Genomic DNA, 84,412 nt, shown 5'->3' with positions numbered 1-84,412 from the left:
CCGCTGACGATGACCTTGGCGCCGGCCTCCACCGGTTCGGCTGCGGTTTGCGCGGACGCGGAACCCGCCACCAGCATTTCGGCGATGAGCGCCGCCAGTACGGTTTTCCGCATATTGTTGTTAGGCATATTTTGTCTCCGATAGTTATATGAATGTAGGAACTTGGTAGTACCTGTTTCTCTCGTCGGTTTATTGTTTTGCCTGCTACATTGCATCCTACGTAGCTAGTCAATTGCAAACCAATCGTTTCTTTGTGAAACAGTATTCCGAAAACATATAACTACGGCACAGGTGGACGGCCCGCAGGGCTACCAGAAGTCGGTGCTGCCGTTCCGTGCCGTGCGGCAGGAACAGTTCTTGCCATTGAGACCCCGGCTGGCGGGATTGCCACGGCGTTCGCGGAGCCAGGTTTTGACTGCCGGGGCAATCGCTTCTTCCGGCTGCCGCGTGTCGCCGCTCTGCTGCCGCGCAAAGGACAGCGCCATAGACAGTAGCGAGTATCCGCAGACCGAACGCCTCGCTGTCGATATTATTGGGAGAAACGAGGCAGCCGCCCGCAAAGGCGATGGGCCCCGCCCAGGAGATCCTTACACGGCTTCCAGCACGCCGCGGCGCATCTGGTCCAGTTCGATGGATTCGAACAGGGCCTTGAAGTTGCCCTCGCCGAAGCCCTGGTTGCCCTTGCGCTGGATGAACTCGAAGAACACGGGGCCGAGCTGGTTCTCGGAGAAGATCTGCAGCAGCAGGTCGCCCGGCGCGCCGTCGACCAGGATCTTGCGTTTCTTCAGTTCCGCCAGCGATTCGCCGTGGCCCGGGATGCGGCGGTCCACCAGCTCGTAGTAGGTGTCGATGGTGTCGAGCAGATTGATGCCGCTGGCGCGCAGCGCGTCCACCGTGGCGTACAGGTCGCCGCTGCCCATGGCGATGTGCTGGATGCCTTCGCCGTTGTACATGTTCAGGTATTCGGTGATCTGGCCCGGACGGTCGGTGCCTTCCTCGTTGATCGGGATGCGCAGCTTGCCGCACGGGCTGGTCATGGCCTTCGATTTCACGCCGGTAACCTGGCCTTCGATGTCGAAGTAGCGGATCTCGCGGAAGTTGAACAGCGTCTCGTAGAAGCTCACCCATTCGGCCATGCGGCCACGGTGCACATTGTGCGTCAGGTGGTCGATATAGGTCAGGCCATGGCCAACCGGGTTCGGGTTGGCGCCGGGGATGGCTTCGAAGTCCGCGTCGTAGATGCTGATGTCGCCGATGGCGCCCGGCGTGGCGCCATTCTTGCCCTTCCAGCGGTCTACCAGGTAAATCAGCGAATCGCCGATGCCCTTGATGGCGGGGATATTCAGTTCCATCGGGCCCGGCTGGCCGCCGAAGCCCCAGGCGCCCAGTTCCAGCGCGCGGCGGTGCGCCTTGCCTGCGTCCTGCACGCGGAAAGCGATGGCGCACACGGACGGGCCATGCTGGCGCGCGAAGCGCTGCGCGAACGAATCCGGCTCGGCGTTGATGATGAAGTTGATTTCACCCTGGCGATACAAGGTCACATTCTTGCAGCGGTGTTTGGCGATGGCCGTGAAGCCCATGGCTTCAAAGGTCTTGCCCATGGCGACCGGGTCCGGCGCTGCGTATTCAATGAACTCGAAACCATCGGTGCCCATCGGGTTGTCCCACAATTGCGTAGTCATGCAGATCTCCTCTAGTAATAGAGAAATTTTATCTATTTCTTGCGAACGTTTCGTTCATAATGTGCGCAATAACCAGTGGAATCTGCACAAAACGTGCATGGAAAGGACGAAACTCATGACTACCATCAGCGTAGACCGGCACGACCTGGCCCTGCTGGCCGAATTGCAGCGCGACGGCCGCGCCACCAACAGCGCCATCGGCGAGAAAGTGCATCTGTCCACCTCGCAGGTCAGCCGCCGCATCCAGCGCCTGGAAGAGGCGCGCGTGATCGACCACTACGCCGCCATGCTGGACCCGCTGGTGGTGGGCCTGGGCGTGATGGCCTTCGTCCATGTGACCCTTGACCGCCACGGCACCGCCTGGGGCGACACCTTCGAGCAAGCCGTCAGCGACCTGCCGGAAGTGCTGGAGTGCTTCTCCGTGACCGGCGAGGCGGACTACGTGATCCGCGTGGTGTCGCACGACCTCGCTTCGTTCTCGGAATTCATGATGAACCACCTGCTGCGCATTCCCGGGGTCACCAACGTGAAGTCCAACATCTCGCTGAAGAAGGTCAAGCAGGTGACCGAGCTGCCGCTGGACCATATCGCGCAGCCCCGCCCTTCCAAGATGCGGGTGCATTTCGCGCAATAGGGCCGCGCCCAGCCGATGTCGGCACCGTCTTACAACAGCGCGGGACGTGCGCCCCTTCATGCACTCCCGGCCGGCTCCCATACTGACCATGCACCGATTCCGTCAGGAGAACACCATGGCATCCAGTAACGACAGCAACACCGGCGGCAAAGACCAGCGCGATGCCGATCCGCGCAATTCGCAACAGGCTGCGGCGGGCAACGTGGCCAACGGGCACCCCGCCAACAACGTCATCACGCCGCAACGCGACGGCATGCCGTCGACCGAGCCCGGACGCACGACTGTGGACCGGGGCGCGGGCGACTTCTCGTCCCAGCGCCACGGCCAGTCCGTCCAATCCGAGCAGTCGGCGCGGACCGGGGCGCCGCAGGGCGGCCCCACATCCGGCGAGCGCGGCACGCGCGGTTCCGGCATGCCGGTCGACAGCGGCGCCGGGCAGCTGGCCGACGACCGGCCGGGCCGCGATACGCCCAAGGGCGGATGAGGCACCGGCGCCGCGCGGGCGTGGCCTCAGCGGCGCGCGACGCAACGCCCCTCCCGCCGGAGCGGCCGGCCTGCTAGAATCGGGAACGATATTCCAAGCAAGAGGCAGAGCGTGGCGGACAAGAAGGCGGATCAAAAGACCAACCCGAAGGCGGCCCCGAAGACCGACGCCCATGGCCTGGCCGGGCAGGCGACAGCCGGCGCGGAAACCAGGGGCGCATACCGCAGCGGCGTGGCCGCAAGGCTGGCGGGGCTGCCGGTGGAAACGCTGCGCGTGTGGGAACGCCGCTACAGCGTGTCCGGCGCGGACCGCTCGCCGCACGGCCAGCGCCTGTACTCAGCCGAGCAGGTACGCCGCCTCGGCCTGCTCAAGCGCGTGGTGGACCTGGGCCATCCGATCGGCACCGTCGCCGCCCTGCCCTTCGACGAGCTGGCCGCCATGGCGCGCGCGCTGCCGCCGGCGCCCGAACTGGCGCGCGAGGGCGCAGCCGCGCCGCTGCGCGTGGCCGTGGTGGGCGCCGCCATGGCGCGCCGCCTGGCCTCCGTACGCACCGAACCGGCGCTGGACATTGTCCACACCTGCGCCACGCTGGACGCCGTGCCGGCGTCCCTGCCCGGCGTGGCCGCCGACGTGCTGCTGATCGAATCCTCCGAAATGTCGGCCGACACCGTGCCGCTGATCGCCGCCGCGCGCGCTGCCGTGCCGGGCGCCGCGCTGGTAGTGATGTACCGCTTCTGCGACAGCGCCACCGTGCGCCGCCTGCGCGAACAAGGCTGCCTGGTAGCGCGCGTGCCGGCCGACCCGGCCGAGGTGGCGGTGCTGTGCAGTTCCGCGCTGGCCGGGCTGCCGCTGCAGTCGCTGCCGGTCACGCCGCCGGCGCCGCCGCGCCGCCTGGACGAACAGGCCCTGGCCATCCTGGCCAGCGCGCCCAACAGCATCAATTGCGAATGCCCGCGCCACCTGGCCGACATCCTGATGATATTGGGCAGTTTCGAACGCTACAGCCAGCAATGCGCCGCCCGCAACGAGGACGACGCGGCGCTGCACCAGGAGTTGAGCAACTCGGCAGGCCACGCGCGGGTGATGCTGGAAACAGCGCTGGAACGGCTGGCGCGCGCGGACGGCTTGCCGCTGCCGCCGTCGCTGGACGAGTAGCGGTTTCGCCGGCCCGCCTAACTGCGGGCGCGGCGCTTGAGCAGGCGCATGAAGCCGCCCAGCAGCGGAATTTTTTCGTACAGCTCTTCCGCCGCGTCCCAGTAATCGCGGTGCATGGACACGCGCCCGTCGGCGCCGAATTCGAGATGGGTGGCGCCGCGTATGGTCTGCCGGCCGGCTACGCCGCGCATGCCGAATCGGAATTCCCAGGTCAGGAAGCCCTGCCCGTCCTGCGCCATGAATTGCGTCACCAGAAAACGCGGCTCCTCCACCCGCTTGAACATATGCTCGAAGATGCCGATGATGGCCGCGTGCCCGCGCACCTCGTTGAACGGATCCTTGAAAAATGCGTCCGGCGCGTAAACGCCGCGTACCTGGCCCAGCGTGCCGGGCTCCAGTGTCTCGTAAAAGCGCACCAGGCGCCGCATGGGGTCCAGCTGCAGATGCAGTGCTTCATTCATAGTCCGGTTACCTTTCGTACCATCCAGAAGTAGGCGCTGTAGGGCAGCAGCCGCAGCAGACGCATGCTGTTGCTGAAGCGGCGCGGGAAGTGGATGTGGAAGCGGCCACGTTCCAGGCCGCTTAGCAGTGCCTTGGCCGCCGCCTCGGGCGTGATCAGCGCGGGCATGTCGAAGTCATTGCCGGCAGTGAGCCCGGTATCCACGAAGCCGGGATTGATCTGGTACACGCCGATGCCGCGCCGCGCCAGGTCCAGGTACAGCGTTTCGGTCAGGTTGATCAGCGCGGCCTTGGTCGGGCCGTATGCCAGCGCCTTCGGCAAGCCGCCATAACCGGCCACCGACGCCACGATGCCGATGCCGCCCCCGCCTTGCTTCAGCAGTGCCGGCAGCACCGCGTCCAGGCAGTTGTACACGCCGCGCAGGTTCAGATCGAGCAGCTGGTTGGCCTGCCGCAGATCGAAGCTGTCCGCGCGCATGGCGTGGTAGCCACCCGCCACCACCAGCACCAGGTCGATGCGCCAGCCGTTGTCCACGATGCGCTCGCGCGCCGCGTGCAGGCTGGGCCCATCGGTGATATCGAGCGGCACAGCCAGCGCGCGCGGCTGGCCTTCGCACAGCGTCTCCAGCAGCGGCGCGCGGCGCGCCGACACGGCCACGCTGGCGCCCCGTTCCAGCAGCAGGCGCGCGGTGGCCGCGCCGATGCCGCTGGAGGCCCCGATGATCCAGACGCAGCGGCCATGCCAGTCGCCGATCGGCTTATTGAGCGCCATCGCCGTCCTTGGGTTTGATGAAGGTGAGCGTGACCGAGCCGAGATCGACGCCGAACTTGCTCATGGCGGCGCGGTTCAGCATCACGTTCTCGTCGATCATGAACATCCAGTCTTCGAAATCGACGTTGATGATGCGGCCGTCCACCGGCAACGCCAGCACGTAGTTCCAGCGCAGCGCGTTGCCCGCCACCACGCCCAGGGCCTGGCCCACCACGTCCGCCGCCGTGCCGGTGTAGCGTCCCGGCCCCGTCTTGCGCAGAGTCCAGACGCGGCGCTGGCGGCTGCCGTCGGCGTACAGGAATTCCTCGTCCAGCGTGCCGGTGTCGCCCTGCCAGGTGCACAGCATGGTGACGGTGAAGCGCTTCTTCACCGCGCCGCCGCGGTCCTGGAACATGCCGTAGGCAAGCACGCGGCCGCTGAAGTAGCGCTGCACGTCCAGCAAGGGCTTTTCGGCCGCGTAGTGGGCCGGTTCGGGCGCCGCGCAGCCGGCCAGGCCGCCGAGCAGCGCGCTCAGGGCCGCACCGGCAAAGCAGGCCCGCAGTATGGTCGCTCTCATTGATTTCTCCCATTCAAGTCATTCAGGCTGCCCCTGGCGGCGCGCATCAGCATCAGCCAGGCCAGCAGTTTCAGTGCGCAAGGCAGCAGCGCATAGGTGGCGGCCAGCGCGCCCGAGCCCTGCGGCGCCATTGCCGCCACGGCAACGTCGGGCATGCCTCCCGCTGGGCCGGCACCCGGTCCAGGGCTAGCGCCGCCCGGCTCATAACCGAGCAGGGCCAGCAGCGGCAATGCGCCGCCCGCCGCCAGCGCCAGCGCCAGCTGTGCGCACCAGTTCCACCACGCGAAGTAAGGCGCTGCCGACGGCGCGCCTGCAGCGGCGGCGCCGGCCTCGGCACGCCACGGCGCGGCGATCAGGCCCGCCAGCAAGGCAGGCGGCAGCGCCAGGTCCGCGCCGCCGGCTATCCCGGTCAGCACGCAGATGACGGCGAAAGCGGCGCCGTCGCCCGGACCAAGCGCATAAGCCCAGATAAAGATCAGCGCCGACAGCAGCATGCCGGCCTGCCAGGCGGCGACCTCTCCCCGGCGCCGCGCGAGCACAGACCACAGCGGCATCGAGGCGGCCGCAGCCAGCAGGTACAGCACCAGCAGCGGCCCGGCCCAGCTATCCGGCAACAGCAGGCGGTCGGCTGCGAAGAACACGAACAGCGTGGCAGGCACTGCGCCGGCCAGCGCGCTCACCGCGTAGACCGCGAACAGGGCCCGGAAGCGCGGTTTGCGCCAGGGCGCCGCCAAGGCGGCCAGACCGTTCACCTCGGCGGGAAATTCGCCGCCTGCAGGCCGGGGCACGCGGCGCAGCAGCAGCCACGCGGCGGGCAGCAGGCAGGCGCCGAAGACCAGCGCCAGCGCACCGTAGCCAAGTACGCCGCTGCACCCGGCCGCCAGCACCGCGCCCAGCAGGCCGCAGCCTTCGCGGGCCGACATCAGCCGCACCCGCTCCGGGGGCGACGCGGCAATGGCCGCCCCCCAGCTCTGGTGGGCGATCGTCGCCAGGCCGTAGCCCAGGTAGACCAGCACCAGCGCGCCGGCGAACCAGGCCAGCAAGGCGCCGCCGGACAGCGCCGGCGGGTGGAACAGCGCGCCGTAGCCCCCCAGCAGCGGCGGCAACGACCAGGCAACGTGCCATGCATAGCCGCGCCGGTTGCGCGCCATCCACCAGCCGAGCAGCGGATCGGCCAGCGCGGCAAGCACGCGCACCGCCAGCAGCGCCGCGCCCACTTGCGCCAGCGCCAGGCCACCGCCCCGCACATACAGGGGCGGCGCGAACAGATAGACGGGCAACGCCACCATTGCCAACGGCAGCGCGAACAGCGCGTACGACGACACCTCCGGCGATGCCGGTGCGGCCCGCGACGGCGGGCCCGGCGCAGCTTGCCCGGACGGTGTCGGCAGCGGCGGCGACGGCCGCGGCGGCGGGTGCGCACTCATGGCTTGGGCGCCGCGTCGCGCAGCAACGCCTTGCGCAGCGACGGCGCGGTGGTGCGCGGCGACAGCCAGATGGCAAAGAAAGCCTGGGCGAACCTGTCGTCCATGGCGGGGTCCATGCCCGCCTCCCGCCGGCCGGCCAGCGGCGCCCCGTTCAGGTAGAAGCGCACGCCCTGCCCCGGAACATAGCGGCCGGCGATGCGGTCGTGCTCCCTCACGTCGGGGAAAATGCCACGCATGGTCTCCAGCCAGGCCTGGCGCTGCTCGGCGCTGCCCAGCCCCAGCTTTTCCATCTGCTCGGCGCTGGCCTGGGCGATGCGGCCGCCCTGCAAGCTGCGCGCATAGCGCAGCTCCAGCACGAACGGCGCGGCGCCCGGTTCGCTGTCGCGGTAGCCTTGCGACCCTACCCACAGGCGCGCATCGTAGATCAGCAGCCCGAAATAGCGGTAGCTGCCCTCGCCGGCCAATCGCACTGGCTGCAAGTCTTCCACGATCGCCAGCGGCGCCGGAGGCGTCACCGCCGACGCGCCCGCGCTGGCGGCCAAGGTGGCGGCCAACAGCATGGGCGCGGCCAGCAAGCGTGCCGCCCGAGTGCTCGGCCAGGTCCATGCCCGGCTCCACGCCGGCGGGCGCGCGCTGGCGCGCCCGGCACGCTCGGCTTTCATGTCAGTCCTTCACCAGGGTGAATTGCACCACGTCGGTGTTGCCAGCGTCGAATGCCCCTTCGCAGTAGGCCAGGTAAAACTCCCAGGTGCGCATGAAGCGCGCATCGAAGCCCAGCGGCGCAATCTGCTCCTGCTCGCGCAGGAACGCTGCGCGCCAGCGGCGCAGCGTTTCCGCGTAGTCGCGGCCAAAACGCAGCTCCTGCTCAACCCGCAGCCCGTGCTGCGCCGCGTGCCGCCGGAACTCGGCTTGCGAAGGCAGCATGCCGCCCGGGAAAATGTACTGCTGGATGAAGTCCGTGCCCTTGCTGTAGCGCTCGAACAGCTCGTCGGCGATGGTGATGGTCTGCACGCACGCGCGCCCGCCCGGCTTCAGCTTGCGCGCCAGGCAGGCGAAATAGCCGGGCCAGTACTGCTGTCCAACCGCCTCGAACATCTCGATCGAGGCGATGGCGTCGTACTGGCCGCCGGCGTCGCGGTAGTCGCACAACTGGAGCTCGGCCCGCTCGGCCAGACCCGCGCTGGCCAGCCGCACCTGCGCGTAGGCCAGCTGTTCGCGCGACAGCGTCAACCCCGTCACGTGCACGCCGGCGCGCGCCGCCGTTTCGGCGAAACCGCCCCAGCCGCAGCCTATCTCCAGCACACGCGCGCCATGCTCCACCTGCAACTGCGCCAGGATGCGGCCGTACTTGGCGGCCTGCGCCTGTTCCAGACTCATGCCCGGCTCCAGGAACAGCGCGCTCGAATACGTCATCGAGGGGTCCAGCCAGCGCTGGTAGAACGCGTTGCCAAGGTCGTAGTGGGCATGGATATTCTTCCTGCTTCCCCGCCGCGAGTTCCGGTTCAGCAGGTGGCGCACACGGTAAAGCAGACTGCCCCACCAGCTGCCGTACATCAGCGATTCGAGTTCCGCGCGGTTGCGCGCCAGCAGCTCCACCAGGCCGGGCAGATTGTCGGTGCTCCAGTCGCCGGCGATGAAGCTCTCGGCCAGGCCGATGTCACCCGAGCGCAGCACGGCGCCGCATAGCTTCCAGTTGGCCAGCCGCAGCGTAACAGGCGCGGCGCCTTCGCCGTACAGCGCCGTGGCGCCGTCGGGCGCCTGCAGCAGTAGCGCGCCATGGCGCAGGCGCGCCAGCGCCGCCAGCAGCAGGCGCGCCGCAGCCGGCGCGCCTGCTGCAAACCGGTTCACACTGTGGCTGCCGTGTGCGGAAGCAGCGCGCTTCAGGACGCAGCCTGTCATCGGCAAGGGAGTAGTCATTTCGAAAGGTCCTCGTTGGGTGCTGCGGGTTTGGTGAAGAAGGGTGTGCGTTTGCACCACAGGCGCAAAGCCTGCCAGTGGATCCTGGCCATCACAGCCAGCGTCAGCAAGGGATGCATGGCGCAGGCGCGCAGCACCGCGCCATCGCTGAGCGGTTGCGCGGTGCCGCTGATGCTGGTCGACAGCGCCAGCTCGGGCCCGTCCAGATAGTCGATGCAGGCCAGGTGCCGGTCGCCTCCAGCGCCTGGCTCCGCGCCGCGCTGCGCGCGTACGAAACGGAAGCGATAGCTGCCGCGCAGCGGCAAAAACGGCGACACGTGAAATGCCTTTTCCGCCTGCAGCAAGGCGCCGTTGGCGATGGCCCCGCCGTTCTCGAGCAAGTACAAATGGCGCTCGCCGAAAGTATTGCGCACGTCGCACAGCACCGCGCGCAGGCTGCCATCGGCGCGATGGCAAAACCAGAACGACACCGGATTGAACAGATAGCCGAGCATGCGCGGCATGGTCTGCAGCCACACGGCTCCGTCCGCGTCGTGCACGCCGTGCCGCTGCAGCAGCCCGCCTATCCAGGCGTGCAACGGCTGCGCGCCGTCGCCGTGGTCGGCGTCATGGAAGGACAGCAGGTTGAAGCGGTTGCGCGAGAACCAGCGCAGCGCAGGCACGCCGGCCGCCAGCGCGTGCACCGGCACGCGCAGATAAAACACGCCATAGCTGAAGGCATTGCGCACCGGCCTCAAGCGCTTGTGGCGCACCTGGCCGAGGCACAGCTGGATGGCGTCGCGTTCCTTATGCGGCATGGCTCAGCGCCGATTTCCGCACCAGTGCCGCCGCGGCCTGCAGGCCGGACTTCAGCCCGTCCTCGTGGAAGCCGTAGCCGGTCCAGGCGCCTGCGAACCACACATGGCCCTCGCCCTGCAGCGCCGCCAGGCGCGCCTGCGCCGCCACCGCGCGCTGGTCGAACACCGGGTGCGCGTAGTCGAAGCTGGCCAGCACGCTGCCCGGCGCCGGTTCCCCGACGGGATTGAGCGACACCATTACCGGCGTGGTGAACGGCAGCGGCTGCAGCATGTTGAGCAGATAGTGCACGCACACGCGCGGCGTGCCCAGTTCGTCCACCCCGCCCTGGTAATTCCAAGCCGACCAGGCCTTGCGCCGCGCCGGCAGGCAGCTGCTGTCCGTGTGCAGCACGGCGCGGTTCGGCTGATAGCCGATCGCGCCCAGCACTTCGCGCTCGGCCCTCGAGGGCCGCTCCAGCAAGGCCAGAGCCTGGTCGCTATGGCAAGCCAGCACCACCTCGTCGAACAGCTCCGTCCCGCCATCGGTACACAGCGCCACCGACAGCGCCCCGCCGGCAGCAGAACGGCGCAGCGAGCGCACCGGCGTGTTCAGGCGGCGCTGGGGTATGCCCTCGAGCATGCGCCGCACGTATTCGCGCGAGCCGCCTTTTACCGTGCGCCATTGGGGACGGCCGCTCACCTGCAGCAGCCCGTGGTTGTGGCAGAAGCGCACGAAACTGGCCAGCGGGAATTCCAGCATTTGCCCGGTCGGGCAGGACCAGATGCAGGCCGCCATCGGCAGCAAATACCAGTCGCGGAAAGCCTGCCCGTAACGGTGCAGGTCGAGGTAGTGGCCGAGCGACAGCTTGGCGGTGCCTGTGGCGGCGGACAGGCCGCTGCCGGGCGTGCCGCCGTCGGCCAATGCGGTTGCCAATGCCGTGGCGGCCCGATTGAAGCGCAGGATGTCGCGCAGCATGCCGAGGAAGGCTGGCCGCAGCAGGTTGCGGCGCTGGGCGAACACGGTGGCCAGGCTGGCGCCCGCCCATTCGAGCTGGCCCTCGCCTTCACCCAGCGGCAGTTTGACCGAGAACGACATGTCGGTGCCGGCCGTTTCCACGCCCAGGTCCGCGAACAGGCGCGTCAAGTGGGGATAGGTGGCGTTGTTATAGACCAGGAATCCGGTGTCGACGCCGTGCGTCACGCCGTCCAGCGTGACGTCCACCGTGTTGCTGTGGCCGCCGAACCAGCCGCCGCCTTCGTACAGCGTGACGTCCTGGCCCTGCTGCGCCAGGCGGTGCGCGCACGCCAGCCCGGCAATTCCAGCCCCTACCACCGCTATTTTCATGACCTGTCCTCGTGTTATCGGATGAACTGCTCATCCAAGAACAACATTACGGACAATCACGGGTCACGTCCAGCAAATGGGGACTGTGCGGGCCATGTTTCCCGTTCAATTGCGGGTCATGGCATCCTTGAGGTAAGGCGCCGTACGGCTGGCCGCGGCCCGCGCCACGTCGGCCGGCGTGCCTGCCGCCACGACGAGGCCGCCCGCCTCACCCGCGCCGGGGCCGACGTCGATGATCCAGTCGCTGCCGGCCAGCACCTGCATATTGTGCTCGACCACCACCACGGTATTGCCCGCATCGGCCAGCCCGTGCAGCTGCGCCAGCAGCCGTTCGATATCGGACGGATGCAGTCCGGTGGTCGGCTCGTCCAGCACGTACAGGGTGTTGCCGCGCGCAACGCGCTGCAGTTCGGTGGCCAGCTTGATGCGCTGCGCCTCCCCGCCGGACAATTCGGTGGCCGGCTGGCCCAGCCTGAGATAGCCCAGCCCGACTTCGCGCAGCACGTCCAGCGCGCGCCGCAGCGGCGGCTCGTCCGCGAAGAAGTCCCAGGCCGCGTCTACCGTCATGGCCAGCACCTCGGCCACGTTGCGCTCGCGGTAGCGCACCGCCAGCGTCTCGGCGTTGTAGCGCGCGCCGTGGCACACCGGGCAAGGCGCGTACACGCTGGGCAGGAACAGCAGCTCCACCATCACGAAACCTTCCCCCGCGCAGTTGGCGCAGCGGCCCTTGGCCACGTTGAAGGAAAAACGCCCGGCGTCGTAGCGCCGGGCGCGCGCCTGCCGGGTGGCGGCGAACAGCTTGCGCACGTGGTCGAACAGGCCGGTGTAGGTCGCCAGGTTGGAGCGCGGCGTGCGGCCGATCGGCTTCTGGTCGACCTGCACCAGCCGGCGCAAACCGCCCAGGCCGGCCGCACCGCCGGCGATGCGGCCGGCCAGGGCACGGCCCGCGCCTTCGCCGGCGCCGATGCCAAGGCCGCCATCGGCCAGCGCGTCATCGCTTTCACCGCCGCTGGCCGGCTGCTGCCCCAGCTGCGCCGCCACCAGTTGCACCAGCGCCTGGCTCACCAGGCTGGACTTGCCCGACCCCGACACCCCGCTCACGCTGGTCAGCACGGCGAGCGGAAAGTCCGCATCGAGCTTGTGCAGGTTGTTGCGCACCACGCCGCGCAGCTTGAGCCATCCGGCCGCCTGGCGCAGCGGCCGCCTCGGGCGCGCAGCCTTGCCGAACAGGTAGTGCGCGGTGCGCGACTGCGTCACCCGCTCCAGCCCCGGCGGCGGCCCGCTGTAGAGCACCCGCCCGCCATGCTCCCCGGCCAGCGGCCCCACGTCCACGATCCAGTCGGCGTGGCGGATCACATCGAGCGCATGCTCCACCACGAACAGCGAATTGCCGGATGCCTTGAGCCGGTCCAGCGCCCGCAGCAGCGCCTCGGTATCGGCCGGATGCAGCCCGGCCGATGGCTCGTCCAGCACGTACACCACGCCGAACAGGCTGGAACGCACTTGCGTGGCCAGCCGCAGGCGCTGCAGTTCGCCAGGCGACAGCGTCGGCGTGCTGCGGTCCAGGCTCAGGTAGCCCAGGCCCAGGTCCAGCAGCACCTCCAGCCGCGCCGCCAGGTCCTGCGCAATGCGCTGCACCACGATCACCTTCTCGGGGTGCAGCACGGCGGCGCGGCGGCGCCCGGCCTTGCCGCCTGCCGGCGCGATGCCCAGCGCGTATGGCTGCAGCAGCGCGGCCAGCCGCTGCAGCGGCAACTGCGCGATGGCGCCGATGTCCAGCCCCGCGAACGTGACCGACAGCGCCTCGGGCCGCAGCCGCTTGCCCCGGCAGGCCGGGCACTCGGCGCTCACCAGGTATTGGGCCACGCGCTTCTTCATCGACGCGCTCTCCGTGGTGGCAAAGGTCTGCAGCACGTATTTGCGGGCGCCGGTAAACGTGCCGTGGTAGCTTGGCGCCTCCTTGCGCTTGAGCGCGCGCCGCGCGTCGGCCGGGTCCAGCCCCGCGTAGACCGGTACGGTGGGCTGTTCGTCGGTGAACAGTATCCAGTCGCGGTCCTTGCGCGGCATGTCGCGCCACGGCATGTCCACGTCGTAGCCCAGGCTCACCAGGATGTCGCGCAGGTTCTGGCCGTGCCAGGCGGTGGGCCAGGCGGCCACCGCGCGCTCGCGGATGGTGAGGCTGTCGTCCGGCACCATGGACGCTTCGGTGGCATCGTACACGCGCCCCAGCCCGTGGCAGTCGGGGCAGGCGCCCTGCGGTGTATTGGGCGAGAACGATTCGGCGTACAGCAGCTCCTGCCCCGGCGGATAGTCGCCGGCGCGCGAGTACAGCATGCGCAATGAATTGGACAAGGTGCTGACGCTGCCCACCGATGAGCGCGTGGTGGGCGCGCCGCGCTGCTGCTGCAGCGCCACGGCCGGCGGCAAACCCTCGATGGATTGCACTGCCGGTACCGCCATCTGGTGGAATAGCCGCCGCGCATAGGGCGACACCGATTCCAGGTAGCGCCGCTGCGCCTCCGCGTACAGCGTGCCGAACGCCAGCGACGATTTGCCCGAGCCGGAAATACCGGTAAACACCACCAGCGCGTTGCGCGGTATGTCCACGTTCACGTCCCGCAGATTGTGTTCGCGCGCGCCGCGCACGCGCACGTAGCCCTGGTCCGCCTGCAGTGGTTTTTCCATCCGCTGTTCCTCCCTGGGAGGCAGCTTGCACCGGCCGCGCCGGCCGGTCTGTGCGCAAGCCAACCGTGCGGCCGGCGGCGCCGTATTGCGGCCTTACTGCGCTTCGATGCGCTTCAGGCGCTGGCCGTGGATGCCCCAGACGCAGTCGGCGCCGTCGACAGTGCCGCACAGCACCCAGCCGGTGCCGATCTTGCGCACGTCGACCGGCGTTTCCAGCTCCTTGGCCAGCTTTTCGGCCCACATGCGGGCGGCGCCCTGGCCTTTGAACAGTTCGTTGCCCTCGTAAATGACGGTGGCATCGAAAACGGGAACGGCAAAAATAGTATTCATGGCAAGACCTGTGTGGTGAGTGGCGGCATTTTACCGCGCTGCGCCGTGGCGCGCGACGCCAGGGTGCGCTGCCGTACAGATGAGTTAATTGGCTCAGTGCACTATGTGCCTGCAGTCAAATAATAATCCACTGGGAGAAAATTCATGAACACCGCAAAACTCATCGGCGCCATCCTGATCCTGGCCGGCATCGCCGGCGTCACCTTCGGCAGCATCAGCTTTACCAAGGAAACCCACAAGGCCAGCCTGGGCCCGATCGCCTTTGCGGTACAGGAGAAGGAAACCGTCAACATCCCGCTGTGGGCCAGCATCGCCGCCATAGCCGCCGGTGCGGCCGTGGTGGCGGCCGGCTCACGCAAGCGCTGAGGAGCCTGCCCGCTGCAGCAGCGCGCTGCAGCGCGCGGACAGGTGCGTCAGTTCCAGCCGCTTGCCAGCCTTGGCGTAGCGCTCGCGCAGCGCCTCCAGCGCGGCGATGGCCGAGTGGTCGGCCAGGCGCAGGTGGCGGCAGTCCACCACCACGCGTGCCGGGTCGGCGGCGAGCGCAAACAATTCCTGGAAGTGCGTGGTGGAGGCAAAGAACAGCGTGCCGCGCGGGCGGTAGGTGCGCACGCCGGGTTCGCTGTCGTCCAGCTCGGCGTGGATTTCGCGCGCATGCTGCCAGGCGAAGCTGAGCGCGGCGATCACCACGCCGCACACCACCGCCACCGCCAGGTCGGTCGCCACGGTGATGGCGGTGACCGCCACGATCACCAGCGCGTCATGGCGCGGCACCTTGCCCAGCACCCGCAGCGAACCCCAGGCGAACGTCTGCTGGGCCACCACGAACATCACGCCCACCAGCGCCGCCAGCGGGATGCGTTCGATCCATGGCGACAGGAACAGGATAAACAGCAGGATCATGCCGCCGGCCACCACGCCAGACAGGCGCGTGCGCCCGCCTGAACCCAGGTTGATCATGGTCTGGCCTATCATGGCGCAGCCGCCCATGCCGCCGAACAGGCCGGAGGCCACGTTGGCCGCGCCCAGCGCCACGCATTCGCGGTTGGCCTGGCCCTGGGTGCCCGTGATGTCGTCGGTAAGGTTGAACGTCAGCAGGGTTTCCAGCAAGCCGACCATGGACATCAGCACCGCGTACGGCAGGATGATGCGCAGCGTCTCCAGCGTCAGCGGCACGGCGGGCAGGTGGAAGCCTGGCAGGCCGCCGGCGATGTTGGCCATGTCGCCCAGGGTGCGGGTGGGCAGGCCGAGCAGCGCGGTCAGCAGGCCGACGCCGGCAATCGCGGCCAGGGCCGGCGGCACCGCCCTGGTGAACCTGGGCAACAGCCAGACCACGGCCATGGTCAGCGCCACCAGGCCCGCCATCATCAGCAGCGGCGCGCCCTGCAGCCAATGGCCGTCGCGCTTGAAATGCTCCAGCTGCGCCCCGGCGATGACGATGGCCAGGCCGTTGACAAAGCCCAGCATGACCGGGTGCGGCACCATGCGGATCAGCGATCCCATGCGTAGCAGGCCGAACAGCGCCATCAGCACGCCGCCCAGCACCACCGTGGCCAGCAGGTACTGCACGCCGTGCTGCGCCACCAGCGCCACGATGACTACCGCCATGGAACCGGCCGCGCCGGAAATCATGCCGGGGCGGCCGCCGAACAGCGCGGTGATGACGCAGATAAAGACGGCGCCGTACAGGCCCATCAGCGGGTTGAGCTGGGCCACCAGTGCGAAGGCGATGCATTCGGGCACCAAGGCGAAGGACGTGGTGAGTCCGGCCAGGACGTTGTTGCGGATAGCGTTCATGGTTGTCCCGCGCCGGACCGGCTGGGGCAGAGCTGAAGAAAGGGCGGCAAGTATACCAGAAGCCATGCCGGAGCCTGTATGTGCGCTTGCGCACTGACACCGCCACCGCCATGCGCGACGATGGTGTCCTACAGGGAGAATGACATGAAAAACGGAACTATACAGCAAGCCACTTTCCGCAACTTCATGATAGAAGCGACCGCCGTGCAGATGGGTACGCAGTGGCGGCCACAGTTCCGGGTGTCCCGGGGCAACCGAAAGACCAGCTGGTGCACGCCCCGCGTGAGTGCGTTCGCCGACAGCGCCCTGGCCGTTGACGCGGCGATCCAGCACGCCAAGCTGGAAATCCAGCGCGGCTGGGGATCCTGCTTCGCCTAGGATGCCTGCCCTCCCGCAATTTCCTTAAGGCAAGCACTCGAGCGCAGCTATTGCGCCACCCGCTGCGCCTTCATGGCCGCCTTGTTGCGGTACATGTCGGCGTCGCCGTCGGCCAGCATGCGGGCGATGGTGTCGTGCCGGCGCGGATCGAAGTCCACCTGTCCCACGCTGAACACGATGTCGTAGCCGCGCTGGTCCGCGGCATTGCGCTGGGCCAGCGCCGCCCGCAGCCGCTCAACGGCGGACCGGGTGTCGGCCTGGCTGGCGTCCAGCAGCAGCGACACGAACTCGTCCCCGCCCATGCGGCCGATCAGGTCGCTATTGCGCAGCACATGCCGCAACACCTCGGAGAATGCCAGCAGCGCGCGGTCGCCCTCGGCATGGCCGCGCGTGTCGTTGATCTGCTTGAAATGGTTGATGTCGAAAAACAGCAGCGAGGCGGGCTTGCCGAGCCGGCGACACACATGGATAGCCTGCTGCGCCAGCATCTCGAAGCCGCGCCGGTTGGTCAGCTTGGTCAACTCATCCATGGTGGCCATCTGCACTGCCGCCATTTCCTGCTGCACCATGGCGGCCAGATCATGCAACAGGGCAATGTCCTCCTCGTCCAGCGTGCGCGGCACCTGGTCCAGCAGGCACAGGGTGCCAAGCTTGCAGCCGTTGGGCGCAAACAGCGGGCAGCCGGCGTAGAAACGTACGTGCGGTTCGCCCAGCACCAGCGGACTGTCGTGGAAACGCTCGTCGAGCCTGGCGTCCGGCACCAGCATGATGTCGTCGCCGAGGATGGCGTGGCTGCAAAACGACACTTCGCGCGGCACCGGGGCGCCCAGCGGACCGGAACAGGACAGCGCAAACACCGCATTGTCCCCCACCAGCGTCACCTTGGCGACGGGCACCCGGAACAGGCGCCTGGCCAGCCGGGTCAGGCGGTCGAAGCGCTCCTCGGGACCGGCCTCCAGCAGGGTCAGGGCATTGAGCGTGGCGACGCGCGTCGCTTCGTTCGGTGGCATGGCAGGCGCTAGCATGGTCCCTCCGTGTTTCTGACATCCTAGCGAAAATGCCATCTAGCCACAACAGTTTCCGCGACGGCGGCCTTGGTCAGCGGCACGCGCCGGGCCAGCAAGGCGGCCAGCAGGCGCTGCACGTGGCGCAGCAGCTCCGGATAATGCGCGTCGCGCGGGTGCAGGCCGAGCCGCACCAGGGGGTGGCCTGCCTGCAGCGCCAGCAGGGCGTCCAGCGCCAGCTGCGAACAGCAGCGCCCGGCGGCGTTGCGGGCCGCGTAATGCAGCGACAGCGCTGGCAGCGACAGCGCCGGCAGCGACAGGCCGGCCGGAGCGGTAGCCATGCCGGCGCGCGCCCAGCCCGCCGCCGGCGCAGCCGGGCGCAGGCAATGAAAGCGGCGCAAGGTGGTGGTGTAGCGCAAGGGCGTCTCACCCAGCGCAGCCCAGGCGGCCTCGCCCAGCAGCCAGGCCGGGGGCACGAAACCGTGCAGCGGCCAGCCGCGCTGCGCGAACCAGTGCTGGCCCAGGCCCAGCCGCCGGCGCGCTTCCTGCGCATCCAGCGCGGCGAACTCGCCCTCGCCCTGCGTGAACACACGGCGCAAAAACCACTCGCGCGCCGTGCGCGGCGGCGGCCCGGCATCGAGGTGTTGGTAGCCGTGCAGCGCCAGCTCGTGCCCGCGCACCAGCAGGCGTTCCAGCGCCGCATCGAAACAAGGCGGGGCTGCCTGCGCATGGCCGTGGTAGCGCGGCACCACCAGCCAGGTGAGCGGCATATCGGCCACCGCCTGCACCGTCCGCCACAGGCGCAGGCAGTCCGGCCACGTGGCGGGCGCCACGTCATGGATGGAGACGCACAACGCTGGCTGCTCAACTGCTGGCACGGACGTCCTCCTGCGCCAGCAAGGCACGGTAGCGCGCCAGCAGCTGGGGCAGGATGCGGCTCCAGTCATAGCGCGGACACGCCGCGCGGCGCGCCTGTTCGCCCATCCCCGCCACACCGGCGCGGTACAGCGCGTCCACCCCCTCGCACAGCGCCGCCGCGCTGCCGGGCGCCACCACCACGCCGCCGCCATCGGCCAGCAGCTCGGCCACCGCCCCGCCGCTGGTGACCACCGCAGGCACGCCGCACGCCATCGCCTCCAGCACCACCAGGCCGAACGTTTCGCGGTCGCCCGGATGCACCAGCGCGTCGCCGCTGGCCAGCAGGCGCGCCAGCGCGCGCGGGTTCGGCTGGAACGGCAACTCCGTCACCGCGCCGCAGCGCCGCCGTGTGCGCCCGCCCACCATCAACAGGTGATAAGGCGCGCCCAGGCGCTTGATGGCGGCCGCCAGTACGTCGAGCCGCTTGCCAGCGCTGAAGCGCCCGGCATACACCAGCAGCCGGGCCGATTGCGGCAAGCCCAGCTCGGCGCGCAAGTGCGGATCGCGCCGCTGCGGCGTATACACCGCCGTGTCGATGCCGAGCGGCTGCTGCGTGGCGCGCAAGCCCATCGCTTCCAGCCGTTGCACCGTGGCCGCACTGGGCGCCAGCAGCAAATCGCACTCGCGGTACAGGCGCTGCAGGTAACGGCACGCCAGTTGCCCTGCACCCGGGCCGAAGCGGCGCCGCACCAGTTGCGGCAAGTCGGAATGGAAGAAGGCCAGCACCGGAACCTGCAGGCGCTGCCGCGCGCGCAGCGCGGCCCAGGCACAGGGACCGGCATCGCCCGCTTCGATCAGGTCCGGCGCCAGCGCGGTGAGCACGCGCGCGGCGCTGGCGGCCGAGCGCGGCAAGCGATAGCCGCTGAGCCCCGGCAATCCCAGCCCCGGCAGCGCCGCCGTGTAAGGCGGGCCGGCACTGGCCAGCAAGCCGGCGTGGCGCGGCAGGTTGGGGCTGGCGATGGTGTGGCGCACGCCACCGTGGCTGTGCAGCCAGCGGGCCTTGGCGTCCAGATACGTGCTGACCCCGCCGCCAGCGCCGGCATACAGCATCGTCACATCGACCACGTGCATGGTGCCCTCCTGCTACCTGTGCAGGTTCGACCCTGCGGCGGCCGATTCGTTCCACGCCTGTTTATCGGCCCGCTACCTGGCAGGCTTCTTCTCCTCGGCCGGCAAGTTCTCATCGATGTCGGCCGAGGCCGATTTCACCCGCTTGTACGTCACCGGGCCGGCGTTGCCCGGCAGCGCCGGCCCGGTGTAGCGCAGCGCCAGCTCGGCCAGCGCGCTGCCGGTATCCTTGCCGAAGCCCGACAGCGCGCTGAAGCGCAGATGCCTTGCCGTGACGGACTGGCCGAAGTCGATGGATTGCTGGTCAAAAGTGGACACCAGCACGCCGCGCTTCAGCTCGCGCCAGTTGACGCCGTCGTCGCTGACGTGGACCACGTACTCGCGCACATCGCCTTCGTGGTCGCGATGGTTCTGGCGCGGCATCAGCACCAGGCCCGAGAAGCTCACCGGCTGCGGGAAGGCCAGCGCCAGCTCGCGCGCCGCGCCATGCTTGCCGTCGGCGCTCCAGAAGGTGTTCGGGTCGCCGTCGATGGCGTTGGCGACGTTGGCTGTCTCGCTGCCGCCCGCTGCCGCCGCGGCCGTGGCCCCCAGCTTCTTCATCACTTGCGTGTCGAACAGCACGCTGCGCAACTGCGCCGGTGTCAGCTCGGCTTGCGGACTGAACGCGCTGCCGGCCATGTAGTCCAGTAGCGACTTGCGCAGCTGGCGCGCCACCACGCGGCGCTCCAGGTCGCGCTCCAGGTCCGCGCTGGCCACCATCAGCCTGCCCTTGCCCACCCGCGCCTCGAACAGCAGGCCGAGCTTGAAGTTGCGGTTCCAGTCGTCTACCGGCTGCACGATGGGCTGCAGCGCCGGCGGCAGGCGGTCCAGGTTCACGGCGCGGGTGTTGGCCACCAGCTCGTTCCACTGCCAGTCGTTGAACGATTCGGTGGGGAACTGCGACAGCGCGGCGTGGCGCCGGTCCACCCACACGCCCAGCATGCGGGCCCAGGCCGGGTTCATCAGGCGGTTCCAGAAGACGGGCACGGTGTCCAGCGGCGGCGAGTTCCAGTCCAGGTCGGCCGCCAGCGGCAGGTACAGCACCTTGCCGCCAGCCGCCAGGCGGGCCTCGGCCTCCGGCCAGCTGTGCGTCACCAGCACGCCGTCCGGCGCCGCAGCGTCCACCTGCGAAGGGTAGACCCAGATATTCCAGTCGTTCTCCGCGTCCGTGCCGTGCAGGCCCACCACCAGCTTGTACGCTTGCGGCGCCGGCAGCGCCGACAGCGCGGCCCGCACCGTGCCGAGCTTGATGTTCTTGCCGATGGCGATGGCCCGTGCCGGGAACTCGCCGCCGGCCACCGTCTTGCCTGCCGGGTCCACCAGTTTCCAGTACGGCCGCGCATCGGCCAGCGGGCGTTCGCCGAAGTGCGCGATCTCCACCTCCGCCGTCAGCGTTTCTTCGGACGTGTAGACGCGCTTCATCACGCGCGCCAGCGGTACCGTCCGGCCGTTGAAGCGGCGGAACTCGCTGGCGGTGGCGTAGCCTTTCGGCTCCCAGAACGTATCGAGCACGCCGACCAGCGCCGTGCCCTGGCCGAGGTAGTCGTGCAGGTCCAGCAGCTGGTAGCCCATCATGCCGGGCGTGCGCAGGTTGGCTTCGATGTCTTCCTTGTAGCTGTTCAGCTGGAACTTGCCGGACGCGTAGGCGAAGTCCTTGTTGCGGTGGGCCATGCCGTGCCGCGCCAGCGAGTCGCGGAAGATCTCGTAATTCCCCGGCCGCAGATAGCCCTTGAATTTGTCGATCACGCTGAAATCGGGATACGCCACCCATTGTCCGGTTTCATGCGACACCACCGGCACGTGGATGTCCGCCAGCGATTCGCCGTAGTCCCTGCCGAACCAGCCCTTGTTGCCGCGCAGGGGCTTGGGGCCGATGCGCTGCATGGCCAGGAAATCCGTGCCCTCGCCCAGGCCCGGCACCTCCTTCTCGGTGTGGCCGGTGCCGTTGGAGTACAGCCGGCGCGGATCGGCCACGCGGTAATGCGCGATCCACTTGTCGAAAGCCTCCTTCCAGCGTCCCTTGGGTTCATTGGCGGGGCTGAACAGCACAAAGGACGGGTGGTTGCCGTAGGCCCGTATCATCCTCTCGGTTTCCTCGTACAGCATCTTGTCCATGGGCGTGCCGGGCGACACCTCGTTCCACATGCCGGGTTCCGGCTGCAGATACATGCCCACTTCGTCGGCGGCCTGGAAAGCCGCTTCCGGCGGGCAGAAGGAATGGAAGCGGATATGGTTGATGCCCCAGTCCTTGTTGATCTGGAAGATCTTGCGCCAATAGGCCACGTCGGTGGGCGGATAGCCGGTGAGCGGGAAATCGCCGCCGTGGTGGGTGCCGCGCAGCAGCAGCGGACGGCCGTTCAGCACGAAGTCCTTGCCGCGCGCGGCAATCTGCGCGAAACCGAAGCTGACGTCGCGCGCGTCGTTGGCGGCGCCGCCCTTGAGCTGCAGCCTGATCTTGTGCAGCACGGGGTGGAACTCGTCCCAGGGCTGCGCGCCGGCCGGGAACTGCACCTTGATCTCGGCCACGCCGCCGCCTTCGCCCCAGCTGACCTTGTGCGCAACGCCATTCGCCGCGAGCACGCCGGCGCCGGCGCGGCCGGCCGCGTTGCCGATGCGGACCTTCAGCAGCACGGACTTGTCCTGCACGTTGGGATAGGCCTGCACATCGTCCAGCCACACCGGCGTGGTGGCGCGCAACTCGACCTTGCCGATGATGCCGTTCCAGCTCATGCCCAGCGAATCGGACACGCTGTGCGCATCCGGCCGGTACGCCATCAGCATGCGGTTGTCCACGCGGATGGAGACGCGGTGCTTGCCCGGCGCCAGCAGGCCCAGGTCGTATTCGTGTTCGGCCACCAGGCTCAGGTTGGCGCCGACCTGTTTGTCGCCCACCCAGGCCGTAGAGCCCCAGCGCGGCCGCTCCAGGAACAGCACCACGCGCTTGCCCTTCCACGCCGCAGGCACTTCCACGTCGCGCTGGTACCAGGCCGCACCCAGGTAATGGCGCGGCGGCTGCGACAGGAACGGCACTTTCACCTGCCCCGGCGCGGTGTGCGCCTTGTAGTCCTCGCGCTGGTCCCAGTTCTTGTCGTACAGGGACAGTACCCAGGGCGTCTTGGCGGTGATCTCGTCACCCTGTCCCTGCGCCTGCAGGATGCCGGGAATGGCGATGCTGCCAGCCAGGCCGCGCCTGTACCAGGCCTGGCTCACGCCCTCGTCCGCGCGGTCCATGGCGAAGCGCCACTGGCCGGAGAGGTCGCGCACTTCGGCGGCATGGAGGCTGGCGCCGGCCAGCCAGCAGGCAGCAATCAGGAGGGACAAGCAATTTCGGGCCACGGGATACCTTGCAGACGGACGATGGGATGGAGCCGATTATGTCTCAATCCCTTCACGCCGTTTGCGCATTCTCGTGAGTGATTGCCCTTCATGCGCCCGGCGTAAACGCCGGAAGCTGTGCGAACACGCCGGCAATGAAATCCATGAATGCGACAGCCCGGGTCGGAAGCAGCCGGTTTGCGACGTAGACGATTTGAACCGGCACCGCCGGGGGCGTATGTTCCGTCAGCAGCAGTTGCAGATTGCCGCTCCCGAGCCCTTCCTGGAAGAGCCATGCCGGCCCATGTCCGATCCCGAGTCCCGCATTGACCATTTCGCGCGCGGCCTCCGGCGAGTTGACCCGGAGCCTGCCGGACACGGGAACTTCGGTATCCCGGAAGCGCCATGTGGCGCCTGACGACAGCAAGGTGTAGACCACGCAATCGTGCCCGCGCAGATCGTCGGGCGCGAGGGGCATGCCGCGCTTGGCGAGATAGCCCTTGCTGGCCACAAATACGCGCTCGAACAGGCCGATGCGCCGCGCACGCAGCGCACTGTCCTCCAGGTGTCCTATCCTGATCGCCAGCTCCACACCCTCGTCGACCAGGCCGACATACCGGTCATTGAGCTGGAGCTCCAGCGCCAGGCCCGGATAGCGTTCCAGGAACGCGGGAATATGCGGCAGCACAAAGGCGTGGGCCAGCGCCGTCGGGCAGGCCACGCGCAGCAGGCCGGACGGATTGGCGTTCTCCCTGAAGGACGACTCGGACTCCTCCACCGCGTCCAGGATGCGCCGCACTTCCGCATAATAGCGCTCGCCCTCCGGCGTGAGCGCAAGCTTGCGCGTGGACCGGTGCAGCAGCCGGGTTTGCAGATGCTCTTCCAGCGCCGCCACATGGCGGCTCACGTTGGGCTGTCCCAGACCCAGGTCGCGGCCGGCGGCGGAGAAGCTGCCGGTCTCCACCGCGCGCGCAAAGCAGGACATCACAAGAAAGCGGTCCAAGGTCAACTCTCCATTCGTGCCTTGATCAGGCTGTTATTCATGCCCCGTTTCATGCTCCATTCATGCTCCATTCATGCCCCATTCATGCTCCGGAAGCATGAAACATATGCAAAGACATGATCTTATCGGATTTGAAGCATGGGCGCATAGTTCACTCCACGGCAGGCCGGCCGATACTGGCTGGCCACGAATCACCAACAGGAGAACTTTTAATGGCCCGTTTACAAGGCAAACGCACACTTATCACCGGCGGCACCAGCGGCATCGGCCTCGAAACTGCCCGGCAATTCCTTGCCGAAGGCGCCCGCGTCATCGTCACCGGGATCACTCCGCAGTCCATTGCCAAGGCCAGGGCGGAACTTGGCAGCGAGGTTCTGGTGCTGAGTGCCGACTCGGCCAGCGTGACCGCCCAGAAGCAACTGGCGCAGGCCGTCCAGGCCCATTACGGCCAGCTCGATATCGCCTTTCTCAACGCTGGCGTCTCCGTTTGGGCGCCGGTCGAATCGTGGACCGAGGAAATGTTCGACCGCTCGTTCGACGTCAACGTCAAGGGCCCCTACTTCCTGATCCAGGCGCTGCTGCCGGTATTCGCCAACCCCGCTTCGGTGGTGCTCAACACGTCGGTCAGCGCGCATGTCGGCGCGGCGCGTTCATCGGTCTACGCCGCGACCAAGGCCGCCTTCCTGAACATGTCGAAGACGCTGTCCAGCGAACTGCTGGGAAACGGCATCCGCGTCAACGCCGTCAGCCCAGGCCCGGTCGACACGCCGCTGTATGACAAGCTGGGCATACCGGACGCCTACCGCGGGCAGCTCAACCAGGAAATTACCGCATCAATCCCGGCCGGCCGCTTCGGCACACCGGAGGAAGTGGCCAAGGCGGTGCTGTACCTCGCTTCGGACGAGTCCCGCTGGACGGTGGGCGCCGAGATTGTCGTTGATGGCGGACGCATGCTGAACGGCTGAAATCGGAAAATTTGAACAATTTTCCCGAAAAGCTGTCACAAGGGCGCGGCGGCCCACGTCTTATGGGTATGAAAGCAGCACATTGGGTGTTGCCCTGACCTGAAAGAGACCATCATGAGTGCACGTATTTCGCTGTTCACCCTGGCCCCCGCTCCCCTGAAAGCGATGATCGCCCTGTCCGGCGCCGCCAAGCAAAGTTCGCTGGGCGCGCGCCTGGTGGAGCTGATCAACCTGCGCGTGTCGCAGATAAACGGCTGCGGCCTGTGCGTGGACATGCACTGGCGCGACCTGGTGAAGCAAGGCGCGGACTACCGTCACCTGAACGCCATCGCCGGCTGGCGCGAAGCCCCCGCCTCCTTCTTCAGCGCCCGCGAACGCGCCGCGCTGGGCTGGGCTGAAGCCGTGAACGCGCTGCCGCACAAGGACGACACCGACGCCGCCTACGCCGAGCTGCGCGCGCACTTCAACGAAACCGAAGTGGCTGAAATGGCCTACGCCATCGCTGTCATCAGGGGTTGGAATTCGATCAACCTGAGCCTGCGTAACCAGATCCCCGAAGTGCCGCCGCCAGGCATGTAATCGGCTATTTGTGCGTCAAGCTGGCGCCGTCCAGCAAAATGCCGGTGCGCTGCAGGTTGGCGTTCAGGATGGACACGGCGGCGCCGGACTTCACCAGCGCGCGCAAGCGCGCTTCGAACGGCTCCAGGTACTTGATGCACGGGCTGTTGCGCGAGAAGCCGAAGTAGTTCCTGTCCTCGGTGGCGAAAGGCCGCAGGGCCATGTAACGCTCGCCCAGCCCATGGTTGGCCAGGTATGCCTCTCCGGCGTACAGTCCGACCAGGAAGTAGTCGATGCGGCCCAGCCCCAGCTTGCGGAAATTGGTGTCCAGCGTGCCGGACTCCTGCAAGTGCAGTTCCGTCTCGGCGAATCTGTCGAAATCCGGGCCAAAGCGGTTACCCAGCGCGGCGCCGCCACGCTTGTCCCGCAAGTCGTCCCAGTTGGCGTAAGCAAAGCTGCGCTGGCGGTCAACGAAGATGGCAACCGGGTTGCGGAACGCAGGGGTGGGCGCAAACGCCAGGTAGCGCTCGCGCTCCGGCAGGATCTTCAGCGTCGCCACCAGGTCCACCTGGCCAGCCTGCGCCGCGGCGAGCACCCGCTTCCACGGCCCGCTGTAACGCACTTCATAGGGCGCGCCGATGTCCTCCAGCACGCGGGTAGCCAGGTCGATGCTGGCGCCGCGCAAGCTCTGGCCGTCATACCAATGCAGTGGCTGATAGTCGGGATCGGCGGAGACGATGACCTTGCTGCATTCCGCCGCAGCCGGCAGGGCCATTGCCAGCGCCAGCAACATGGCAATTTTCATCGTGACAGTATAGGTGATTTCCCGGCCCGGATTGATTTCCGCAGCACATTTCGGCGCCAGGCGCTACCATGGCGGCTTTCGCCCGGAGACTATCCAATGCTTAAAATCCTGACTGCCGCCAGCCTCGCTCTGGCCTGCGCCGGCGCCGCCGCGGCGCCAGCGGAACCCGTGCAGCCGATCCCCGCGCTGGACGTGCCGCGCTACATGGGCACCTGGTACGAGATCGCAAAATATCCCAACTACTTCCAGCGCAAATGCGTGGGCAACACCACCGCGACCTACGCGCTGCAGCCCGACAAGACGGTACTGGTGACCAACCGCTGCGCGATTGAAAAGAACGACGCCATCGTCGCGACAGCCGAGGGCCGCCAGGTGGGCGGCGCCGAGTCGCCCAAGCTGGAAGTGCGCTTTGCGCCGGCGTGGCTGTCCTTCTTGCCCTTCGTGTGGGCCGACTACTGGGTCATCGACCTGGACGAGCAGTACCAGCTTGCGGCCGTGAGCGAACCGAAACGCGAGTACCTGTGGATCTTGTCGCGCACGCCGCAAGTGGCGCCGCAAGCGTACGCGGCCCTGCTGGCGCGCCTGGAGAAACAGGGATACAGCCTGCAGAAGCTGGTGAGCACGCCGCAGGCCGAGAGGAGGTAATTACGCCGAGGTGGCGGCGTCGCCCACCTTGCGCGCACGCTGCGGACGCGCCGGCGGCGGGCCGTCCAGCAGCGGGCTGTAACCGGGGAAGCTCATGCGCAGGATGCGCAGCACCGTGGTGCCGAACTGGCGCGTGAGCGAGCCGGTGTTGTACGGCAGGCGGTACCGGGCGCACAGCGCGCGCACGCGCGGCGCCACCTCGCCGTAGCGGTTGCTCGGCATGTCGGGGAACAGGTGGTGCTCGATCTGGTGGCTCAGGTTGCCGCTCATGATGTGGAACAGCTTGCCGCCCTTGATATTGCAGGAACCCAGCAGCTGGCGCACGTACCAGTGCGCGCGGCTTTCGTTCTCCACCTCAGCCTTGGTAAACACGTGCACGTCCATCGGGAAGTGGCCGCAGAAAATGATCAGATAGGTCCACAGGTTGCGCACGATGTTGGCCGCCGCGTTGGCGCCCGCCACGTAGAAGAAGAACGGGCCGGCCAGCAGCGGGAACAGCAGGTAGTCCTTGCGCATCTGGCGCAGGATCTTGCCGCGCGTGCGCAGCCACATTGGACGCAAGGTGGCCCACTTCAGGCGGCCCTGCAGCACGCGGCCCAGCTCCAGTTCCTGGATCGCGATGCCCCACTCGAAGAACACCGCCAGCAGCAAGGCCCACAGCGGATTGCCCAGGTTGAAGGGCTTCCAGCGCTGGCCGGAGAACAGGCGCAGCAGGCCGTAACCCGCCACGTCGGCATCCTTGCCCAGCACATTGGTCCAGGTGTGGTGCTTGACGTTGTGGGCGTGCTTCCACTGGTCGGACGGGCACACATGGTCCCACTCCCAGCGGCCCGACTGGATTTCCGGGTCGCGCAGCCAGTCCCATTGCGCGTGCAGGATGTTGTGGCCAATCTCCATGTTTTCCAGGATCTTGGCCGCGCCCAGCGTCAGCACGCCCAGCACCATCACGGGCCAGAAATAGGCCCAGCCGGCCAGCGCATGGCCCCATTGCGGCAGCAGCGCCAGGCTGGCGTAAATGGCCAGGCGGCCGCTGATCTCCAGATAGCGGTGGATTTTCAGCAAGCGGCGGATGTAGCGCGCATCGCGCTCGCCGCGGCTGGCCATGACTTCGTTGCGGATGGATTCGATCTCGCTGCCAAAGGCCGCGATGTCGGCGGGGGAGAGGTGGGATGGAATGGGCATGGAATTCTCTTAAATAGTTTACAGCGCCAGTTCGACGTCGCCGACTGCGCTGCAGACGCAGACTTGCACGGTGTCGCCCGGCTCGGCGATCAGGGCGCCGTTGCGCAGGTCGCGCACGCAGCCGCTGACCAGCTTGGTGTCGCAGCCGTGGCAGATGCCCATGCGGCAGCCGTGCTTGGGATTGAGGCCGGCATTCTCGGCGATCAGCAGCAGGCTGGTGGCGCCGTCCGACTGCGCCTCGGTGGCGCTGCCGGCGAAGGTGACGCGGCCTGCGGTCGCTTCGGCGGTGGTTGCGGCCAGCGGTGCGTGGAAACGCTCCACGTGCAGCAGGTGCGACAGGCCGGCAGCCTGCCAGTGCGCTTCCACCGCCGCCAGCAGGGAAGCCGGGCCGCAGGCCCACACTTCGCGCGTGCGCCAGTCCGGGCAGGCCGCTTCCAGCTGTGCGGCACTGAAGTGGGCGCCGCCGTCCTGGGTGTAGTAGCGCTGCAGCTGGTAGTGGCGCTGGGTGGCGGCCAGCGTATCCAGTTCGGCGCCGAAAATGACGTCGCCGGCGCGCGGCGCATAGTGCATGTGCACCGTGTCCGGTACCACTTCGTACTCCTGCACGTAGTTGCGCAGCATGCTCATGACGGGCGTAATGCCGCTGCCGCCGGTGATGAACAGCGGGTGCACCGGCATCGACTCGGGCAGCACGAAATCGCCTTGCGGTTCGCCCAGCGGCAGGTATTCGCCCACGCGCACCTGGCGCACCAGGCGCTGCGACACCCTGCCTTCGACCACCGCCTTCACGGTGACGGTGATGCAGCCGTCCTCGCGGTCCGGCGCGGACGAGATGGAATAGGTGCGGGTATGGCGCTGGCCGCCGATCGGCACGCCCAGGCGCACGAACTGGCCGGGACGGTGGCTGCGCCAGCCGGCGCCCGGGCGCAGGGTCAGGGTGCGGCTGTCGGCGGTTTCTTCATGCACGGCGACCACGCGCGCCATCAGGGCGTGCGAGGTCCAGAGCGGGTTCACCAGCTCCACGTAGTGCGAATGGCGCAGCGGGTAGGCGAACATGTCCGCCAGGCTGGCCAGGGAAGATCGTAAAGTCATTGGGATAGCAAACGCATGGCAAATAATAAGGATTGCCATGATTGTGTACACTTGTACACATCAAGTCAAGCCCCGGTTGATCAAATAACAGGCAAACCTGTCATCAGCCTGTCACATTTGCCTGCCATGGCCGTGTAAAATAGGGATACACCTGTACACATGAGATCTATGAGCGAACACGAAACCGAGGAAGGCGCGGCACGGCCGGAACGCAAGACCGGCACCCGCAAGGCATTGCTGCAGGCGGCGCTGACGCTGGTGGGCGAAGGGCGCAGCTTCACCAGCCTGGGGCTGCGCGAGATCGCGCGCCAGGCCGGCGTGGTGCCGAACGCCTTCTACCGCCACTTCCGCAACACGGACGAGCTGGGGCTGGAACTGGTGGACGAGATGGGCATCACCTTGCGCCGCCTGCTGCGCGAAGCGCGCCAGATCGACGTTTCACGCGGCTCCATCCTGCGCCGCTCGGTGCGGGTGTACCTGGATTATGTGAAGGCGAACCGGCTGCAGTTCCAGTTCATCGCCACCGAGCGCTCGGGCGGCAGCCGCATCCTGCGCCTGGCGATCCGCACCGACGTGACCCACTTCACCAATGAAATGGCGCAGGACATCCGCGCACTGGGCCGCTACAGGGACTTGCCGACCCCGCGCCTGCAGATGGTGTGCGGCCTGATCGTCATGACCATGCTGGCCGCCGCCACCGACATCCTGGACCTGCCGCCCGGCCAGCCGCTGCTGGAGGGCGAGATGGAGGAAAATTTCGTGCAGCAACTGCACGTGATCCTGCTGGGCGCGTCCAAGTGGCAGGAAAAGGACGCGCACCAGGCAGCCGTGCTGTCGCGGCGGGGGTAGCGGCGCGGCTGCTTCCCGGGCTGTGCGCCCCTCCGCCCCAGACGGCGTAGAATCGCTCCGTCACCAGATGCCATTCTGATACGGGAGCACACCATGAGAAACTGGTTCTTGCTGGCCGCGTTTGCGGCGACATCCGCCCTGGCCCACCACGGCTGGAGCGAATACGACGCGCAGCGGCCGCTGACGCTGAGCGGCACTATCGAGGAGGCGGGTTATTCGCATCCGCACGGCTTCGTGCGGCTCAAGACCGGCACCCAGAGCTGGACCGTGGTGCTGGCGCCGCCCTCGCGCATGGAAAGCCGGGGGCTGGAAAAGGACGCGCTGGCGGCCGGCAAGCAGGCCAGCGTGATGGGCTATCCGCACCGCAGCAAGGGCGACGAACTGCGCGCCGAACGCATCACCCTGGCCGGCAAGACCACGGAGCTGCGCTGATGCCGCTGGTGGCCGGCGCCGCCGAGTGGCTGGCGTCGACACCGCTGTCGCAGGCCATGCGCGGCAGCCTGTGGCTCTATCCCGTGGTGGAAACCGTGCACATTTTCGGCTTTGCCGTGCTGGTGGGCGCTGTGGCGCTGTTCGACCTGCGCGTGCTGGGCTGCGCGCGCACGCTGCCGGTGCGGACGCTGGGGCGGCACCTGCTGCGCTGGGCGCTGGCCAGCCTGCTGCTGGTGGTGCCGGCCGGCGCGCTGCTGTTTGCCTCCCAGCCGCTGGAATTCATCGCCAATCCCGTCTTCAGGCTGAAGCTGGCGCTGCTGGCTGCGGCCGGCCTGAACGCGGCCTGCTTCCATGCCGGCGTGTACCGCAATGCGGCGGCCTGGGACGTCGGGCACCCTGCCCCGCCACTGGCGCGGGCTCAGGCGGCGCTGTCGCTGCTGCTGTGGGTGGCGCTGATCACTTGCGGCCGCATGCTGGCGTACGTGTGACGCAGGAATCTCCGTACCCCTTAGTGGTCGGTCGGGATCAGCACCGGCTTGTTCTTCTCCTTCAGCAGGAAGACGACGAACCTGGCCGGCTTGGTCTTGCTGGCGTTGCGGCCCACGGTGTGCAGGTCGGCGGGGCCTTCATAGAAGGTGTCGCCCGGCTTCAGGGTCACTTCCTTGCCGCCCTTGACGCCCATGACGATGGAGCCTTCCAGCACGTAGACTATGCCGTGCGCGTCGTGGCGGTGCACCGGATCTTCGCCGCCGGGGGCGTATTCCACGGAGATCATCAGCAATTCCTTGCCAGCTGATTCGGGCACGTCCCTGTTGATGAGAGGCTTGACCGACACGCCGCCGGGTGCGCCTTGCGCCGCCGGCATTGCCAGGATCATGGCGACGTTCACGCACAGGCCGAGGACGATGTTCTTGGTGTTCATGGTGGTTCTCCAGTTGGGTGGTGGGCTGCTGCTGGATTCATTCTAGGTGCGCGCCACCGCCGCCGGTAGGCACATGGCGGGCCCCACGCTGGTGAGCATCAGGCACCAATCAAGACGTGCCGCGCATGTGATACTGGATGCATCCCACGCACCCGGAACACATCATGCACATCGGACGATCCTACGGCCTGGCCGAATTCCTGCGCTGGACGCGGCGCAAGACTTATATCCTGCTGGCGCTGTCTACCGCGCAGGTGGCGGCCTACGAGCTGCTTGCATGGCGCTGGCTGGCCATGCCATGGGCGGTGGCGGCGCTGCTGGGCACGGCGGCCTCTTTCATCGTGGGCTTCAAGAACGCGCAAACCTACAACCGGACGCTGGAGGCGCAGCAGGTGTGGAGCAGCCTCGCCAGCATCAGCCGCTACTGGGGCCTGATCAGCCGCGACTTCACCGGCATGCCGCTGGCTGCGCGCGAGCTGGTGCAGCGCCACCTGGCGTGGCTGGCCTGCGTCCGTTACCAGCTACGCAGCGCGCGCGTGTGGGAGGCGGCGGCCAACCAATACAACTTCGAGTACCGCGCCAGATGTTATACGGTGGCCGAGCACGATGTGCCGCTGGAGTCGGCGCTGCGCGCCTATCTGCCGGAAGCCAGCGCGGCGCAACTGGCCCGCTCACGCCGGCCCGCGCTGACGCTGATCGGCATGCAAAGCAGCGCCATCAAGGAGCTGTTTGCCAGCCAGGCGATCCCGGTGCTGCAGCACGCCGAGATGCAGAAAACCCTGAAGGAGCTGATCGACCTGCACAGCCGCGCGGAGCGCATCAAGAACTTCCCCTACCCGCGCCAGTACGCCATTATCCACACTCTCTTCGTGTGGCTCTTCGCCGCGCTGCTGCCGCTGGGCGTGGTGCGGGAATTCGACAAGCTCAATGAGGTGGTGGGCGGCGCGCTGGCCGGCCACATGGCCTGGCTGGCGATTCCGTTCAGCGTGCTGGTGGCGTGGATGTATGTGGCGCTGGACCAGGTGGGCGAGAGCACCGAGAATCCCTTCGAGGGCGGCGCCAACGACGTGCCGGTCACGCATATCTGCCGCCAGATCGAGGGCGACCTGCGCGAACTGCTGGGCGAGGAAGCGCCGCCGGACGATGGGGTTGCGGCGCGCCACGCCATCATCCTGTGACGCGGCCAGCCAGGGTGGCCTCAGGCAGCGCTGCGGAAGCGTTCGCGGTAGGCGCTGGGCGATTCGGACAGGTTGCGCTGGAAGCACTGCCGCATGCGGCCCTCGTCGCCGAAGCCGCAGTCGCGCGCGATCTGGTCGATATTGCGGCTGGAATCTTCCAGCAGGCGGCGCGCCGCCTCCAGGCGGAACAGCTCCACCGCCTTGGCCGGCGTGCGGCCCGTGGTTTCGCGGTACACGCGCGAGAAATTGCGAGGGCTCATGAGCACGCGCCTGGCCAGTTCGTCCACCGTCAGGCTGGCGTTGCCCAGGTTGTCGGCGATCCACAAGTGCAGCGCTTCGAACTTGTCGCCGTCGCGCAGCTGCGAGTCCAGCAAGGCGCTGAACTGCGCGTGCCCGCCCGGCCGCTTGACGAACACCACCAGCTCACGCGCCACTTCCAGCGCCACGTCGCGCCCGCAGTCCGCTTCCACCAGCGCCAGCGCCAGGTCGATGCCGGCGGTCACACCGGCCGAGGTCCAGATGCCGCCCTGGTGCACGAAGATGGCCTGGCGCTCGATTTCCACCTTGGGATGGAGCTCCTTGAGCCGGTCGCTCAAGGCCCAGTGGGTCGCGGCGCGCTTACCGTCGAGCAAACCTGCTTGCGCCAGCACAAATGCACCGCTGCAGACCGAGGTGGTGCGGCGTGCGGTGCCCGCCGCCGCGCGCAGCCAGTCCACCAGCGGCTGCGCATGTTGCAGCACTTGTTCGATATGGGGCGCGCCGGGGACCACGATGGTGTCCACGTCTTCCGGCCGGAACGCCGACAGGGACTCGGTGAACATGGGCACGCCCTCCAGCGTCGGCACCGCACCGCCCTCCACGCTCACCGTGTGGCGCGCGTAGCCGGGGCGGCCGCGCTGCCGCATCACGCGGTCCGCGCACCAGAACACGGTCTGTGGGCCGGCCATGTCCAGCATGCACAGGCCGGGGAAGGCCACGAATAGCACCAGCGGCCGGCGCGGCGCGCTTGGCAGAAAATCACCGATGTTTGGCATTTACTCGCCACTCCTGCAGGTTTAATCTACTTCCTGTCAATATTGTCTCAGAATAATGCTCTGGAAAACATGAATTCATTCTCCGCAGCAGAATCCGACGCCCTCGCGTCCAGCTTCGCCACCACCTACGCCGGGGTGGTGGCGTTTATCGCCGTGGCCACCGAAGGCAGCTTCGCCAGGGCGGCGGACCGGCTCGGCATCGGCCGTTCGGCGGTGAGCCGCAGCATCCTCAAACTGGAAACCCAGCTCGACACCCGCTTGTTCCTGCGCACCACGCGCAGCACCACGCTCACCAGCGAAGGCCAGTTATTTTACGAGTATTGCAGCCCCGGCGTGGAACGCATCGTGCAGGCCGTGGAAGAAATGCGCGACCTGCGCTCGGGCGCGCCGCGCGGCCAGCTGCGCCTGTGCGCCACGGCCGGCTTCGGACGCAAGGTGGTGGCGCCGCTGCTGAGCGGCTTTCGCGCCCTGTACCCGGACATCACGGTCGATCTTGTATTGGACAGCAACCCCACCGACTTCATCGCCAAGCGCGTCGACGTGGCGTTCCGCAATGGCCGCATGGACGACAGCCAGGTGGTGGCCAAGCAGCTGATCCCGATGCAGCTGCTGGTATGCGCCTCGCCCGCCTACGCCAGGGCGCACGGCCTGCCGGACAGCGTGGACGACATCGCCCGGCACCGCTGCATCACCTACCGCGAGTCCTCGGGCCGGGTGGAGGAATGGGAATTCCGGGTCGGCGGCGTGACGCGCTCGCTGCAGCCCAAGGCTTCCTGCACCTTCAATGACGCCGACCTGGTGCTGCAGGCGGTGCTCAACGGCGAAGGGCTGGCGCAGCTGGCCGGTTACCAGGTCTGCGAGCTGCTGCGCAGCGGCGAGCTGGTGGCGGTGCTGCCGCAATACGCGCCGGACGACCGGGGCCACTATCTGTGCTACCTGAACCGGCGCCACCTGCCCACCCGCAGCCGCGTTTTCATCGACTACATCACGCTGCAGATCCGCTCGCTGGACCTGTACTGCATCGGCAATTTCTCCCCGCCCTGACTGCGCTTGCCAACCCGCGCCATTGGTGCCTGCCGCTCACCACTGTGGAGCCATGCGCAGGCCTACCGGCGCCCCCATGCGCAACCTAAACTGGACCTTGTACCGCGATCTCCGCAACCGGGTCCCTCAGCCGTCCTGAGCGCAACACAAGGAGTTTCATCATGAAAATCGTCGTTATCGGTGGCACCGGCCTGATCGGCAGCAAAACCATCAAGATCCTGCAGCAGCGCGGCCATGAAGCCATCGCCGCTTCGCCCAATTCCGGCGTCAACACCGTCACCGGCGAAGGCCTGGCCGCCGCACTGGCCGGGGCCGACGTGGTGATCGACGTGGCCAATTCACCGTCCTTCGCGGACGACGACGTGCTGGCCTTCTTCACCGCGTCCGGCCGCAACCTGCTCAAGGCGGAAACCGAGGCAGGCGTGAAGCACCATATCGCGCTGTCGGTGGTGGGCACCGATCTGCTGGCCGAAAGCGGCTATTTCCGGGGTAAGATAGCACAGGAAAAATTGATCAAGGAAGCCAAGGTGCCCTACACCATCGTCCATTCGACCCAGTTCTTCGAATTCCTCGGCGGGATCGCGCAATCCGGCGCGGACGGCAATACCGTGCGCCTGTCGCCGGCGCTGGTGCAGCCGATTTCGTCGGACGACGTGGCGCTGGCCATGGCAGATTACGCCACCGCCGCCCCGCTCAACGGCACGGTGGAAATCGCCGGTCCGGAAGCGTTCCCGCTATCCGGGCTGGTGCAGCAATACCTGCAGTCGATCGGTGATCCGCGCAAGGTGGAAGCCGATGCCGGCGCGCGCTACTTCGGCGCGCTGCTGAACGAGCGCACCCTGGTCCCGGCCGGCAAAGCGCGCCTGGGCACGGCCACCATCCAGAGCTGGCTGCAGAAGAAATGAAGCCGCTCGCCCCGCCGCCGCTCTCGCTGCTCGATAAATACGTGGGCCAGGATATCCAGCCCTTGTACACGACGACGGTGCGGGTAACGGGGGGCGAGGCCGAACACGGGCGCGCCTCCGGCGTGGCCCGCTCGGACGACGGCAATCTCGATTTATCGTTGCGCCTGCCGCCCGAACTGGGCGGCCCGGGCGGCGGCACCAATCCCGAACAGCTTTTCGCAGCCGGCTTTGCGGCCTGCTTCCACGGCGTTATCAGCCTGCTGTCGGCCAAGGCCGGCCTGGGCGCGGACGGCGCCTCGGTGGAAGTGTCGGTCTCTTTCGCGCGCGATCCGATGGACGGCATGTATCTGCTCACTTCCGCGCTGACGGTGCGCCTGCCCGGCATGAAACAGGCCGCCGCCGAAGAACTGGTGCGCAACGCCGAGCGCGTTTGCCCCTACGCCAAAATGGCGCGCGAGGGGCTGCTCAGCGTCGTTACGCTGGTGGACTGAGCTGGCCGGCCAGCAGCCCCTGCTCCATCGCGCTCAGCACCACTTGCGTGCGGGTGGACGCCTCGAACTTCTGCATCAGCTGCTTCATGTGGGTTTTCACCGTGCCCACGCCTATGCCCAATTCGCGCGCGATCAGCTTGTCCGGATGGCCGCGCGAGAGGATGGACAGCACGTCGGCCTCGCGCCGCGTCAGCGGCGGGCGGCCCAGCGCGTTGGCCACGCTGCGGCTGGCGGCCGCGCCGAGATAGCGGCAGCCCATGCCGAGCAGGCGCACGCATTCCACCAGTTCGCCGGCATCGGCCTCCTGCAGCAGGTAGCCGTGCACGCCGCTATCCACCGCAAGGCGCACTTCGCCTTCCTTGCCGTGCTGCGTGACCACCAGCAGCCGCCTGGCCCGCTCCGTGCCAGCTCCCCCGCAGTCGCGCGCGGCGCGCAGCGCGGACGCGTAATCGGCAATCACCACGCAGGCCTCATCGCTGCACGGCCACTGCCCCGGCGCGCTCACGTCCAGGCCGGGCTGGCCGGCCAGCATGGCGCCCAGCCCGGCGCAGACGATGGGACAGCTGTGCATCAGGTAAACCCTGGTGCGGTGGGCCGCGGCGCGGCTGGTAAGCAGGCAGATCGGTGCATTCATGATGGGCTCCAGGCAGCAGGCGTGGCACGGAAGGCGGGAAAAACCCGCCATGGCTGTTATTCGAGGTGGGCTTTATCCAGGCCGAAGGCCTTGTCGTACGAGCCGGGCACGAACTTGAAGGCGACGTTGATGCGGTTCCACGCGTTGATGGCCATGATCTCGAAGGTCAGGTCGGACAGCTCCTTTTCGGACAGCTGCGTGCGCACACGCTCGTAGATGTCGTCCGGCACGCCCTGCTCGGGCAGGCGGGTCAGCACTTCGGTCCAGGCCAGCGCGGCGCGTTCGCGCGGAATGAACAGCGTCGATTCACGCCACGCGGCCAGGTGGTGCAGGCGCAGCGGGCGTTCGCCGTGGATGGTGGCCTGCTTGATGTGCATGTCCACGCAAAAACCGCAGCCGTTGATCTGCGAAGCGCGGATCGCCACCAGGTCGAGGATGGATTCTTCGATCGCGCCTTGCTTGATGACGGTGTTGAGCTCCACGAGCTTCTTGAACAGTTCCGGGGATTGCTCCTGGTAGTTGATACGGTGGGTCATGATGATCTCCTGGTTGGTGGGTCCGGTGTCCGCTTGCGGAAGCGCGCGGTACAGAGCCATTCTAGGAGCGCGCCGGGGGCGGCGGTAGGCACATGGCGGGCCGCACGCTGGTGAGCGCCAGGCACCAATCGGATGGCCGCCGCCGGCGATTGGTGCCTGGCGCTCAACACTGTGGCGCCCGGCACGGATCTAGCGCACCGAGCGGCGCAGGCTTAGACTGAGCCGGATAGCGCATATCCACGCGTGCACCGCGCGTTCCAAACCCGGGAGACAACCACTAATGAAGCCGCTCGCGCCGCCGCCGTTATCGCTGCTCGACAAATACGTCGGGCAGGACATCCAGACCCTCTACAGCACGGCAGTGACAGTGACGGGCGGCGAGGCCGGGCACGGGCGCGCCTCCGGCGTGGCGCGTTCGGACGACGGCAACCTGGAGCTGGCGCTGCGCCTGCCGCCGGAACTGGGCGGCCCGGGCGGCGGCACCAATCCGGAGCAGCTGTTCGCGGCCGGCTTCGCGGCCTGCTTCCACGGCGTGCTTTGCCTGCTGGCGGCCAGGGCCGGGCTGGGCGCGGCCGAGTGCTCGGTGGAGGTCTCGGTGTCCTTCGCGCGCGACCCGGTGGACGGCATGTACCTGCTCACCGCGGAGGTGAAGATCCGCCTGCCCGGCTTGCGCCAGGCCACGGCGGAGGAACTGGTGCGCAACGCCGAACGGGTCTGCCCCTACGCCAAGATGGCGCGCGAGGGGCTGCTGAACGTGATCACGCTGGCGACATAGGCCACTGCGCCCGCGCTAAGCCGCCAGCAGGCCGCGCTCGAACGCCGCCAGCACCACCTGGGTGCGGCAGGCGGCGTCGAACTTGTGCATCAGCTGCTTCATATGGGTCTTGACGGTGCCGAGGCCGATGCCCAGTTCGCGCGCGATGGCCTTGTCCGGACAGCCGCGCGCCAGGATGTGCAGCACCTCCTCTTCGCGCGGCGTGAGCTGCTGGCGGCCCAGCGAACTCACCACGCCCAGCCTGGCCGCTGCGCACAGGTAGCGCGTACCCTGGGCCACCGCGTGTACACCGGCCACCACGTCCGCCGCCGCGCATTCCTGCACCAGGTAGCCCAGCACGCCGCCCTCCATCGCGCGCAGCACCTGGCATTCCTTGCGCAGCGACGTAAACACCATCAGCCGCGCCAGCCGCTCCTTCTGCCGCGCCGCCTGCATCACCGCCGCGTAGTCGGCAATCACCACGCCTTCCGCGGCAGGCGCCGGCCATTCCCCCGGCGCGCTCACGTCCAGGCCGGGCTGGCCGGACAGGATGGCGCTCAGGCCGGCCTTGACGATGGGGCAGTCGTGCAGCAGGTAGACCTTGATGGCGCTCATACCACCCCCGCCACGTAGACTGGATGGGCAGCGGCGCGCGGGCGCCGGGGGGCGCCGGCGCGCCGCACCGGCCAGCCCGGGGCTGCTGCGGCGGGCGCCGGCTCCAGCGCCATGTCGATCACGCCTTCGCTGGCATCCTGCTGCGTGTCGCGCAGGCGGAACACGTCCACGCTGCGGGTGAGGCGCTGCGCCTGTTCGCCCAGCGACACCAAGGCCGCCAGCGACTGCTCCACCAGCGCAGCGTTCTGCTGGGTGGCGCCGTCCAGCTCGGACAGCGTGTGGTTCACCTGCTGCAACCCGATGCTCTGCTCGCGGTTGCCCGCGCTGATTTCGGCCACCAGCCCGGCCACGCGGCGCACGCCGCCCGTCACCCCGGCGATGGTGGCGCCGGCGCCGTGCACCACGCGGCTGCCCTCGCCCACCTGCTCGATGGATGCGGCGATCAGCTGCTTGATCTCGCGCGCCGACTGCGCGCTGCGCTGCGCCAGGCTGCGCACCTCGCCCGCCACCACGGCGAAGCCGCGTCCCTGCTCGCCGGCCCGTGCCGCTTCCACCGCCGCGTTCAGCGCCAGCAGGTTGGTCTGGAAGGCGATGCCGTCCATGACGCCGACGATGTCGCCGATGCGGCGCGAGGATGCATCGATGCCGTCCATGGTGGCCAGCATGGCGCCCACCGCCTCTTCCGCGCTATGCGCTTGGGCAGCGGTGCGCTCCATCAGGCTGTGCGCCTGGGCCGCCTTGTCGGCATTGTGGCCGACCGTGACGGTGAGCTGTTCCATGGTGGCGGCGGTTTCCTCCAGCGAGGCGGCCTGGCGCTCGGTGCGGCTGGCCAGGTCGGCGTTGCCGGCACTGATCTGCTCGGACGCGGCGGCGACGGTATCGGCGCCGCTGCGCACCTGGCCCACCATCTGCCGCAGGCGCTGGTTCATGCCGTTCAGCGCGCGCAGCAGTTCGCCGGTTTCATCGCGCCAGCCGCTCACGGCCACCGTACGCAAGTCGCCGCCGGCGACGCGCCGGGCGATATCGACCGCCTGGCGCAATGGCTGCGAAATCAGCCGCGCCACCCAGGCCGCCAGCAGCATGCCGAGGACCACGGTGGCCGCGATCAGGCCGCTGATCATGGTGCGCGACTTGGCGTAGGCGGCGGCGGCCGATGCCGCCGCCGCCTCGCTGCCCGCTTCGCCGGCTGCCACCAGCCCCGCCACCAGCCCGGATGCCTCGAAGTTGTATTTGCGCGAGTCGCCGCGCAGCACCGCCAGTGCGGCGGCACGGTTGCCGCTGCGGTTCAGCGCCACCACCTGGCGCGCGGCGGCGCGGTAGGAATCCAGCGCGGCTCGGAATTGCTGGAAGCCGGCCTGTTCGGCGTCCGACTTGGGCGCTTGCGCGTAGGACTCCACTGCGGCCAGCAGCTGCGCCATTTCATTGCTCATCTGCGTTTCGTAATAATCGAATTCGCCGGCCTGGGTGGACAGCGCATGCTGCAGCTCGTAGGTGCGGAAGCGCAGCAGGTCGGCCTTGATCAGCAGCACATTGCGCACCGCCGGCGCCCAGCGCTGCATAATCTCGCTGTTGACACGGTTCAGGTGCTGCAGCTGCAGGAAGCAAAACACGCCCAGCGCCACGGTAAGCGCCAGCACGGCGGCAATGGCGGCGATCAGCTTTTGCGCAATCTTCAGGTGGTAGAACCAGTTCATGTCAGTCTCCGGTTGGTGGCGGGGTTATTGTCGTCAGGCTGCGCGCAGCTGCATGCTGCCGTGCAGGAAATTCAATGCGGCCTTGGCGGGCAAAGGGCGGCTGTAGTGGTAGCCCTGGATTTCGTCGCACTGCCAGCCGTGCAGCAGCGCGCGCTGGGCTTCGGTTTCCACGCCCTCGGCGATCACCGTCATGCCCAGGCTGTGGCCCAGCCCGATGGTGGCCTGCACGATGGCGCTTTGCTCCTTCACCGTGCCCATGTCGCGCACGAAGGACTGGTCGATTTTCAGCTTGTCGATCGGGAAGCGGCTCAGGTAGGCCAGGCTGGAAAAGCCGGTGCCGAAGTCGTCGATCGACAGCCGCAAGCCCAGCGCGCGCAGGCGCTGCAGCAGCACGATGGCGCTCTCGGCGTTCTCCATCATCACGCCTTCGGTGATTTCCAGTTCAATGCAGGACGGATCGATGTGGGTGGCGGCCAGCAGTGCCTCGATGTGCGGCAGGAAGCCCGGCGCGGCGAACTGGCGCGGCGAGATATTGACGGCAATGACCAGGCGCCGGCCGCTGTCGGCCTGCCACACGCTAAGCTGGCGGCACACTTCCTCCAGCACCCATTCGCCGATGGAGACGATCAGGCCCGATTCCTCGGCCAGCGGTATGAAATGGCCCGGCGCCACCAGGTCGCCGCCACGGCGCCAGCGTATCAGCGCCTCGAAGCCGATCAAGCCGCCGTGCGACAGCGATTGCTGCGGCTGATAGTGCAGCTCCAGCTCCCCGCGCTCGACCGCACGGCGCAGCTGCGCTTCCAGGTCCAGCCGCTGGCCGGCCTGTGCGTTCAGGCTCTCGGAATAGCGCACCAGCGTGTCGCCGCCGGCCTGGCGCGCGGCCTGCAGGGCGGCGTCGGCGTTGCGCAGCAAGACGTCCGGCTCGGCGCCGTCTTGCGGGTAGCACACCGCGCCCAGGCTCAAGGTGGTAAACACTTCATGGCTTTCGCATACATACGGCTGGCCGGCCCTGGCGCGCAGGGCGCCGATGGCGGTATCGAACTCCGGGCTATCGCGGCGGCCCTGGTACAGGATGGCGAAGTTGGCGCCGTCCAGCCGGTACACTTCGCCGCCGCATTCCTCGGCCGCATGCTGGATGCGCCGGGCCAGGCCGATGATCATGCGGTCGCCGAAGCCGTGGCCGTAGCCGCCCACGATGCGCGAGAAGCGGTCTATGGTGCCCAGCACCACGGTGTGCGGCCGCGCGGGAAGGCTGCGCAGGCGCGCCTCGAAGGAGCGGCGGTGGGCCAGCCCGGTCAGCGGATCATGCCCGGCCTGGTACGCCAGTTGCTGCTCGACCCGGAAGCGGGCCTGCACGTGGTACAGCAGGAAGGCGCCGGTCAGCAGCGCCACCACGTCGAACAGGTGCACCAGCCGCGTCATGCCGGCGCCGGTGGAGCGTTCGATCAGGACCGACAGCGCCACGCTGGCGGCGATCAGGCATACCAGCAGCGCGTAGGCGGTGCGGCGCGAATTCCAGGCTGTACTCATGTCTGCTCCCTAAATGGTGGATGAAGCGGATGGCTCTGAAGACGAAGGAGGAATCGTTGCGGCGCAAGCCTGGCTGACGCATCGCATCAACTCGTCGCCCTGGAAAGGTTTGCTGAGAAAGGCCGCCGCCCCGCCCTGCTGCGCGCGCTGGCGCACTGCAGGCTCGGGGAAGGCGGTCAGGACGATCAACGGCACCGTGCAGCCCTGGCGGCGCAGATGCTCAAGCAGCTCAATGCCGCTCATGCCCGGCATTTGCAGGTCGCTGATGATGCATTGGCTGTTGTGTTGCGCGCCGGCGGCCAGCAGGCTCTCGGCGCAATCGAATTCAGCGGCGGCGTAGCCGTAGGAACGCAGCAGGCTGCTGACGGCGCCGCGCACGTCGTCGTGGTCATCGACGATGGCGACGCGGCAAGGGCCCTGCGTTGGACTGGAACTGGTAAAACTGGACACGGCGTACTCCCTGAAACATCATGGGAGCACGATACAGGCGGCGCCGCGGCGGCGAAATCATACATGGGTATAGTACGGCTATACCCTTGGCTGGTTCAGCCCGGGCGCGCCGTGTCGATGCCGAGCGCTTCGGCCATGCGCACCAGGTCGGCGAAGGTGCGCGCCTGCATCTTGCGCATGGCGTTGCCACGGTGGATCTTGACGGTCACCTCGCTGGTGCCCACCTGTGCGGCAATCTGCTTGTTCATCAGGCCGCTGGCCGCCAGCGCCATGATCTCCCGCTCGCGCGGGGTGAGCGACTGGTAGCAGGCCTGCAAGGCTTGCTGCGCCTGGCCGGCCTCGCGCCGGGCGCGGTCCGCCTCCAGCGCCGCGTTGACCGCGTCGATCAGGTCCTGGTCGCGGAACGGCTTGGCCAGGAAGTCGAGCGCGCCAGCCTTCATGGCGCGCACAGACATCGGGATGTCGCCGTGGCCGGTCATGAAGACCACGGGCAAGGCCACGCCGTCGCGATTGAGCTCTGCCTGGAAATCCAGCCCGCTGATGCCCTGCAGCCGCACGTCGAGCAGCAGGCAGCTGGCCGCTTCCTCGCGCCGGTGCGCCAGGAACTGCGGCACGGAGCCGAAATCGGCCACACGCAGGCCAACCGAGCGCAGCAGGCTGGAAATGGCCGCGCGCAGCGGCGCGTCGTCGTCCACGATATAGACGATCATGGCGCCCCCTCCGGCATATTGCGCCGCAGGGCGGGCAAGGAAAACAGCAGCACGGCGCCCCCGGCCTGCGCGCCGGCCCAAATGCGCCCGCCGTGCGTTTCGATAATGGAGCGGCAGATCGGCAGGCCCATGCCCATGCCGTCTTCCTTGGTGCTGAAGAAGGCATCGAACAGCTTGGGCAAGTGGTCGGCGGGAATGCCGGGACCGGTGTCGGCCACGCTGCACGTCACCCCGCCCTCGTCGCAGCTGCGGGTGCGCAGTGTCAGCACAGCCTGCCCGGGTGCGCAGTGCTGCATGGCCTGCATGGCGTTCATCAGCAGATTGATCAGCACCTGCTGCAGCTGCACGCGGTCGCCGCAGACCTGCGGCAGGCCGGGCGCCAGGTCCAGCTTGAGCGTCACCTGGTGGCTGGCCAGTTCGCGCCGCACCAGGCCGGCCGCTTCCAGCGCCACGTCGTTCAGCGCCAGCGGCAGGTGGCGCGGGTCGCTGCGGCGCGCCAGCGCGCGAATGCGGCGTATCACTTCGCTGGCGCGTCCGGCCGCCTCCAGCAGGCTGCCGATGGCGGCGCGCGCCTCGCCCAGCTCCGGCTGCGGGCGGTTCAGCCAGCGCAGGCTGGCCTCGCCGTTGGTGGCGATGGCGGCCAGCGGCTGGTTCACTTCATGCGCGATGGAGGCCGCCAGCTCGCCCAGCATGGTCACCCGGGTGACATGGGCCAGCTGCGCCTGCGAGCGGTGCAGCGCCTCTTCGCGCGCGATCAACGCATTGGTGGCGGCCTGCCAGCGCAGCGCCAGCCAGGCGGTGATGCCGATCGCCGCCAGGCTCACCACCATGCGGCCGGAGGCCGGGCCGGAGAATGTGGCCGCATGCGACAGCGCGTAGGCCAGCAGCGTGAGGCACAGGCACACCGCGCTGGTCAGCATCACGCCGCTCCTGCGCCACACGCTGGCCGACAGCAGCACCACCACCACGTACATGACGGCGATCGCCACGTCCAGCGGCGTGAACGCATCAACAGCGAATATGGTCAGCGTCAGGCCGACCAGCAAAATCGACAGCAAAGGGCTGCCTTGAACCCGGACCATGCACTGCCCTTCTTCAAACGGAGTGGTATGGCCATATTATAGTGCGGCCGCGCGTGCGGGAAACCCACACCAAAGTATGATGCGGCGGCGGCCAGGGTCTCTCCCTTAGTCCAGATGGACGGGCTTTCGTGCGCTGCGCAGAATGGCGGCTCCACTCAACCAATGGGAGCAACCATGACCACCACCCGCACTATCAACACCGTTACCACCCGCGACGGCACGCTGATCAACTTTAAAGACTGGGGCCATGGCCCGGCCGTGGTGTTCAGCCACGGCTGGCCGCTGCAGGGCGACGCCTGGGAAGACCAGATGATGTTCCTGGCAGAACACGGCTACCGTGTTATCGCACACGACCGCCGCGGCCACGGCCTGTCGAGCAAGCCATGGCATGGCAACGACATGGACACCTATGCCGACGACCTGGCCACGCTGATCGAGGCGCTGGACCTGAACGGCGCCACGCTGGTGGGCCATTCCACCGGCGGCGGCGAAGTGGCGCGCTACATAGGCCGCCACGGCACCGGCCGCGTGGCGCGCGCGGTGCTGGTGGGCGCGGTCACGCCGCAGATGCTGGTGGGCCCGGCCAACCCGAACGGCGTGCCGATGGAAGTGTTCGACGGCATCCGCAGCGCGGTGCAAGCGGACCGCTCGCAGTTCTTCAAGGACCTCACCACCGCCTTCTACGGATTCAACCGCGAAGGCACCAGGGATTCGCAAGGCCTGCGCGACACCTTCTGGCTGCAGGGCATGCAGTGCAGCATCCGCAGCGCCTACGCCTGCATCAAGCAATTCTCTGAGACCGACTTCACGGAAGACCTGAAGAAGATGACGGTGCCGACCCTGGTGATCCACGGCGACGACGACCAGATCGTGCCGATCGCCGCCACCGCCCGCCGCGCCGTGGAACTGCTGCCGCAAGGTACGCTGAGCGTGTACGAAGGCGCGCCGCACGGCCTGCCGTCCACCCACAAGGACAAGCTCAACGCCGAGCTGCTGGCCTTCCTGCGTTCCTGATCTTGCGCACCATGGCCGCGACCAACACCAGGTTCACCTTCCCGCTGCTGGCCGCCGCCATGCTGCAATTCGCACTGCCGCTTGCATCGCTGGCCCCGCCCGCGCAAGCGGCGGCGCCGCAGGTGCGCAGCCAGGCGCCCGGCTACTACCGCATGCTGCTGGGCCAGTTCGAGATTACCGTGCTGTCGGACGGCACGCACGCCTTCCCCATCGACACGGTGATGAACAACATCACGCCGGCGCAGGCCGGGCGCGACCTGGACGATGCAGGCCTGGCGCAGCCGGTGCAGGGTTCCATCAACGCCTTCCTCGTCAACACCGGCCAGCGCCTGATCCTGATCGACGCCGGTGCAGGCGCCCTGTATGGCGACTGCTGCGGCAGGCTGCTGCAGCACCTGCGCGCGGCCGGCTACCAGCCGGAGCAAGTCGACACGGTGCTGCTCACCCACCTGCACAAGGACCACGCCGGCGGCATCATGCGCCAGGGCATGGCGGCGTTTCCGAACGCCGTGCTGCGCATGGCGCAAGGCGAAGCGGACTACTGGCTGAGCAAGGCCGCCCAGGACGCCGCGCCGGAGTTCCTGCGCAGCTTCTTCGACAGCGCGCGGGTTTCGGTGGCGCCCTACCAGGCTGCCGGCCGCTTGCGGCCCTACGCCGAATACGGCCAGCTCGAGCCCGGCATCAAGGCCCTGCCGGCGCCGGGGCACACGCCCGGACACGCGGCCTATCTGGTGGAAAGCCAGGGCCGCCAATTGCTGGTGTGGGGAGATATCGTGCATGTGGCGCCGCTGCAGTTTCCGCACCCTGAGGCCACCGTCAAATACGACAGCGACGCCGCAGGCGCGCAGCAGCAACGCCGCCAATTGCTGGAGATGGCAGCCAGCGGCCACATGGTGGTGGGTGCCGCCCACATCGCCTTCCCGGGCCTGGGCCGGATCGGTACGGCCAGCGGAGGGACCGGCTACCGCTGGCTGCCGGTGAACTATGAAGGCACGCCGGGACAAGACTAGCCGGTCCCGGCGCGCCGGCTTCAGGAGGCCAGGTCGGCCGGCACCTTGCCACCGTTGGCGGCCAGTTTCGCCATTACCTGCTTGTGCAGCCAGATATTCATGGCCGCCGAATCGCCGGTGTCGCCGCTGTAGTGCAGCTCCTTGGCCAGCTCCTTGCGCGCATCCAGGCTGCTATCGAGTTGCAGCAGCTTGAGCAGATCGACGATGGAGGTACGCCAGTTCAGCGGCTGGCCGGCGCTCTGCGCCTTCTGGTCCAGGATGGCTACCACGTCCACTTCGGGCATGGCGGCGGGCGCAGCCGCCGGGGCCGGAGCCGATGCGGGCGCGGCCGGCGCCGCCGGCGCCGCAGGAGCGCTCGCCTGCGTCACCGCAGGATGCGAGCCGGGGAAGATCTTGCTGAAGATATTACTCAGGATACCCATGGTATAACCCTTCCAAAGTGGTGCAACGTCGACGAAGCGTCCGCTACGGGTCTGTACGGGTGCTGCACGGGTTCTGCCTGGACTCAGCGCCCATTCGGAGTCTGGCCTGCGGCGCTGCTGGTCAGCGTCGCCTTGCCCCCCTCCAGACCATCGCTGGACGCGCTGACGGTGATAGTACCGGACTGCCCCGCCTTCGTGCGCACGATAGCCAGCGCCAGGCCGTTGAACGCCGCCCGCTCGGGCGACTGGAAAGACACCAGGCTGGTGGCGTCGCCGTTGTCGGTGGCGACCAGCTCGCCCGGGCCGCTGACGGTGAAGCGCACCGCGTTGCTGCTGCGCGGCACCGGCCGGCCCTGCTTGTCGGTGATGGCCACCGTGACAAACGACAGGTCCGCGCCGTCGGCCCGCAGCGCGCTGCGGTCCGCCGTCAGCGCCAGCCTGGCCGCCTTGCCCGCCGTCTTCACAGTGTCCTCCGCCCACGGCTTGCCCTGTTTGTACACCACCGCCTTCAGCGTGCCGGGCTGGTACACCACCTCGTCCCAGCGCAGGCGGTAATCGCGCGCGCCGCGCTGCTTGCGGCCCAGCGATTTCCCGTTCAGGAACAGCTCAGCCTCATCGCCCGAGGTGTACAGGTGCACCGGCGTGACCCGCCCCACCCGCTCCGGCCAGTTCCAGTGCGGCAGCAGGTGCGCCATCGGCAGATCCGGACGCCAGCGCGCCTGGTACAGATAGAAGCGGTCCTTCTTGAAGCCCGCCAGGTCGACGATGCCGAAGTAGGAACTGCGCGACGGCACCTTGACCTTGCTCAGCGCCGCCAGTTCCTGCTCGGCGCGCGCGCGGGCGGCCGGGTCGGTGAAATTCAGCACGTTGGTGCTGTCGGCGTTGTACGGCGTCGGTTCGCCCAGGTAGTCGAAACCGGTCCAGACGAATTCGCCGGCCACGAAGGGATTGTCGTCCAGCCCCTTGAATTCCAGCTCCGGCGCGGAGGCCCAGCGCGGCGCCGACAGGTCGTAGCTGCTGACCTGGAAATTGGCCATGCCCTGCGACTTGTCGTCGCTGACCGGGAAGAAGTACTCGCCGCGCGAGCTGACCGTGGACGCGGTCTCGCTGCCGATCACCGGGATGTGGGGTGCGCTGTTGTGGAACGTCGGGTACTCCCACGGCTTGTAGTTGAAACCCACCACGTCCACCGCTGTCTGGAAGCCGTTGTAGCCGGAGACGACGTGGTTGAAGCCGGCCGTGGTCAGGCGCGTGCGGTCCTCGCTGCGCACGATGTCGGACAGGTGCGCAGCCACCTTCCACCCTTCCGGTTCGCCCTGCTCGCGGATCTCGTTGCCGATGCTCCACATGATGATGCTGGGGTGGTTGCGGTCGCGCCGCACCATGGCGCGCAAGTCCTTCTCGTGCCACTCGTCATACAGGAGGCCGTAGTCGTTCTTCTTTTTCCCCAGCCGCCAGGCGTCGAATGCCTCTTCCACGATCAGGAAGCCCATGCGGTCTGCCAGGTCCAGCAGCTCCGGCGCGGGCGGGTTATGCGTGGTGCGGATGGCGTTGGCGCCCATGTCGCGCAGGATCTCGAGCTGGCGTTCCAGCGCGCGCACATTGAGCGCCGCGCCCAGCGCGCCCAGGTCGTGGTGCATGCACACGCCCTGTATCACCACCCGTTCGCCGTTCAGCAGAAAGCCGCGCTGCGCGTCGAAGGCCACGGTGCGGATGCCAAAGGGGGTTTCCACCTGGTCCACCACCTTGCCTTGGCCGGACACCGTGGTCACCGCCACGTAGCGCTGCGGCGACTTCGGGCTCCAGAATTTGGGCTGGCTCACCTGCAGTGACTGCGCCAGCAGGATCTGGCGCCCCGCGCCCACTTTGGCCAGCGCCGACGGGCTGCTTTGCGCCAGCGCGGCGCCGGTGCGGCGGCCCGCCGCGTCCAGCGCGTAGATCGCGGTGGATACCTGCGCTGCCGTGGCGCCGCCGTTGTTCTCCAGCGTGACTTGCACGTCAACCGTGGCGGCATCGGCCTTGACGATGGGGGTGGTAACGAAGGTGCCGTTGTGCGCCACGTGCAACGGCGCGGCCTTCACCAGCCACACGTTGCGGTAGATGCCGCCGCCGGGATACCAGCGCGAAGACTCGGGCGGGTTGTCGATGCGCACCGCCAGCACGTTCTCGGCGCCGGGTTTCAGGTGCTTGCTCAGGTCCACGCGGAAGGAGCTGTAGCCATAAGGCCAGCCGCCCACCTGCTGGCCGTTGAGCCACACGGTGGCGTGCGACATGGCGCCGTCGATGTCGAGATAGACCTGCTTGCCGGCGTCGCCCGCCGGGGCGGTGAAGGTCTTGCGGTACCAGGCCACGCCCCACCACGGCAATTTGCCGGTCTCGCCCTCATACTCCTGCCTGAACGGGCCTTCGATGCCGAAATCGTGCGGCAGGTCCAGCTTGCGCCAGGCTTTGTCGTCCAGTCCGGCCGCCGCAGCGGCGCCGGGCGCGCCGGCCGGCTCGCCCTTCATGAAGCGCCAGTCGGCATTGAAGGAGATGCGTTCGGCGGCATGGGCGGAGACACTCATGCCCACGCCGGCGGCGAGCAGCAGGTGGGGTAACAGGCGCATGTTGGGCGTATAAATGAGCAGATCGGGCGCCTAGTATCGACTTGAAAAGCTTTACTGATCAATACCGAAATTCGTATAGCAAAAGCGAAAAAAGGACTACCTACGGCGCTTCGACCGCAGTCAGGCTGAACACCTCTGCGCTGGAGAGGATGTCGTTCGCGTCCAGCCCGCCCAGCAACAAGAGCCGGCCGCCCGGCAGCAGCGTGGCCGAGTGGCTGAAGCGCTTGCGCAGCGCCGCCTTGGCAGGAGACCAGCGGTCGCTGGCGTAGTCGTACAGTTCGGCCGTGGGGAGCGCGCCGCTGGCTACCACGCCGCCTTCGGCCAGCAGCCGGCCGCTGGGCAGCAAGGTGGCGGTATGCAAATGGCGCGCGGCGGCCATCGGCGCGGCCGGCATCCATTTGTGCTGCTGCGCGTCGTATAGTTCCGAGCTGGCCAGCGAACGGTTGGAACCGAAGCCGCCCGTCACCAGCACTTTTCCGTTCGGCAGCAGGTTGGCCGTGTGCGACCAGCGCGGCTCGCGCAGCACGCCGCCGGCCGACCAGCTGTCGCTGGCGGGGTCGTACAGTTCGCTGTCCGACAAGCCGCCGAACTCCCCTGCCCCCGCGCTCAGCAGCACCTTGCCGTTGGCCAGCAGCGTGGCCGCGTGCAACTGGCGCGCGCTGCGCATGGGTGCGGCCTTGGTCCAGCTTTGCGACCGCGGGTCGTAGATGACGGCGGTGGCCAGCGCCACCGTGTCTTCGTATTCGTCGTCGTCCGGATAGCCGTGGCCGCCGGCGATGAAGACGCGGCCGTCGCGCAGCAAGGTCGCGGTATGGGCGGCGCGCAACGCTTCGCTCATCGGGCCGAGCGCAAACCAGGTGTTCGCGCCCGGGTCGTAGACCTCGGCGTTGTTGCGGAAGGTAGTGCGGTCCACGCCGCCGGTCACCAGCACATTGCCGTTGGCGAGCAAGGTGGCGGCGTGCTGCGAACGCGCCACCGTCATGGTTTCCGCCTCGGTCCACTTGTCGGTCTTGGGGTCGTAGATTTCGGCGTGTGTCGTGGCGGCGCCGTCGCGGCCGATGCCGCCGGCGACCAGCACCGTGCCGTCGGGCAGCACGGTGGCTGTGTGGCCCTGGCGCGCGACCAGCATGGGCGCCGCTTCGCCATTGCGCAAGGCGGCGGGCGCGGCGGCCACCTCGGCTGGCGCGGCAAGCACGCCAAGCACGGCAACGCACAGCAAGGCAGCGCACGGCAGCGCGGCATGGCGGGTGAATCTCTTGAGGATAGAAGTCATGGCGGGGATGGGGCGGAGTGTGGGGTTGATGCCTTGCTGCATGGCGCCCGGCGCGTGGCCGGGCGCCCGCTACATTACTGCTTGCGCCGGCGGCGGACGGCACCCAGCAGCGCCAGGCCGCTCATGAACAGCAGCAGCGCTTGCGGTTCCGGTACGGCGCTAACGGCGGCGCCCCCCAGGTCCGCCGCCACCGCGTTGCCGAAAGCGTCGGCCAGCACCACCCCGTCCAGCGACAGCGCGCTGCTGCCGGCCGCCACGGCGGTGAAGTACAGCGTGGCGAGGGTGAATGAATCCTGCTGCAAGGCCAGGTCGGACAGCAGCGAGATCTCGGCCAGGTTGAACACGCCGCCAGCGCCCTTGCCCAGGCTGACGTCCAGCGCTTCGAAAGCGGACAGGTCGCCCAGCGCCGCGCCCAGGGTATAGCCGGTCAGGCTTAGTACACCGGAATTGAACAGCACGTTGAAGTCGAACGCGCCCAGGTCAGCACCGGCGGCCAGGTCCGAGATGCGCACGTCCACGGCTACGCTGGCCCCCACGGCGACGCTGCCTGCGGCAGGGGAAAAGCCAAGCGTGGTGGCCACGGCTGGATTGGCGGCGGCGAGCACGCCGGCGGCCAGCAGGGTTGAGGTGATGGCCTTGCGGGCGTGTTTGGCGGCGTGCTTGCAAATCAGCTTGAACATGGTGGCTCCTTGGGATTAGTTGGCGATGGCGCAGTTGACGCTGGTGCAGATGCTGGCCAGCTTGCGGGCGTCCAGCGCGGTGATCTTGCCGTCGTTGTCGAGGTCGGCGGCAGGCAGTTCGGACGCGTCGCGGTTGGCCTTTTGCGTCAACAGGGCCACATCGCGGCTGTCCACCACGCCGTCGCCATTCAGGTCGCCGTTGTTGGTTTGCGCCACAGCAAACTCGCCGCCACGGTTGACCACTGCCCACGCGGTGCGGGTGGCCGGATCGACGCCGTACGTGCCCAGCGCGTAGCCGCTCTTCCATGGGCCGACCACGAACTTGGCGCTGCCGCCGATGTTGCGTGCCGCCGCCTGTTCCCAGGCGCTGCCGTTGAACGGACGGGCCACCAGCGCCAGCGGACCGCGCGCATTGGCGTCGTAGCTCAGCGACAGCGTGTAGACGTCGGCCTCTTCGCTGCCGATGGCGTTTTCCATGCCCCACAGGGTCAGCGCGTCGCTTTTCAGCCTGGCGGCGCCGTTGGCGTCGATCTCGGCGCGGGCCGACCAGCCGGTGTTGACGTCCTGGATCGCAACGCGGCCGTCATACAGCGTGGTGGAAACGGCGTTGGCGCCGTCCACGATCGCCATTTTCGTGCCGCCCCAGTTGCCGCCCGCCGGCGCCGCGTCGGCGATGGCAGCGAAGCTGGCGCCCGGCTGGACGATGAACTCCTTGCCATTCAGGCTGTAGCCGTAGCTCTCGCGCTTGAAGAAGGTCAACGCCGGGGTGCGGGTCAGGTCGCAATCGCGGCCTGCGCCCAGCGAGCCGCCGCAGCCGTTGTCGGACGCGTAGTGGTCCACCGTCAGGCGCGGACCGTCCACGGTAAAGATATAGTAGCCAATGCTGAACAGCTCCTGCGCAATCGGCATTTCCTGGCGGTTGGCGGCGTTGTACACCTGGTCCTTCGACGGCACCGACGGCACGTAGAACTTGTAGCTGTCCGACGAGTGGATGATGTTTTGCACGGTGGCGGCCCCGTCCGGGCTCTTGACGATGGAACGGTGGTGCATATGGTCGTGGCCGCCCAGGAAGTAGCGTACCTTGTTGCGCGCCATGGCGCCGATCAGCGCGTTGCGCTGCGCGGCGTTGGCCGACGGGTCCGCGCCCAGCAGCACGTCGGTATGATTCTGGCCCACCAGTTCCTTGTGCGCGAAGACGAAGCCGTGGCTGTCGGCCGGCTTGCCGTCGAGCTGCTGGCCGATCCAGCCGACCTGGTCCAGCGCGGCCGAATTGACCGTAGGCGTGCTGCCTGCGGTGCGGGTGTACTGGTCCACTGCGATGAAGCGGGTGTTGCCGTAGTCAAACGAGTAAGTCAGGCCGGTCAGGCCCACCGGGCTTGCCGGGCTGGCGTGGTTGACGGCGCCGGCCACGTTGGCGCCCTGGCCCTGCGTTTGCGGGAAGTTGGCCTTGAAGCGATTGGCGGCGTTGGCCGATGGCTCATGGTTGCCGCGCACCGGATAGAAGCCGATGCGATTGTTGTACAGGGTCTGGGCGGCCACGTTCCAGGTATCGAGCCCGCCGGTGCTACCGTTGTCGGTGAGGTCGCCCACCTGCACCACGAACTTCACCTGCTGCTCGACGAACTTGGGCAGGATCTGGTTGATGATGCCCAGCGCAACGGTGTTCGGGTTGTTGCCTGCGTCGTTGCTGGTCCATTGGGTGTCGGCCATGACGCCGAATTTGAACGGCTCTGCTTGCGCCATGGCGGCGCTCATGCCCAGGGCGGCCAGCAGCAGGTGGTGTTTCAGTTTGAATGGGATATGCATAGTCGGCTTCCGTGTCGGAGTGGGTGTCGCTGCGCAGGCCGCAGCTCAGCCGAGGATGGTAGATTGCAAGTGTGTCAACGTGATGTCATCATTGACACTGAAAATAGGCCGAACGGCTTACGCGTCCAGCGCATTGCCCGTGGCTGCCCCGGCTCAGGGCTGGACCAGCATGGCGTGCCGCAGCGGAACCGCAACGCCCATGTCCCTGCCTGCTCCATCCAGCGCGCGGGCCGAAACGACCTGGATGTGCGCGGCCTGCGCGGCGCCCACGGCGCGGAGCGTAATGGTGGCAAGCAGCCCGTTTGCGGACGGGAATGGCGCTCCCCCCCGGCGCGCCGCTTCCAGTGCGATGGTTCCCTGCGGATCGACGCGGCTGCTGAAACCGGATTGCGGCCCCCAGTAGCCGCCCGCCTCCACCCGCACCACTTCGAATGCCTGGCCGTCGAAGCTGACAGTGAGCGGCATGGCGTCCACCGGCCGGTCCGAGCGCAGGAACAGCTGCACCGTGAAGTTGCTGCCGACGCGCGAGCGCGGGCGGATTTTCCAGTCCAGCAGCGTGCCGGCGCTGCGCCCGGCATGCGTTGCGCGTGTTGCGTCGGCGGCAAGCGCCGCCCCGGCCGGCGCAAGGGCAGGCTGCATGCGGGCACGCTGCTCGCCTACGTCCGCTTCGTCCTTGATCACCTCTATCAGCATGGACGAATTGCCGAAGACGACCGTGGGCGTATCGTCGGTTACTGCGGCGTGCACCACGCGCACGCGGCCATCCTGCAACGGCAGCATCTCGAGGCTGTTCGCGCGCAGCGCATGGTACAAGGCAGATTCCGCCTCGGCCTCCTTCAGCAAGAGCGACATGCGGCGGTCGGTGCGCACGCCGCCGGCGTAGTCGAACGCAAGGCCGCAAGCCTGGCCCAACTGGTCGAAAGCCTGCTGCAAGCTCACGTTGTACAGTTCCAGCGTCAAGGGCTTGGCCGCCCCGGCGGCGCCGCCTGTGGCCGGTGCCAGGGTGAGCGCCAGAGCCAGCGCCCAAGCCGGCAACCCCGCGGCCTCTTCCCGCATCATGCAGCCGCCGCGATCAACGCCAGCGCGGCGGCGCGCGCCAGCGCCTGGACGCGGTTCTGAACATTGAGCTTGCGGTAGATATTGTAGACATGCTTCTTTACCGTGTGCGCGCTGATTCCCAGCGCCTGGCCGATCTGCGCGTTGATCTTCCCCTCCTGCAGCCGGCGCAGGATTTCCAGTTCGCGCCCGGTGAGCGGCTCGGCCAGCGCCAGCGGCAGCGCCTGTGCTTGCACGGCCGGACGCGGCGCCCCGTGGGCCGCCTGCCGCTGCCACGCCAGATGCAGGCAGGGCAGCAGCAGCTCGATAAAGTACTTGTGCCGCGCCCGGTCCCGGTCCGGCATGCCGAACAGGACGAACAGGCTCTCGCCGCATTGCAGCTTGCCCGCGCCATGCAGCAACAGGCCGCCCGGCACCAGCGCCGCGATCTCGCGGCACGCCTCAGCCAGCGCTGCCGGGCCGCCTGCGCCCTCCGCCACCGCGCACGGCAAACTGTAGTGCCGCTGGCAGACGGCGCCCAGCCGCGCCGCCAATGCACACAAAGGCTCATCCAGTGCAGCATGGGCGATATGTCCATGCAGGCACTGCGCGTCCCGCAGCGCACCGCGCGCATCGAACTGCATGCACACCATGGCCTGGTGCGGCAGCAGCGTTTGCAGCAGGCCCTGCGACCATGACGACAGCCCTGCCCGCGTGCGCACCGTGGCGGCGCGCTCGATGATGCGCACCAGGTATTCCAATTCGTACGCCGACGGCGTGACGATGTCGTCCATGCTGAAATGCGCGGACCGGCCCATCAGCGCGGCACGGTTAGCCGGTAGCCGTCGCCGCGCACCGTCTCTATCATGGCATGGTGGCCGCTGGCGTGCAGGGCCTGGCGCAAACGGCGCACCCGGGTGTCGACGGCGCGTTCGTTGACGGTGCTGTCGTTGCCCCACACCTGCGCCAGCAAAGCCGCGCGCGTATGGGTACGCTCCGGGTAGCGCATGAAATGGCGCAGCAGCGAAAATTCGGCCGGCCCGAGCGCCAGGTCGTGCGCGCCGGCCGACACGCTCTGCGACTCCGGATCCAGCTGCAGCCCATTGAGCTCCATGCCCGGCTGCCGCGGCAGTTGCACCTGCACGCGGGCCCGCAGCTCGCGCGGGCTGAAGGGCTTGGCTACATAGTCGTCGGCCCCGCACTCAAGCGCGAAGACCAGGTCTTGCTGCTGGCTGCGCGCGGTCAGCATGATGACCGGCAGCGCGCGGGTGCGCCCGTGCGCGCGCAAGCGGCGCAGCAGATCAATACCGGACTGGCCTGGCAAGCCCCAGTCCAGCAGCACCAGGTCCGGGGTGGCCTGCGCCAGCAGCAGCAAGGCCGCTTCCGCGCTGCCCGCACAGCGCACTTCGTAACCGCTCAGCGAGGCTGCGATCAGCGCCTGGATCGCCGGTTCGTCCTCGACCACCATCACTCTGAAGCCCATGGTCCCCTGGTCCCTGTTTTATGTTTTAACGGCGGGCCTTATTGGATCACAGGATTATTACAATGACATGACAACGTGTTGCGCCGCGGCGTCATGCTCCCATCACGCCCTGGCCGCACACGCGTATGGTCTCGCCGCTGACGCCGCAGGCGCCGGGGCTGCTCAGGAAGGCCACCAGTTCGGCCGCGTCCCTGGGCTGGCCGGCCTGCATCAGCGCATTCAGGCGGCTGCCCACTTCGCGCGTGAAGAACGGCAGCTTGGCCGTCATCGCGGTTTCGATGAAGCCCGGCGCGATGGCATTGACGCAGATGCCGCGCGGCGCCAGCAAAGGCGCCTGCGCCGCCGCATAGCCGATCAGCGCCGCCTTGGTGGCGGCGTAGTTGGTCTGCCCGAAATTGCCGGCCACGCCGCTGATGGAGGACAGGTAGACGATGCGCCCCTGCTCGCGCAGCAGGCCGCGCGACAACAATTCGGCGTCGATGGCGGCGATGGCGGCGAAATTGACGTTTACCACCAGGTCCCACTCTTGCGGCTGCATGTTCGACAGCGTGCGGTCGCGCGTCACGCCGGCATTGTGCACCAGGATGTCCACGCCGCCGCCTTCGCTGCGCAGGAAGTCCGCCAGCCGTGCCGGGGCCCCTGGTGCGGTGATGTCCAGGCTCAGTGGCATTGCGCCGTACTGCGCGCAGGTGCTGCGCATCTCCTCGGCGGCGCCGGCCACATCCAGGCAGATCACGCGGGCGCCTTCCTGCGACAGCCGCTCCACGATGGCCTTGCCGATGCCGCGCGCACCGCCGGTGACCAACGCCGTCTTGCCCGCCAGGACTTGCACCTGCCGCGGTGCGGCAGGCGCAGCGGATGCCGGCGCCGCCACGCGCGCGGTCACGCGCACGGCCTGTCCCGACACATACGTGGACTGCGCGCCGCAAAAGAAGCGCACCACGCCGGCCAGCCGGTCCAGCGCGTCGGCGGCGGCATACGCCGTGTTCACGCAGACGCCCTTGCGTCCCAGTTCCTTGCCCAGCGAGCGGCTGAACCCTTCGACGCCGCGCGCCACGGCAGCCTGCACCGGATCGCCGCCCGCCTGGTGCAGCGGCGCCAGCACCAGCACCCGGCCGTTGCGGGCCATGCGGCGCATGACGGGATGAAACGCGTCGTACAGCGCGCGGTAGTCGGCCGGTGCGCGGCAGCCGGTGGCGTCCATCACCACGATGGCGGCCTGCCAGCGTTCATCGTCCGGCGGCGCCGCCAGCACGGCGGCGCCGGCCTCCTCCAGCACGCCGCGCAGCGCGGCCGCCGCATAGCCGCCGGCCGCCGCGCACAGCAGCGCGCTCTTGCCCTCGAACGGCCGCGCTTCGTAGCCGCCCGCCGCGCGCGCCAGCTTCACCGGCTTGGGCAAACCCAGCGCCCGCGCCAACGGCGCAGCCAGGCGGTTGCCGTGCAATTTCATCAGTATGTCGCTCATGCCGCTCATCCTTGCCGAGTATCCCGGTGTCACACAGGCGGCCATCATAACCGAGCGGCAGCGCCGGTTGACTCGGCAAATCCCTCTATTTCCGGATGCTGTAGCTGTATTCCCCCGGCGGCAACATGAACTGCGGCGCAGGTTTTCCCGCTTCCAGCCTGACAATATCGGCAGGTACGGAATCGGCCGGCTGCCCCTTCAGGTGCGCGTACAGCAGGTGCGTCCCTTCCAGCGGCAGCAAATCGGCCGGCACGCTGACCGGCTTGAAACCAGCCAGCGTGCCCATCCACGCAGGACGGCCGGTTGCGCCATCCCTGCCATAACGCGGGTGAACCACCTGCATGTCCACCTCGTACCGGTAGCCGCCGAATACCTCATAGCCGCCGGACGGAGAGCGCAGCACGAAGGGCGTCTTCCGGTGCTCGCGCTCAACCGTCTTGACGTACATGGCGTGCTCCGCTTCCGGTTTGATGTGGGCAATCATGGCGACCTGGTCGATCGTCAGCGGGTCCAGTCCCGTCATATGCTTCAGTTGCGCGGCCATCATGGCAGTGCCTGTGCCGTTGCCGACGCGCGGCATCTCGGCCGCGTGGCCATAGCCGACAAAGATGAACACCTTGGCGGACGGATCCTTGGCCAGAACGCGCTCCACCAGGTTGCGCGCCTGGCCCGTCTCGCGCCTTTCGGTCTGCTGGGCGAAAGTCTCGCCCTCCACCTGATCGAACGGCTCATACTGCACCATTTTCCAGCCATCCCCAGCGGCGTCGCGCAGGAAGTTGCCGAATACGGGTTCGCGCGAATAGTAGCCGTCGGACAGCGCCAGGTAGCCCTTCCCGAACACGGTTTTTTCAAACGTCTCCGCCGCCAGCCATGTGTAGCCGATCTTGCGCAGCTCGCGCGCCAGCCGCATCGCGAAGGCGCGGTGCAGCGGAACGTGGTGGGCTTCATTCAGGATGACGACGCGGTGCTTGCGCGCTTCGCGCACGATGGCTTCCAGCGCGTCGTCCGCGCTGGCGGCGGCAAGCCGGTCAAGGTCGTCGGCGAAGGTGCGGGCGGGGCGGCGGAGGATCAGATGCTGCTGATCGAAGGCTTCCATCGCACCATCGGCGTCGCCGGTAAACGAGCGCTGGTTGCCAAGCCGCTGTAGCAGCCACGACAGTGAATTCTTCGCCTTCTCGACCTCGGCCGTCGCAGCGGCGTGCCTGGCGAGGATAGCGTGCTGCGCCTGCACTGCCAGTTCGGCCTTCGGCAGATCCACTTCCGGGTCCGGATTGGCTGCGGCCGAACTGCCGGCCATCGCCACCGTCATCACTACCAGCGCGCCAGTTCTCATTTGCCCTCCCAAGTTTATGATTTTATCAATATTACTCGAAAGTATTACGTTCGCAAGGGCCGACGGGGTGCTGGACAGGTCAGGCGCTCAGCAGGCGGCCGGCAGGGACGGCACGGTGCGCGCCCGGCCGCAGCGGCACGGTGCGGCCAAGCGCCGCAGGCGCGGCCTGGCCGCCATCGATGCGGAAGGCGCCTGCCACGTCGGCCAGCCTTTCCGCCTGTTCCTTCAGCGATTCCGACGCGGCGGCGGCCTGCTCCACCAGCGCCGCGTTCTGCTGGGTCACGTCGTCCAGTTCGGCCACTGCCTGGTTGATCTGCCCGATACCCATTTCCTGTTCGTGCCCGGCCGCCGCGATATCGGCCATGATGTCGGCCACGCGGCGGATGCTGGCCACGATCTCGTCCATCGTGGCGCCGGCCTCGCCCACCTGCTGGCCGCCGCTGTCCACCTTGGCGACCGAGTCGCCGATCAGGCTCTTGATATCCTTGGCCGCGTCCGCGCTGCGGTGCGCCAGGCTGCGCACTTCCGAGGCCACCACGGCGAAGCCGCGTCCCTGCTCGCCGGCGCGGGCCGCTTCCACCGCCGCGTTCAGCGCCAGGATGTTGGTCTGGAAGGCGATGCCGTCGATCACGCCGATGATGTCCTGGATACGGGTGGACGACTCGCGGATGGCGCCCATGGTGCCGATCACGCCGCTGACGATGGCGCCGCCCTTGACGGCAATCTCCGAGGCCGCCTGGGCCAACTGGTTCGACTGGCGCGCGCGCTCGGAATTCTGCTGCACGGTGGCGGTCAGTTCTTCCAGCGAGGAGGCGGTTTCCTCAAGGCTGGCGGCCTGCTGCTCGGTGCGGCGCGACAGGTCCAGGTTGCCCTCGGCGATTTCATGGGTGGCCGTGGCGATGGACGCGGTGCCGTCGCGCACGCCGCGCACCAGCAGCGCCAGCTTGGCCTGCATGGCGGCCAGGCCGCGCATCAGCACCGCCATTTCATCGTGGCCGTCCGCAGCGATGCGGCCGGACAGGTCGCCGCCGGCGATGCTGTTGAAATGGCCGACCGCCTGGTCGATAGGGTGCAGGATGGAACGCAGCAGCGATACGCAGGCGATCAGCATCAGCAGCACGCCGCCGCCGATGGCGCCCAGCGTCAGCCACAGGCGCTGGCTGTACATGGCCTGGCTGGCCTCGAACTGCGCCATATTGCTGCGGGCCTGGAAGTCGGTCAGCCTGGCCGCGCTCTCGGACAGCGCGGTGAACAGCGGCTGCATCTGCTTCATCGTGATAGCGTCCGCCTTGGCGGCGTCGCCCGCCCGGACCGCCGCCACCAGCGGATGGAAGCCCTCGTCGGCGAATTTGCGGCGGCGGCTGTCCATTTCGTCCGACAGCGCCTTCTCGGCCGCATTCTGCGGCAGCGCCAGATAGCTGCCCCAGGCTTTGTCCGATTCCGCCACGAAGGAGACGGCGCGCTGCAGCGTCCTGGCCGCGTCCGGATCGTCCGGATGCATGGTGACGCGGTCCATCGCCAGGCGGGCACGGCTCAGCGACAACTGCGAATTGAGAATCGCAAGCGCGGACGGCATGGTGTTGGCATTGACGTCGCGCAAGCTGGTATTGATGGTGTTCATGCCATGCAGGCCGCTCAAGCCGGTGCCGACAATCAGCAGGCCCAGCAACAGCATGGTGGAAACAAGACGCAACCGGATGGTTGTTTTGGCGAACATGTGGAACTCCGTTTTCAGGGCAATGCCATCGTCCCGGCGCTGATCGGGGCGGAACGATGCTGTCACCTGTGTGTGATGCTGAAACGGAGCTTGGGTTTCGACATGTAAATGTTTCTAGGTTGCATCTATTTTAACTGCATGCGTTGTCCAGGTCAATTAACAATGCGCGCGGCCGGCCAGCGTTCGTACGCTTCCAGAACCTTGGCCGGGCCGTTGCTGAACCATGCGTAGCCGTTACGGCGTTCCAGGCTGATGGCATTGACGTCGTCATGGATGCTGCGGTCGCGGTCGCCGAAGATGGGCTTCATGGTGGCAAGGTCGTAGAAGCGCGACCACAGCGGGCCGGCGCCGGGCTTGGCCACCAGCTTGCGGCCCACGCCGGGCTCCTTGCCGGTCCATGCGACGTCGCGCAGCGCGGCACGCCGCAGCCAGGCGGCGGCGTTGCGCACCGCGGCCACTGTATCGGGCGCCGGGTCGGGCAGGCGCATGAGCAGCGCGATCAGCCCGGCGCTTTCGCCGCTGGCCAGCGCGACCGGTTCAAAGTTGCGCGCGCCGACCGGGGCCGCCGTGAGCGCGTCGTACTGCTGGCACCAGCCGGTGCGCACGCCGCCGGCCACCAGCTGGGTGGCCACGATCAGCTTCACCGACCTGGCGTTCGCGGCAGCCGCCTCGCCTGCCAGGGCGGCGGGGACGAAGGCGAAATCGCCCTGTGCGGCGGCGATCTCGGACATCAGCAGGACCACGCTGCCCATGGCGTTGTCGTTGTAGGTGATCGCGTCGTGGTAGCCGCCTTGCAGCGGATAGACCTGGGGGTAGCCGCCATTCGGGAATTGCGCGTTGAGCAGGTAGCGCAGGCCTTTCAGGAATGCCGCGCGGTAGGCGTCGCCGTCGGCGCCGGGGGCCTGCGCCTGCACGCGCGCCAGGAAACGCAGCTCGGAGGTAGTGGCGTTGTTGTCGATGGTGCCGACGTAGCTCCAGGCGTCCCTGGTGGCGCCGGCGCCGGGGTACATGTCGTCCACCACGTAGTGCTGGCCGCGCTGGCGCGGCGCGGCGGAACGGTCGGCGTTCTTGCCCCAGCCGCCGGCCGGCGTCTGGAAGCTGGCAATGTTGGCGGCCACCCGGCGCGCCTCGGCGCCGCTGTACCAGGCAGCGGGATGGTTCAGCGGCATGCCGCCATCGCCGCTGGCGTTGCGCGGCGGCGCGGCCGGCACGGTGGCTGCGGCAGGCGGTGTGGCTGCGGCCGGCGCGGGGGCTGCGGGAGCAGTGCCTGGGACGGCGGGCGCAGCTTGTCCGCCGCGTTCGGCGGCCAGCGCGGCCTTGTCGGCTGCCATCAACGCGCGCGAACGGGCAAGATAGGCGAGCCAGGCGCCCTGCTCCGCCTGCGCCAGGCTGGCGATGCGGGCTTCGCTCAGCGCTTCCGGCGTCTGCATGTGGCCGACAACTTCCGCATGCGCCGCAACCGGTGGCGCGCCAAGGGCCAGCAACGCGGCGGCGGCGAAAACGGTGCAGGCAGTGGCGACGGCTTGCGGCAGGCGCGCCATGTGTGGCTTGTTCATATTCGTATCCATTATTGCTGTACCCTCACGATGCGCAGCGCCATGTAAGGCCGGCCGGGCAGCGCAATGCTGCGGCCGTTCTTGTCGGCGAAATAGTAGTTGTCGCGTTTGACGATCTCGAACGTGCCGTCCACCGGCGTGACCGTCATATTCCACGTGTCGATGACCTCGGCCCGGAATTTCATGCCGTCCTGCAGGCCGGTCTTGAACAACAGGAAAGGCCATTCCTTCGGCGCGCCGAGGCCGAAGTAGCCCAGATAGTACTCGGCGTGCTTGCCCGCGAAGGGATGGCCCTGCCATTTGTCGATCGGCTCCAGCCCCGCGGACGGGCTCTCGCTCAGGATCTTGCGAAAGAAGGCCAGGCGCGGCGGACTTGCGCCCTTGAAGACGCCGCCTTTCGCCAGCCACATCATGCCGTTCGGGTCTTCATAGCTTTCACTGTGGCCGACGTAGGTGCCCGCGATGGCGCCCATCCAGAAACGCAGCACCATTTCCTCGGGCTTGAGCTGGCCCCAGCGGCGCGAGAAATTGCCTTCGTATTTGACCTCGTCGTACACCACCGGCTTGTTGTAGACGTCGCGCAGCAGCACGGCGCGCTCGTAGTCTTCCGCAATGGCGCCGCTTTGCACGCTCACGTGCGTCACCCATGGCTTGGTGTGGTTGTAGAACACGAAGGCATTGTGGATGGAACGCAGGTGCTGGTACGGGTCGCTGGCCTGAACGGTCTGGAAGTAGCTGTCCCATTCCGGCATGCTCTTCTCCTTGAGGAAGTCGAACTCGTTGGCCATGGACCACCACACGTTGCGGTAGGAACTGAGCCGGGCCACAACGTAACGCAGGTAGCGTTCGTTCACATCGGCCGGCATGCGGTCGAAACCCCAGTAACCCTTGTCGTACGGGTGGAACAGTATCAGGTCCGCTTCGACGCCGATGTCGCGCAGCTGGCCGACGCGCTGTTCAAGGTGGCGGAAGAATTCGGGATTGAAGCGCGTGAAGTCCCACGCCTTCGGCGCCTGGCCGGCGAAGGGGAAGCGCGGCGCTTCGCTCTTGTCGTCATGGTTGGGGAAGATGGCCATGCGCAGTTTGTTGAACGGCGCGCCGGCCAGCGTCTTCAGCGTCTGCTGTTCCAGTGCCTCGGTCTGGTGCGCCCAGGCGTAGCTGGTGGTCCCGACTTGCCAGTACGGCGTGCCGTCCTCATAGGCGAAATGGCGCACGTTGCGCACGCGTACCGGGCCGTGGTTGCCGGCCGACGGCGCCACGGCGGCGAGCTGGCCCTTGTGGCCGCGCAGTTCGGGGCGGTTGCTGTGGGTCTCGTACCGCCACACGCCCACCGCGTCCGGCATGAAGCGCACTTTGTACTGGCCGCCGCCGTCGTAGAAGCCGGGGACGGTGACCTTGCGCGCGCCCTGGGTGAACGTTGCGGAGAAATCGATTTCCATGAAGGGGTTGCCGGTACTGGGCCCGGGCAGCGTGATCTCCGTGCTGCCCCAGCGCTCCACAGCGGCCAGCGTGGCTTGCGGGCCTTGCGCCCCGGCGCGGGCCGGGGCGAAGCCGAGTGCGAAGCTGAGCACAAGCAAGGCTGCGCGAAAAAATGCGTGTCGAATCATGGCAATCTCCTGAATCCTTCGGCGCGCACGGTCCAGCCTGTAGCGGGGAAGCCGGGGGCGGTGCAGGCAGGGGCAGCGCATGCTGGGGCGCCGTCCCAGCCGCCAGCCATCAGGGCGACGGCGGCCAGCAGCGCACCGTTGCCGGGTAAATAGACAGGCAAGCCCTTGTTGGGATTGTGGCCGGCCTGCGTGTAGCCGTTGTTCGGGCCGTCCGATTTGAGCAGCACGTTCACGGCCTGCTCCGTGGCGCCCAGGCGGGCCGCCGTCATGGCGATCATGGGGTAATCCCAGCCCCAGATCTTGGTGGCCCAGTCCCAGTGGGCCAGAACAGCGTCCAGCGTTCGGCGCATGGTGTCGCGGTCCACGCCGTCGCCGGGCAGCTGGCCGAGCGCCATCAGGAAGGATGGATGGTCGTGGCGGCTGTCCACGTTGTCCCAGGTGTCGGGATGGGATTCGACGGCGACGTACTTGCCGTCCTTCTGCGGCAGTGCGGACAGGTGGGTGCGCTTGTGCTCCCAGTCCGGGTCGCGCGGCAGGCCGGCGCGCTCGCGCCATTGCTGTGCCTGTTCCAGGCCCCAGGCCCAATAACTGAGTTCGTAGGCCGGGTTCATGCTGGTGGACTGGTCGTAAATTTCCTGCGCTATCCACAGCGGCGGGCCGAGCACGTAGCGCTGGCCCGCTTCATCCCAGTGCAGCATGGAGGCCATGGCCTGCGCAGTTTCGGACACCAGTTCGCCGTAGCGCGCCACGGTGGCGGGCGTGGGATCGGCGCGGTACAGCAGCTCGGCCAGGTGGATGGCGTGCGGCTGGTTCCAGGCGATCAGCGGATTGCCGCCGGGGCTTTCGCGGCCTTCCGGGCCGGTCATCTTCATCCAGCGCGCGCCTTTCAGGCCGCGTTCCGCCGCCACGGCGCGGGCGGAGGGCAAGGTGCGCTGGTACCAGCCGAGCGTGCGGGCGGTATAAGCCGGGCGGCCCCACAACGCGAAGTGGGCGGTGTGCCACCAGACCATTTCGGTATGGTGCTTGCCGAACCAGGTGGCGGTGGTGAGGCCGCTTTCCTGCGCGGGCAACTCGCCGCCGAGCTGGATGGCGGCCAGATACTGGGACAGCACCACGCGGCGCTCCAGTTCGTGCGCGCGCGGATCGGTACTGCCGCTGAAGTCGACGGCGGCGCCGGATTGCCAGTAGGCGCGCCAGTGAGCAGCACTGCGGGCGAAAACGGCCGCTGCAGGCGGTGCGGCGGCCAGCTTGGCGGCGATGGGGGCGGCGACGCCGGCATCGGGCCCGGCGGCGGGCGCGGGACTGCGCTGGGTGAAGGTCAGCGTCAGGTCCATTGCGCGGCCGGACGCAGGCGTGATGTCGAAAGTGTGCGGGCCGCTGCGCCTGATCGTGAGCGGTGCGCCGGCGGCCAGTGTCATGGCGTAGCGCGAGCCGTCGCGGCTGTGCTCAACCGACAGGGTGCGCGCGGTTTGCGCCAGCACGGTGGTCTGGTGGGCGCCGGGCTGCGACCAGTCCAGCGGCGGATTGTGCCTGGCGGCTGCCAGGTCGTAGCCCAGCGGCAGGGCGATACGCACCGCAACCCGGCCCCCGCTCAGGCTTCCGCCGCCGGCCAGGTCTTTGGCGAACAGCGCCGTGTCGATGCGCAGCGCCAGCGTGTCGCTGTCAGGGCTGACCGTGCTTTGCACACGCGCCGGCTGGCCGAGCAGCTTGACGCGGCTGTCCAGCTGTCCGCGCCACAGGTCGAGCCGCTGGTCGATGGCGCTCACGTCGGCGGCTGTCAGCGCGCGTGCACCCTCGCCTGCCAGCACGAATCCGATCTGGGGCAGCGGCTGGATGTGCGGATTTTCGCGCAGCCATATTCCAGCCGGCGTGGTGGACCTGGTGGGATAGCCCAGCGTGCGCCCGTACGCGGTGTAGTCGCGGTTGGCGTCGGACAGCTTGTAGCCATTGGGATTGGCGTTCTGGTGCCAGGACCAGCGCGCCTGCGTTTCCAGCGGCGTGCCGCCGGCGCGGTAGTGTTCGGGAAAGGTCTGCAGGCCGGTGACGTCGGCCGTGAAGCAAAAGCGGCCATTGCCCACGCTGAGCGGGGCCATGATATCCATGGCGGTCAGATGCGGCGAGTGCCGAGCCGCCAGCGCCTGGCGGTCGATCGGATTGGCGGAGTGCGCCGGCACGCCTGCCGCCAACGCGAGAATGAATGCGATACCAATGATACCTGCGATACCGGTGCGGCTACGGTGCGTCATGGCGGAATGCGGCCTCCTGTCTGTGCGCGCCGGCAAGGCGGCAAATGCAAACAAGCGCGGCCCCGCATAGCGGAGCCGCGCCCTTCATGCAAGTTCCTTAGAACTTGTATTCAACCGACAAGCGGTACACACGGCCCATCATGTCGGCCATGCTGGTCACATAGCCGCCGCTGTAGATGCTGTTGGAGGTCAGTGGCGGCCATTCGTTGGTCAGGTTGTTGACACCCAGGCTGATGGTGGTGTTCTTGAAGCCCTTGTAACGCACATTCAGGTTGTACTGGCTGTACGAATCCACCGTGGTCAGCGAGGAGCCGGCGCGCGGGGTCAGGTCGTTCAGGCCAGTCTGGAAGCGCTGCGACAGGGTGCTGCTCCAGTCGCCGGTGTTGTAGGTCACAGCCGCGGTGTACTTCCAGCGCGGATTGATCTGCGGCATACCCGCCAGGCCGGAGTTTGGACCTGCGCCACCGAAGCGGCCATCGTTGGTGATGATGCCGATGTTCGACAGCCATGCGCCGTCCTTCTCGCTCTGGAACTCGTACTTGTGGTACCAGGTGGCGTCGATTTTCGCGTTGAAGGTGCCGATGCTGGTGGCCGGGAAACGGTAGCTGGCCGACACGTCCGCGCCACGGATGCGGGACTGGCCACGGTTGGCCTGGCTGGCCACGATGTGGTCGATCACGCCGTTCGAGCCGCGGATGATGTACTCGGCGTATTTGGCCGGGTTCTGCTGCACTTCGGCGATAGTCAGCGCGCCCAGCACGTCCTTCAGCTTCAGGCCCCAGTAGTCGACCGTCAGCGCCAGGTCCTTGATCGGCTCGTAAGCGCCGCCGAACGAGAAGCCGCGCGACTTTTCAGGCTTGAGGAAGGCGTTGTTCGGCGTCTTGGTCCAGTAGTTGGTGGTCACGTTGCAGACCTGGTCGGCGGTGTAGCCAGCCTTTGGCGTACCGGTGCCGGCCACCGTCGGCTGCGAGCTTGGACACAGGACCGGATCGTCCATCACCTGGGTGCGCACTTCCGGCGTCGGGTTCTGGATGTCCATGATGGACGGGGCGCGGAAGCCGGTCGACAGGGAGCTGCGCAGCACCAGCGACTGGATCGGCTGCCAGCGCGCGGCCAGCTTGGGATTGACGGTGGTCTGCTTCAGGTCGTCGTAGTGGTCGGCGCGCACCGAGCCGTTCAGCAGGAAGCTGGACGTCAGCGGCGCATCCATCTCCAGTACCAGCGAGGAAATGTCGCGCTTCAGCTTCTTGGCCACGCCCTGCGGGGTTTCGCCCACCAGGTCGGACTGCACCACGTTGCCGGATGCGTCGATATTGTAGCTGCCGTCGGCCTTCTTCAGCACATAGTCCAGCGGTGCGTTGAAGGTGCGTGCCGAATCGCGCCGCAATTCGCCGGACACCGCCAGGGTCAGGTCGCCGCCGCCCAGCGCCATCAGGGCGCGCGAAAACGTCACGTCCACGCTCTTGTTGTAGGCCTTGTTCAGGCGATAGGTGTAGTCGTTGGCCTGGATGTCGCGCAGGTACTGCGCGCCGGCTTCGTCCTGCAGGCCGAACGGATTGAGGATGCCCTTGTCGAAACCTTCCTGCGCCTTGCTGTACAGGATGTAGCCTTCGCCGACGCGCGTGTCGCGCTCGGAAGCGCCGTAGTTCAAGCCGGTGCGGTAGTCCCAGCCCAGCACTTCGCCTTCGGCCGACAGCACGATGCGGTTGTTGCTTTGCTCGTCGTTGCGGTAGGCAGGCCCCAGTTCGGCCGGGCCCCACTGGAAGAAGACGGTGCGGTTGTTCAGGTTCAGGTTGCTGACCGCGCCGGGCGTCTTGCTGCTGTCGATGAACATGGCCGGCGTGTTGGACCCGGTGTTGCTGCCCACGACCTGCACGCCCGGGGTGATGCCCTTGCCCGGGTAGAAGCGGCTGGTGGACGGCAGCGAGTACGTGGTGAACGGCTGCGTGGCGCCCGGCACCTGCATGCCGCGGTACTTCTGCACGGTGAAATTGCTGCGCAGGACGTCCAGGTCGATGCGGTGGCCGCCGGACAGGTTCCAGCTGGCGCGTGCGGCCACGTTGGTGATCTCGCTGCCGTCGGTGACGGCGTTCCAGAACAGCGGATTGCGGTAGCAGCCAGGCGCGTACACCGGCGGCGTGTTGGCGCTGGCGTTGCCCAGTGTCGGCAGCGCGTACGGCGCGGCGCAGCCGGTGGCGAAGGCCGGGTTGTAGTTCGAGTTGGCGGCGCGGGTGAAGCCGAAGTTGGCGATCGGGCTGGGGTTGCGCGCATCGGGCAGCAGGCCCAGGCCCAGCGTGCGCAGGATCTCCGGATCATGCTGCTCGGGGCGGTCGGCCTGGAACAGCGCGGTTTTCTTCTGGTGATCGACGGCGATATAGGCGTTGAAGCCATCCTTGTTCAGGTTGCCGTAGCCGAAGATGGCGCCGATGCTCTTGGTGTCGCCGCCGCCGCTCATCTCCGGCGTGGCGTATTCGGCCTTGATGGCGGCGCCCTGGTAGCCGCGCTTGGTCCAGTAGTTCTGCACGCCGCCGATGGCGTCCGCGCCGTAGATCGATGCGGCGCCGCCGCTCAGCGTGTCCACGCGGTCCAGCGCCATGCGCGGCATCACGTTGACCGATACATACTGGTCCTGCAGCGGCTCGTTGGCCAGGCGGCGGCCGTTCAGCAGCGACAGGGTGCGCATCGGGCCCAGGCCGCGCAGGTTGGTCACGGGGCCTGCGGCGCCGGAGTTGGTGCCCAGAGACAGCGATTGCGGCTGCTCCAGCACCAGGTCTTTGAGCTCGGTGTGGCCGCGCGCTTCCAGTTCGGTGGCCTTGACGGTGGTCAGAGGGGTGGCGCCCTCATCGGCGACGCGGCGGATCAGCGAGCCGGTGACGACCACGGCCTGCACCTGCTGCTCGCCCGCCGGGGCGGTCTGCGCATGGGCCGGAGCGGCCATCTGCAACACCGCCAGGCTGACGGCTGCAGCCAGCGCCGCACGTTGTAAATTGGGTTTACCTGCTTGCTTCATGGGGGGTCTCCTCCTTAAGGTAGGCAATCGAAGTGGCTCGATCAATCTTTTATTTGGTATAGCCAGATAGTAAATTGGTTAGACCACCTTAACAAGAAAAACCTCACAGTTCAGACCAGACTGGCTACGGCGTTGCTATTTGTCCACATCGATGCACGCCGCAGCCAACCTTATGCCCGGCCGTTCAGGGCGGCCTCAGGGCATCTTCACCCGCGCCGGCATGGGCAGCGGCGCACTACGGTCCGGCATGGGCGCGCGGTCCGGCGGCGTCAGTCCCGTCACCATGTCGGCGATGCGCACGGTGGCGCCGGTTTCGAAACACCGGTTGGCCGCCACGCCCACCAGGATGGAATACGCCCCGGCCCGCTCGTCGGACACGCGCTTGTACTTGTCCGCCGGGGCGTCGCCGAAAATCTCCTTGAGCATGGCGTCGTCGCCGCCGCCATGGCCGCCGGTGCCGGTCCACGGTTCGATTTCGCGCGCGTTGCCGCGCAGCGGGATCACGCGCGTCTGCACGTTGTTGCTCTTGCTCTGGATCTCACTGGCCCCCGCCACCCCGGCCGACTCCACGATGCGGTGCTCGATGCGGCCCTTGGTGCCGTTAAAGGCGATGTGATAGCCCTCCCATGCGTCGTAGGCCGACAGCGCGTAGTTCAGCTGCGCGCCATTGTCGTAGCGGACCATGACGTTCATGGTGTCCTCGATGTTGATCTCGGGACGCCATACGCACTGGTCGCGGTAGTAGCCGTCGTGCTTCTCGTTGTCCAGGTACAGTTCCTTCAGGCCGTTGTCCGCCGCCAGGTCGAAGTAGAAACCGCACTTGGCCTTCTCGGTGCACGTCAGGCAGCGCTGGTGCGCGCCCTGCAGCCCCATGCGCTTGGCCATTACCGGGGTATAGAACTGGCGCGAGCCGAAAGCGTGCACGGTTTCCGGCTGCGCGCCCAGCCACCAGTTCACCAGGTCGAAATGGTGGGTGGCCTTGTGCACCATCAGCCCGCCGGAATTGGCCTTGTCGCTGTGCCAGCGGCGGAAATAGTCGGCACCGTGCCTGGTGTTGAGCAGCCAGGTGAAGTCCACCGACAGCACGTCGCCGATCTCGCCGCTCATCAGCAGCTCCTTGACCTGGGTGCGCGGCGGCGAATAGCGGTAGTTGAAGGTGACGCGGATATGGCGCCCGCTGCGCTTGACGGCGTCCAGGATGCGCTGCGCCTTGTCGGCGGTGGTGGTCATCGGCTTTTCGGTGATGACGTCGCAGCCGGCGTCCAGCGCACGCACGATGTAGTCGTCATGGCTGGCGTCGGTGGTGGTGACGATGACGAACTGCGGCCTGGTTTCGCGGATCATGCGTTCGAAGTCGTCCGGCGCATAGGCTTTCGGCGTGCCGCTGCCGGTGGCGCTGATCTTCCTGATCGCCAGCGCCGCGCGGCCCGGGTTGCGGTCGCACACCGCCACGATCTCGTTGCGCTCCTTGTAGGCGCCGGTGATGGCGCCGGTGAACATGCGCGCCCGCGAGCCCACGCCCACCACGGCGTAGCGCTTGCGCGCCTCGGCCGCAAAGACATTGCCCGCCCCTGCCGCCAACGCCAGCCCGGCGGCGCCCGCCGCCTTCAATACTGTACGCCGGCCCATCGGTCCGCGACCTTTTTCGTCCATGCTGTCTCCCCTCAGTTATCATCTTCCAGGCAATAGTGCCGGGAACATGGTAGCCCTGCGGGAAAACTGTGGCAAGACCAATTACAAAATTGGCTGGACCAATCAAACAAGTGATCACATGGGATGGGCGGCCTCCCGCAGGGCCAGCGCGAGCAGCGTGTCCCAGCGGTCCAGGTGGTGCTCGAACCAGCCGGGCAAGGCCGCCAGCGCGGCGCGGCAGGCGGCCGCGTCGCCCAGCGGCAAGCCCCTGAGCCAGGCCAGCAGCGCCGCATGCTGGGCGGCGTGCGCCGCATGGCTGTCACAGGCCAGCGCCGCCATCAGGTCGTTCTCCACGCCGAAATCGGACTCCAGGTCGTCGATCAGGCCAATCAGGCCGGCCGCCAGCGCCGGTTCCGGGCGCTGCAGCAGGTCGGCCACCTGCTCCAGCAGCGCGTCGTGCACTTCGGCGAACAGGGCGATGTCGGCGGCTTGCGGATGCGGCGCCATGTCAGCCCTCCTTGCCGTCGATGCGGGCGCTGGCCAGGTAAGGCGCATACACCAGCGCGTAGGCGGCGAAGGCGGCGCTCCAGCAGGCCGCGCTCACCAGCAGCAGCGCGGCATACAGGCCGCCGATGCCGCTCAGCAGCGCCGCCGCCACGCGCGCCAGCGCGCCCAGCTGGATCAGCACGAACATGGCCGTCTCCGCCCTGCCCGCTTTCAGCATGCGGCCGGTGTGGCCCAGCGTGGTGCGCGTCATCATGCCGATGATCAGGCCCGCCATGGAACCGACCGCCAGCGCGTGGAAGGCGGCGCTGGCGGACACCATGCCCATCGAGGCCAGCGCCAGCAGCAGCATGCCTGCGCCTATCCAGGCGTAGGACAGGTGCAGCACCCACAGCAGCGGCACGCGCACGGTGCGCAGCGGCTGCCAGCGCCACAGGCGCAGCAGCACCAGCGCGCCGGCTGCGCCAGCCAGCGGCGCGAGCAGCCAGGCAGGCGCCGCGGCCGTCCAGGCCAGGGCGGTGGCGGCCAGCAGGCCGATCGATCCCTGGTCGGTGCGCACATGGCTGACCGGCGCACTGCCGGGCGCGCCGTTGCGCGTAAACATGGGGATGACGCGGGTGCCAATGGCTGACTCCATCACCACGATCAGCAGGATGGCGGCCTGCACCGCGCGGCCGGGCGCGATGACGGCGCCCGGCCAGCCCAGCGTGGCGGCGTGATAGGCCGCGTTGGCCAGCGCCAGCAAGGCCAGCAAGCCGACCAGGAAATAGTTGCGGCGGTTGCCGGACTGCTGCAGCACGCGCCACAGCGGCCACGCCGCCACCGGCAGGAAAGCCAGGTCCACCAGCGCGGCCAGCAGCGCCGGGGGGGAAGCGTTGGCTCCGGCTTCGCCGCCGCCGAACAGCATGGCCACCCGTCCGGCCACCCACAGCAGCACGATGGCGGCCAGCTTGCCGCCGGCCGGGGTCCCAAGCCCGGTCCAGTTGCGGCCCGCCGTGTACAGGAAGCCGACGATGACGGCGCTGGCCATGCCGAACACCATCTCGTGCATATGCCAGCCCACGCCGATGTGGAGCGCCGCGCCGAAGCCGTCCAGCCAGCCGTACAGGCGCGCCATCCACAGCGGCACGGCAAGCGCGGCCAGCAGCGCGGCGGCCAGGTAGAAGGGGCGGAAGCCCAGCCGCCACAAGGGATGGCGCTGGAAGTGCGGCAAGTGTGTGGCGCCGCGCACTGCGGCGGGAGGCTCTTCGATATGCATCAGGCTCATGATTTGGTGCTCCTAAAAAGCACATTTTCTGCGCGTCCGCAAAGCTTGTGAAGCGCCGTCACGGGCAAAGATGATCCAAGTCAAGGAATACAGAAATACCGCTGCGCAAAAGGTATTTCCCATCGACGCCAGGGCGCGCCTGGCTTACGCTGACGGCACCAATTGATACATTGATAGATGGAGAGAAAAATGCAAAACGCAGTATTGAAAATCGACGGCATGAACGGCGAAGCTTGCGCCGACAAGGTGGCCAAGGTGCTGGCAGGGGTCGGCGGCGTAGCGGACGTGCGCGTGTCGCTGCTCAATTGCCTGGCCAGCGTGCAGTACGACGAGCGCCAGGCCACGCCGCAGTCGCTGGCGGGCAGCCTGGCGCAGGCCGGCTATCCGGCCGAGCCGGCGGGCACCGGCGGCGGATGCTGCGGCGGCTGCTGCGGCGGCTAAGCCAGCGCCGGCGCGGCAGCCACGTCTGCCGCGCCAACTAAGGCAAGAGCTACCGCTCCCCGGTCAGCCGGTGCTCGACGGCATACACCGCCGCCTGCACCCGGCTGTTCAGTTTCAGCTTCTTCAGCACATTTTGCACGTGGATCTTCACCGTGCTTTCCGACAGGTCCAGCGTGCGCGCGATCAGCTTGTTGCTTTCGCCGCGCGCCAGGCCGGCGATGATGTCGCGCTCGCGCGGAGTCAGCTTGTCCAGGTCCGACACCGGCGGCGCCGACGGCGCGCCGTGCAGCTGGGCCACCAGCTTGGCCGTCATGGCCTCGGCCACCACGGTCTGCCCTTCCGCGGCGCGGCGTATGGCCCGCGTCAGCGCCTCGGTATCGATATTTTTCAGCAGGTAGCCGGACGCACCGGCGCGCAGCGCCACCGCCAGGTCGGTCGCATCCTCGGACACGGTGAGCATGACGATGGCGCTGTCCGGGCAGTCCTGCAGCATCAGCTGCAGCGTTTCGACGCCGGACATGCCGGGCATGTTCAGGTCCAGCAGCACCACCTGCGGCTTGAGCTGCTGCGCGCGCTTGATGCCTTCCACGCCGTCGGCCGCCTCGCCCACCACGGAAAACTCCGGGTGGCGCTGCAGCAGCGAACGCACGCCGCTGCGGAACAGGGTGTGGTCGTCAACCAGCAGCACGGTGATGGGTTGGTCGGCAGCTTGCATGGATTACCTTTCTGCGGTGTTGTTCGGTTCAGGCGGCGCGCCGCACCGCCTTGGGCAGGTGCAGCTCGACGCGGGTGCCCTTGCCCGGGCTGGATTGCACTTCGAGCCTGGCGTCGATGCGCTGCGCGCGCTCGCGCATGATATGGATGCCGACGTGGCCTTCGCCACGCTGTGCCAGCAGCTCCGGCGCAAAGCCGGCGCCGTTGTCCTCGATGCTCAGGCTGAAGTCCTGGCGGTCCTGCAGGCACACGTTGACCTGCGTGGCGCCGGCATGCTTGCGCACGTTCGACAGCGCCTCCTGCACGATAAACAGCAACTGCAGTTGCTGCTCGCGCGGCAGCGGCGCGCCGTCGCTGTCGGCCACCAGTTCGGCCGGGATGCCGGTCTGGCGCCGGAACTTGTCCACCGTTTCCTGCAGCGAGGTGGCGATATTGCCCTCCGGCAGGCGGGCGCGGAAATTGTGCAGCAGTTCGCGCACGTCCTGGTAACTCTCCTCCACGCCGGCGCGCAGCTGCGGCACGATGTCTGCCGCCTCGTCCTGCTCGCCGGCGGCCAGCGACTGTTCCAGCATCTGCACTTGCAGATGCAGGAAATTGAGGCCCTGGGCGATGCTGTCGTGCAGGCCCTGCGCCACCAGGTTGCGCTCCTCCGAAATGGCCATCTCGCGCTCGCGCCCGGCCAGGCGCTGGTTCTCGATGGCGGTACCGAGCAGTTGGCCCAGGGTGTCGAGCAAGGCGCGGCGGCCAGCGTCGATCAGGGTCGGCTCGCGGAAATGCAAATTGAAGAAGCCCAGGTGCTGCTGCTGTGCATAGATGTGGAATACCGACACGGTGGCGTAGCCCTCGCGGTGGCAGCGCAGGTTCCGGGCCGGATCGGTGCGGCGCATGTCGTGCACCACCGAGACTTTCTGCTGCACCGCGTCGCCGCACAGGCAGTCGCCCACCTTGATGCAGTGTTCATCCTCCGCCAGTTCCTCCGAAATGCCCCGGTGCACCAGCATGTGCAGGTTGCTGCGCAGCGGGTCCAGCATGCGCACGGTGCCGCCGTCGGCCTTGAAATAGTCGCACAGGCGTTGCAGGAAGCCCTCGCACAGCGCCTCGGCCGATTGCGGCTGCTGCAGGAAGGCGGCGCTGTCGTACAACAGCGCCAGCTCCCTGTTCTGCTCCTCCAGCGCGGCGGTCTTGCTGCTCACCAGTTCATTCAACCCGCCGTAGACGCGCTGCAGGCGGTCGGCCATTTGGTTAAAGCCGGTGGTCAGCTGGCCCAGCTCGTCCTGGCTGTCGACCGGCAGGCGCACCTCGAAATCGCGCTCGCGCATGCGCTCCATGCCCTCCTGCAGCCGGGTCACGGGCGTGACGATCATATTGAAGAACAGGTAGATGATGCTGACCGTGCCCACCAGCGCCAGCGCCAGCAGCATCAGCTGCGAGCCGCGCAGCCAGAAGGTGCGCTCTTCGCTGTCGCGCTCGATCTGCTGCACCAGGGCGTCGGCGGCCGCCACGAAGCGCGCGGTGCGCCCCTCGAGCATGCGGGCATCGGTGGCGCTCACGCTTTGCTGGCGCAGCAGCGTGGCCGCCAGCGGCGCCAGCTCGTCGCGCCACTGAAGCTCGACCTGGTCGAAATTGCTGCGGATGGGGGATGCCGGCGGCAAAAACAGCGGGCGGCGCGGATCGCCGTGGCGCAGCTGCGACAGCGTGTCGCCGATGACTGCGGTCTGCAGGCGGATCTCTTCGCGCGCGGCCGCGTTGTCCTGCCGGGCTTGCAAATTACTCAACTGCATGCCCAGCTTGTAGCTGTGCATGCGCAGGCTGCCTGTCACGTTGATGGCGGCGGCGCTGCCCTCGAGCTGCCAGGACAGCAGCAAGGTGCCGCCGATGACCAGCAGGGCCACGGCCAGGAAACTCACCAGCACGCCGACGATGCGCGTCGACAGCCGTTGCCAGGCTGCAAACAGCGGTGCGCGCGCGCCGGTACTGCCCGCTGCGCGGCCTGCCGCGATGCTCTCTGCCATGGTGCTTCTCCTTTGCGCTGCAATGCTGTACGACGTTAAGTATACACGGCAGCGCCCGCTTGCTAGCCCCCGGTCTGCGACATGAAACGAATGATCTTCTCCGGCTGGCGGCCGAAATCGTGCTGCTGCGGCTTCAATTCGATGGCCGCGCGGATGGCCTGCTCCAGTTCCGCGTCGCTGGCCCCGCCCCGCAGCAGCGGCCGCAGCTCGCATTTCTCCTCCTGGCCCAGGCACAGGTACAGGGTGCCGTCCACCGACAGCCGCACCCGGTTGCAGGTGGCGCAGAAGTGCTGCGACAGCGGCGTGATGAAGCCGATGCTGACTTCCCCGTCCGGCGTGCACAGGTAGCGCGCCGGGCCGCCGCCCAGTTCCAGCGCCTGCGGCCTGAGGCCGAAGCGCTCCTGCAGGCGGCGCTGCACCGGCGCCAGGTCCATGAAGCTGGCGTCCTGGCCACTGGCGCCCATGGGCATGACCTCGATCAGGCGCAGCATGAAGCGCTGTGCTATGCAAAACTCCACCATGGCGTCGATCTGGCTGTCGTTTACGCCGCGCATTGCCACCATATTGATCTTGATCGGGTCGAAACCCGCTGCCCTGGCGGCGGCCAGCCCTTCCAGGATGGACGGCAGGCTGTCGCGCCCGGTGATGCTGCACATGGCCTGGCGGTCCAGCGCGTCCAGGCTCACGTTCAGGCGCCCGACCCCGGCTGCGCGCAGCGCCGCGGCATGGCGCGCCAGCCGGGTGGCGTTGGTGGACAGCGACAGGTCCTGCACGCCCGGCAAGGCGGCCAGGCTGGCGGCCAGCTGCGGCAGGCCGCGCCGCGTCAGCGGTTCGCCCCCGGTCAGGCGCACGCGGCGCGTACCCAGGCGGGCAAAGGCGCCCACCACCCGTTCGATTTCTTCAAAACTGAGCCAGTCCGGCGGATCCTCGAAACCCTTGAAATCCTTGGGCATGCAATATGTGCAACGCAAATCGCAGCGATCCGTCACCGACACCCGCAGGTAATCGATGCTACGGCCAAACCGGTCGCTTAACATCGTGATGCTCCTTCATATCGATTAAGCCGATTGTAGCGGCGCGGGCGGTCTTTGCCACTGCCCATGAAGGACTAGGGGACTAGCCCGAAATGACTAGCCCCCTGTCCCATTCCCCTACATGCCTATGCCTGCTTACTGCACCAGCGGCGTGTCCACGCCTTCCAGCTCCACGCCCTCGATGGCGGCGCGGCCGGCCAGGATGCGCATGTACTGGTGCAGCGCGCGCTGCCAGCTCTGGCGCCCCAGTTCGTCGGCGATCTGCGCCGCCACCGCCTCGTACGGCACCAGGTGGCCCGGATCGCTGCGCATCACTTGCACGATATGCAAGCCAAAGCGGGTTTCCAGCAGGCGCCCGGCCAGCTCGCCCGGCTGCAGCCGGAACAGCAGCGCTTCGAACTCCGGCACACACTGGCCGCGCTGCAGCTGGCCCAGGCTGCCGCCCACGGCGCCCGACGGGCAGTTCGAATAGGTGCGCGCCAGCTCCTCGAAGCGCTCCGGGTTGGCCTGCAGCTCGGCCAGCAGCAGCTCGGCCGTCCCGCGCAGCAGCTCCAGCGGCGCGGCGGGCGTCACCTGGAACAGGATGTGGCGCGCCTCCACCACGGCGCCGGTGCGGTAGCGCTCCAGCCGGCCCTGGTAGTAGCGGCGGCAGGCGTCGTCCGTGACCGGCGGCACCCGCAGCTCCAGCTCGAACAGCGCCTCGATCAAGTCATCCTCGTCCAGCGGCTGTCCCTCCAGGCCGGCGCCCACACCCAGGCGGGCCGCCTCCTGCAGCAGCAGCTGGCGCAGCACCACCTCGTGCACCGCCTGCTTGAGCGGATTGGCGGCGTGCCGGTGGTGCGGCAGCTCGCTGGCGATCTGCGCGTCGGTGATGTCGACACCGTTGATGGCGATACCCATAGTGTTCTCCTTAGCGCGAACGCACCAGTTGGAAAGCGCGGTTCAGATAGGCCAGCGCGCCGAAGCCGCTCCACACATGCACCAGGCGGGTGAAGGGGAAGATCACGAACAGCGACATGCCCATGAACAGGTGCAGCTTGAACACCAGCGGCGCATCGACGATGAAGCTGGCGGCGTCGCCGCGGAAGGTCACCACGTGCTGGGCCCAGTTCATCAGCAGCACCATCATGTGGCCGTCCATGTGGCCGGCCGAGACGAAGATGGAGCTCAGGCCCAGCAGCAAGGTGGCCAGCAGCCACAGCAGCACCAGCTTGTCCTTCAGGCTGGTGGCGTGGCGCACGCGGTCGTTGCTGAAGCGGCGTGCCAGCAGCATCAGCAGGCCGATCAGGCACAGGCTGCCCATCACGCCGCCGGCCACCATGGCCACCATCTGCTTGGCGCCGTGGGTTACGCCCAGCGCATCCCACACGCCGACCGGTGTCAGCAGGCCGGCCGCGTGGCCGCCCAGCAGTCCGAGCACGCCGAGATGGAACAGCGGGCTGCCCCAGCGCAGCAGGCCGGTGTGCAGCACCTGGCTGGATTCCGAACGCCAGCTGTATTGCTCGCGGTCGAAGCGGACCAGGCTGCCCAGCAGGAACACCGCCAGCGCAATATAGGGATAAATCCCGAACAGGAATTGGTGCAGGTAACTCATGATTCTCTCCTCAGGGTTGCGCCGCGCCGGCCGCGCGCGGGTAGAAATGGATGGGTTGCTGGCCGCCCGCGATGGGGCCGGCCGCGCCGATACCCATCGCTGCGCCGGCCAGCAGCGGCTCGACGCCGTCGGCGCCGGGGCCGAAGGTCTCCAGCGCCTCGTCCATGTCGCGCACCGGCGGCTCGCTCAGCTCCTCGGGGACGACGGGGCTGAGCGTTTCGACCAGGTCGAACACGCAGGCGTACGGGCTGCCCGAGGCGCGCAGCTTGCGGCCCAGATGGGCCAGCACATGGATCGCGTCGCCCAGCAGCGGCAGCGCGGTGTCCGCGTCCTGCTGCGACAGGAACTCCAGGAACAGCGGCACATAGTCCGGCAGGTCGTCGCCCACCATTTGCAGGCCGTGCTTGCTGTACTCGGCCAGCAAGTCCACCATGGCCTGGCCGCGGTCGCGCGACTCGCCGTGGATATGCTCGAACAGGTGCAGCGAGTGGCCGGGGCTGCGGTCGAAGGTCTGCACGTACTGCTGCTGCAGGTCGATCAGCCGGGCGCCGCCCAGGTGGTCGAACAGCGGCTGCAGGCGCGCCTGCCAGAAAGGCTGGCTGTCCAGCGCCTGGCGCAGCTCGGGCAGCGCGGCGATCATCTCCGCTTCCGGGTAGAGCAGCAGGGCCGACAGCACCTGCAGGCCGCGCATGGCGCCGTTCGCGGCGGCGGCCAGCGGCGACGCCGGGGCCGTCTCATGGGCCAGATCATGGGCTAGATCAGACATCGAGCGCCTCCTTCTTCTTGCGCGACTTGGGCATGGACACAAAGATGGTGGAACCGTGCTTGCGCTTGCCGAACAGGCTGGCGTCGCTCACGCCGTCCGAGCAGCCGTTGCCGAAGCTGAAGCCGCAGCTGCCCTTCTCATTGAAGCTGTCCTCGGCCATCTCCTTGTGGCTGCTCGGGATCACGAAGCGGTCCTCGTAGTTGGCGATGGCCATGATGTGGTACATGTCCTCCACGGTGGCCTTGTCCAGGCCAACCTGCTTCAGCACGTCCAGCAGCTCCACGCCCTCCACGCTCTTGCCGCGCATGTAGGCGCGCATGGCCAGCATGCGGTCCAGCGCCCTCACCACCGGCACCTGGTCGCCCGCCGTCAGCAGGTTGGCCAGGTACTGCACCGGGATGCGCAGGCTTTGCGTGTCCGGCAGGATGCCGTTGCGGCCCAGCTTGCCCGATTCGGCCGCCGCCTGGATTGGCGACAGCGGCGGGATGTACCACACCATGGGCAAGGTGCGGTATTCGGGATGCAGCGGGAACGCCACCTTCCACTCCACCGCCATCTTGTAGACCGGCGAACGTTTGGCCGACTCCAGCCACGCGTCCGGGATGCCCTGGCGGCGCGCTTCCTCGATGATGGCAGGATCGTGCGGGTCCAGGAACAGGCCCAGTTGCGACGGATACAGGTCGCGCTCGTCGGCCACCGAGGCGGCGGCCTCGATGCGGTCGGCGTCGTACAGCAGCACGCCCAGGTAGCGGATGCGGCCCACGCAGGTCTCCGAGCACACGGTAGGCTGGCCCGCCTCGATGCGCGGGTAGCAGAAGGTGCACTTCTCGGCCTTGCCGGACGACCAGTTGTAGTAAATCTTCTTGTACGGGCAACCGGAGATGCACATGCGCCAGCCGCGGCACTTGTCCTGGTCGATCAGCACGATGCCGTCGTCTTCGCGCTTGTACACCGAGCCCGACGGGCAGGACGCCACGCAAGTCGGATTCAGGCAATGCTCGCACAGGCGCGGCAGGTACATCATGAAGGTGTTCTCGAAGGTGCCGTACATCTCCTTCTGCATATTGTCGAACAGCTTGTCCTGGCTGCGCTGCGCGAACTCGCCGCCCAGGTCATCCTCCCAATTCGGACCCCACTCGATCTTGTCCATCTTCTTCCCGGTCAGCACCGAAATGGGACGGGCGGTGGGCGGCGTTTCCGACAGTGGCGCGTTCTGCAGGCGCTCATAGTCATAGGTGAACGGCTCGTAATACTCGTCGATCTGCGGCAGGTTCGGGTTGGAGAAAATGTTGGCCAGTATCTTCAGCCGGCTGCCCTGGCGCGGCTCGATCTTGCCCGCGCCGGTGCGGCGCCAGCCGCCGTTCCACTTGTCCTGGTTCTCCCACTGCTTGGGATAGCCGATGCCGGGCTTGGTTTCCACGTTGTTGAACCAGGCGTACTCCACGCCGTCCCGGCTGGTCCACACGTTCTTGCACGTGACCGAGCAGGTATGGCAGCCGATGCACTTGTCCAGGTTCAGGACCATGCCGATTTGCGCGCGAATTTTCATGCTTTGCTCCCTTGTTTTTCCACCAGCGGACCTTCCAGCCAATCCACCTTGTTCATCTTGCGCACCAGGACGAATTCATCGCGGTTCGACCCCACCGTGCCGTAGTAGTTAAAGCCCCACGACAGTTGCGCATAGCCGCCGATCATGTGGGTCGGCTTGGTCACGGCGCGGGTGACCGAGTTGTGGATGCCGCCGCGCTTGCCCGACATCTCGGCGCCCGGCGTGTTGACGATTTTTTCCTGGGCGTGGTACATCAGCGTCATGCCCTCCGGTACGCGCTGGCTCACGATGGCGCGCGCCGTCAGCGTGCCGTTCACGTTGAACACCTCGATCCAGTCGTTGTCCACGATGCCGGCCGTTTTGGCGTCCGTCTCCGACAGCCACACGTGCGGTCCGCCGCGCGACAGCGTCAGCATGCGCAGGTTGTCCGAATAGGTGGAGTGGATACCCCACTTCTGGTGCGGCGTGATGAAGTTGAGCGCAATCTCCTTGTTGCCGTTCGGCCTGGCGCCCAGCGTGGCCGCCGTGGTCTTGGTATTGATGGCCGGCTTGTACACGCACAGGCCCTCGCCGAAGTCGCGCATCCAGCGGTGATCCTGATAGAACTGCTGGCGGCCGGTCAGCGTGCGCCATGGGATCAGTTCGTGCACGTTGGTGTAGCAGGCGTTGTAGCTCACCTCTTCCGACTCCAGGCCCGACCAGGTGGGCGAGGAAATGATCTTGCGCGGCTGCGCCTGCACGTCGCGGAAGCGGATGCTGTCATGCTCGCGCGGCAGCGCCAAATGGGTGTGGTCGCGGCCGGTGATCTTCGACAGCGCCTCCCAGGCCTTGACCGCCACGTGGCCATTGGTTTCCGGCGCCAGCGACAGGATCATCTCGGCCGCGTCGATGGCCGTGTCCAGGCGCGGCTGGCCATGGCTCACGCCCTCGGCCAGCACGGTGCGGTTGATGCCGCGCAGCACGTCGACTTCGTGGCCGGTCTTCCAGCTGATGCCCTTGCCGCCGTTGCCCAGTTTCTCCAGCAGCGGGCCGATGGAGGTGAACTTCTTGTGGATCTGCGTGTAGTCGCGCTCCACCACGGTCAGGTTGGGCATGGTCTTGCCCGGCACCGGCTCGCACTCGCCGGCGCGCCAGTCCTTGGGATCGAAAGGCTGGCCCAGTTCACCGGGGGTGTCGTGCATCAGCGGCGTGAGCACCAGGTCCTGCTGCGTGCCCAGGTAGGCGCCGCCGATTTCCTCGAACTTCTTGGCCAGTCCCTTGTAGATCTCCCAGTCCGAGCGCGATTGCCACAGCGGCTGCACGGCTTCGGACAGCGGATGGATGAAGGGGTGCATGTCGGACGTGTTCAGGTCGTCCTTTTCGTACCAGGTGGCGGTCGGCAGCACGATGTCGCCATACAGGCAGGTGGTGGACATGCGGAAGTCCAGCACCACCAGCAGGTCCAGCTTGCCCTCCGCGGCGGGACGCACCTTGACGTCGCGCGGCTTGATGCAATGGTCCTCGTCGCTCATCAGCGCGTTCTGGGTGCCCAGCAGGTACTTCAGGAAGTACTCGTGGCCCTTGCCCGAGCTGCCCAGGATGTTGGAGCGCCACACGAACATATTGCGCGGAAAGTTGGCGGGGTTGTCCGGATCGTCGCAGGAGAACTGCAGCTTGCCGTCCTTGATCTGCTGTACCGCATACGCGCCCGGCGCCATGCCGGCGGCGGCGGCGGCGCGCGTCACTTCCAGCGGATTGGTTTGCAGCTGCGGCGCGGAAGGCAGCCAGCCCAGGCGCTCGGCCTTGGCGTTATAGTCCAGCAGCGTCATCGGCGCCACGTCGCCGCCGGCCAGCGGCGAGGCGATTTCGTCGGTGTGCAGCTTCTCATGGCGCCACTGGCTGGTGTGGGCGTAGAAGAAGGAGGTGCCGTTCATCTGGCGCATCGGACGGTTCCAGTCCTGCGCAAAGGCCAGCGGCGTCCAGCCGGTTTGCGGACGCAGCTTCTCCTGGCCCACGTAGTGCGCCCAGCCGCCGCCGGACTGGCCGATACAGCCGCACATCATCAGCATGTTGATGATGCCGCGATAGGTCATGTCCATGTGATACCAGTGGTTCAGCGCCGCGCCCACGATGACCATGCTCTTGCCGCGCGTCTTGTCGGCGTTCTCGGCGAACTGGCGCGCCACGGTGATGACGTCGGCCGCCTTCACGCCGGTGTGCTTGACCTGCCAGGCCGGCGTGTAGGGCACGTCGTCCTCGTAGCTGGAAGCGACGTTGCCGCCGCCCAGGCCGCGGTCCACGCCGTAGTTGGCCAGGGTCAGGTCGAACACGGTGGCCACCAGCGCGCTGCTGCCGTCGGCCAGGGTCAGGCGCTTGACGGGCACGTTGCGCAGCAGGATATCGGAAGCGTCCTTGCCGCCGAAGTAAGGGAAGGCCACCGGCAGTACCTCGCCGCCGGCGCCCAGCAGCGACAGCTGCGGATCGACCGGCTGGCCGTTGCCGCCCTGCTTCATCTCCAGGTTCCACTTGCCGGACTCGCCCCAGCGGAAGCCGATCGAGCCGGCCGGCGCCACGATGGCGCCGCTGGCCTCGTCGATCACCAGGGTTTTCCATTCCGGATTGTTGGTCTCATCCAGGCTGTGGTCCAGGTGCGAGGCGCGCAGGAAGTAGTCCGGCGCCAGGTGGCCATTGTGCTCCTTGAGCAGCACCAGCATGGGGAAGTCGGTGTACTGCTTGGCGTACTCCTTGAAGTACTTCGACTGGCCCTCGGTGTGGAATTCCTTCAGGATCACGTGGCCCATGGCCATGGCCAGCGCGGCGTCGGTGCCCTGCTTGGGCGCCAGCCAGATGTCGCCGAACTTGGCCATCTCGCCGAAGTCGGACGACACGGCCACGGTCTTGGTGCCCTTGTAGCGCACCTCGGTGTAGAAATGGGCGTCGGGGGTGCGCGTCATCGGCACGTTCGAGCCCCACACCATCAGGTAGGTCGAGTTGTACCAATCGGCCGATTCCGGCACGTCGGTCTGCTCGCCCCATACCTGCGGGCTGGCCGGAGGCAAGTCGCAGTACCAGTCATAGAAGCTCAGCGCCACGCCGCCGATCAGCGACAGGTAGCGCGTGCCGGCCGCGTAGCTGACCATGGACATGGCGGGAATCGGCGAGAAGCCGACGATGCGGTCCGGGCCGAACTTCTTGATGGTGTAGGCATTGGCGGCGGCCATCATCTCGTTGGCGTCGTCCCACGAAGCGCGCACGAAGCCGCCCTGGCCGCGCACGGTCTTGTAGCGGGCCGCGCGGGCCGGGTCCTGGCTGATGTACTCCCAGGCGGTGACCGGATCCATGGTCACGCGCGCCTCGCGCCACATCTCCATCAGGCGGCCGCGCACCATCGGATACTTCACGCGCTGCGCCGAGTACACGTACCAGGAATAGCTGGCGCCGCGCGGGCAGCCGCGCGGCTCGTGGTTGGGCAGGTCCGGGCGGGTGCGCGGATAATCGGTCTGCTGGGTTTCCCAGGTAATCAGCCCGTTCTTCACATACACCTTCCAGCTGCAGGAGCCGGTGCAGTTCACGCCGTGCGTCGAGCGCACGATCTTGTCATGCTGCCAGCGCTGGCGGTAAGCGTTCTCCCAGGTGCGGTCCTCGTCCACCACGGCGCCGTGGCCGTTGGAAAAGGTTGACCTGGCCTTGCTGAAGAAATTCAGGCGATCCAAAAAATGACTCATGCTGGCTCCTCGCTGGCGCCTGTCGGGCGCCGGGCTATAAACACCGCTCCACGCAACATGCATGGAGCCGTCGATGGAAGCAGTCTACGAAGACGGCGCCCTATTGGATATTGGCAAGAAGTGCATCCGGCACGGCGAGAAGGAGTAAGCCGGGTAGTGCTTTGTGACTAGGACGCCGCGCCGGATGGGCGGCACAGGGGAATGGCGGGCGCACCGCCGGGGCGCGCGGGGCGGGCAAGCTGGGCTGACTGGGCCGGGTGGGCCGGCCGCGGCTGGGCGCACAGGCACGGCGCCGGCGGCGGCGGATGATCGCGCCACTCCAGCAGCAGCATGGCGGCCAGCGCCGCCAGCGACGCGGCCTGCACGGCCAGGCCAAGGGGCGCGGGCCTTTGGGATCGGAACATCATGACTCCTTGAAAACGGGCACCTGCCCGCGCCGCCATTGTCGGCAGCCGCCGCGCGCGCCGCCTTGATGTGCATCAAGCCCAGCCGGGCGGCGCGGCGCCTCGTGCGAAATGCCTATGCGCCCTCGTGCCGACCGCCTATAGCCGTGCGGGCGCGGCTGGGATATACCTACGGCATGGCCGCCGCGCGCGGCAGTCCCCACCCAACAATGACAAGGAAACCACATGAAAATCGCCAGTTTTGAAGACCTGCTCGCCGCCGCCGCCGCGCAGGATCAGCCGCAGCGGCTGCTGTTCGCCTTCAGCATGGCCGAGTCGGCGCCCGGTCACCGTGGCGCGGACGCGCCGCAGACGCTGATCCCGGTGATGTGCGCCGACAAGGCGCCGGAAGACGTGGCCAGTTTCGGCCAGCTGGCCGGCGAAGCGGCCGAAATCGGCGCGCAATGGGACATGGTGATGGTCAGCGCGCTGTCTGGCGCAGCGGGCGCCCAGCCCCCCGCCGGCACGGTCGAGCAAGCCCTGCGGCGCATGCTGCGCGCCATCCAGGACGGCCAGCTCGACTGGATGCTCGCCTTCGACCGCCAAGGCCGCCTCATGCGCCCCGAACCCGCCTGATCCCCCAAGCGGCCTGAGCCGCATCCCTGCCAATTCGGGGTCTGACCCCGAATTGGCAGGGATGC

At 67.7% G+C, this 84,412-nt stretch carries 77 protein-coding genes; 20 read left to right on the top strand and 57 right to left on the bottom strand.

The genetic code is table 11. The features are described 5' to 3' along the window. Positions 1 to 587: 587 nt before the first annotated feature. Positions 588 to 1,682 carry a 4-hydroxyphenylpyruvate dioxygenase gene (gene hppD / locus AC6H42_RS18880; RefSeq protein ID WP_497548694.1) on the bottom strand — a complete coding sequence of 365 codons (1,095 nt, stop codon included), beginning with the start codon at positions 1,680 to 1,682 and terminating at the stop codon, positions 588 to 590. Between the two features lie 115 nt (positions 1,683 to 1,797). On the opposite strand from hppD, the gene AC6H42_RS18875 reads away from it, so the two are divergent. The 3 genes from AC6H42_RS18875 (at position 1,798) to AC6H42_RS18865 (ending at position 3,955) form a co-directional block, all read left to right on the top strand. Beyond that, positions 1,798 to 2,316 (top strand): Lrp/AsnC family transcriptional regulator, encoded by a 519-nt coding sequence (locus AC6H42_RS18875; protein WP_057153947.1) that lies wholly within the window; start codon positions 1,798 to 1,800, stop codon positions 2,314 to 2,316. A 115-nt stretch (positions 2,317 to 2,431) separates the two neighbouring features. Further along, the gene (locus AC6H42_RS18870) at positions 2,432 to 2,800 is read left to right on the top strand and encodes a hypothetical protein (RefSeq protein ID WP_057153946.1); all 369 of its coding nucleotides are present in this window, start codon (positions 2,432 to 2,434) and stop codon (positions 2,798 to 2,800) included. Between the two features lie 111 nt (positions 2,801 to 2,911). Continuing rightward, on the top strand, positions 2,912 to 3,955 hold the full coding sequence (locus AC6H42_RS18865) for a MerR family transcriptional regulator (RefSeq protein WP_229418081.1): 1,044 nt from the start codon (positions 2,912 to 2,914) through the stop codon (positions 3,953 to 3,955). A gap of 17 nt (positions 3,956 to 3,972) precedes the next feature. Here the strand turns inward: AC6H42_RS18865 and AC6H42_RS18860 are convergent, their stop codons facing one another. From AC6H42_RS18860 to AC6H42_RS18815, 10 genes are all read right to left on the bottom strand, one after another. Then, positions 3,973 to 4,416, bottom strand: coding sequence for a nuclear transport factor 2 family protein (locus tag AC6H42_RS18860; protein WP_497548693.1), 444 nt, complete (start codon positions 4,414 to 4,416; stop codon positions 3,973 to 3,975). Next, positions 4,413 to 5,186 (bottom strand): SDR family NAD(P)-dependent oxidoreductase, encoded by a 774-nt coding sequence (locus tag AC6H42_RS18855; RefSeq protein ID WP_057153944.1) that lies wholly within the window; start codon positions 5,184 to 5,186, stop codon positions 4,413 to 4,415. The genes AC6H42_RS18860 and AC6H42_RS18855 overlap by 4 nt, the downstream gene beginning before the upstream one ends. Then, positions 5,173 to 5,742, bottom strand: a complete 570-nt coding sequence (locus AC6H42_RS18850; protein ID WP_082551612.1) for a DUF3833 domain-containing protein — start codon at positions 5,740 to 5,742, stop codon at positions 5,173 to 5,175. Before AC6H42_RS18850 ends, AC6H42_RS18855 begins: the two co-directional genes overlap by 14 nt. Further along, the gene (locus AC6H42_RS18845) at positions 5,739 to 7,169 is read right to left on the bottom strand and encodes an MFS transporter (RefSeq protein ID WP_497548692.1); all 1,431 of its coding nucleotides are present in this window, start codon (positions 7,167 to 7,169) and stop codon (positions 5,739 to 5,741) included. Before AC6H42_RS18845 ends, AC6H42_RS18850 begins: the two co-directional genes overlap by 4 nt. After that, positions 7,166 to 7,831, bottom strand: a complete 666-nt coding sequence (locus AC6H42_RS18840; protein ID WP_497548691.1) for a chalcone isomerase family protein — start codon at positions 7,829 to 7,831, stop codon at positions 7,166 to 7,168. The genes AC6H42_RS18845 and AC6H42_RS18840 overlap by 4 nt, the downstream gene beginning before the upstream one ends. A gap of 1 nt (position 7,832) precedes the next feature. Beyond that, entirely contained in the window at positions 7,833 to 9,086 is a 1,254-nt protein-coding gene (locus AC6H42_RS18835; RefSeq protein ID WP_229418079.1) for an SAM-dependent methyltransferase, read from the bottom strand. Further along, positions 9,083 to 9,883, bottom strand: a complete 801-nt coding sequence (locus AC6H42_RS18830) for a DUF1365 domain-containing protein (RefSeq protein WP_497548690.1) — start codon at positions 9,881 to 9,883, stop codon at positions 9,083 to 9,085. Before AC6H42_RS18830 ends, AC6H42_RS18835 begins: the two co-directional genes overlap by 4 nt. Further along, entirely contained in the window at positions 9,873 to 11,207 is a 1,335-nt protein-coding gene (locus tag AC6H42_RS18825; RefSeq protein ID WP_057153941.1) for an NAD(P)/FAD-dependent oxidoreductase, read from the bottom strand. Before AC6H42_RS18825 ends, AC6H42_RS18830 begins: the two co-directional genes overlap by 11 nt. A 105-nt stretch (positions 11,208 to 11,312) precedes the next feature. Next, positions 11,313 to 13,892: an excinuclease ABC subunit UvrA gene (locus AC6H42_RS18820; protein ID WP_497548689.1), complete on the bottom strand. Its 2,580-nt coding sequence runs from the start codon at positions 13,890 to 13,892 to the stop codon at positions 11,313 to 11,315. Positions 13,893 to 13,985: 93 nt separating this feature from the next. Next, on the bottom strand, positions 13,986 to 14,222 hold the full coding sequence (locus AC6H42_RS18815; RefSeq protein ID WP_057153939.1) for a hypothetical protein: 237 nt from the start codon (positions 14,220 to 14,222) through the stop codon (positions 13,986 to 13,988). Between the two features lie 144 nt (positions 14,223 to 14,366). Between AC6H42_RS18815 and AC6H42_RS18810 the strand changes: the two genes are divergently transcribed. Next, entirely contained in the window at positions 14,367 to 14,588 is a 222-nt protein-coding gene (locus AC6H42_RS18810; protein ID WP_057153938.1) for a hypothetical protein, read from the top strand. Here the strand turns inward: AC6H42_RS18810 and AC6H42_RS18805 are convergent. Beyond that, positions 14,574 to 16,016 carry a SulP family inorganic anion transporter gene (locus AC6H42_RS18805; protein ID WP_057153937.1) on the bottom strand — a complete coding sequence of 481 codons (1,443 nt, stop codon included), beginning with the start codon at positions 16,014 to 16,016 and terminating at the stop codon, positions 14,574 to 14,576. The two genes, AC6H42_RS18810 and AC6H42_RS18805, sit on opposite strands and share 15 nt — an antisense overlap. Before the next feature lie 144 nt (positions 16,017 to 16,160). On the opposite strand from AC6H42_RS18805, the gene AC6H42_RS18800 reads away from it, so the two are divergent. Continuing rightward, positions 16,161 to 16,394, top strand: a complete 234-nt coding sequence (locus tag AC6H42_RS18800; RefSeq protein ID WP_157200835.1) for a hypothetical protein — start codon at positions 16,161 to 16,163, stop codon at positions 16,392 to 16,394. 47 nt (positions 16,395 to 16,441) lie between these two features. Here AC6H42_RS18800 and AC6H42_RS18795 read toward each other — a convergent pair whose 3' ends face one another. The 5 genes from AC6H42_RS18795 to AC6H42_RS18775 all read right to left on the bottom strand — a co-directional run bounded on the left by AC6H42_RS18795 (position 16,442) and on the right by AC6H42_RS18775 (position 23,741). Next, a complete protein-coding gene (locus AC6H42_RS18795) occupies positions 16,442 to 17,419 on the bottom strand; it encodes a GGDEF domain-containing protein (protein ID WP_497548688.1) in 978 nt (325 codons plus the stop codon). A 23-nt stretch (positions 17,420 to 17,442) separates the two neighbouring features. Continuing rightward, positions 17,443 to 18,276 carry a DUF2334 domain-containing protein gene (locus AC6H42_RS18790; RefSeq protein ID WP_497548687.1) on the bottom strand — a complete coding sequence of 278 codons (834 nt, stop codon included), beginning with the start codon at positions 18,274 to 18,276 and terminating at the stop codon, positions 17,443 to 17,445. After that, positions 18,263 to 19,387 carry a glycosyltransferase gene (locus tag AC6H42_RS18785; protein ID WP_229418078.1) on the bottom strand — a complete coding sequence of 375 codons (1,125 nt, stop codon included), beginning with the start codon at positions 19,385 to 19,387 and terminating at the stop codon, positions 18,263 to 18,265. The genes AC6H42_RS18790 and AC6H42_RS18785 overlap by 14 nt, the downstream gene beginning before the upstream one ends. 72 nt (positions 19,388 to 19,459) lie before the next feature. Then, entirely contained in the window at positions 19,460 to 22,744 is a 3,285-nt protein-coding gene (locus AC6H42_RS18780) for a DUF8487 domain-containing protein (protein ID WP_497548686.1), read from the bottom strand. 103 nt (positions 22,745 to 22,847) lie between these two features. Further along, positions 22,848 to 23,741, bottom strand: coding sequence for a LysR family transcriptional regulator (locus AC6H42_RS18775; RefSeq protein WP_057153975.1), 894 nt, complete (start codon positions 23,739 to 23,741; stop codon positions 22,848 to 22,850). 212 nt (positions 23,742 to 23,953) lie between these two features. Here AC6H42_RS18775 and AC6H42_RS18770 point away from each other — a divergent pair, with 212 nt between their 5' ends. Both AC6H42_RS18770 and AC6H42_RS18765 read left to right on the top strand, forming a co-directional pair. Then, the gene (locus AC6H42_RS18770) at positions 23,954 to 24,706 is read left to right on the top strand and encodes an SDR family oxidoreductase (RefSeq protein ID WP_057153932.1); all 753 of its coding nucleotides are present in this window, start codon (positions 23,954 to 23,956) and stop codon (positions 24,704 to 24,706) included. Positions 24,707 to 24,820: 114 nt separating this feature from the next. Beyond that, a complete protein-coding gene (locus AC6H42_RS18765) occupies positions 24,821 to 25,285 on the top strand; it encodes a carboxymuconolactone decarboxylase family protein (protein ID WP_057153931.1) in 465 nt (154 codons plus the stop codon). Positions 25,286 to 25,289: 4 nt separating this feature from the next. On the opposite strand, the gene AC6H42_RS18760 is transcribed toward AC6H42_RS18765, so the two are convergent. Continuing rightward, the gene (locus tag AC6H42_RS18760) at positions 25,290 to 26,069 is read right to left on the bottom strand and encodes a substrate-binding periplasmic protein (RefSeq protein ID WP_057153930.1); all 780 of its coding nucleotides are present in this window, start codon (positions 26,067 to 26,069) and stop codon (positions 25,290 to 25,292) included. Between the two features lie 96 nt (positions 26,070 to 26,165). Between AC6H42_RS18760 and AC6H42_RS18755 the strand changes: the two genes are divergently transcribed. After that, complete coding sequence (locus tag AC6H42_RS18755) at positions 26,166 to 26,714, top strand: lipocalin family protein (RefSeq protein ID WP_057153929.1); 549 nt, start codon at positions 26,166 to 26,168, stop codon at positions 26,712 to 26,714. On the opposite strand, the gene AC6H42_RS18750 is transcribed toward AC6H42_RS18755, so the two are convergent. Together AC6H42_RS18750 and AC6H42_RS18745 are read right to left on the bottom strand one after the other, a co-directional pair. Then, positions 26,715 to 27,896, bottom strand: a complete 1,182-nt coding sequence (locus tag AC6H42_RS18750; protein WP_497548685.1) for a fatty acid desaturase family protein — start codon at positions 27,894 to 27,896, stop codon at positions 26,715 to 26,717. An 18-nt stretch (positions 27,897 to 27,914) separates the two neighbouring features. Then, complete coding sequence (locus tag AC6H42_RS18745; RefSeq protein ID WP_497548684.1) at positions 27,915 to 28,988, bottom strand: ferredoxin reductase; 1,074 nt, start codon at positions 28,986 to 28,988, stop codon at positions 27,915 to 27,917. 168 nt (positions 28,989 to 29,156) lie between these two features. Between AC6H42_RS18745 and fabR the strand changes: the two genes are divergently transcribed. The 3 genes from fabR to AC6H42_RS18730 all read left to right on the top strand — a co-directional run bounded on the left by fabR (position 29,157) and on the right by AC6H42_RS18730 (position 30,757). Then, the gene (gene fabR, locus AC6H42_RS18740; protein ID WP_082551609.1) at positions 29,157 to 29,837 is read left to right on the top strand and encodes an HTH-type transcriptional repressor FabR; all 681 of its coding nucleotides are present in this window, start codon (positions 29,157 to 29,159) and stop codon (positions 29,835 to 29,837) included. A 93-nt stretch (positions 29,838 to 29,930) separates the two neighbouring features. Next, on the top strand, positions 29,931 to 30,269 hold the full coding sequence (locus tag AC6H42_RS18735) for a DUF6152 family protein (RefSeq protein ID WP_057153925.1): 339 nt from the start codon (positions 29,931 to 29,933) through the stop codon (positions 30,267 to 30,269). Beyond that, positions 30,269 to 30,757: a hypothetical protein gene (locus AC6H42_RS18730; protein WP_057153924.1), complete on the top strand. Its 489-nt coding sequence runs from the start codon at positions 30,269 to 30,271 to the stop codon at positions 30,755 to 30,757. Before AC6H42_RS18735 ends, AC6H42_RS18730 begins: the two co-directional genes overlap by 1 nt. A 20-nt stretch (positions 30,758 to 30,777) precedes the next feature. Here AC6H42_RS18730 and AC6H42_RS18725 read toward each other — a convergent pair whose 3' ends face one another. Continuing rightward, entirely contained in the window at positions 30,778 to 31,191 is a 414-nt protein-coding gene (locus AC6H42_RS18725; protein WP_082551608.1) for a cupin domain-containing protein, read from the bottom strand. Positions 31,192 to 31,355: 164 nt separating this feature from the next. On the opposite strand from AC6H42_RS18725, the gene AC6H42_RS18720 reads away from it, so the two are divergent. Then, entirely contained in the window at positions 31,356 to 32,369 is a 1,014-nt protein-coding gene (locus AC6H42_RS18720) for a bestrophin family protein (RefSeq protein WP_497548683.1), read from the top strand. A gap of 20 nt (positions 32,370 to 32,389) precedes the next feature. On the opposite strand, the gene AC6H42_RS18715 is transcribed toward AC6H42_RS18720, so the two are convergent. Further along, positions 32,390 to 33,403, bottom strand: coding sequence for a GlxA family transcriptional regulator (locus AC6H42_RS18715; RefSeq protein WP_057153923.1), 1,014 nt, complete (start codon positions 33,401 to 33,403; stop codon positions 32,390 to 32,392). A 69-nt stretch (positions 33,404 to 33,472) separates the two neighbouring features. Here AC6H42_RS18715 and AC6H42_RS18710 point away from each other — a divergent pair, with 69 nt between their 5' ends. From AC6H42_RS18710 to AC6H42_RS18700, 3 genes are all read left to right on the top strand, one after another. Further along, a complete protein-coding gene (locus AC6H42_RS18710) occupies positions 33,473 to 34,447 on the top strand; it encodes a LysR family transcriptional regulator (protein WP_057153922.1) in 975 nt (324 codons plus the stop codon). 161 nt (positions 34,448 to 34,608) lie between these two features. Next, positions 34,609 to 35,352 carry an SDR family oxidoreductase gene (locus AC6H42_RS18705; protein ID WP_497548682.1) on the top strand — a complete coding sequence of 248 codons (744 nt, stop codon included), beginning with the start codon at positions 34,609 to 34,611 and terminating at the stop codon, positions 35,350 to 35,352. After that, complete coding sequence (locus tag AC6H42_RS18700; RefSeq protein WP_057153920.1) at positions 35,349 to 35,843, top strand: Ohr family peroxiredoxin; 495 nt, start codon at positions 35,349 to 35,351, stop codon at positions 35,841 to 35,843. The genes AC6H42_RS18705 and AC6H42_RS18700 overlap by 4 nt, the downstream gene beginning before the upstream one ends. On the opposite strand, the gene AC6H42_RS18695 is transcribed toward AC6H42_RS18700, so the two are convergent. Together AC6H42_RS18695 and AC6H42_RS18690 are read right to left on the bottom strand one after the other, a co-directional pair. Next, positions 35,827 to 36,477: a LuxR C-terminal-related transcriptional regulator gene (locus tag AC6H42_RS18695; RefSeq protein ID WP_057153919.1), complete on the bottom strand. Its 651-nt coding sequence runs from the start codon at positions 36,475 to 36,477 to the stop codon at positions 35,827 to 35,829. The genes AC6H42_RS18700 and AC6H42_RS18695 overlap by 17 nt on opposite strands. Before the next feature lie 56 nt (positions 36,478 to 36,533). Next, positions 36,534 to 37,013 (bottom strand): carboxymuconolactone decarboxylase family protein, encoded by a 480-nt coding sequence (locus tag AC6H42_RS18690; protein ID WP_057153972.1) that lies wholly within the window; start codon positions 37,011 to 37,013, stop codon positions 36,534 to 36,536. Between the two features lie 280 nt (positions 37,014 to 37,293). On the opposite strand from AC6H42_RS18690, the gene AC6H42_RS18685 reads away from it, so the two are divergent. Then, positions 37,294 to 37,788, top strand: a complete 495-nt coding sequence (locus tag AC6H42_RS18685; RefSeq protein WP_497548681.1) for an Ohr family peroxiredoxin — start codon at positions 37,294 to 37,296, stop codon at positions 37,786 to 37,788. A gap of 15 nt (positions 37,789 to 37,803) precedes the next feature. Here AC6H42_RS18685 and AC6H42_RS18680 read toward each other — a convergent pair whose 3' ends face one another. The 6 genes from AC6H42_RS18680 to AC6H42_RS18655 all read right to left on the bottom strand — a co-directional run bounded on the left by AC6H42_RS18680 (position 37,804) and on the right by AC6H42_RS18655 (position 43,848). Beyond that, complete coding sequence (locus AC6H42_RS18680; RefSeq protein WP_057153917.1) at positions 37,804 to 38,382, bottom strand: response regulator transcription factor; 579 nt, start codon at positions 38,380 to 38,382, stop codon at positions 37,804 to 37,806. Continuing rightward, complete coding sequence (locus tag AC6H42_RS18675; RefSeq protein ID WP_497548680.1) at positions 38,379 to 40,076, bottom strand: methyl-accepting chemotaxis protein; 1,698 nt, start codon at positions 40,074 to 40,076, stop codon at positions 38,379 to 38,381. The genes AC6H42_RS18680 and AC6H42_RS18675 overlap by 4 nt, the downstream gene beginning before the upstream one ends. 33 nt (positions 40,077 to 40,109) lie before the next feature. Further along, positions 40,110 to 41,606: a putative bifunctional diguanylate cyclase/phosphodiesterase gene (locus AC6H42_RS18670; protein ID WP_057153915.1), complete on the bottom strand. Its 1,497-nt coding sequence runs from the start codon at positions 41,604 to 41,606 to the stop codon at positions 40,110 to 40,112. Positions 41,607 to 41,615: 9 nt separating this feature from the next. Further along, positions 41,616 to 42,056, bottom strand: coding sequence for a response regulator transcription factor (locus AC6H42_RS18665; RefSeq protein ID WP_057153914.1), 441 nt, complete (start codon positions 42,054 to 42,056; stop codon positions 41,616 to 41,618). A gap of 95 nt (positions 42,057 to 42,151) precedes the next feature. Continuing rightward, on the bottom strand, positions 42,152 to 42,766 hold the full coding sequence (locus tag AC6H42_RS18660; protein ID WP_057153913.1) for a response regulator transcription factor: 615 nt from the start codon (positions 42,764 to 42,766) through the stop codon (positions 42,152 to 42,154). Then, positions 42,763 to 43,848, bottom strand: a complete 1,086-nt coding sequence (locus AC6H42_RS18655; protein ID WP_082551606.1) for a sensor histidine kinase — start codon at positions 43,846 to 43,848, stop codon at positions 42,763 to 42,765. The genes AC6H42_RS18660 and AC6H42_RS18655 overlap by 4 nt, the downstream gene beginning before the upstream one ends. 192 nt (positions 43,849 to 44,040) lie before the next feature. Here AC6H42_RS18655 and AC6H42_RS18650 point away from each other — a divergent pair, with 192 nt between their 5' ends. Together AC6H42_RS18650 and AC6H42_RS18645 are read left to right on the top strand one after the other, a co-directional pair. After that, on the top strand, positions 44,041 to 44,862 hold the full coding sequence (locus tag AC6H42_RS18650; protein ID WP_497548695.1) for an alpha/beta fold hydrolase: 822 nt from the start codon (positions 44,041 to 44,043) through the stop codon (positions 44,860 to 44,862). A gap of 11 nt (positions 44,863 to 44,873) precedes the next feature. After that, positions 44,874 to 45,872 (top strand): MBL fold metallo-hydrolase, encoded by a 999-nt coding sequence (locus tag AC6H42_RS18645; protein WP_497548679.1) that lies wholly within the window; start codon positions 44,874 to 44,876, stop codon positions 45,870 to 45,872. A 20-nt stretch (positions 45,873 to 45,892) separates the two neighbouring features. Here the strand turns inward: AC6H42_RS18645 and AC6H42_RS18640 are convergent, their stop codons facing one another. The 18 genes from AC6H42_RS18640 to AC6H42_RS18555 all read right to left on the bottom strand — a co-directional run bounded on the left by AC6H42_RS18640 (position 45,893) and on the right by AC6H42_RS18555 (position 71,514). After that, positions 45,893 to 46,294, bottom strand: a complete 402-nt coding sequence (locus AC6H42_RS18640; RefSeq protein WP_497548678.1) for a DUF3597 domain-containing protein — start codon at positions 46,292 to 46,294, stop codon at positions 45,893 to 45,895. An 83-nt stretch (positions 46,295 to 46,377) separates the two neighbouring features. After that, on the bottom strand, positions 46,378 to 48,900 hold the full coding sequence (gene galB / locus AC6H42_RS18635) for a beta-galactosidase GalB (protein ID WP_497548677.1): 2,523 nt from the start codon (positions 48,898 to 48,900) through the stop codon (positions 46,378 to 46,380). Positions 48,901 to 49,000: 100 nt separating this feature from the next. Continuing rightward, positions 49,001 to 50,173, bottom strand: a complete 1,173-nt coding sequence (locus tag AC6H42_RS18630) for a Kelch repeat-containing protein (RefSeq protein ID WP_162249882.1) — start codon at positions 50,171 to 50,173, stop codon at positions 49,001 to 49,003. A gap of 74 nt (positions 50,174 to 50,247) precedes the next feature. Continuing rightward, positions 50,248 to 50,853, bottom strand: a complete 606-nt coding sequence (locus tag AC6H42_RS18625; protein WP_497548676.1) for a cohesin domain-containing protein — start codon at positions 50,851 to 50,853, stop codon at positions 50,248 to 50,250. Between the two features lie 15 nt (positions 50,854 to 50,868). Further along, positions 50,869 to 52,659 carry a metallophosphoesterase gene (locus AC6H42_RS18620; RefSeq protein WP_497548675.1) on the bottom strand — a complete coding sequence of 597 codons (1,791 nt, stop codon included), beginning with the start codon at positions 52,657 to 52,659 and terminating at the stop codon, positions 50,869 to 50,871. Positions 52,660 to 52,812: 153 nt separating this feature from the next. Further along, the gene (locus tag AC6H42_RS18615; RefSeq protein ID WP_057153906.1) at positions 52,813 to 53,718 is read right to left on the bottom strand and encodes a cohesin domain-containing protein; all 906 of its coding nucleotides are present in this window, start codon (positions 53,716 to 53,718) and stop codon (positions 52,813 to 52,815) included. Continuing rightward, positions 53,715 to 54,488: a helix-turn-helix transcriptional regulator gene (locus AC6H42_RS18610; RefSeq protein WP_497548674.1), complete on the bottom strand. Its 774-nt coding sequence runs from the start codon at positions 54,486 to 54,488 to the stop codon at positions 53,715 to 53,717. Before AC6H42_RS18610 ends, AC6H42_RS18615 begins: the two co-directional genes overlap by 4 nt. Before the next feature lie 23 nt (positions 54,489 to 54,511). Beyond that, positions 54,512 to 55,177, bottom strand: coding sequence for a response regulator (locus AC6H42_RS18605; protein ID WP_497548673.1), 666 nt, complete (start codon positions 55,175 to 55,177; stop codon positions 54,512 to 54,514). Positions 55,178 to 55,268: 91 nt separating this feature from the next. Beyond that, positions 55,269 to 56,642, bottom strand: a complete 1,374-nt coding sequence (locus AC6H42_RS18600) for a 3-oxoacyl-ACP reductase (RefSeq protein ID WP_057153903.1) — start codon at positions 56,640 to 56,642, stop codon at positions 55,269 to 55,271. A gap of 85 nt (positions 56,643 to 56,727) precedes the next feature. Continuing rightward, positions 56,728 to 57,975 carry a hypothetical protein gene (locus tag AC6H42_RS18595; RefSeq protein WP_157200834.1) on the bottom strand — a complete coding sequence of 416 codons (1,248 nt, stop codon included), beginning with the start codon at positions 57,973 to 57,975 and terminating at the stop codon, positions 56,728 to 56,730. Between the two features lie 79 nt (positions 57,976 to 58,054). Next, a complete protein-coding gene (locus AC6H42_RS18590) occupies positions 58,055 to 59,692 on the bottom strand; it encodes a methyl-accepting chemotaxis protein (RefSeq protein WP_497548672.1) in 1,638 nt (545 codons plus the stop codon). Positions 59,693 to 59,844: 152 nt separating this feature from the next. Then, a complete protein-coding gene (gene pelA, locus AC6H42_RS18585; RefSeq protein WP_497548671.1) occupies positions 59,845 to 61,248 on the bottom strand; it encodes a pectate lyase in 1,404 nt (467 codons plus the stop codon). Between the two features lie 11 nt (positions 61,249 to 61,259). Beyond that, positions 61,260 to 62,855 (bottom strand): DUF5060 domain-containing protein, encoded by a 1,596-nt coding sequence (locus AC6H42_RS18580; protein ID WP_497548670.1) that lies wholly within the window; start codon positions 62,853 to 62,855, stop codon positions 61,260 to 61,262. Then, positions 62,852 to 65,101: a hypothetical protein gene (locus tag AC6H42_RS18575; protein ID WP_497548669.1), complete on the bottom strand. Its 2,250-nt coding sequence runs from the start codon at positions 65,099 to 65,101 to the stop codon at positions 62,852 to 62,854. Before AC6H42_RS18575 ends, AC6H42_RS18580 begins: the two co-directional genes overlap by 4 nt. 97 nt (positions 65,102 to 65,198) lie before the next feature. Then, the gene (locus tag AC6H42_RS18570; RefSeq protein ID WP_497548668.1) at positions 65,199 to 68,111 is read right to left on the bottom strand and encodes a TonB-dependent receptor domain-containing protein; all 2,913 of its coding nucleotides are present in this window, start codon (positions 68,109 to 68,111) and stop codon (positions 65,199 to 65,201) included. A 195-nt stretch (positions 68,112 to 68,306) separates the two neighbouring features. Then, positions 68,307 to 69,764, bottom strand: a complete 1,458-nt coding sequence (locus AC6H42_RS18565; RefSeq protein WP_497548667.1) for a Gfo/Idh/MocA family protein — start codon at positions 69,762 to 69,764, stop codon at positions 68,307 to 68,309. Between the two features lie 114 nt (positions 69,765 to 69,878). Next, positions 69,879 to 70,250: a hypothetical protein gene (locus AC6H42_RS18560; protein WP_057153898.1), complete on the bottom strand. Its 372-nt coding sequence runs from the start codon at positions 70,248 to 70,250 to the stop codon at positions 69,879 to 69,881. 1 nt (position 70,251) lies between these two features. Continuing rightward, on the bottom strand, positions 70,252 to 71,514 hold the full coding sequence (locus AC6H42_RS18555) for an NnrS family protein (protein WP_057153897.1): 1,263 nt from the start codon (positions 71,512 to 71,514) through the stop codon (positions 70,252 to 70,254). A gap of 189 nt (positions 71,515 to 71,703) precedes the next feature. Here AC6H42_RS18555 and AC6H42_RS18550 point away from each other — a divergent pair, with 189 nt between their 5' ends. Beyond that, positions 71,704 to 71,955, top strand: coding sequence for a heavy-metal-associated domain-containing protein (locus tag AC6H42_RS18550; RefSeq protein ID WP_082551601.1), 252 nt, complete (start codon positions 71,704 to 71,706; stop codon positions 71,953 to 71,955). Positions 71,956 to 72,004: 49 nt separating this feature from the next. On the opposite strand, the gene AC6H42_RS18545 is transcribed toward AC6H42_RS18550, so the two are convergent. From AC6H42_RS18545 to AC6H42_RS18505, 9 genes are all read right to left on the bottom strand, one after another. Beyond that, positions 72,005 to 72,670 carry a response regulator gene (locus tag AC6H42_RS18545; RefSeq protein WP_057153896.1) on the bottom strand — a complete coding sequence of 222 codons (666 nt, stop codon included), beginning with the start codon at positions 72,668 to 72,670 and terminating at the stop codon, positions 72,005 to 72,007. Between the two features lie 28 nt (positions 72,671 to 72,698). Further along, a complete protein-coding gene (locus tag AC6H42_RS18540) occupies positions 72,699 to 74,681 on the bottom strand; it encodes a type IV pili methyl-accepting chemotaxis transducer N-terminal domain-containing protein (RefSeq protein WP_497548666.1) in 1,983 nt (660 codons plus the stop codon). A gap of 62 nt (positions 74,682 to 74,743) precedes the next feature. Beyond that, entirely contained in the window at positions 74,744 to 75,718 is a 975-nt protein-coding gene (gene moaA / locus AC6H42_RS18535) for a GTP 3',8-cyclase MoaA (protein WP_497548665.1), read from the bottom strand. Positions 75,719 to 75,850: 132 nt separating this feature from the next. Beyond that, complete coding sequence (locus AC6H42_RS18530) at positions 75,851 to 76,615, bottom strand: peptidylprolyl isomerase (protein WP_497548664.1); 765 nt, start codon at positions 76,613 to 76,615, stop codon at positions 75,851 to 75,853. Between the two features lie 10 nt (positions 76,616 to 76,625). After that, positions 76,626 to 77,309, bottom strand: a complete 684-nt coding sequence (gene narI, locus AC6H42_RS18525) for a respiratory nitrate reductase subunit gamma (RefSeq protein ID WP_057153892.1) — start codon at positions 77,307 to 77,309, stop codon at positions 76,626 to 76,628. Positions 77,310 to 77,319: 10 nt separating this feature from the next. After that, on the bottom strand, positions 77,320 to 78,000 hold the full coding sequence (gene narJ, locus AC6H42_RS18520; RefSeq protein ID WP_057153967.1) for a nitrate reductase molybdenum cofactor assembly chaperone: 681 nt from the start codon (positions 77,998 to 78,000) through the stop codon (positions 77,320 to 77,322). A gap of 67 nt (positions 78,001 to 78,067) precedes the next feature. Further along, on the bottom strand, positions 78,068 to 79,624 hold the full coding sequence (narH, locus tag AC6H42_RS18515; RefSeq protein ID WP_057153891.1) for a nitrate reductase subunit beta: 1,557 nt from the start codon (positions 79,622 to 79,624) through the stop codon (positions 78,068 to 78,070). After that, positions 79,621 to 83,328, bottom strand: coding sequence for a nitrate reductase subunit alpha (locus tag AC6H42_RS18510; RefSeq protein WP_057153890.1), 3,708 nt, complete (start codon positions 83,326 to 83,328; stop codon positions 79,621 to 79,623). The genes narH and AC6H42_RS18510 overlap by 4 nt, the downstream gene beginning before the upstream one ends. 167 nt (positions 83,329 to 83,495) lie before the next feature. Then, the gene (locus AC6H42_RS18505) at positions 83,496 to 83,735 is read right to left on the bottom strand and encodes a hypothetical protein (RefSeq protein ID WP_157200833.1); all 240 of its coding nucleotides are present in this window, start codon (positions 83,733 to 83,735) and stop codon (positions 83,496 to 83,498) included. A 222-nt stretch (positions 83,736 to 83,957) separates the two neighbouring features. Here AC6H42_RS18505 and AC6H42_RS18500 point away from each other — a divergent pair, with 222 nt between their 5' ends. Further along, positions 83,958 to 84,347, top strand: coding sequence for a hypothetical protein (locus AC6H42_RS18500; protein WP_497548663.1), 390 nt, complete (start codon positions 83,958 to 83,960; stop codon positions 84,345 to 84,347). Positions 84,348 to 84,412: the final 65 nt, after the last annotated feature.

This window comes from Massilia sp. NBRC 108631 (assembly GCF_059704565.1).
This window is presented reverse-complemented; position numbering and strand designations above follow the sequence as displayed.

Coding starts and splice junctions, on each gene's coding strand:
- pelA (WP_497548671.1), bottom strand. CDS start 61,248: ATGAACAAGCCACACATGGCGCGCCTGCCGCAAGCCGTCGCCACTGCC.
- AC6H42_RS18615 (WP_057153906.1), bottom strand. CDS start 53,718: ATGATGCGGGAAGAGGCCGCGGGGTTGCCGGCTTGGGCGCTGGCTCTG.
- AC6H42_RS18730 (WP_057153924.1), top strand. CDS start 30,269: ATGCCGCTGGTGGCCGGCGCCGCCGAGTGGCTGGCGTCGACACCGCTG.
- AC6H42_RS18695 (WP_057153919.1), bottom strand. CDS start 36,477: ATGAATGCACCGATCTGCCTGCTTACCAGCCGCGCCGCGGCCCACCGC.
- AC6H42_RS18550 (WP_082551601.1), top strand. CDS start 71,704: ATGCAAAACGCAGTATTGAAAATCGACGGCATGAACGGCGAAGCTTGC.
- AC6H42_RS18545 (WP_057153896.1), bottom strand. CDS start 72,670: ATGCAAGCTGCCGACCAACCCATCACCGTGCTGCTGGTTGACGACCAC.
- AC6H42_RS18560 (WP_057153898.1), bottom strand. CDS start 70,250: ATGGCGCCGCATCCGCAAGCCGCCGACATCGCCCTGTTCGCCGAAGTG.
- AC6H42_RS18600 (WP_057153903.1), bottom strand. CDS start 56,642: ATGAGCGACATACTGATGAAATTGCACGGCAACCGCCTGGCTGCGCCG.
- AC6H42_RS18770 (WP_057153932.1), top strand. CDS start 23,954: ATGGCCCGTTTACAAGGCAAACGCACACTTATCACCGGCGGCACCAGC.
- AC6H42_RS18820 (WP_497548689.1), bottom strand. CDS start 13,892: ATGGAAAAACCACTGCAGGCGGACCAGGGCTACGTGCGCGTGCGCGGC.
- AC6H42_RS18680 (WP_057153917.1), bottom strand. CDS start 38,382: ATGAGCGCCATCAAGGTCTACCTGCTGCACGACTGCCCCATCGTCAAG.
- AC6H42_RS18835 (WP_229418079.1), bottom strand. CDS start 9,086: ATGACTACTCCCTTGCCGATGACAGGCTGCGTCCTGAAGCGCGCTGCT.
- hppD (WP_497548694.1), bottom strand. CDS start 1,682: ATGACTACGCAATTGTGGGACAACCCGATGGGCACCGATGGTTTCGAG.
- AC6H42_RS18500 (WP_497548663.1), top strand. CDS start 83,958: ATGAAAATCGCCAGTTTTGAAGACCTGCTCGCCGCCGCCGCCGCGCAG.
- AC6H42_RS18710 (WP_057153922.1), top strand. CDS start 33,473: ATGAATTCATTCTCCGCAGCAGAATCCGACGCCCTCGCGTCCAGCTTC.
- AC6H42_RS18565 (WP_497548667.1), bottom strand. CDS start 69,764: ATGGACGAAAAAGGTCGCGGACCGATGGGCCGGCGTACAGTATTGAAG.
- AC6H42_RS18575 (WP_497548669.1), bottom strand. CDS start 65,101: ATGACGCACCGTAGCCGCACCGGTATCGCAGGTATCATTGGTATCGCA.
- AC6H42_RS18570 (WP_497548668.1), bottom strand. CDS start 68,111: ATGAAGCAAGCAGGTAAACCCAATTTACAACGTGCGGCGCTGGCTGCA.
- AC6H42_RS18590 (WP_497548672.1), bottom strand. CDS start 59,692: ATGTTCGCCAAAACAACCATCCGGTTGCGTCTTGTTTCCACCATGCTG.
- moaA (WP_497548665.1), bottom strand. CDS start 75,718: ATGTTAAGCGACCGGTTTGGCCGTAGCATCGATTACCTGCGGGTGTCG.
- AC6H42_RS18850 (WP_082551612.1), bottom strand. CDS start 5,742: ATGAGAGCGACCATACTGCGGGCCTGCTTTGCCGGTGCGGCCCTGAGC.
- AC6H42_RS18755 (WP_057153929.1), top strand. CDS start 26,166: ATGCTTAAAATCCTGACTGCCGCCAGCCTCGCTCTGGCCTGCGCCGGC.
- AC6H42_RS18660 (WP_057153913.1), bottom strand. CDS start 42,766: ATGATCGTCTATATCGTGGACGACGACGCGCCGCTGCGCGCGGCCATT.
- AC6H42_RS18875 (WP_057153947.1), top strand. CDS start 1,798: ATGACTACCATCAGCGTAGACCGGCACGACCTGGCCCTGCTGGCCGAA.
- AC6H42_RS18715 (WP_057153923.1), bottom strand. CDS start 33,403: ATGCCAAACATCGGTGATTTTCTGCCAAGCGCGCCGCGCCGGCCGCTG.
- AC6H42_RS18685 (WP_497548681.1), top strand. CDS start 37,294: ATGAAGCCGCTCGCGCCGCCGCCGTTATCGCTGCTCGACAAATACGTC.
- AC6H42_RS18805 (WP_057153937.1), bottom strand. CDS start 16,016: ATGAACGCTATCCGCAACAACGTCCTGGCCGGACTCACCACGTCCTTC.
- AC6H42_RS18860 (WP_497548693.1), bottom strand. CDS start 4,416: ATGAATGAAGCACTGCATCTGCAGCTGGACCCCATGCGGCGCCTGGTG.
- AC6H42_RS18690 (WP_057153972.1), bottom strand. CDS start 37,013: ATGACCCACCGTATCAACTACCAGGAGCAATCCCCGGAACTGTTCAAG.
- galB (WP_497548677.1), bottom strand. CDS start 48,900: ATGCGCCTGTTACCCCACCTGCTGCTCGCCGCCGGCGTGGGCATGAGT.
- AC6H42_RS18670 (WP_057153915.1), bottom strand. CDS start 41,606: ATGAGTACAGCCTGGAATTCGCGCCGCACCGCCTACGCGCTGCTGGTA.
- AC6H42_RS18810 (WP_057153938.1), top strand. CDS start 14,367: ATGAACACCGCAAAACTCATCGGCGCCATCCTGATCCTGGCCGGCATC.
- AC6H42_RS18765 (WP_057153931.1), top strand. CDS start 24,821: ATGAGTGCACGTATTTCGCTGTTCACCCTGGCCCCCGCTCCCCTGAAA.
- AC6H42_RS18595 (WP_157200834.1), bottom strand. CDS start 57,975: ATGAGAACTGGCGCGCTGGTAGTGATGACGGTGGCGATGGCCGGCAGT.
- AC6H42_RS18675 (WP_497548680.1), bottom strand. CDS start 40,076: ATGAACTGGTTCTACCACCTGAAGATTGCGCAAAAGCTGATCGCCGCC.
- AC6H42_RS18800 (WP_157200835.1), top strand. CDS start 16,161: ATGAAAAACGGAACTATACAGCAAGCCACTTTCCGCAACTTCATGATA.
- AC6H42_RS18630 (WP_162249882.1), bottom strand. CDS start 50,173: ATGACTTCTATCCTCAAGAGATTCACCCGCCATGCCGCGCTGCCGTGC.
- AC6H42_RS18705 (WP_497548682.1), top strand. CDS start 34,609: ATGAAAATCGTCGTTATCGGTGGCACCGGCCTGATCGGCAGCAAAACC.
- AC6H42_RS18700 (WP_057153920.1), top strand. CDS start 35,349: ATGAAGCCGCTCGCCCCGCCGCCGCTCTCGCTGCTCGATAAATACGTG.
- AC6H42_RS18510 (WP_057153890.1), bottom strand. CDS start 83,328: ATGAGTCATTTTTTGGATCGCCTGAATTTCTTCAGCAAGGCCAGGTCA.
- AC6H42_RS18610 (WP_497548674.1), bottom strand. CDS start 54,488: ATGGACGACATCGTCACGCCGTCGGCGTACGAATTGGAATACCTGGTG.
- narJ (WP_057153967.1), bottom strand. CDS start 78,000: ATGCGCGGCCTGCAGGTGCTGTCGGCCCTGCTGCTCTACCCGGAAGCG.
- AC6H42_RS18645 (WP_497548679.1), top strand. CDS start 44,874: ATGGCCGCGACCAACACCAGGTTCACCTTCCCGCTGCTGGCCGCCGCC.
- AC6H42_RS18725 (WP_082551608.1), bottom strand. CDS start 31,191: ATGAACACCAAGAACATCGTCCTCGGCCTGTGCGTGAACGTCGCCATG.
- AC6H42_RS18655 (WP_082551606.1), bottom strand. CDS start 43,848: ATGGTCCGGGTTCAAGGCAGCCCTTTGCTGTCGATTTTGCTGGTCGGC.
- AC6H42_RS18830 (WP_497548690.1), bottom strand. CDS start 9,883: ATGCCGCATAAGGAACGCGACGCCATCCAGCTGTGCCTCGGCCAGGTG.
- AC6H42_RS18605 (WP_497548673.1), bottom strand. CDS start 55,177: ATGGGCTTCAGAGTGATGGTGGTCGAGGACGAACCGGCGATCCAGGCG.
- AC6H42_RS18640 (WP_497548678.1), bottom strand. CDS start 46,294: ATGGGTATCCTGAGTAATATCTTCAGCAAGATCTTCCCCGGCTCGCAT.
- AC6H42_RS18555 (WP_057153897.1), bottom strand. CDS start 71,514: ATGAGCCTGATGCATATCGAAGAGCCTCCCGCCGCAGTGCGCGGCGCC.
- AC6H42_RS18735 (WP_057153925.1), top strand. CDS start 29,931: ATGAGAAACTGGTTCTTGCTGGCCGCGTTTGCGGCGACATCCGCCCTG.
- AC6H42_RS18815 (WP_057153939.1), bottom strand. CDS start 14,222: ATGAATACTATTTTTGCCGTTCCCGTTTTCGATGCCACCGTCATTTAC.
- AC6H42_RS18845 (WP_497548692.1), bottom strand. CDS start 7,169: ATGAGTGCGCACCCGCCGCCGCGGCCGTCGCCGCCGCTGCCGACACCG.
- narH (WP_057153891.1), bottom strand. CDS start 79,624: ATGAAAATTCGCGCGCAAATCGGCATGGTCCTGAACCTGGACAAGTGC.
- narI (WP_057153892.1), bottom strand. CDS start 77,309: ATGAGTTACCTGCACCAATTCCTGTTCGGGATTTATCCCTATATTGCG.
- AC6H42_RS18795 (WP_497548688.1), bottom strand. CDS start 17,419: ATGCTAGCGCCTGCCATGCCACCGAACGAAGCGACGCGCGTCGCCACG.
- AC6H42_RS18625 (WP_497548676.1), bottom strand. CDS start 50,853: ATGTTCAAGCTGATTTGCAAGCACGCCGCCAAACACGCCCGCAAGGCC.
- AC6H42_RS18580 (WP_497548670.1), bottom strand. CDS start 62,855: ATGATTCGACACGCATTTTTTCGCGCAGCCTTGCTTGTGCTCAGCTTC.
- AC6H42_RS18855 (WP_057153944.1), bottom strand. CDS start 5,186: ATGGCGCTCAATAAGCCGATCGGCGACTGGCATGGCCGCTGCGTCTGG.
- AC6H42_RS18745 (WP_497548684.1), bottom strand. CDS start 28,988: ATGACTTTACGATCTTCCCTGGCCAGCCTGGCGGACATGTTCGCCTAC.
- AC6H42_RS18540 (WP_497548666.1), bottom strand. CDS start 74,681: ATGGCAGAGAGCATCGCGGCAGGCCGCGCAGCGGGCAGTACCGGCGCG.
- AC6H42_RS18825 (WP_057153941.1), bottom strand. CDS start 11,207: ATGAAAATAGCGGTGGTAGGGGCTGGAATTGCCGGGCTGGCGTGCGCG.
- AC6H42_RS18530 (WP_497548664.1), bottom strand. CDS start 76,615: ATGGGTATCGCCATCAACGGTGTCGACATCACCGACGCGCAGATCGCC.
- AC6H42_RS18750 (WP_497548685.1), bottom strand. CDS start 27,896: ATGCCCATTCCATCCCACCTCTCCCCCGCCGACATCGCGGCCTTTGGC.
- AC6H42_RS18760 (WP_057153930.1), bottom strand. CDS start 26,069: ATGAAAATTGCCATGTTGCTGGCGCTGGCAATGGCCCTGCCGGCTGCG.
- AC6H42_RS18505 (WP_157200833.1), bottom strand. CDS start 83,735: ATGATGTTCCGATCCCAAAGGCCCGCGCCCCTTGGCCTGGCCGTGCAG.
- AC6H42_RS18785 (WP_229418078.1), bottom strand. CDS start 19,387: ATGCACGTGGTCGATGTGACGATGCTGTATGCCGGCGCTGGCGGCGGG.
- AC6H42_RS18840 (WP_497548691.1), bottom strand. CDS start 7,831: ATGAAAGCCGAGCGTGCCGGGCGCGCCAGCGCGCGCCCGCCGGCGTGG.
- AC6H42_RS18720 (WP_497548683.1), top strand. CDS start 31,356: ATGCACATCGGACGATCCTACGGCCTGGCCGAATTCCTGCGCTGGACG.
- AC6H42_RS18620 (WP_497548675.1), bottom strand. CDS start 52,659: ATGCATATCCCATTCAAACTGAAACACCACCTGCTGCTGGCCGCCCTG.
- AC6H42_RS18870 (WP_057153946.1), top strand. CDS start 2,432: ATGGCATCCAGTAACGACAGCAACACCGGCGGCAAAGACCAGCGCGAT.
- fabR (WP_082551609.1), top strand. CDS start 29,157: ATGAGCGAACACGAAACCGAGGAAGGCGCGGCACGGCCGGAACGCAAG.